Annotated in this window: 104 protein-coding genes, 3 rRNA genes and 2 pseudogenes (2 of these 109 only partly in view); 57 read left to right on the top strand and 52 right to left on the bottom strand. The window is 71.1% G+C overall.

All coding sequences use genetic code 11. The annotated features are described in order from the left end of the window. Positions 1–919: the beginning of an ABC transporter ATP-binding protein gene (locus J1792_RS08255; protein ID WP_372446079.1), read on the bottom strand. It extends 1,109 nt beyond the left edge of the window; 919 of the gene's 2,028 nt are visible here — the first part of the coding sequence; its start codon is at positions 917–919; its stop codon lies beyond the left edge, outside the window. Further along, positions 916–2,649 (bottom strand): ABC transporter ATP-binding protein, encoded by a 1,734-nt coding sequence (locus tag J1792_RS08250; RefSeq protein ID WP_179198868.1) that lies wholly within the window; start codon positions 2,647–2,649, stop codon positions 916–918. Before J1792_RS08250 ends, J1792_RS08255 begins: the two co-directional genes overlap by 4 nt. Positions 2,650–2,814: 165 nt before the next feature. On the opposite strand from J1792_RS08250, the gene J1792_RS08245 reads away from it, so the two are divergent. The 6 genes from J1792_RS08245 (at position 2,815) to J1792_RS08220 (ending at position 7,346) form a co-directional block, all read left to right on the top strand. Next, complete coding sequence (locus J1792_RS08245; protein ID WP_242645802.1) at positions 2,815–3,102, top strand: MoaD/ThiS family protein; 288 nt, start codon at positions 2,815–2,817, stop codon at positions 3,100–3,102. 10 nt (positions 3,103–3,112) lie between these two features. Further along, positions 3,113–4,441, top strand: coding sequence for a hypothetical protein (locus J1792_RS08240; protein ID WP_086569307.1), 1,329 nt, complete (start codon positions 3,113–3,115; stop codon positions 4,439–4,441). 181 nt (positions 4,442–4,622) lie between these two features. After that, positions 4,623–5,333: an LmeA family phospholipid-binding protein gene (locus J1792_RS08235; RefSeq protein WP_086569305.1), complete on the top strand. Its 711-nt coding sequence runs from the start codon at positions 4,623–4,625 to the stop codon at positions 5,331–5,333. A 464-nt stretch (positions 5,334–5,797) separates the two neighbouring features. Further along, positions 5,798–6,640 (top strand): sulfurtransferase, encoded by an 843-nt coding sequence (locus J1792_RS08230; RefSeq protein ID WP_086569303.1) that lies wholly within the window; start codon positions 5,798–5,800, stop codon positions 6,638–6,640. A gap of 32 nt (positions 6,641–6,672) precedes the next feature. Continuing rightward, positions 6,673–6,963, top strand: a complete 291-nt coding sequence (locus J1792_RS08225) for a DUF1416 domain-containing protein (protein ID WP_086569301.1) — start codon at positions 6,673–6,675, stop codon at positions 6,961–6,963. Positions 6,964–7,028: 65 nt separating this feature from the next. Continuing rightward, positions 7,029–7,346, top strand: coding sequence for a DUF3099 domain-containing protein (locus tag J1792_RS08220; RefSeq protein WP_086569299.1), 318 nt, complete (start codon positions 7,029–7,031; stop codon positions 7,344–7,346). Between the two features lie 44 nt (positions 7,347–7,390). Here J1792_RS08220 and J1792_RS08215 read toward each other — a convergent pair whose 3' ends face one another. Continuing rightward, on the bottom strand, positions 7,391–7,756 hold the full coding sequence (locus J1792_RS08215) for a DsrE family protein (RefSeq protein WP_086569297.1): 366 nt from the start codon (positions 7,754–7,756) through the stop codon (positions 7,391–7,393). Between the two features lie 259 nt (positions 7,757–8,015). On the opposite strand from J1792_RS08215, the gene J1792_RS08210 reads away from it, so the two are divergent. The 6 genes from J1792_RS08210 to ygfZ all read left to right on the top strand — a co-directional run bounded on the left by J1792_RS08210 (position 8,016) and on the right by ygfZ (position 13,141). Next, positions 8,016–8,612 (top strand): heme-binding beta-barrel domain-containing protein, encoded by a 597-nt coding sequence (locus J1792_RS08210; RefSeq protein ID WP_086569295.1) that lies wholly within the window; start codon positions 8,016–8,018, stop codon positions 8,610–8,612. A 159-nt stretch (positions 8,613–8,771) separates the two neighbouring features. Further along, positions 8,772–9,872, top strand: a complete 1,101-nt coding sequence (locus tag J1792_RS08205; RefSeq protein WP_086569293.1) for a FecCD family ABC transporter permease — start codon at positions 8,772–8,774, stop codon at positions 9,870–9,872. Next, positions 9,872–10,639: an ABC transporter ATP-binding protein gene (locus tag J1792_RS08200; protein ID WP_179198867.1), complete on the top strand. Its 768-nt coding sequence runs from the start codon at positions 9,872–9,874 to the stop codon at positions 10,637–10,639. Before J1792_RS08205 ends, J1792_RS08200 begins: the two co-directional genes overlap by 1 nt. Positions 10,640–10,646: 7 nt before the next feature. After that, a complete protein-coding gene (locus tag J1792_RS08195) occupies positions 10,647–11,693 on the top strand; it encodes an ABC transporter substrate-binding protein (protein WP_207246905.1) in 1,047 nt (348 codons plus the stop codon). A 19-nt stretch (positions 11,694–11,712) separates the two neighbouring features. Then, positions 11,713–12,150: a Fur family transcriptional regulator gene (locus tag J1792_RS08190; RefSeq protein ID WP_086569287.1), complete on the top strand. Its 438-nt coding sequence runs from the start codon at positions 11,713–11,715 to the stop codon at positions 12,148–12,150. A 10-nt stretch (positions 12,151–12,160) separates the two neighbouring features. Next, positions 12,161–13,141 carry a CAF17-like 4Fe-4S cluster assembly/insertion protein YgfZ gene (gene ygfZ / locus J1792_RS08185; RefSeq protein WP_086569285.1) on the top strand — a complete coding sequence of 327 codons (981 nt, stop codon included), beginning with the start codon at positions 12,161–12,163 and terminating at the stop codon, positions 13,139–13,141. Between the two features lie 36 nt (positions 13,142–13,177). On the opposite strand, the gene dtd is transcribed toward ygfZ, so the two are convergent. Next, a complete protein-coding gene (gene dtd / locus J1792_RS08180) occupies positions 13,178–13,603 on the bottom strand; it encodes a D-aminoacyl-tRNA deacylase (protein WP_086569283.1) in 426 nt (141 codons plus the stop codon). Positions 13,604–13,756: 153 nt separating this feature from the next. Between dtd and J1792_RS08175 the strand changes: the two genes are divergently transcribed. The 4 genes from J1792_RS08175 to J1792_RS08160 all read left to right on the top strand — a co-directional run bounded on the left by J1792_RS08175 (position 13,757) and on the right by J1792_RS08160 (position 17,481). Continuing rightward, positions 13,757–14,383: an RsiG family protein gene (locus tag J1792_RS08175; RefSeq protein ID WP_372446078.1), complete on the top strand. Its 627-nt coding sequence runs from the start codon at positions 13,757–13,759 to the stop codon at positions 14,381–14,383. Between the two features lie 51 nt (positions 14,384–14,434). Beyond that, positions 14,435–15,442: an asparaginase gene (locus J1792_RS08170; protein WP_086569282.1), complete on the top strand. Its 1,008-nt coding sequence runs from the start codon at positions 14,435–14,437 to the stop codon at positions 15,440–15,442. A gap of 140 nt (positions 15,443–15,582) precedes the next feature. Next, a complete protein-coding gene (locus J1792_RS08165) occupies positions 15,583–16,833 on the top strand; it encodes a GNAT family N-acetyltransferase (RefSeq protein ID WP_207246903.1) in 1,251 nt (416 codons plus the stop codon). Between the two features lie 57 nt (positions 16,834–16,890). After that, entirely contained in the window at positions 16,891–17,481 is a 591-nt protein-coding gene (locus J1792_RS08160; protein WP_086569319.1) for an NADPH-dependent FMN reductase, read from the top strand. A gap of 89 nt (positions 17,482–17,570) precedes the next feature. Here J1792_RS08160 and J1792_RS08155 read toward each other — a convergent pair whose 3' ends face one another. Then, positions 17,571–18,332 (bottom strand): SDR family oxidoreductase, encoded by a 762-nt coding sequence (locus J1792_RS08155; protein WP_086569278.1) that lies wholly within the window; start codon positions 18,330–18,332, stop codon positions 17,571–17,573. An 85-nt stretch (positions 18,333–18,417) separates the two neighbouring features. Between J1792_RS08155 and J1792_RS08150 the strand changes: the two genes are divergently transcribed. The 3 genes from J1792_RS08150 to J1792_RS08140 all read left to right on the top strand — a co-directional run bounded on the left by J1792_RS08150 (position 18,418) and on the right by J1792_RS08140 (position 23,659). Next, positions 18,418–21,669, top strand: coding sequence for an AfsR/SARP family transcriptional regulator (locus J1792_RS08150; protein ID WP_207246902.1), 3,252 nt, complete (start codon positions 18,418–18,420; stop codon positions 21,667–21,669). A gap of 12 nt (positions 21,670–21,681) precedes the next feature. After that, positions 21,682–22,623 (top strand): LAETG motif-containing sortase-dependent surface protein, encoded by a 942-nt coding sequence (locus tag J1792_RS08145; RefSeq protein WP_207246901.1) that lies wholly within the window; start codon positions 21,682–21,684, stop codon positions 22,621–22,623. A gap of 235 nt (positions 22,624–22,858) precedes the next feature. Further along, a complete protein-coding gene (locus tag J1792_RS08140; RefSeq protein ID WP_086568558.1) occupies positions 22,859–23,659 on the top strand; it encodes a putative protein N(5)-glutamine methyltransferase in 801 nt (266 codons plus the stop codon). Between the two features lie 55 nt (positions 23,660–23,714). On the opposite strand, the gene J1792_RS08135 is transcribed toward J1792_RS08140, so the two are convergent. After that, positions 23,715–24,209, bottom strand: coding sequence for a cupin domain-containing protein (locus tag J1792_RS08135; protein ID WP_207246900.1), 495 nt, complete (start codon positions 24,207–24,209; stop codon positions 23,715–23,717). A 184-nt stretch (positions 24,210–24,393) separates the two neighbouring features. Between J1792_RS08135 and J1792_RS08130 the strand changes: the two genes are divergently transcribed. The 3 genes from J1792_RS08130 (at position 24,394) to J1792_RS08120 (ending at position 25,857) form a co-directional block, all read left to right on the top strand. Then, a complete protein-coding gene (locus J1792_RS08130; RefSeq protein WP_086568554.1) occupies positions 24,394–24,789 on the top strand; it encodes a helix-turn-helix domain-containing protein in 396 nt (131 codons plus the stop codon). A gap of 16 nt (positions 24,790–24,805) precedes the next feature. Further along, positions 24,806–25,411 carry a prolipoprotein diacylglyceryl transferase gene (locus tag J1792_RS08125; protein ID WP_086568552.1) on the top strand — a complete coding sequence of 202 codons (606 nt, stop codon included), beginning with the start codon at positions 24,806–24,808 and terminating at the stop codon, positions 25,409–25,411. Between the two features lie 101 nt (positions 25,412–25,512). Continuing rightward, complete coding sequence (locus J1792_RS08120; protein ID WP_086568550.1) at positions 25,513–25,857, top strand: DUF2516 family protein; 345 nt, start codon at positions 25,513–25,515, stop codon at positions 25,855–25,857. Between the two features lie 22 nt (positions 25,858–25,879). Here the strand turns inward: J1792_RS08120 and J1792_RS08115 are convergent, their stop codons facing one another. Continuing rightward, positions 25,880–27,142 (bottom strand): PP2C family protein-serine/threonine phosphatase, encoded by a 1,263-nt coding sequence (locus J1792_RS08115; RefSeq protein WP_086568548.1) that lies wholly within the window; start codon positions 27,140–27,142, stop codon positions 25,880–25,882. Positions 27,143–27,422: 280 nt separating this feature from the next. Next, positions 27,423–28,508 carry a C40 family peptidase gene (locus J1792_RS08110; protein WP_207246899.1) on the bottom strand — a complete coding sequence of 362 codons (1,086 nt, stop codon included), beginning with the start codon at positions 28,506–28,508 and terminating at the stop codon, positions 27,423–27,425. A 429-nt stretch (positions 28,509–28,937) separates the two neighbouring features. Between J1792_RS08110 and pstS the strand changes: the two genes are divergently transcribed. The 4 genes from pstS to pstB all read left to right on the top strand — a co-directional run bounded on the left by pstS (position 28,938) and on the right by pstB (position 33,180). Further along, a complete protein-coding gene (pstS, locus tag J1792_RS08105) occupies positions 28,938–30,068 on the top strand; it encodes a phosphate ABC transporter substrate-binding protein PstS (protein ID WP_086568545.1) in 1,131 nt (376 codons plus the stop codon). Between the two features lie 127 nt (positions 30,069–30,195). Beyond that, positions 30,196–31,182, top strand: a complete 987-nt coding sequence (gene pstC, locus J1792_RS08100) for a phosphate ABC transporter permease subunit PstC (protein ID WP_086568544.1) — start codon at positions 30,196–30,198, stop codon at positions 31,180–31,182. Then, on the top strand, positions 31,179–32,264 hold the full coding sequence (gene pstA, locus J1792_RS08095; protein ID WP_242645479.1) for a phosphate ABC transporter permease PstA: 1,086 nt from the start codon (positions 31,179–31,181) through the stop codon (positions 32,262–32,264). Before pstC ends, pstA begins: the two co-directional genes overlap by 4 nt. Positions 32,265–32,400: 136 nt before the next feature. Then, positions 32,401–33,180, top strand: a complete 780-nt coding sequence (pstB, locus tag J1792_RS08090) for a phosphate ABC transporter ATP-binding protein PstB (protein WP_086568564.1) — start codon at positions 32,401–32,403, stop codon at positions 33,178–33,180. Positions 33,181–33,292: 112 nt separating this feature from the next. Here the strand turns inward: pstB and J1792_RS08085 are convergent, their stop codons facing one another. Together J1792_RS08085 and J1792_RS08080 are read right to left on the bottom strand one after the other, a co-directional pair. After that, positions 33,293–34,291: an inorganic phosphate transporter gene (locus J1792_RS08085; protein ID WP_086568542.1), complete on the bottom strand. Its 999-nt coding sequence runs from the start codon at positions 34,289–34,291 to the stop codon at positions 33,293–33,295. A gap of 6 nt (positions 34,292–34,297) precedes the next feature. Continuing rightward, positions 34,298–34,918 (bottom strand): DUF47 domain-containing protein, encoded by a 621-nt coding sequence (locus J1792_RS08080; RefSeq protein WP_086568540.1) that lies wholly within the window; start codon positions 34,916–34,918, stop codon positions 34,298–34,300. A 289-nt stretch (positions 34,919–35,207) separates the two neighbouring features. On the opposite strand from J1792_RS08080, the gene J1792_RS08075 reads away from it, so the two are divergent. Next, entirely contained in the window at positions 35,208–35,582 is a 375-nt protein-coding gene (locus tag J1792_RS08075) for a metal-sensitive transcriptional regulator (protein ID WP_086568539.1), read from the top strand. A 3-nt stretch (positions 35,583–35,585) separates the two neighbouring features. Here the strand turns inward: J1792_RS08075 and J1792_RS08070 are convergent, their stop codons facing one another. Both J1792_RS08070 and J1792_RS08065 read right to left on the bottom strand, forming a co-directional pair. After that, the gene (locus tag J1792_RS08070; RefSeq protein WP_086568537.1) at positions 35,586–35,774 is read right to left on the bottom strand and encodes a hypothetical protein; all 189 of its coding nucleotides are present in this window, start codon (positions 35,772–35,774) and stop codon (positions 35,586–35,588) included. A 111-nt stretch (positions 35,775–35,885) separates the two neighbouring features. Next, positions 35,886–36,926: an SCO4651 family lipoprotein gene (locus J1792_RS08065; protein ID WP_207246898.1), complete on the bottom strand. Its 1,041-nt coding sequence runs from the start codon at positions 36,924–36,926 to the stop codon at positions 35,886–35,888. A gap of 88 nt (positions 36,927–37,014) precedes the next feature. Between J1792_RS08065 and J1792_RS08060 the strand changes: the two genes are divergently transcribed. Together J1792_RS08060 and J1792_RS08055 are read left to right on the top strand one after the other, a co-directional pair. Then, positions 37,015–37,191: a hypothetical protein gene (locus J1792_RS08060; RefSeq protein ID WP_179198844.1), complete on the top strand. Its 177-nt coding sequence runs from the start codon at positions 37,015–37,017 to the stop codon at positions 37,189–37,191. A 129-nt stretch (positions 37,192–37,320) separates the two neighbouring features. Then, positions 37,321–38,868 carry an FAD-binding oxidoreductase gene (locus J1792_RS08055; protein ID WP_086568533.1) on the top strand — a complete coding sequence of 516 codons (1,548 nt, stop codon included), beginning with the start codon at positions 37,321–37,323 and terminating at the stop codon, positions 38,866–38,868. A 30-nt stretch (positions 38,869–38,898) separates the two neighbouring features. On the opposite strand, the gene J1792_RS08050 is transcribed toward J1792_RS08055, so the two are convergent. Together J1792_RS08050 and J1792_RS08045 are read right to left on the bottom strand one after the other, a co-directional pair. Next, positions 38,899–39,648, bottom strand: coding sequence for a phosphatase PAP2 family protein (locus J1792_RS08050; protein WP_242645478.1), 750 nt, complete (start codon positions 39,646–39,648; stop codon positions 38,899–38,901). 192 nt (positions 39,649–39,840) lie between these two features. Next, positions 39,841–40,850 (bottom strand): annotated as a pseudogene (locus J1792_RS08045) (C40 family peptidase). A 206-nt stretch (positions 40,851–41,056) separates the two neighbouring features. On the opposite strand from J1792_RS08045, the gene J1792_RS08040 reads away from it, so the two are divergent. Beyond that, the gene (locus J1792_RS08040; protein ID WP_086568528.1) at positions 41,057–41,278 is read left to right on the top strand and encodes a DUF397 domain-containing protein; all 222 of its coding nucleotides are present in this window, start codon (positions 41,057–41,059) and stop codon (positions 41,276–41,278) included. A 26-nt stretch (positions 41,279–41,304) separates the two neighbouring features. Here J1792_RS08040 and J1792_RS08035 read toward each other — a convergent pair whose 3' ends face one another. After that, complete coding sequence (locus tag J1792_RS08035; protein ID WP_207246897.1) at positions 41,305–42,783, bottom strand: serine/threonine-protein kinase; 1,479 nt, start codon at positions 42,781–42,783, stop codon at positions 41,305–41,307. 336 nt (positions 42,784–43,119) lie between these two features. Between J1792_RS08035 and J1792_RS08030 the strand changes: the two genes are divergently transcribed. From J1792_RS08030 to J1792_RS08000, 7 genes and pseudogenes are all read left to right on the top strand, one after another. After that, the gene (locus tag J1792_RS08030; protein ID WP_086568524.1) at positions 43,120–43,431 is read left to right on the top strand and encodes a DUF8827 family protein; all 312 of its coding nucleotides are present in this window, start codon (positions 43,120–43,122) and stop codon (positions 43,429–43,431) included. Positions 43,432–43,656: 225 nt separating this feature from the next. Continuing rightward, positions 43,657–44,528 (top strand): annotated as a pseudogene (locus J1792_RS08025) (DUF8175 domain-containg protein). Beyond that, entirely contained in the window at positions 44,518–45,897 is a 1,380-nt protein-coding gene (locus J1792_RS08020; RefSeq protein WP_207246896.1) for a hypothetical protein, read from the top strand. Before J1792_RS08025 ends, J1792_RS08020 begins: the two are co-directional and overlap by 11 nt. A 2-nt stretch (positions 45,898–45,899) precedes the next feature. Further along, a complete protein-coding gene (locus tag J1792_RS08015; protein ID WP_086567085.1) occupies positions 45,900–47,456 on the top strand; it encodes an SCO6880 family protein in 1,557 nt (518 codons plus the stop codon). Positions 47,457–47,466: 10 nt separating this feature from the next. After that, positions 47,467–48,921 (top strand): ATP-binding protein, encoded by a 1,455-nt coding sequence (locus J1792_RS08010; protein WP_086567057.1) that lies wholly within the window; start codon positions 47,467–47,469, stop codon positions 48,919–48,921. A 1-nt stretch (position 48,922) separates the two neighbouring features. Further along, positions 48,923–50,419, top strand: coding sequence for a P-loop NTPase family protein (locus J1792_RS08005; RefSeq protein WP_086567058.1), 1,497 nt, complete (start codon positions 48,923–48,925; stop codon positions 50,417–50,419). A gap of 149 nt (positions 50,420–50,568) precedes the next feature. Then, positions 50,569–51,960 (top strand): amidohydrolase family protein, encoded by a 1,392-nt coding sequence (locus tag J1792_RS08000; RefSeq protein ID WP_179198776.1) that lies wholly within the window; start codon positions 50,569–50,571, stop codon positions 51,958–51,960. Here the strand turns inward: J1792_RS08000 and J1792_RS07995 are convergent. The 12 genes from J1792_RS07995 to J1792_RS07940 all read right to left on the bottom strand — a co-directional run bounded on the left by J1792_RS07995 (position 51,957) and on the right by J1792_RS07940 (position 64,767). Then, complete coding sequence (locus tag J1792_RS07995; protein ID WP_207246895.1) at positions 51,957–53,153, bottom strand: zeta toxin family protein; 1,197 nt, start codon at positions 53,151–53,153, stop codon at positions 51,957–51,959. The genes J1792_RS08000 and J1792_RS07995 overlap by 4 nt on opposite strands. 24 nt (positions 53,154–53,177) lie before the next feature. Then, complete coding sequence (locus J1792_RS07990) at positions 53,178–53,645, bottom strand: hypothetical protein (protein WP_143587577.1); 468 nt, start codon at positions 53,643–53,645, stop codon at positions 53,178–53,180. Between the two features lie 32 nt (positions 53,646–53,677). After that, positions 53,678–54,859, bottom strand: a complete 1,182-nt coding sequence (locus J1792_RS07985; protein WP_207246894.1) for a zeta toxin family protein — start codon at positions 54,857–54,859, stop codon at positions 53,678–53,680. Positions 54,860–54,880: 21 nt separating this feature from the next. Next, positions 54,881–55,363: a hypothetical protein gene (locus J1792_RS07980; protein ID WP_207246893.1), complete on the bottom strand. Its 483-nt coding sequence runs from the start codon at positions 55,361–55,363 to the stop codon at positions 54,881–54,883. A 35-nt stretch (positions 55,364–55,398) separates the two neighbouring features. Next, positions 55,399–56,013 carry a hypothetical protein gene (locus J1792_RS07975; protein WP_086567069.1) on the bottom strand — a complete coding sequence of 205 codons (615 nt, stop codon included), beginning with the start codon at positions 56,011–56,013 and terminating at the stop codon, positions 55,399–55,401. Beyond that, positions 56,010–57,839, bottom strand: a complete 1,830-nt coding sequence (locus J1792_RS07970; RefSeq protein WP_086567071.1) for a type IV secretory system conjugative DNA transfer family protein — start codon at positions 57,837–57,839, stop codon at positions 56,010–56,012. Before J1792_RS07970 ends, J1792_RS07975 begins: the two co-directional genes overlap by 4 nt. Then, complete coding sequence (locus tag J1792_RS07965) at positions 57,836–59,425, bottom strand: putative type IV secretion/conjugal transfer ATPase (RefSeq protein WP_242645476.1); 1,590 nt, start codon at positions 59,423–59,425, stop codon at positions 57,836–57,838. The genes J1792_RS07970 and J1792_RS07965 overlap by 4 nt, the downstream gene beginning before the upstream one ends. 91 nt (positions 59,426–59,516) lie before the next feature. Further along, on the bottom strand, positions 59,517–61,052 hold the full coding sequence (locus J1792_RS07960; RefSeq protein ID WP_143587578.1) for an SCO6880 family protein: 1,536 nt from the start codon (positions 61,050–61,052) through the stop codon (positions 59,517–59,519). Next, positions 61,042–62,475, bottom strand: a complete 1,434-nt coding sequence (locus tag J1792_RS07955) for a hypothetical protein (RefSeq protein ID WP_207246892.1) — start codon at positions 62,473–62,475, stop codon at positions 61,042–61,044. The genes J1792_RS07960 and J1792_RS07955 overlap by 11 nt, the downstream gene beginning before the upstream one ends. Continuing rightward, positions 62,475–63,248 (bottom strand): DUF8175 domain-containg protein, encoded by a 774-nt coding sequence (locus J1792_RS07950; protein ID WP_086567075.1) that lies wholly within the window; start codon positions 63,246–63,248, stop codon positions 62,475–62,477. The genes J1792_RS07955 and J1792_RS07950 overlap by 1 nt, the downstream gene beginning before the upstream one ends. Positions 63,249–63,289: 41 nt before the next feature. Then, positions 63,290–63,547, bottom strand: coding sequence for a hypothetical protein (locus J1792_RS07945; protein WP_086567077.1), 258 nt, complete (start codon positions 63,545–63,547; stop codon positions 63,290–63,292). After that, positions 63,544–64,767, bottom strand: a complete 1,224-nt coding sequence (locus tag J1792_RS07940) for a DUF6668 family protein (RefSeq protein WP_086567078.1) — start codon at positions 64,765–64,767, stop codon at positions 63,544–63,546. The genes J1792_RS07945 and J1792_RS07940 overlap by 4 nt, the downstream gene beginning before the upstream one ends. Before the next feature lie 207 nt (positions 64,768–64,974). Between J1792_RS07940 and J1792_RS35720 the strand changes: the two genes are divergently transcribed. Genes J1792_RS35720 through J1792_RS07920 form a run of 4 tightly spaced genes read left to right on the top strand, consistent with a single transcriptional unit; the run spans position 64,975 to position 68,436 of the window. Next, positions 64,975–65,181, top strand: coding sequence for a helix-turn-helix domain-containing protein (locus J1792_RS35720; RefSeq protein WP_372446091.1), 207 nt, complete (start codon positions 64,975–64,977; stop codon positions 65,179–65,181). Between the two features lie 5 nt (positions 65,182–65,186). Next, positions 65,187–66,206, top strand: coding sequence for a C40 family peptidase (locus J1792_RS07930; RefSeq protein ID WP_086567082.1), 1,020 nt, complete (start codon positions 65,187–65,189; stop codon positions 66,204–66,206). Then, positions 66,203–66,829, top strand: a complete 627-nt coding sequence (locus J1792_RS07925) for a hypothetical protein (RefSeq protein WP_143587579.1) — start codon at positions 66,203–66,205, stop codon at positions 66,827–66,829. Before J1792_RS07930 ends, J1792_RS07925 begins: the two co-directional genes overlap by 4 nt. Further along, positions 66,826–68,436, top strand: coding sequence for a PQQ-binding-like beta-propeller repeat protein (locus tag J1792_RS07920; RefSeq protein ID WP_207246890.1), 1,611 nt, complete (start codon positions 66,826–66,828; stop codon positions 68,434–68,436). The genes J1792_RS07925 and J1792_RS07920 overlap by 4 nt, the downstream gene beginning before the upstream one ends. Positions 68,437–68,462: 26 nt before the next feature. Here the strand turns inward: J1792_RS07920 and J1792_RS07915 are convergent, their stop codons facing one another. From J1792_RS07915 to J1792_RS07905, 3 genes are all read right to left on the bottom strand, one after another. Next, a complete protein-coding gene (locus tag J1792_RS07915; RefSeq protein ID WP_086573519.1) occupies positions 68,463–69,791 on the bottom strand; it encodes a serine hydrolase domain-containing protein in 1,329 nt (442 codons plus the stop codon). Between the two features lie 177 nt (positions 69,792–69,968). Then, complete coding sequence (locus J1792_RS07910; RefSeq protein WP_207246889.1) at positions 69,969–70,622, bottom strand: response regulator transcription factor; 654 nt, start codon at positions 70,620–70,622, stop codon at positions 69,969–69,971. Next, positions 70,619–71,806: a sensor histidine kinase gene (locus J1792_RS07905; RefSeq protein ID WP_242705383.1), complete on the bottom strand. Its 1,188-nt coding sequence runs from the start codon at positions 71,804–71,806 to the stop codon at positions 70,619–70,621. The genes J1792_RS07910 and J1792_RS07905 overlap by 4 nt, the downstream gene beginning before the upstream one ends. Before the next feature lie 32 nt (positions 71,807–71,838). On the opposite strand from J1792_RS07905, the gene J1792_RS07900 reads away from it, so the two are divergent. Next, positions 71,839–72,816: a hydroxyacid dehydrogenase gene (locus tag J1792_RS07900; protein ID WP_372446077.1), complete on the top strand. Its 978-nt coding sequence runs from the start codon at positions 71,839–71,841 to the stop codon at positions 72,814–72,816. A gap of 75 nt (positions 72,817–72,891) precedes the next feature. On the opposite strand, the gene rrf is transcribed toward J1792_RS07900, so the two are convergent. The 5 genes from rrf to J1792_RS07875 all read right to left on the bottom strand — a co-directional run bounded on the left by rrf (position 72,892) and on the right by J1792_RS07875 (position 79,490). Beyond that, positions 72,892–73,008, bottom strand: a 5S ribosomal RNA gene (gene rrf / locus J1792_RS07895). A 75-nt stretch (positions 73,009–73,083) separates the two neighbouring features. Further along, positions 73,084–76,206, bottom strand: a 23S ribosomal RNA gene (locus tag J1792_RS07890). Between the two features lie 276 nt (positions 76,207–76,482). Continuing rightward, positions 76,483–78,006, bottom strand: a 16S ribosomal RNA gene (locus J1792_RS07885). Together the 16S, 23S and 5S rRNA genes form the textbook arrangement of a ribosomal RNA operon. A gap of 539 nt (positions 78,007–78,545) precedes the next feature. Next, on the bottom strand, positions 78,546–79,070 hold the full coding sequence (locus J1792_RS07880) for a hypothetical protein (protein ID WP_086569781.1): 525 nt from the start codon (positions 79,068–79,070) through the stop codon (positions 78,546–78,548). Between the two features lie 138 nt (positions 79,071–79,208). Further along, complete coding sequence (locus tag J1792_RS07875) at positions 79,209–79,490, bottom strand: SH3 domain-containing protein (RefSeq protein ID WP_086569783.1); 282 nt, start codon at positions 79,488–79,490, stop codon at positions 79,209–79,211. A gap of 127 nt (positions 79,491–79,617) precedes the next feature. Between J1792_RS07875 and J1792_RS07870 the strand changes: the two genes are divergently transcribed. Further along, positions 79,618–81,777, top strand: a complete 2,160-nt coding sequence (locus J1792_RS07870) for a serine/threonine-protein kinase (RefSeq protein WP_207246888.1) — start codon at positions 79,618–79,620, stop codon at positions 81,775–81,777. A 61-nt stretch (positions 81,778–81,838) separates the two neighbouring features. Here J1792_RS07870 and ilvD read toward each other — a convergent pair whose 3' ends face one another. The 4 genes from ilvD to J1792_RS07850 all read right to left on the bottom strand — a co-directional run bounded on the left by ilvD (position 81,839) and on the right by J1792_RS07850 (position 86,408). Continuing rightward, a complete protein-coding gene (gene ilvD / locus J1792_RS07865; protein ID WP_086569785.1) occupies positions 81,839–83,689 on the bottom strand; it encodes a dihydroxy-acid dehydratase in 1,851 nt (616 codons plus the stop codon). Positions 83,690–83,881: 192 nt separating this feature from the next. Next, on the bottom strand, positions 83,882–84,511 hold the full coding sequence (locus J1792_RS07860; protein ID WP_086569787.1) for a TetR/AcrR family transcriptional regulator: 630 nt from the start codon (positions 84,509–84,511) through the stop codon (positions 83,882–83,884). Further along, positions 84,508–85,320, bottom strand: a complete 813-nt coding sequence (locus tag J1792_RS07855) for a sugar phosphate isomerase/epimerase family protein (protein ID WP_086569789.1) — start codon at positions 85,318–85,320, stop codon at positions 84,508–84,510. The genes J1792_RS07860 and J1792_RS07855 overlap by 4 nt, the downstream gene beginning before the upstream one ends. Positions 85,321–85,475: 155 nt before the next feature. Then, the gene (locus J1792_RS07850; protein WP_086569791.1) at positions 85,476–86,408 is read right to left on the bottom strand and encodes a Ppx/GppA family phosphatase; all 933 of its coding nucleotides are present in this window, start codon (positions 86,406–86,408) and stop codon (positions 85,476–85,478) included. Between the two features lie 45 nt (positions 86,409–86,453). On the opposite strand from J1792_RS07850, the gene J1792_RS07845 reads away from it, so the two are divergent. Continuing rightward, positions 86,454–87,323, top strand: coding sequence for a DUF3109 family protein (locus J1792_RS07845; RefSeq protein ID WP_086569793.1), 870 nt, complete (start codon positions 86,454–86,456; stop codon positions 87,321–87,323). Positions 87,324–87,386: 63 nt separating this feature from the next. Here J1792_RS07845 and J1792_RS07840 read toward each other — a convergent pair whose 3' ends face one another. After that, the gene (locus J1792_RS07840; protein WP_372446090.1) at positions 87,387–88,364 is read right to left on the bottom strand and encodes a BACON domain-containing protein; all 978 of its coding nucleotides are present in this window, start codon (positions 88,362–88,364) and stop codon (positions 87,387–87,389) included. A 771-nt stretch (positions 88,365–89,135) separates the two neighbouring features. Between J1792_RS07840 and radA the strand changes: the two genes are divergently transcribed. Beyond that, on the top strand, positions 89,136–90,626 hold the full coding sequence (radA, locus tag J1792_RS07835) for a DNA repair protein RadA (protein ID WP_207246886.1): 1,491 nt from the start codon (positions 89,136–89,138) through the stop codon (positions 90,624–90,626). A gap of 168 nt (positions 90,627–90,794) precedes the next feature. Beyond that, complete coding sequence (gene disA, locus J1792_RS07830) at positions 90,795–91,928, top strand: DNA integrity scanning diadenylate cyclase DisA (RefSeq protein WP_086566385.1); 1,134 nt, start codon at positions 90,795–90,797, stop codon at positions 91,926–91,928. 98 nt (positions 91,929–92,026) lie between these two features. Here the strand turns inward: disA and J1792_RS07825 are convergent, their stop codons facing one another. Beyond that, on the bottom strand, positions 92,027–92,866 hold the full coding sequence (locus tag J1792_RS07825) for a hypothetical protein (RefSeq protein WP_207246885.1): 840 nt from the start codon (positions 92,864–92,866) through the stop codon (positions 92,027–92,029). Between the two features lie 175 nt (positions 92,867–93,041). Further along, positions 93,042–93,542, bottom strand: a complete 501-nt coding sequence (locus tag J1792_RS07820; RefSeq protein WP_086566380.1) for a pyridoxamine 5'-phosphate oxidase family protein — start codon at positions 93,540–93,542, stop codon at positions 93,042–93,044. Positions 93,543–93,779: 237 nt separating this feature from the next. Here J1792_RS07820 and J1792_RS07815 point away from each other — a divergent pair, with 237 nt between their 5' ends. Then, positions 93,780–94,703, top strand: coding sequence for an iron-sulfur binding domain-containing protein (locus tag J1792_RS07815; protein ID WP_207246884.1), 924 nt, complete (start codon positions 93,780–93,782; stop codon positions 94,701–94,703). A 43-nt stretch (positions 94,704–94,746) separates the two neighbouring features. Here the strand turns inward: J1792_RS07815 and J1792_RS07810 are convergent, their stop codons facing one another. Then, positions 94,747–95,655, bottom strand: a complete 909-nt coding sequence (locus J1792_RS07810) for a GlxA family transcriptional regulator (protein WP_086566388.1) — start codon at positions 95,653–95,655, stop codon at positions 94,747–94,749. A 167-nt stretch (positions 95,656–95,822) separates the two neighbouring features. Here J1792_RS07810 and J1792_RS07805 point away from each other — a divergent pair, with 167 nt between their 5' ends. From J1792_RS07805 to J1792_RS07775, 7 genes are all read left to right on the top strand, one after another. Beyond that, positions 95,823–96,416, top strand: a complete 594-nt coding sequence (locus J1792_RS07805; RefSeq protein ID WP_086566377.1) for an MBL fold metallo-hydrolase — start codon at positions 95,823–95,825, stop codon at positions 96,414–96,416. 258 nt (positions 96,417–96,674) lie between these two features. Next, the gene (locus J1792_RS07800) at positions 96,675–97,223 is read left to right on the top strand and encodes a SigE family RNA polymerase sigma factor (RefSeq protein ID WP_086566376.1); all 549 of its coding nucleotides are present in this window, start codon (positions 96,675–96,677) and stop codon (positions 97,221–97,223) included. Further along, positions 97,211–97,900: a hypothetical protein gene (locus J1792_RS07795; RefSeq protein ID WP_086566374.1), complete on the top strand. Its 690-nt coding sequence runs from the start codon at positions 97,211–97,213 to the stop codon at positions 97,898–97,900. The genes J1792_RS07800 and J1792_RS07795 overlap by 13 nt, the downstream gene beginning before the upstream one ends. Positions 97,901–97,907: 7 nt before the next feature. Then, positions 97,908–98,618, top strand: a complete 711-nt coding sequence (gene cseB, locus J1792_RS07790; RefSeq protein WP_086566373.1) for a two-component system response regulator CseB — start codon at positions 97,908–97,910, stop codon at positions 98,616–98,618. 53 nt (positions 98,619–98,671) lie between these two features. Further along, positions 98,672–99,976 carry a two-component system sensor histidine kinase CseC gene (gene cseC / locus J1792_RS07785; protein ID WP_086566371.1) on the top strand — a complete coding sequence of 435 codons (1,305 nt, stop codon included), beginning with the start codon at positions 98,672–98,674 and terminating at the stop codon, positions 99,974–99,976. Between the two features lie 98 nt (positions 99,977–100,074). Continuing rightward, positions 100,075–101,088, top strand: a complete 1,014-nt coding sequence (locus tag J1792_RS07780) for an ATP-binding cassette domain-containing protein (RefSeq protein WP_207247112.1) — start codon at positions 100,075–100,077, stop codon at positions 101,086–101,088. Beyond that, on the top strand, positions 101,085–101,912 hold the full coding sequence (locus J1792_RS07775; protein WP_207246883.1) for an ABC transporter permease: 828 nt from the start codon (positions 101,085–101,087) through the stop codon (positions 101,910–101,912). Before J1792_RS07780 ends, J1792_RS07775 begins: the two co-directional genes overlap by 4 nt. A gap of 128 nt (positions 101,913–102,040) precedes the next feature. On the opposite strand, the gene J1792_RS07770 is transcribed toward J1792_RS07775, so the two are convergent. Beyond that, complete coding sequence (locus J1792_RS07770; protein ID WP_086572814.1) at positions 102,041–102,775, bottom strand: M23 family metallopeptidase; 735 nt, start codon at positions 102,773–102,775, stop codon at positions 102,041–102,043. A 338-nt stretch (positions 102,776–103,113) separates the two neighbouring features. Between J1792_RS07770 and J1792_RS07765 the strand changes: the two genes are divergently transcribed. Next, complete coding sequence (locus tag J1792_RS07765) at positions 103,114–103,455, top strand: trypco2 family protein (RefSeq protein WP_086572812.1); 342 nt, start codon at positions 103,114–103,116, stop codon at positions 103,453–103,455. Beyond that, entirely contained in the window at positions 103,452–106,301 is a 2,850-nt protein-coding gene (locus tag J1792_RS07760) for a serine protease (RefSeq protein ID WP_207246882.1), read from the top strand. Before J1792_RS07765 ends, J1792_RS07760 begins: the two co-directional genes overlap by 4 nt. A 64-nt stretch (positions 106,302–106,365) precedes the next feature. Here the strand turns inward: J1792_RS07760 and J1792_RS07755 are convergent, their stop codons facing one another. Next, positions 106,366–108,891, bottom strand: a complete 2,526-nt coding sequence (locus J1792_RS07755; protein ID WP_086572809.1) for an ATP-dependent Clp protease ATP-binding subunit — start codon at positions 108,889–108,891, stop codon at positions 106,366–106,368. A 500-nt stretch (positions 108,892–109,391) separates the two neighbouring features. Here J1792_RS07755 and J1792_RS07750 point away from each other — a divergent pair, with 500 nt between their 5' ends. Continuing rightward, positions 109,392–110,162 (top strand): SCO3374 family protein, encoded by a 771-nt coding sequence (locus J1792_RS07750; protein WP_179199008.1) that lies wholly within the window; start codon positions 109,392–109,394, stop codon positions 110,160–110,162. On the opposite strand, the gene J1792_RS07745 is transcribed toward J1792_RS07750, so the two are convergent. From J1792_RS07745 to J1792_RS07715, 7 genes are all read right to left on the bottom strand, one after another. Continuing rightward, the gene (locus J1792_RS07745; RefSeq protein ID WP_086572808.1) at positions 110,093–110,437 is read right to left on the bottom strand and encodes a histone-like nucleoid-structuring protein Lsr2; all 345 of its coding nucleotides are present in this window, start codon (positions 110,435–110,437) and stop codon (positions 110,093–110,095) included. The two genes, J1792_RS07750 and J1792_RS07745, sit on opposite strands and share 70 nt — an antisense overlap. Positions 110,438–110,601: 164 nt before the next feature. Further along, positions 110,602–111,120 carry an amino-acid N-acetyltransferase gene (locus tag J1792_RS07740; protein ID WP_086572806.1) on the bottom strand — a complete coding sequence of 173 codons (519 nt, stop codon included), beginning with the start codon at positions 111,118–111,120 and terminating at the stop codon, positions 110,602–110,604. 9 nt (positions 111,121–111,129) lie between these two features. Then, positions 111,130–111,525, bottom strand: coding sequence for a BlaI/MecI/CopY family transcriptional regulator (locus J1792_RS07735; RefSeq protein WP_086572805.1), 396 nt, complete (start codon positions 111,523–111,525; stop codon positions 111,130–111,132). Positions 111,526–111,658: 133 nt separating this feature from the next. Continuing rightward, complete coding sequence (locus J1792_RS07730; protein WP_086572804.1) at positions 111,659–111,838, bottom strand: hypothetical protein; 180 nt, start codon at positions 111,836–111,838, stop codon at positions 111,659–111,661. Positions 111,839–112,038: 200 nt separating this feature from the next. After that, complete coding sequence (locus tag J1792_RS07725) at positions 112,039–112,773, bottom strand: hypothetical protein (protein ID WP_242645473.1); 735 nt, start codon at positions 112,771–112,773, stop codon at positions 112,039–112,041. Between the two features lie 89 nt (positions 112,774–112,862). Beyond that, positions 112,863–113,462: a DUF11 domain-containing protein gene (locus J1792_RS07720; protein WP_143587766.1), complete on the bottom strand. Its 600-nt coding sequence runs from the start codon at positions 113,460–113,462 to the stop codon at positions 112,863–112,865. 153 nt (positions 113,463–113,615) lie between these two features. Then, positions 113,616–114,274, bottom strand: the 3' portion of a protein-coding gene (locus J1792_RS07715; protein WP_086572801.1) for a type III pantothenate kinase. It continues 139 nt past the right edge of the window; the window shows 659 of its 798 coding nt (coding positions 140–798); its start codon lies off the right edge, out of view; its stop codon occupies positions 113,616–113,618.

The following is a 114,274-nucleotide window of genomic DNA, read 5'->3' as shown; positions in this document are numbered from 1 at the left end:
GGCCGAAGACCTTCACCAGCGAGTGGCCGGTGTACATCTCCTCGATGTGGGCGTTGAGCGTGCCCGTCGACTTCCACTGCGCCACGAACTGCGGCTGCGCCCGCTTGCCGATCTTCGTCGCCACGAGGATCGAGACCGGGACGGTGACCAGCGCGACCAGCGCCAGCAGCCAGGAGATCCAGAACATCATGGACAGCACGCCGACGATCGTCAGCAGCGAGGTCATGATCTGGCTGAGGGTCTGCTGCAGGGTCTGCGCGATGTTGTCGATGTCGTTCGTGGCGCGGGAGAGGACCTCGCCGCGCTGCTGCTTGTCGAAGTAGCTCAGCGGCAGCCGGCCCAGCTTCTCCTCGACGTCCTCGCGCAGCCGGAAGACCGCCCGCTGGACGACGTTGGTGGCGATGCGGGCCTGGATGAACGTGAACAGCGAGGCGCCGACGTAGATCAGCGTCACCCACAGCAGCACCCCGCCGACCGCGTCGAAGTCGATGCCCTGGCCCGGGGTGAAGTCCACGCCGGAGAGCAGGTCGGCGATCTTGCCGTCGCCCCGCTGCCGTATCCCCTCCAGCACCTGGGCCTTGGAGAGACCGGAGTCCCACTGCCGGCCGATGACACCGGCGAAGATCAGGTCGGTGGCGTGGCCGAGGACCTTGGGCCCGACGACGCTCAGCGCGACGCTCGCGACGCCCAGGAAGAGCGCCACGGCGATGACGGTGCGCTCGGGGCGCAGCAGGGACAGCAGGCGGCCGCCGGAGCCGCGGAAGTCCATGGACTTCTCCGTCGGCTGTCCGCCCATGAAACGCGCGATGCCGACCGCGGGGGCCGGTCCTCTGCGCTGCCCGGCGCCCTGGCCGGAGCCCTGGGCGTCGCCGCCGGGCTTGCCGCCGGGCCCGCCGCCCGGCTTGTCGGGGGACGTCACGCCGCCTCCTCCTCGGTGAGCTGGGAGAGCACGATCTCCCGGTAGGTCTCGTTCGTCCCCATCAGTTCCGTGTGGGTGCCGGTGCCGACGACGCGCCCTCCGTCGAGGACCACGATGCGGTCGGCGTCGCGGATCGTCGAGACCCGCTGCGCCACGATGAGCACCGTCGCGTCCTGCGTCTCGTCGGCCAGCGCCGCCCGCAGCCGGGCGTCGGTGGCGTAGTCGAGGGCGGAGAAGGAGTCGTCGAAGAGGTAGATCCCGGGCTTGCGGACCAGGGCCCGCGCGATCGCCAGGCGCTGGCGCTGGCCGCCCGAGACGTTGGAGCCGCCCTGGGCGATGGGCGCGTCGAGCATGCCGTCCATCGCCTCGACGAAGTCACGGGCCTGCGCGGTCTCCAGCGCCTGCCAGAGCTCCTCGTCGGTGGCCTCGGGACGGCCGTAGCGCAGGTTGGAGGCCACGGTCCCGGAGAAGAGGTACGGCTTCTGCGGTACGAGCCCCACGGCGTCGGACAGCAGGACCGGCTCGAGCTCGCGCACGTCCTGGCCGTCGAGGAGGACCGCTCCGGCGGTGGCGTCGAACAGGCGCGGGATCAGGCCCAGCAGCGTGGACTTGCCGCTGCCGGTGGAGCCTATGACGGCGGTGATCTCGCCGGGCCGCGCGACGAGGGAGACGTCCTTGAGGACCGGCTCCTCGGCGCCCGGGTAGCGGAACTCCACCCCGCTGATCTCCAGGTGGCCGCGGCGGCGCAGCTCGGTGACCGGCGCGAGCGGCGGGACCACGCTGGAGTCGGTGGTCAGCACCTCCTGGATGCGCTCGGCGCACACCTCGGCGCGGGGCACCATCATGAACATGAAGGTGGCCATCATGATGGCCATCAGGATCTGCATGAGGTAGCTGAGGAACGCGGTGAGCGCGCCGATCTGCATGCCGCCGTCCTCGATGCGGTGGCCGCCGAACCACACGACGGCGATCGAGGAGAGGTTCACGACCAGCATCACGGACGGGAACATGGTCGACATCAGCCGGCCGGCCCGCAGCGAGACGTCCATCAAGTCGTCGTTGGCGGAACGGAATCGTTTCCGCTCGTGCGTGTCCTTGACGAACGCACGGATGACGCGGATGCCGGTGATCTGCTCGCGCAGCACGCGGTTGACGACGTCGATACGGTCCTGCACACCCCGGAAGACCGGGCGCATGCGCCAGATGATCACGCTCACGATGGTCGCCAGCACCGGCACGATGACCAGCAGCAGCGCCGACAGCGGCACGTCCTGCTGGAGCGCCAGCACGATGCCGCCGACGCACATGATCGGCGCCGAGACCATCAGCGTGAACGTCATCAGCACCAGCATCTGGACCTGCTGGACGTCATTGGTGGTGCGCGTGATCAGCGAGGGGGCGCCGAACTGCCCCATCTCCCGCGAGGAGAAGGACTGCACGCGGTCGAAGACCTCGCCGCGCAGGTCACGGCCGACCGCCATGGCCGTACGGGCGCCGTAGTACACGGCGCCGATGGCGCAGACGATCTGCGCCAGGGTCACGGCGAGCATCAGCCCGCCGGTGCCCAGGATGTAGCCGGTGTCGCCCTTGACGACGCCCTTGTCGATGATGTCCGCGTTGAGGGTGGGCAGATAAAGCGTCGCGAGCGTCTGCACGAGCTGCAGCAGAACAACCGTCGCGATCGCTCCGGAATAGGGCCGCACATAAGCCCGGAGAAGTCGTACCAGCACACAGGCAGCCTATGCGAGCACCCCTCCGCACGGCCCCACCTTTAACGGCTGGGGACCGCGCCCCGCGCGGCACCCGTCATCATGGAGGACGGCAAGATGCCGGAAAGAACGGAAGGGGTCGCCGTGGCGACGACACACACGGCACGACCGGCGCGGCCGGCTCGGCTGCCGGCACAGCCGGGGCCGCCGGTACCACCGGCCGGCACCATCCGGTACTGGGCCGCGGCCAAGGCCGCCGCCGGCACGCCCGAGGAGCCGTACGCCGCGTCGACGCTGGCGGACGCCCTCGCGGCGGCCCGTGGTCGGCACGAGGGGAAGCCGGAGTTCGCGCGGGTGCTCTCGCGCTGCTCGTTCCTCGTGGACGGCGACCCCGTCGGCACGCGCGACCACTCGACGGTCCAACTGGCCGAGGGCGGCACGGTCGAGGTGCTCCCGCCCTTCGCAGGAGGGTGACCCCGGCAGCATGAGCGATCAGCACCACCACAATCCGTACGAGCCGTACGAGCGGCACGACCCGTACGCGCCGTACGAGCCCTACGCGCCCTACGACCCCCAGGCGGCCGACGGGCAGGCCCCGCCGGCGTACGACTACGGCTACGACCCCCAGGGCCAGGACCCGCACCACTCCCAGGGTCAGCACCAGGCACCGCACCAGCACCAGGCCCCCGCGCAGCCCGCCGCCCCCGCGTGGCCGCAGCCGCAGCACGGCTTCACGGCGCACGACGAGCCGGACACGCAGACCTGGCAGACCCAGAGCTGGGACGCCCGGGCCTGGCAGCAGGCGGAGCCGGCGCCGGTCGCCGAGCCGGCGCACGACGCGCCGTGGCCCGGCGGCGGCACGGGCGCCGCGGCCTGGGACCGGCCGCAGCCGCAGACACCGCGGTCGCAGACGCCGCAGCCGTACCACTCCACCGGCACCCCGGCGCCGGTGGCGGAGCCCATGCCCGTGGCGGGGATGCCCCCGTCCGCGGCCGCGCTGTCGTACCCCTCGCACCCCGAGCTGGACGCCGAGCCCGCGCCCGTCGCCGAGCGACCCCTGACGGCCGCCGAGAAGGCGAAGGCCGAGGGCCGGGCGCAGATCGTCTCCCCCGGCTTCCGGCCGGCGCTGATCACGGCCGTGCTGGCGGCGCTGCTGGCGGCCGCGGCTCCGCTGGCGGAGGCCGCGCTGGCCGTGCCGGTGGTGCTGCTGCAGGCGGTCACGGCGGCGGGCTGGTTCCGGCTGAACGGCATGTGGCCCGCCCGCCAGGGCATCGCGCTGGCGTTCCTGGGCGGCGTGGTCGCCGACGCGGCACTGCTGGCCACGGACGCGAGCAAGGCGCCGACCGTCCTGCTCGGCACGCTGGGCGTATGGATTCTGCTGGTCATCGTCCTTCAGCTGCGCAGCCACGCCTCGCCCGACGAGCGGCTGTACGGGCTGACGGCGGCCACCGCCTCGGCGGCCCTCGCGGTGGTGGCGGCCGGTCACCTCGCGGCGGACCCCGACGCCGTGGTCGTGGGCGCGGCCGGCGTGGCCGCGGCCGTGCTGGCGCGGGCCCTGCCGCTGCCGTCGCTCGCCGCTCCCGTCGTCGCCCTGGTGGCGGCCGCCGGCGCGGGGATCGCGGGCGGCCAGCTGACCGGCATGGGCGCCACGGGCGCGCTGCTGGGCCTGGCGGCCGGGGTGTGCGCCCTGGTGGGCCTGCGGGTGGCGAGCTACGACTACCCCTCGCGCTTCGTGCACATGACGGCGGGCGTCGCCCTGCCGCTGGCGCTGGCGGCACCCGCCGTCTATGTGCTGGGCAGGGCTCTGGGCTGACGGACCACTTCCCCTACTGATCAATAATGATCAACACGCGCCGGATCGGTTACAGAGGAGTTACGTAACCGGCCCGGCGTTTGTCCGATCGGCCCGGTTAGGCTCGCGGGGCAGGCCAGGGCGGCCTGACCCGAACCGGGCCGACCGGCCTGCCGATCTACTTGTGGGGGGACCGACAGCCGTGCGCGCTCTACGGATAACTCTGATCGTCGCCATAGTCCTCGGCGGCCTGTTCGTGGCCGCCGACCGGGCGGCCGTCTACATAGCCGAGAACCAGGCGGCCGAGAAGATCCGCAGCAGCCAGGGCCTCTCCGGCACCCCCAGCGTCTCGATCAAGGGCTTCCCCTTCCTGACCCAGGTCGCCGGCTCCGAGCTCGAAGAGGTCGACATCACGCTCGACGGCGGCATCACCGCCAACGCGGGCGACCGCTCGATCAAGGTCAGCGGCTTCGACGCCCAGCTGCACGACGTCCGCGTCGACAGCAGCTTCACCTCCGCGATCGCGGGCCGCGCGACGGGCACCGCGCACATCTCCTACGAGGACCTGACCAAGGCCACGGCCGACCCCGGCGTCAGCGTCGCCTACGGCGGCAAGGACGGCTCCGGCCGCAGCCAGGTGAAGGTGACGGGCACGGTCCCGGTGATGGGCCAGCCGGTCACGCGCAGCGTGGTCTCCACGGTGACCGTGGTGAACGGCACCACGATCCGGGTGCGGGCCGACGAGGTCCCGGCGCAGGGCATTCCGGGGGTGGAGCAGGCGGTCCGCGCGAAGACCGACTTCGACCGGCAGCTCACGGGCCTGCCCAAGGGCCTCAAGCTCGACAAGGTGGTCACCACGCCGACCGGCGTGGACGTCACGCTGACCGGGACGGACGTCAACCTGGCCGGCTGAGCCGGACGGCCCCTGGTCCCACGTTCCGAGACGCTCGCGTCCGTACATCAGTCCATGGGGCCGGATTCCGGGCCTCGCGGGCCCCGGAGGGGTCCGCGGGGCCATTCGGGCGTTCGACCGGTCCCAAAATGCGGAATTAAACGTCTCACTATCTGGCGCCCTCGTGACAGGGCCCGCCGCCCTCCCTACGATCGCCCCTATGAAGCGACAGGCGGATCTGACGAAGCGGCGGGCAGTCGACCTGTGCCGCGTTGCCGCCATGCTGTGTCGCCGTGTCTGACAGGAAGCCGTTCTTCCGGTTTCCTTCCGGCCTCTCCGGCCGCCTCCCCGCACCACCCGCATCACCCGTTGCGCGGCGCCGCGCTCGATCGACCGCCGCGCACCCCGCACACGCTGGCGCGCATCCTCCCCCATGGCCCTGACCGGGCGTGGGGGCGCCCCCATCTGCCCCGGAGGAGAACAGCATGAGCCGCAGTGACGTCCTGGTGGACGCCGACTGGGTCCAGGCCCGCATCGACGCCGAAGACCCCAAGACCGTCATCGTCGAGGTCGACGAGGACACCTCCGCGTACGACAAGAACCACATCAAGAACGCCATCCGCATCGACTGGAAGTCCGACCTCCAGGACCCGGTCCGCCGCGACTTCGTCGACCAGGCCGGCTTCGAGAAGCTGCTGTCCGACAAGGGCATCGCCAACGACGACACCGTCGTCCTCTACGGCGGCAACAACAACTGGTTCGCGTCCTACGCCTACTGGTACTTCAAGCTCTACGGCCACCAGGACGTCAGGCTCCTCGACGGCGGCCGCAAGAAGTGGGAGCTCGACTCCCGCGACCTCGTCGCCGAGGTGCCCAAGCGCCCCCGCACGGAGTACCGGGCCCAGCCCCAGGACACCTCGATCCGCGCCTTCCGCGACGACGTCCTGGCCGCCATCGGCAGCCTCAACCTCGTCGACGTCCGCTCCCCCGACGAGTTCAGCGGCAAGCTGCTCGCCCCGGCGCACCTCCCGCAGGAGCAGTCGCAGCGCCCCGGCCACGTGCCGAGCGCCCGCAACATCCCGTGGTCGAAGTCGGCCAACGACGACGGCACGTTCAAGTCCGACGACGAGCTCAAGGAGCTCTACGAGGGCGCGGGCGTGGACCTCGCCAAGGACACCATCGCCTACTGCCGCATCGGCGAGCGCTCCGCGCACACCTGGTTCGTGCTGCACGAGCTGCTCGGCCGGCCGAACGTCCGCAACTACGACGGCTCCTGGACCGAGTACGGCTCGCTCGTCGGCGTGCCGATCGAGCTCGGCGCCAACTGACCCCTCGCCCGCGACAGTTAAGGATCACGCACATGTGTGGAGCAAAGGCCGGCGGCCCGGACGCCTCGAACGCCAAGCCCGGTGAGACCACCATCCAGGGGTCGGTGACCCGCGACGGCGAGCCCGTCACCGGTTACGTGCGGCTGCTGGACTCGACCGGCGAGTTCACCGCCGAGGTGCCCACCTCTGCCACCGGACAGTTCCGGTTCTACGCCGCCGAGGGCACGTGGACGGTCCGGGCGCTGGTGCCGGGCGCCACGGCCGACCGCAAGGTCGTCCTCACCGAGAAGGGCGCGCTGGCGAACGTCGCCATCGCCGTCTGAGCCGCGCCGCCGCGCGCGCCTGAGGTCCGCGAAGGGCCGCACCCCGGGTTGGACGCCTGAGGGGGGTGCGGCCCTTCGCTTCGCACCGGCCGGCGTCGTACGGTGAAGATGTGTACGCGCGGCGCAGGCACCTCTACTTCGCCATGATGGGCACCTGCATCGGCATGTTCGTCCTGGCCTGGGCCGTGGTGCGCCTGTGGTCGGTGCCGGCGGCCGTCGGCATGTGCCTCTTCGCCATGGTCATCCCACCCGTCGCCGCCATCGTCGCCAACCGCCGGGGCCCGGACGACCGCTGGTGGGACGATCCCTCCGGCGACCCCAAGTCGGACGAGTGGTGGGACGAGCTCGACGGCAAGCGCCGCCCGCGCTCGCACGACCAGTAGCCGCCCGGCCGTGTGCGATCAGCGCTTTCCTGGGGCGAGCCCCGTCAGTAGACGAGCGCCTGCACGCCGTCGGCCATGGCCTCGCTGACGAAGACCTGCGCACCGGCGATCCGCGCGCCCTCGATCAGGTCCTTCTCCTCGATGTCACGACGCGCCGCGCACTGCGTGCACACCGTGATCATCCCGCCTCCGGCGCGGATGCCGTCGATCAGGTCCGGCAGCGGCGCGGCGTGCGGCAGCTCGAACTCCGCCGCCCTCCCCGGCAGCGCGAACCACGACGACTCGCCGGTCAGCCACAGCGACACCTCCACCCCGCTGGCCACCGCCACGGCCGCCACCGTGAACGCCTGCGAGCACCGCTCGGGAGCGTCGGCCCCCGCCGTCACCTTGATTACGAGCTTCTTGGCCATGCGCGCCACTCTAGGTGCCCCGGCCACGGTCAACCTCACAGCGCCTCCCGTGACCCGGCCGACTAGACTCGACCCGGTCCGTAAACACATCACCTCACTCCGACCGAGGAGCGCGCTCGTGCTTGAGGCAGTCTTCACCACCCTGCTGGTCCTGGTCGCCGTCGGCGTCGTCGCCTTCGCGGGTCTGACCTGGAAGAAGCTGTACCAGGGCCAGCGCTGACCCGTTTCGTTCCGCACCCTCTACAGATCGCCTGAGCTCATGATTGAGATTCCGTCCGACCTCCATCCCGACCTCGTGCCCCTGGTCTTCCTCCTCGGCAAGTGGGAGGGCGCCGGCGTCGCGGACTTCCCCGGCGAGGAGAAGTGCAACTTCGGTCAGGAAGTCACCTTCTCCCACGACGGCCGTGACTTCATCGAGTACACCTCCCACACGTGGGTGCTCGACGGCGAGGGCAAGATGGTCCGCCCACTGGAGACCGAGGCCGGCTTCTGGCGCATCGACAAGGACCGCAAGGTCGAGGTCGTCATGACCCGTCACTCCGGTGTCGCCGAGGTCTGGTACGGCGAGCTGGCCGACCAGAAGCCGCAGATCGACCTCGCCACGGACGCCGTCGCCCGCACCGAGGCCTCCGGCCCGTACTCCGGCGGCAAGCGCCTGTACGGCTACGTCAAGGGCGACCTGATGTGGGTCGGCGAGAAGGCCACCCCCGAGGTGCCGCTGCGCCCCTACATGTCGGCCCACCTGAAGAAGGTCGGCACGCAGCAGAGCCTGCAGGAGTGGGCCGAGAGCCTGCCCGAGGACCTGCCGGACGGCGTGTCCTTCTTCCGTCAGGACGGCACGCCCTACAACCCGTAGGCACCGCCCCATCTCGCCCCGCGGGGGAAGCCGGTCGAATTCCGGCGCTGACCCGCAACGGTAGGCGGAGGGCCCTTCCGGGCCCTCCGCGAGCCCGATCGCCCGCGGCGGTGAGCGTCCCTGCCCGCACTCGCCGTGGACTGCGAGAGGACTCTCCCCGTGTCGACCGACACCCCGGCCGTCCCCAGGACGCCGGGACCGGCGCCCGGCGCCGCCGCGACGCCCCGGCGGTTACCCCTGCCGCCGCTCATCGCCGGGCTCACCGCCGCCCTGCTCCTGTCCCTGCTGTGCTGCGTCGCGCTCGGATCCTCCGGCATCGGCTGGGCTGAGACGCTGCACCATCTGCGGGCGGGGCTGACCGGCGGGACCATCGCGCCGGACGAGGTCTCCGCGTACACGATCGTCTGGGAGCTGCGCTTCCCGCGCGCCCTGCTGGCCGCCGTCGTCGGCGCGGGGCTGTCCGCGATCGGGGTGGGCGTGCAGGCGATGGTCCGCAACGCCCTCGCCGACCCCTTCACCCTCGGCATCTCCTCCGGCGCCGCCGTCGGCGCCAACGCCGTGCTGCTCTTCGGGGCCTTCGCCTCGCTCGGCGTCTGGGCCCTGTCGGGCGCCGCCTTCGTCTCCGCGCTCGCCGCCATGGCCCTCGTCTACGCGGCGGCCCGCACCGCCCAGGGACTGACCCCGCTGCGGCTGGTGCTGACCGGCAGCGCCCTCTACTACGGCTTCTCCGCCGTCACCACGCTCATGGTCTTCAGCGCCTCCCGGGGCGAGGCGGCGCGCTCGGCGATGATGTGGCTGCTCGGCAGCCTGGGCGGCGCCACCTGGTCGTCCGTGCCCATCGCCGCCGCCGTCGTGCTGGCCGGGCTGGGCTACCTGCTGTGGTCGGCGCGCGGCCTGAACGCGCTGGCCATGGGCGACGAGACGGCGGCCGCGCTGGGCGTGGACGCCGAGCGGCTGCGCCGGGTGCTGTTCGTCGTGACGGCGGCCGTCACCGGGGCCGTGGTGGCCGTCAGCGGCGCCATCGGCTTCGTGGGGCTGATGGTCCCGCACGTCACCCGCATGCTCGTCGGCGCCGACCACCGCCGGGTGCTGGCCGTGGCGCCCCTGCTGGGCGCCGTGCTGCTGCTGTGGGTGGACGTCGTCTCCCGGCTGCTGCTGGCGCCCGTGGAGCTGCCCGTGGGGGTCATCACCGCGCTCATCGGCGTGCCCTGCTTCGTGGTGCTGATGCGGCGGCGCGGCTACAGCTTCGGAGGTACGTGATGCGGGTCGACGTCGAGGACCTGTCGGTGGAGATCGCCGGTGCCCGGCTCGTCCACGACATCACCCTCCGGGCCGGCGCCGGGCAGGTCGTGGGCCTGGTCGGGCCCAACGGCAGCGGCAAGTCGACGCTGCTGCGCTGCGTCTACCGCGCGCTGCGGCCCGCCGCCGGGCGGGTGCTGCTGGACGGCGACGACCTGCACGCCCTGACCGCCCGGGAGGGGGCGCGCAGGCTGGCGGCGCTGCCGCAAGAGACGGCGGGCGAGTTCGGCTTCACCGTCGACGAGGTGGTGGCCATGGGGCGGCTGCCGCACCAGAGCGCGGCCGGGCGGGTCACGGCGACGGACCGCGAGCGGTGCGCGGCGGCGCTGCGGCGGGTGGACGCGGACCACCTCGCCGGCCGGGTCTTCCTCACGCTCTCGGGCGGCGAGAAGCAGCGCGTGCTGATCGCCCGCGCCCTGGCCCAGGAGCCGAAGGTGCTGGTGCTGGACGAGCCGACGAACCACCTGGACATCGCCCAGCAGCTGGAGGTCCTGTCGCTGGTGCGCGCATCGGGCCTGACGGTGCTGGCCGCGCTGCACGACCTCAACCTCGCCGCCACCCACTGCGACGCCCTGTACGTGATCGCGGGCGGCCGCATCGTCGCCTCCGGGCCGCCGCACGACGTGCTGACGCCTGGGCTGCTCGCCGAGGTCTTCTCCGTACGGGCGCACCGCGTGCCGCACCCGGCCTCCGGCGCGCCGCAGCTGCTCTTCGACCGCCTGCCATAAGGACACCATGCGTACCGCCGCCCGTACCCCCCGTCTCGCGCTCGCCCTGCTCGCCGCCGTCACCCTCACGAGCTGCGGCGCGAAGGTTTCGGACGCTCCCGACGACAAACAGGGCGAGGCTTCGGGCTCCCCGGGCCACTACCCGGTGACGATCTCCAACTGCGGGGTGAAGACGACGTACGACAGGACACCGCGGCGCGTGGTGACCAATGACGTCGGCATCGCCGAGATCATGTTCGCGCTCGGCCTCGAGGACCACATGGCCGGCTATGTGGCGCCGGACTACCGCGGCAGCCGCGACGACCGGGGCGCCGCGCCCTGGAAGAGCGGCTACGACAAGGTGAAGCGGCTGTCCACCAAGGAGATCAACAAGGAGCTGGTCCTGGACGCGAGGGCGGACCTCGTCTTCGCGGGCTGGAACTACGGATTCGGCGAGGGCACCGGCTTCACGCCCGAGGCCCTCAAGAAGCTCGGCGTCGGCTCGTACGTCCTCACCGAGTCCTGCCACAACGGCGGCAGCGGCACGTCGCGCGGCGTGATGCCGCCGCTGGAGGCGCTGTACACGGACCTCAGGACGCTGGGGAAGATCTTCGACGTCGAGGACCGGGCGGAGGAGCTCGTCTCCCGCTTCCAGCGGCGCGTCGCCGAGGTGCGGGCGACGGTGCCGGAGGACGGCCCGCGGCCGCGGGTGTTCCTGTACGACGACGGCCGGGACAAGCCCTTCACCTCGGGCGCGTACGCCGGGCCGCAGGACATCATCACCCGGGCCGGCGGCGACCACGTGATGAAGGACCTCAAGGACTCGTGGGTCCAGGTCGGCTGGGAGACCGTCGTGGACCGCGATCCCGAGGTCATCGTGATCAACAACTACGGGGACGTCACGGCCGAGGAGAAGAAGAAATTCCTGCTCTCCTACCCTCCTCTGGCGAACGTCTCGGCCATCAAGAACAAGCGCGTCTTCGTCCTCGACTACGTCGACCTCGTCGAGAGCCCGCGCAACCCCGAGGCCGTCGCCGCGCTCGCCGGGTACCTGAACGGGGTACGGAAGGGCTGACGCTGCCTAGACTGGGAGCGTGGTGGACACCGACTGGCAGAGCGATCTCCGTAAACGCGGCTACCGGCTGACCCCGCAGCGCCAGCTCGTTCTCGAGGCCGTCGACCGGCTCGAGCACGCGACGCCGGACGACATCCTCACCGAGGTCCGCAAAACCGCGGGCGGGGTGAACATCTCGACGGTCTACCGGACGCTGGAGCTGCTGGAGGAGCTGGGCCTGGTCAGCCATGCCCATCTCGGGCACGGCGCGCCCACGTACCACCTCGCCGACCGCCACCACCACATACATCTGGTCTGCCGGGACTGCACGAACGTCATCGAGGCCGACCTGGCGGTGGCCGAGGCCTTCACCGCGAAGCTGCGCGAGGACTTCGGCTTCGACACGGACATGAAGCACTTCGCGATCTTCGGCCGGTGTTCCGGCTGCCGTTCGAAGGCCTCGCCCGGCGCGCCGTAGGCTGGTCGGCATGCTGCGTCATACGAAGAGCCCTCTGCTGTCGCTGCCCGGCGCCGTCCCCGCCGAGGGCCCGGACGAAGGCGTCGCCGCGCACTACGGCGACCTGTTCCGCGAGCAGCGCACGCTCGCGGACGGCTCCGGGTTCGTCGACCTCTCCCACCGCGGTGTCATCACCGTCACCGGCCCCGGCCGGCTGGCCTGGCTGCACCTGCTGCTCACCCAGCATGTGAGCGAGCTTCCGCCCCACCAGGCCACGCAGGCGCTGATCCTCTCCCCGCACGGCCACATCGAGCACGCGCTGTATCTGGTGGACGACGGGGAGACGACCTGGGCGCACGTGGAGCCCGGCACCCAGGACGACCTGGTCGCGTACCTGGAGAGCATGAAGTTCTTCTACGAGGTCGAGGTCGCCGACCGCACGGACGACATCGCGGTGGCCTACCTGCCCGCCGGCTCCATCGCCGCGACGCCGGAGGGCGTCGTCGCGCGCGAGACGGCGTACGGCCGGGACCTGTTCCTGCCCCGTGAGCGGCTGGCGGAGTTCGCGGCGGAGCACGGCCCGGCAGTGGGTGTCCTGGCGTACGAGGCCCTGCGCGTCGAGGGCCACCGGCCCCGGCTGGGCCTGGAGACCGACCACCGCACGATCCCCCACGAGCTGGGCCTGATCGGCGAGGCCGTCCACCTCCAGAAGGGCTGCTACCGCGGCCAGGAGACGGTCGCCCGCGTCCACAACCTGGGGAAGCCGCCGCGCCGCCTGGTCTTCCTGCACCTCGACGGCAGCGTGGTGACCATTCCGGGCCACGGCGCCCCCGTCCGCCTGGCCTCGGACGGCCCGGAGGGCCGTCAGCTGGGCTTCGTGACGACGGCCGTCCGCCACCACGAGCTGGGGCCGATCGCCCTGGCGCTGGTCAAGCGGAACGTCCCGGTGGACGCGACGCTGCTGGTGGGCGAGGGAACCGCCGCCTCGCAGGAGACGGTGGTCGAGCCGTAGGCGGCCGGGCGGGAGCGGCGCTCCGCTCCCGCCTCTTCAGACCTCGATGAGCACGGTGAAGGGGCCGTCGTTGGTCAGGGACACCTTCATGTCCGCCCCGAACCGGCCCGTCTCGACGTGCGCGCCCAGCTTCCGCAGCTGTGCCACGACCTCGTCGACGAGCGGCTCGGCCACCGGGCCGGGGGCCGCAGCGTTCCAGGTGGGCCGCCGACCCTTGCGGGCGTCACCGTAGAGGGTGAACTGCGAGATCACCAGCAGCGGCGCCCCGATGTCCGAGCAGGACTTCTCGTCCTTGAGCACCCGCAGCGACCACAGCTTGCGGGCCAGCTGGGCGCACCGCTCGGGGGTGTCCTCGTGCGTCACACCGACCAGCACGCACAGGCCCTCGCCGATGATCTCGCCGACCACCTGGCCGTCCACGGCGACGCTCGCCCCGTCCACCCTCTGCACCACAGCACGCATACGGACCATGATGCCCTGCGCCCGTACGGGTTCGTTGCGGTGGAGAGACCCTGCGGCCGGGGCATGCCCAATGGCACGATGCGTGCAGGCGGTGCCTTTTGCGGGCAACGGCGGGACGCTCCGGCCGCACACCGCCCGAGGGGACGGAACCGCATGACCACACCGACCGAGGATGGCCGAACGCTCACGGCCGCGGACCGAACGGCCATGGAGCTCCGCGCAGGCGGAGGTGAATCGTTGCACGCCAGACCACCGACCCAGCGTTCCGGACGGCTGGCGGACGTCCCCGGTCGCCGGATGAACGAGCTGAGCCTCGCGGAGCTGCGCACGACGCGCCGGGAGGCCCAGCAGGAGGAGGCCGGCCTCAGCTACGTCCGCCGGCTCCTGCAGGGCCGTATCGACATCCTGCGGGCCGAGCTGGCCCGCCGGGCGGCGCCGGAGTCCCCGGCGGTGGAACGGCTGCTGGTCGACCGGCTGACGGAGATCCTCTCCGACGGGCCCTCCGCGCAGCGCTCCTCGGCCCGTCACGTGACGCTGCGCACCCCGCACAGCGAGGAGCACCGGCGGGTGGTGGAGGACATGCTGGCGGAGGTCGGGCTGTCGGACCTGGCGGCCCGTACGGACGGCGAGCTGCGGGACGGCATGGCCCGCCTGGCGGGGTACGAGCGTCAGGTGTCCCTGCGCCGGCAGGGGGTGCAGCGCACGGCCGACGATTGCAGTGCCGAGATCGCACGCAGGTACCGTGAAGGAGAAGCACAAGTAGACGACCTGCTCTCGTGATCTCCTGACAGAACCACCGGGGCGGTCGCGCACCACCCCGGAAGGCCGACGATGACCTCCTCGACCCCTGTGTCGCCCGCGTACGCCGCCGTCCCGGCCGAAGGCGCCCGTATACCCGGCCCGTCCCCGGTCCTCGCCGAGGTGGTCCGCTCGGGCTTCGTCGAGGGCGTGCACCGCGGCTCGCTGGTCGTGCTGGCGGCCGACGGCAGCGTCGAGTTCGCGCTGGGCGACCCCGCGGCCCCGGTCTACCCGCGCTCGGCCAACAAGCCGATGCAGGCGGCGGCCGTGCTGCGCGCCGGGCTGGAGCTGTCCGGGGAGCGGCTGGCGCTGGCGGCGGCGAGCCACTCCGGCGAAACGTTCCACCTCGATCTGGTGCGCACGATGCTCACCGAGTTCGGCCTCCCCGAGGACGGCCTGCAGACCCCGCCGGACCTCCCGCTCGACCCCGTCGAGGCGGAGGCCTACCTGGCCTCCGGCCAGGTGCGCGACCGGATCACCATGAACTGCTCCGGCAAGCACGCGGCCATGATCGCCGCCTGTGCGGCCAACGGCTGGCCCACCGACTCCTACCTCGCCCCCGAGCACCCCCTGCAGCTCCTGGTGCTGGACGTCGTGCAGCGGGCGAGCGGCGAGGACGTCGCCCACGTGGGCACCGACGGCTGCGGCGCGCCCCTGATGGCGCTCTCCCTGACCGGCCTGGCCCGCGCCTTCCGCAGCTTCGTGACGGCCGTCCCGGGCACCCCCGAGCGCGCGGTCGCCGACGCCATGCGCGCCCACCCCGAGTACGTCGCCGGCACCCGCCGCCCCGACACCTGGCTGATGCGCGAGGTGCCCGGCGTGCTGTCGAAGATGGGCGCCGAGGCCGTCCAGGCCGTGGCCCTGCCCGACGGCCGTGCCCTGGCCTTCAAGATCGACGACGGTGCCCTGCGGGCGCTGGGCCCGGTGCTGGCCCGTGTGCTGCGGATGATGGGCGTCGAGGCCCCCGTCCTCGACCGCATCGCCGCACAGCCGCTGCTGGGCGGTGCGCGGCAGGTCGGCGAGATACGCGCCGCGTTCTGACGCCGGCGCGCCGGTCGGACCGTGCGCGCCGTGCGGACGGGCGCGCACGGCGCGGACGCCGCCATGCGCCGCGTGCCGCCCTCCTGACGACCGTAAGAAATCGCGTGCGTCCTGCTTTGGGCGGCACCTAACGTGCTGTCATGAGCCTCGACGTGCGGACGATCGACGACACCGACCTGCCCGGCTGGCTGCGCGCCATGCGCATCGGCTTCCTCCAGACCCCCGCGGTGTCCAAGGAGGAGATCGAGATACGCCGGGCGGGCATGGACTTCGCCCGCACGCAGGGCGCGTTCGACACCGCCACCGGGGCGTGTGTCGGCACGTTCCGCAGCTTCACCCAGCACATGTCCGTGCCCGGCGGCGCGTCCGTGCGGACGAACGCCGTCAGCAACGTCACCGTCGTCCCCACCCACCGCCGGCGCGGGCTGCTCAGCCGCATGGTGGAGCGCGACCTGCGAGCCGCCAAGGAGCGCGGCGACGCCGCCGCGACGCTCCTCTCCGCCGAGTACCCGATCTACGGACGGTACGGCTACGGCCCGGCCACCTGGGTCACCGAGTGGGAGGTGGACGTCGCCGCCGCCGGCCTCGACGCGCGCTACGCGGGCCCCGGGAGCGGCGGCCGCGTCGACCTCGTGGACGGCGCGACCGTCCGGGAGCTGGGCCCCGGCCTGCACGAACGGATGCGCGCCGGCCGGCACGGAGTCGTCGACCGCACCGACCGCTGGTGGCGGTTCGCCACCGGCGATCTCTTCATCAACTCCGGGCCCGCCTGGACCGAGCCGTACTACGCCCTGTACCGGTCCGCCGACGGCACCGTGGACGGCCTGCTCACCTACACCGCCGATGGCGTGTGGGAAGCCAAGCGGTCACGGACCACCGCCACCGTGCGCAGCCTGATCGCCGTCTCGGCCGAGGCCGAACGCGCCCTGTGGCACTACCTGTTGTCGGTCGACTGGGTCACCCGCGTCCTGTCCGGACTGCGCGCCCCCGACGACCTCCTGCCGCTGCTGCTGCCCGACCCGCGCGCCGCGAGGATCACCACCCACGCCGACCACCTGTGGCTGCGCCCCCTCGACACCCCCGCCCTGCTCGAGACCCGCACGTACTCCGGCGCCGGCTCGCTCGTCCTTCAGGTCGTCGACCCCGCCGGTCTGGCCGGCGGCCGCTTCCTGCTGGAGGCGGGCCCCGACGGCGCGAGCTGCGTGCCCACCTCCCGGCCGGCCGAACTCACCCTGGACGTCGGCGAGCTGGGCGCCCTGTGTCTCGGCGACGAGTCGGCGGTGCGTCTCGCGACGCTGGGACGCGTCGCCGAGGAGCGGCCCGGGGCGGTGGAGCGGGCGGAGCTGATGCTGCGCACGGCGCGTCGGCCGTGGTGCCCTGATCAATTCTGATCATGCGTCACGGAAAAACTTGACCTCAACCAAGCTTGAGGTAGGAGAGTGTTCCCCATGCAGACCTCTTACCGCCTCGCTGTCATCGTCTCTTCCACCCGTGAGGGCCGCTTCGCCCCCACCGTCGCCAACTGGCTTGCCGAGCAGACCGCCCAGCACCCCGAGATAGAGGTCGACGTCATCGACCTCGCCGAGAGCCCGCTGCCGGTGAACCTCTCGGGCAAGCCCGGCCCGGAGGACGCCGCCGTCCTCGCCGCCGTGTCCCCGCGGCTGGAGGAGGCCGACGCCTTCATCGTCATCACCCCCGAGTACAACCACAGTTACCCGGCGAGCCTGAAGCACCTCATCGACTGGCACTACACCCAGTGGCGGGCCAAGCCGGTCGCCTTCGTCTCCTACGGCGGACTCTCCGGCGGCCTGCGCGCCGTCGAGCACCTGCGCCCGGTCTTCGCCGAGCTGCACGCCGTCACCATCCGCGAGACGGTCAGCTTCCACAGCCCGTGGGGCAAGCTGGACGACTCCGGCCGCCACCTGGACGAGGAGGCCGGCACCTCGGCCGCCGGCGCCGCGAAGGCGATGCTCGACCAGCTCACGTGGTGGGCCCTGTCCCTGCGCGAGGCCCGCGAGAAGCGCCCGTACGGCGCGTGAGCGGCCGATGCGGCGGCAGGGGCGCTCAAGGCGGCGGGGGCTCGAGTGCGCCGGGCCGGTCCCCCGCACCGGCCCCGGCCCCCTCGCCGCTACACCGCCGGCGTGAGGCGCTGCCCGAGCCCGCCGTCGACCGGCAGTTTCAGGCCGGTGGTGAACGTCGCCTCCGCGGCCAGGTACAGCGCCGCACGGGCCACCTCGTCCGGCGAGCCGTGCCGCCGCATCGGGGTGACCGTGTCGCCCACCCCCCTGAAGTACGCCTGCTCCTCGGCTGACATCCCGGCCACGCCCATGGTCGGGGTGTCGATGAAGCCGGGGCTCACCGCGTTCACCCGGATCCCCGCCCCCACCAGCTCGGCCGCGAGCACCTGGGCGAACGACCACAGGGCGGACTTCGTACCGGAGTAGACCGACATCCCCGCGAAGCCCCCGGAGTCCGCGACGGACGTCGTGAAGGTGATCGCACCGCCCTCGCGCAGCAGCGGCAGCATCCGCTGCACGGTGAAGAACGCCCCCTTGGTGTTCACCGCGAACATCCGGTCGTAGGACTCCTCGGTGACCTCCGCCACCGGGGCCAGCTCCGCGATGCCGGCGTTCACGAAGAGGTAGTCGACGTGCCCGAGGGTCTCCTCGACCGTCGTGCCGAGCGCCGCGATGTCCTCGAGGCTGGCGGTGTCGGAGCGGACGATGCGGGCGCCCGGTCCGAGCTCGTCGCGCGCGTCCCGCAGGTTCTTCTCGTTGCGGCCCGTCAGCAGCACCTCCGCGCCGCCCTCGACCAGGCGCTTGGCGATGGCCAGGCCCATACCCATGGTGCCGCCGGTGATCACGGCCTTCTTGTTCGCGTAAGTCGTCATGCCCCGCACTCTGCCGAGACGCTCTGACGATCCACTGTGGACCGGCTGATGATCCACTGTCAGACCCCTGGGATACGGTCTGGGCATGCGGTTCGGGGTGCTCGGTCCACTGACGGTGTGGGACGAGGCGGGGGATCCGGTCACGGTGCGCGAGGCGAAGGTCCGCGCGCTGCTGGCCCTCCTTCTCGCGCACGAAGGCCGGCCGGTCTCCGCCGACCGGCTCCTCGACCACCTGTGGGGCGAGACGCTGCCCGCCGACCCCGCCAACGCCCTCCAGGTCAAGGTCTCCCAGCTGCGCCGGACCGTGGGCCGCGACCGCGTCCCGCGCCAGCCCCCGGGCTACCGCCTGCCGGTCGCCGCCGAGGACACCGACGCCGGCCTCTTCCGGGCCCTCGCCTCCCGGGCCGGGGCGGCCGCCGGCCCGCGCGAGCGGGCCCGGCTGCTCACCGAGGCGCTCGGGCTGTGGCGGGGTCCGGCGTTCGCCGGCTTCGCCGACGAGGAGTACGTACGCCCCGCCGCGCTCCGGCTGGAGGAACTGCGGCTGGCCGCCCTCGAGGACCAGGCACAGGCCCGCCTGGAGCTCGGCGAGCACGACGCCCTCGCCGGGGAGCTGACGGCCCTCGTGGCGCGGCACCCGCTGCGGGAGCGGCTGCGCGCCCTCCAGCTCCGGGCGCTGTACGCCGCGGGCCGCCAGAGCGAGGCGCTGGCCTCCTACGACGCGCTGCGCACGCTCCTGGCGGAGGAGCTGGGCCTGGACCCGGGCCCGGAGCTCGCGGCGCTCCACCGGGCGATCCTCACCCAGGCCCCCGAGCTGTCCCCCGCCCCACAGGCCCCGCCGCGCACGAACCTGCCCGCTCCCCTCGGCGAACTCGTCGGCAGACAGCGGGCGGTGGCCGACACGGTCGAGCTGCTGGCGTCGGGCAGCCGCCTGGTGACGCTGACCGGGCCCGGCGGGGTGGGCAAGACCGTCCTCGCGACCGAGGTCGCCGCACGGCTGCGGGACGGAGCGGGCGAGGGCGGCGCGGACGGCGTGTGGCTGGTGGAGCTGGCGGGCCGGCACGGCGACAGCGACAGCCTCGCGGAGGTCGTCGCCGGCACGCTGGGCCTCCGGGACGACGGGGCCCCGCCCGGCCGGCCCGCCCCCCTGGCCACGGACCGGCTGGCGGCGGCGCTGCGCGACCGTGGCGCCCTGCTGATCCTGGACAACTGCGAGCAGGCCGTCGACGCCGTCGCCGACCTCGCGGACCGGCTGCTGCGGGCCGCCCCCGGCCTGCGGCTGCTGGCCACGAGCCAGGAGCCGCTGGGCCTCGCGGCCGAGGTCGTACGGCCGGTCGAGCCGCTGAGCGGCGACGACGCGGTGCGGCTGTTCGCGGCCCGCGCCGCGGCCGCCGCCCCGGGCTTCGCCCTGGACGCGTCCACCCGGGACGCCGTCGAGGTGATCTGCCGCCGGCTCGACGGACTCCCGCTCGCCCTGGAACTGGCCGCCACGCGCGTACGGGCCCTGGGCGTACGGCAGCTGGCGGACCGCCTCGACGACCGCTTCCGGGTCCTCACGGGCCGCCGCCGGGGCGCTCCCGCCCGCCAGCGGACCCTGCGGGCGGTCATCGACTGGAGCTGGGAGCTGCTGACCGCCCCGGAACGCATCGTGCTGCGGCGCCTCGCCGTGCACACCGACGGCTGCACGCTGCGGGCCGCCGAGGCCGTCTGCGCGGGCCCCGGGGTGCCGCCGGAGGACGTGCTCGGCCTGCTCGCCCGCCTCGTCGACCGGTCCCTCGTCGTCATGACCGACGGCCCGCTCGGCCCCCGCTACCGCCTGCTGGAATCGGTCGCCGCCTACGCCACCGAGCGGCTGCGCGAGATGGCGGACGAGACCGCCGCGCGCGAGCGCCACGTGCGCTGCTACACCGCCCTCGCCGAGTGCGCCCGCCCCGGCCTCCAGGGCCCCGGCCAGCACGACTGGCTGCGGCGCCTCGACGCGGACGGCGGCAATCTCCGTACCGCCCTCGAGACGGCGGTGCGCGGCGGCATGCGGGAGGAGGCGCTGCGGCTGGTGGCGGCCCTGTCCTGGTACTGGCTGCTGCGCGGCCGCCTGGGCGAGGCACGGCGATGGGCCCGGGCCGCGCTGTCGGCGGGGGACACGGACCCGGCGGACGGCGAGCCCGGCCTGGAGGACGTACGGGCCGAAGTGCGCGCCCTGCACCACGCATTCGCGTTGCTGACCGGCCGTCCCGCGCCCCTCGCGGCGCCCGCCGGCCCGGAGCCGGCGGACCCCGGCGTCCGGGCCAGGACGTGGTGGTTCCAGGCCTACGCCCTCTTCAACACCGGCAACACGAGGGCCGGCGAGGAACTCACCGGCCGCGCCCTGGCCGGGTTCCGGGAGATCGGCGACCGCTGGGGCGTCGCGGCGGCCCTGGGCCTGCGGGCCACGCACGCGCTGATCCGCGGCGAGCTGTCCGCGGTGCGGTCCGACGGCGAACGCAGCGCCGCCCTCTTCCGCGAACTGGGCGACAGCTGGGGCGCGTTGCAGAGCGTCGGCCCGCTGGCCACCCTCGCCGAGATCAGCGGCGACTACGCGCGCGCCGAACGGCTCCTCCACGACGCGCTGGAGCTGGCCGAGGGCCTCCATCTGGCCACGGAGACCAGCCGGTTGCTCTCCCGTCTGGGACGGATCGCGCTGCTCACCGGCGACCACGAGCGGTCGCGGGAGCTGCACGAACGGGCCCGGAGCGGCGCCGTGGAGCAGGGCTTCGGCTTCGGGGAGATCCACGCCGAGCTGGGCCTGGCCCTGACGGCCCGCCGCTCCGGGGACCTCGCCACCGCCGAGGCGCTGCTGCTGCGCATCCGGGACTGGTACACCGAGGTCTCCTCCGAGCCGGGCAACTCCCTGGTCCTGGCGGAGCTGGGGTTCGTCGCGGAGCTGCGCGGCGACGCGGAGGCCGCGCGCGCCCGCCACCGGGAGGCGCTGGCCATAGCCGTCCTCGGGGGCGACCCCCGGGAGATGGCCCTGCCACTCGAGGGCCTGGCGGGCGCCGAGTCCCTCGCCGGCCGTCCGGAGCGGGCCGCGCTCCTGCTGGGCGCGGCCGCCGCCGCCCGCGCCGGGGCGGGCGCCCCGCTGCCCGCGGGCGAGCGCGGCGACGTCGACCGCGTGACGGAGTCGGCGCGCGCGGCCCTGGGCGGGCGCGCGTTCGACACGGCCTTCGGCCGGGGCGCCGGGCTCAGTCCACGGGATGCGGCGGAGGCGGTGGGGGCGGACCCGTCCGGCGCGCCGGACGACGGCAGGGGGCTGAACGACGTCACCCACCCGCCGCATACGATTACGGCACATTCTTACGAATAGAGGTCGCCCTCCATGAAGTTGTCCCGGATCACGGCGGTGGCCGCCACTGCCGTCATAGCCCCGGCCGCTTTCCTGGCCGCCCCCGCCACCGCCGCCACGGGCACCACCACCGACGTCCAGAAGCCCGCCGTGACGGCGCCGGACGCCACGACCCCCGACCACGCCACCGGCCCGGCCCCCGCCGACGGCACGAAGAAGACCGACCAGGCCCCGGTCAAGGCCACCGTCAAACTGCTCGAGTACCCCCGGTCGTTCACCGCGGGCGGCGACTGGACCGAGTTCGGCTTCATCGTCGACAACACCGCCGGCAGCCAGACGATCGAGCCCCTCCGCCTGACGTTCATGCTCAGCGGCAACGGCGAGAAGAAGATCAAGAGCGCCCAGCGGATCGAGTACCGCGCCAAGGACGGCTCCTGGATCCGGATCGACGACAAGACCCCCGGCTCGACGTTCGTCGGCAGCGTCACCAGCGGCAAGGTCGAGAAGGGCGGGTCGGCCACCGTCGAGCTGCGCGTCAAGCTCTCCGCCGACTACCCCACGGGCCCCGCCCACGCCCTGGTCGACATCTCGGGCACGTCGGTGCGCACGCTCTCCCCGATCGACGTCGTGGCCAAGGACGGCACGGCCAAGCCCTCGCCGTCCACCGGCGGGGAGACGAAGTCCCCGACCCCGAGCGGCAGCGCCAAGCCGTCCCCCTCCGGGACGCCGAGCGCGAGCGCCTCGGCCAAGCCCTCCGCGTCGGCCTCGGCGCGGGCGTCGGCCGCTCCCTCCGCCTCGGCCTCGTCCCCGGCGGCGGCCGCCGTCGCCGACACCTCCGCCCCGGGCGGCGGCGACTCGCTCGCCACCACCGGCGCCGGGAACTCCACCCCCTGGGTCGTGGGCGCAGCCGCCCTCGCCGTCGCGGCGGGCGCGGGCCTGGTCGTCATGACCCGCCGCCGCCTGTCCGGCCGCTGAGCGACCATCGGACCGAGAAGAGGGGGCCGGGCGGCGACGAGCCGCCCGGCCCCTCTTCCGCCGGAGTGAAGCGGCGTCAGGTCGGGTACAGTGACCGCCGTCAGCAGTACCCGACCGAGGAGGTGAGACCCATTACCGCTGCAGCAGGCTGGGTGCTCTCACCACACGGTCGTACGGTCCCTCAGGCGTAGGCGGCCGCGAGAGCACCCTTCGGTAACCCCGGAAGGCTCTCTCCATGTCGGCATCACCCTCCCTCGCCTCCTCCCTCTCCACCCTCGTCGCCAGGCTTCGCGCCGCCGGCTGCGTCTTCGCCGAGGACGAGGCGGAGCTGCTCCTCACCACGGCCCGCACCCCGGACGAACTCGACGCCATGGTCGGCCGGCGCGTCGCGGGACTCCCGCTCGAACACGTCGTGGGCTGGGCCGCGTTCTGCGGCCTGCGAATAGCCGTGGACCCGGGGGTCTTCGTCCCCCGCCCCCGCACCGAGTTCCTGGTCCGCCAGGCCACGGCCCTGGCCGGCCCGCGCACGGTCGTCCTCGACCTGTGCTGCGGCTCGGGCGCGGTGGGCGCCGCGCTGGCCGCCTCCCTGGACCGGCCGGAGCTGTACGCCGCCGACATCGACCCGGCCGCCGTCCGCTGCGCGCGCCGCAACCTGGCCGGCACCGGCGGCCTGGTCTTCGAGGGCGACCTCTACGATCCGCTGCCCGCGGCCCTGCGGGGCCGCGTCGGCGTACTCGTCGCCAACGCCCCGTACGTTCCCACCGAGGCCATCGGCCTGCTGCCCCCCGAGGCGCGCGTCCACGAGGCGCGGGTCGCGCTCGACGGCGGCGCGGACGGCCTCGACGTACAGCGCCGGGTCACCGCCGAGGCCCCCCGGTGGCTGGCCCCGGGCGGGCACCTCCTGGTCGAGACCAGCGAACGTCAGGCCCCGCTGACGGCCGCCGCGTTCGCCCGCGGCGGCCTGGTACCGCGGGTGATCGCCTGCGAGGACCTGGACGCCACGGTCGTCGTCGGCACCCTGCCCGCCCACGCCTGACGGGTTCGGGGCGACCGGGGCGTCCGGCGTACGGACTCCCCGGCCGCCCGTCGGCTCACTGGGCGGCTTCGAGGGCGGCGCGCCACACCGGGCTGTCCACGTAGTGGTTGTCGAAGCGCTCGGACGACTCCTTGATCTCCTGCGGGCTCGCCTCGCCCCGCATCACGCGGTTGAGCAGCCGGAGGTAGTCGAAGCGCGGCATGCCGGGCGTGAAGACGAACAGCACGTCGGCCTCGGCGCCGGGAGCCGCCGCGAAGGCGTGCGGCGTGTGCGGCGGCACGAGCAGGAAGTCGCCCTCGTTCAGGACCTTGACCTCGTCGTCGACGAGCACCTGCAGGGAGCCGCCGATGACGAAGAAGAGCTCGGAGGCCCGGGTGTGGAAGTGCGCCGGGGCACCCACCGCCCCCTTGGCGAAGGACGAGCGGTAGCTGGTGAGCGAGCTGCCGTCGGTGCCGCAGTCGGCGAGCAGGGTCATGACGCTGCTCGGGTCGCTGACGGTCTCGGCGTCGGCGGCGCGGGTCAGAACCGGCTTGAGTGCGCTGGCGTTCATGGGTGTGCTCCCCCTCGTGCGCGACCGCGGCGGGTTTCTGCCGCGTCCTTGTTGATCACCAATCTATGGCGCCGACAGACCTGTCGAGGGGTGCATTTCCCTGCGGAAATCAAAGGTCAATTGACGTGGCTACTTTTGCAAGCACCTGCTTGCAAAAGTTAGCAACCTGGGGCAGGATCGCCGCATGGCATCACTCAACGTCGGCAATCTCGGCGAGTACCTGCGGGAGCAGCGGCGCACCGCGCAGCTGACGCTGCGACAACTCGCCGATGCCGCCGGAGTGTCCAACCCGTACCTCAGTCAGATCGAGCGCGGCCTGCGCAAGCCGAGCGCCGAGATCCTGCAGCAGCTGGCCAAGGCCCTGCGGATCTCGGCCGAGACGCTCTACGTGCAGGCCGGGATCCTCGACGAACGGGACCGGGACGAGGCGGAGGTCCGCAGCGTGATCCTCGCCGACCCCTCGATCAACGAGCGGCAGAAACAGGTGCTGCTCCAGATCTACGAGTCCTTCCGCAAGGAGAACGGGCTCGCGACGGACGAGACGGACAAGACGAACGACCGCAGCACACCTTCGAGCTGATCCGGGAGACCCTCGCATGGCCATCACTCAGGACATCCGCAAGGCCGCCACCGACACCGCCTACGCCGCGGCCGGCGCCGCCGACCTCACCGCGGAGAAGATCGGGCAGCTCGTCGTCGAGGCCCCCGAGCGCATCGAGAAGCTGCGCAACACCGACCCCAAGGCCCTCGGCGACCGCTTCACCCAGCGGGCCAAGCAGGTGCAGACGCAGGTGACCACCAAGGCCGGCGAGATCGCCGGCACCCTCGACGCCGACGCCAAGAAGCTCGGACAGGCCGCACAGGACCTGACGCTGCAGGCCGTCGGGCAGGCCGTCGCGCTCGCGGCGCAGGCGGGCGAGAAGTTCGAGGAGCTGGCCGAGCGCGGCCGCGAGGCCGTGAAGACGTGGCGCGGCGAGGCCGCCGAGGAGCTCTCCGAGATCGCCGTCGCCGTCGAGCCGGACAGCGACGAGCAGGCGGCGCGGGACAAGCAGGCCAAGGACGAGCAGGCCAAGGACGCGCCCGCCGCCAAGCAGGAGCCCGCCGCCGAGGGCGACGCCGACGCCAAGCCGGCCGGCCGCAAGACCCCGGCCCGCAAGCCGGCCGCCGCCGCCAAGAAGGCGGACGCGAAGACCGGCGAGTGACGACCGGCCATTAGCGAGAGCCCGTTCCGGGCACGCCCGGCGTGCCCGGAACGTTCTCCCGGTACCGTGGGCGACAGGCGATCCGACAGAAGGTGAGCGGCATGCTGGTAGAAGGCTTCGGCGAGGTCCTTTCCTGGGTGTCGGTCGGCTTGCTGCTGTTCACCCTGTTCGCGCTGATCGACGCCGCCGTCCGCCGCGAGGACGCCTATCGGGCGGCCGACAAGCAGTCCAAGCCCTTCTGGCTGATCATCCTCGCCATCGCGGCCGCGGTGAACATCTTCTTCGGCATCCTGAGCTTCCTGCCCGTGCTGGGCCTGATCGCCACGATCGTCTACGTGGTCGACGTGCGCCCCGCCCTGCGCCAGGTCTCCGGCCGCGGCGGCCCCCGCCGGCGCGGCGGCTCCAGCTCGGACGGCCCCTACGGCCCGTACAACGGCGGCCGCTGAAGACCCCCGGAGATCTCCGGAGTCAGCCGCGCTCGAGGAGCAGCACGGCGAGGTCGTCGGTCAGCTCCTCGCCGTTGAGCGCCCGCACCTCCGCCACGGCCGCCTCGAGCAGACCCTCTCCCCGCAGCCCTTCCTTCACCTGGCGCGTGACCATTTCGATCATGCCCTCCTGACCCAGCCGCCGGGTGCCCGCGCCGATCCGGCCCTCGATGAGGCCGTCGGTGTACATCAGCAGGCTCCAGGCGTCGCCGAGCTCCACCTCCTGGCGCGGCCAGCGGGCCTGCGACAGCAGGCCGAGCGCCGGACCGCCGTCCTCCTGCGGCAGCAGGGCCGGGGCGTGTCCGGGGCGTACGAGCAGCGGGGCCGGGTGGCCGGCCAGGCACAGGGCGGCCGAGCGGCCGTCCGGCGCGATGTCGACCGTGCACAGCGTCGCGAAGATCTCCTCGTCCGCCCGCTCGTGCTCGAGCACCTGCTGCAGGGTGTCGAGCAGCTCGTCGCCGCACAGCCCGGACAGGGTCAGGGCGCGCCAGGCGATGCGCAGCGAGACGCCGAGGGCCGCCTCGTCGGGGCCGTGCCCGCACACGTCGCCGATCATGGCGTGAACCGTGCCGTCGGGGGTGCGGACGGTGTCGTAGAAGTCCCCGCCGAGCAGGGCGCGGCTGCGGCCGGGGCGGTAGCGGGTGGCGAAGCGCAGCTCCGAACCGGCCAGCAGCGGGTGGGGCAACAGGCCGCGCTCGAGGCGGGCGTTCTCCTGGGCCCGCAGCCGGGTCTCGGTGAGCTGGCGCTGGGCGAAGTCGGCGCGCTTGCGCTCGACCGCGTAGCGGATGGCCCGGCTGAGGACCCGCCCGTCGAGCTCGTCGCGGAAGAGGTAGTCCTGCGCCCCGACCCGTACCGCCTCCGCGGCCCGCTCGGCGTCCGCCTCGGCGGTCAGGGCGAGCACGGCCTGGTGCGGTGCGAGCCGCAGCACGCGCCGCAGCGTCTCCAGCTCGTCCGACGGGCCCGCCTCGTCGGACGGGTCGGCGCACCGCGCGCCGGGGGCCTGCTCGAGGGGCGGAAGCGCCAGGTCCAGGAGGATGCACTGGACGTCGTCGGTGAGCAGCCGGGCGGCCTCGGTGAGGTTGCGGGCGGTGCGGATGCGTACGGGCTTGCCCGACGCTCCCGTCATCGCCGCCATGTCGGGGCCCGACAGGGCGCCGCCGGGGTCGTCCTCGATCACCAGCAGGGTCAGCCCGCCGTCGGGCAGGGCGGCGGGCGGTTCCGCCGGCCTGGGCGCGGGTACGGGCATCGCTTCGGTTCCTTCCTCCCCCAGCGACCGCTGGGCGGGACCCCACCCCCCAAGGGCACGGCGTCTCACCGGGAGGCGAGTACCGAGGGTGACCCTAGCGCCAGAGCCCGACGAAACGGAATGGTACGGAGCCACCCGCCTCTGTCATATGCCCCGGCCACAAAGGGAATTGACGCGAAAAGCGCCCCGAAGAGATGAACGCGCGATGACGAACATCACGCCTTGTCGTCCTACGTTCCTATGATCACGCGAGCCCCGTCCGGCGACGGCCGCGCGGCGGCTACCCGGGCCGTACGACCCCCAGGATCGGCATCGAACCGGCCCCTGCGAGGGTCACCTGCCGCCCCGGCCGGGGCGCGTGGACGATCATGCCGTCGCCCGCGTACACCCCGACATGGCTGGCGTCGCCGAAGTAGATCACCAGGTCGCCCGGGCGCATGTCCTTGACGTCGACCTTCGGCAGCTGCCGCCACTGCTCCTGCGAGGTGCGCGGGATCGCGCGCCCGGCCGCGGCCCACGCCTTGAGCGTGAGCCCCGAGCAGTCGTAGGTGTCCGGGCCCTCGGCGCCCCAGACGTAGTTCTTGCCGATCTGGGCGGACGCGAAGTCGACCACGCGCCTGCCGTCGCCGGTGGCGGCCGAGCCCTTGAGGTTCATGACGCCCTTGCCGGCGGCGCTGGAGAGCCAGGTCTGCTGCGCCTGGCGGGCCCGGTCCTCCTCCATCTGCCGCAGCCGTTCGCGCTCCTTCTCCGCCAGCTTCGACTCCAGCTTCTTCGCGGCCTCCAGCCGGCTCTCGATCTCCTTCTTCGCCGCTTCCTTCTTCTTGCGGTCGCCCTCGAGCGTCTTGCGGCGGTCCTCGGCGGCCTTGGCGTAGCGCCCGAGGTCGGCGCGCGTGCTCGCCAGCTGCGTCAGCAGGTCCCGGGTGGCCTGCTCGCCCTTGCGGGCGAGGCTGACGCCGTTGAGGAAGGTCTCGGGCGAGTCGCTGAAGAACAGCTGGGTCGGCGGGGTCAGCGCGCCGCTGCGGTACTGGGCGCGGGCGAGGGCCCCGGTCCGGCCGCGGAGCAGGTCCAGCCGCTGCTGGGTGGCGTTCACCCGGCGGGTGAGGTCCGCGACCGCCTTCTCCTGCAGGCGCTGCTGCTCGTTCGCCGCGTTGTAGTCGTCGGTGGCGGACTCGGCCTTGCGGTAGAGGTCCTCCACCTGCTTGTGGACCGCCTCGAGGGAGCCGGCGGCCGGCGCCTGGGGCGACGCCGCCGGTGACGGGGGACCGGGGTCCGCGTGGGCGACGGCCGGGACGGCGAGCGCGCCCGCGCCCAGGGCGCAGACGAGCGCGACCGCGAGGGCGAGACGCCGCCCCGCAGTACCGGCCATATCGGCCCCTACGGAATCACCAGCCACATCAGCCACACTCACCGCGCCGTCTGCGGGGCTTCCCACCCCGCCGGACGTGCCACCGTTCCGCCTCACAGAACCCCTCCGCGACTCCGCCCCCGCGCCTGACGTGCCGTCACACGCCTTGGGATGCTGCCACGGCTGCCCGTAAATCGACAGAGAGCTGCGTCACACTGGGGGGGCGGAATCCGACCGTCCGCCGAGCTACCACCCCGACGGGTGAGGTTCACCCTCCGTTCACTCTGCCCCATCGACCGCTTCACCTGATCTGCCTAATTTCGGCCGTGGAGGGTGAGAGACACACCGTTCAGGTGAACCACCCGCCATTCCGCCCCGTCACTGGCGGAACAGCTCCACAAACCTCTCGCACGCCGCCCGAGCGGCGGCTCCCGGAAGGAACACCCGAAAGTGAAGCTTCAGCGCAAGAACCGGCTTCGCACAGTCGCCCTCGGCGCCATCGCCGTCTCCGGTGCCCTGGTCCTGACGGCGTGCGGTTCCGACGACAACGGCGGCGGCGCGTCGGGCGGCAGCGGTTCGACCAAGGCCGCCGGCAACATCAAGTGCGAGGGCAAGGGCCAGCTGCTGGCCTCCGGCTCGTCCGCGCAGAAGAACGCCATGGACCTGTGGGTGAAGAACTTCTCCCAGGCCTGCAAGGACATCCAGGTCAACTACAAGGCCACGGGCTCCGGCGCCGGCATCCAGGAGTTCCTCCAGGGCAAGACCGCCTTCGCCGGCTCCGACTCCGCGCTCAAGCCGGAGGAGGTCGCCAAGTCCAAGGACGTCGTCAAGGGCGGCCAGGGCATCAACCTGCCCATGCTCGGCGGCCCGATCGCCATCGGCTACCACGTGCCGGGCGTGGACAACCTGGTCCTGGACGCCGACACCCTCGCCAAGATCTTCGACTCGAAGATCGAGAAGTGGAACGACGAGGCGATCAAGAAGCTCAACCCGGACGCCAAGCTGCCGGACCTCAAGATCCAGGCCTTCCACCGCTCCGACGAGTCCGGCACCACGGACAACTTCACCAAGTACCTCAAGGCGGCGGCCGACAAGTCCTGGCCGTACGAGCCCGCCAAGGCCTGGAAGGCCAAGGGCGGCCAGTCCGCCGACGGCTCGGCCGGTGTCTCCTCGCAGGTCAAGCAGACTGCGGGAGCCATCTCCTACTTCGAGCTGTCCTACGCGACCGCCAACTCGATCAAGACGGTGAAGCTCAACACCGGCGCCTCCGCCCCGGTCGAGGCCACCTCCGACAACGCCTCCAAGGCCATCTCCGAGGCGAAGATCGTGGGCACCGGCAAGGACCTCGCCCTCAAGCTCAACTACACCACCAAGGCCGACGGCGCCTACCCGATCACCCTGGTGACGTACGAGATCGCCGGGGACAAGGGCAACAAGGCCGAGACGCTGCCGGCCACGAAGTCCTTCCTCACCTACATCGCGAGCGAGGACGGCCAGTCGGTCCTGAAGGAGCTCGGCTACGCGCCGCTGCCCGCCGAGATCGCCAAGAAGGTCCGCGAGACCGTCGCGACCCTCTCCTGACGCGGATGCGGCCGGCCCCGGCCCACACACCGGGGCCCGGCCGCACCGTCCGGTGCACCGCCGCGCCAGAAGCCCCGCCGCCGCCGTGAGGCGGCCCCCGGCAGGACTTCGCAGACCGGAGAAACCCATGGACATAACCCCAGCCACCGCAGCTCCGCCGCCCCTCGGCGCCGCCCCGGCCCCCGCCGGGCAGAAGGCCACCACCCGGCCCGGCGACCGGATCTTCCTCGCGCTCTCGCGCGGATCCGGCATCCTGCTCCTGGTGATCATGGCCGCCATCGCGGTCTTCCTCACCGTGCGGGCCACCAACGCCCTCTCCCACAACGAGGGCAACTTCTTCACGACCTTCGAGTGGAGCGCCAACTCCACCCCGCCGGTCTTCGGCATCGCCGTGCTGGCCTTCGGCACGGTCGTCAGCTCGCTGATCGCCATGCTCATCGCCGTGCCGGTCGCCATCGGCATCGCGCTGTTCATCTCCCACTACGCGCCGCGCAAGCTGTCGACGCCGCTGTCGTACGTCATCGACCTGCTCGCCGCCGTGCCGTCCATCGTCTACGGCCTGTGGGGCGCCCTCTTCCTGGTGCCGCACCTGGGCGGGCTCTACAGCTGGCTGAACGACTACTTCGGCTGGACCGGCATCTTCGAGTACCACGACGGCGCCGCCCGCTCGCTCTTCACCATCGGCATCCTGCTGGCGATCATGATCCTGCCGATCGTCACCAGCGTCAGCCGCGAGGTCTTCCTGCAGGCCCCGAAGATGCACGAGGAGGCCGCCCTCGCCCTCGGCGCCACCCGCTGGGAAGTCATCCGGATGTCGGTGCTCCCCTTCGGCCGTTCGGGTGTCATCAGCGCCTCGATGCTGGGCCTGGGCCGCGCCCTGGGCGAGACGATGGCCGTCGCCACGGTCCTCTCCCCCAGCTTCGAGATCGGCAAGAGCCTGCTGGACCCCGGAGGCGGAACGTTCGCCCAGAACATCGCGAGCAGCTTCAAGGAGTCCGGCGAGATAGGCAAGGACGCCCTGATCGCCTCCGGTCTCGTGCTGTTCGTCCTGACCCTCCTGGTCAACGGCGCCGCCCGGCTGATCATCGCGCGCCGCAAGGAGTACACGGCATGAGCGGAGTGACCATGAACGAGCAGCTGGTCGCCGACGGCGCCCCGCAGGCCGTCTCCGGCCTGTACCAGCCCCGCCTGCCCCGCTGGGCCCCCGCGGCCCTCGCCCTCGGCGCGGCCGTCGTGGCCATCGCGATCGGCCTCGGCGCCGGGCTCGGCAGCCGGGTCCAGTGGGGCCTGCTCGCCGGCGTCCTCTACGTCGCCGCGACGTTCGTCGTCGCCGCCCGCGTCGAGGGCCGCCGGCAGGCCAAGGACCGCCTCGCCACCAGCCTCGTCTGGGTCTGCTTCCTGATCGCCGTCGTCCCGCTGGTCTCCCTCATGTGGGAGACGATCGCGCGCGGCATCAAGGTGCTCGACGGAAACTTCCTCAGCCACTCCATGGCCGGCGTCCTGACCATCCAGCCCGGCGGCGGCGTCTACCACGCCATCATCGGCACCCTGGAGCAGGTAGGCATCGCCACCGTCATCGCGGCCCCCATCGGCCTGCTGACGGCGATCTACCTGGTGGAGTACGGGCGCGGCCGGCTGGCCAAGGCCGTGACCTTCTTCGTCGACGTCATGACGGGCATCCCGTCGATCGTCGCGGGTCTGTTCGTCCTCAGCTTCTGGATCCTGATGATGGACAACGGCTACTCCGGATTCGCCGGCTCCATGGCCCTGGCGATCCTGATGATGCCGGTCGTCGTCCGCTCCACCGAGGAGATGCTCAAGCTCGTCCCCAACGAGCTGCGCGAGGCCTCCCTGGCGCTGGGCGTGCCCAAGTGGCGCACGATCCTCAAGGTCGTCCTGCCCACCGCCATAGGCGGCATCGCCACCGGCGTGATGCTCGCGGTCGCCCGCATCGCCGGCGAGTCCGCCCCGATCGTCCTGCTGGTCTTCGGGTCGCAGCTGATCAACAACAACCCCTTCGAAGGCGCCCAGTCCTCCCTGCCGTACTACATCTACGAGCAGTGGGCGGCCGGCAACGAGGCCAGCTACGACCGCGCCTGGGCCGCGGCCCTGGTCCTCATCGCCTTCGTCATGATCCTCAACCTGGTGGCCCGCGGTATCGCCCGCTGGAAGGCGCCGCGCGGAGGACGTAGCTGAGCCGCAGCGGAGGCTGGGGGGCATGCCCGAGGAACGAGGGCATGGCACCCGGCCGCAGCGGAGGCGAAGCGAAGTCCGACCATCCACAGCAGACCGGTCGCCGACCGTCGTCCGCACGAAAGAAGTAGTGATCCCCATGGCCAAGCGAATCGACGTCAGCGGCCTGAACGCCTACTACGGCGCCCACAAGGCCATCGACGACATCTCGATGACCGTCGAACCCCGCTCCGTGACCGCCTTCATCGGCCCGTCCGGCTGCGGCAAGTCCACCTTCCTGCGCACCCTGAACCGCATGCACGAGGTCACCCCCGGCGGCCGCGTCGAGGGCAAGGTGATGCTGGACGACGAGAACCTCTACGGCCCCGGCGTCGACCCGGTCTCCGTACGCCGCACGGTCGGCATGGTCTTCCAGCGGCCGAACCCCTTCCCCACCATGTCGATCTTCGACAACGTGGCCGCCGGCGTCCGCCTCAACGGCGGCCGGGTCCGCAAGGACGAGCTGGACGGCATCGTGGAGAAGTCCCTCAAGGGCGCCAACCTCTGGAACGAGGTCAAGGACCGCCTGAACAAGCCGGGCGCCGGCCTCTCCGGCGGCCAGCAGCAGCGTCTGTGCATCGCGCGGGCCATCGCGGTCGAGCCGCAGGTCCTGCTGATGGACGAGCCCTGCTCGGCGCTCGACCCGATCTCCACGCTCGCCATCGAGGACCTGATAGGCGAGCTGAAGGAGCGGTTCACGATCGTCATCGTGACCCACAACATGCAGCAGGCGGCCCGCGTCTCGGACCGCACCGCCTTCTTCAACCTGGCCGGCGTCGGCCAGCCGGGCAAGCTGGTGGAGATCGACGACACGGAGCGCATCTTCTCCAACCCCTCGGTCCAGGCGACGGAGGACTACATCTCGGGCCGCTTCGGCTGAGCCCGCCCCCGGAACCGCCTCGCGGTGCTGCTTGGCGGTGCCACCGCAAGGCGAAGGGCCCGCCCCCTGTTCGTACCAGGGGGCGGGCCCATCCGTTCTGCAGCGCGTACGGCTAGCCGAACGCGAGGTTCACCAGCCAGAAGCTGAACGCGGCCACGATCGCCGCGGCCGGCATGGTGATGAACCAGCCCATCACGATGTTCTTCGCGACGCCCCAGCGCACCGCGCGCGTGCCCTTGGTGGAGCCCACGCCCATGATGGCGGAGGTGATCACGTGCGTGGTGGAGATCGGCGCGTGGAACATGAACGACGCCGTGTACATGACGGAGGCGGCCGTCGTCTCGGCGGCGAAGCCCTGCGGCGGGTCCAGCTCGATGATGCGGCGGCCGAGCGTCCGCATGATCCGCCAGCCGCCCGCGTACGTACCGAGCGAGAGCGTGATCGCACAGGCGAGCTTCACCCACAGCGGGATCGCCTCGTCCATGCCCTGCACATCGCCGATGACCAGGGCCATCACCACGATGCCCATGGTCTTCTGCGCGTCCTGCAGACCGTGACCGAGCGCCATGCCGGCGGCCGAGACGGTCTGCGCGATGCGGAAGCCGCGCTTGGCCTTGTGCGGGTTGGACCGCCGGAACATCCACATGATCGCGACCATCACCAGATAGCCGAGGATCAGGCCGACGAACGGCGAGAGGAACATCGGGATGACGACCTTCTCGACGACGCCCGACCAGATGACGGTCGTACCGCCCGCGAGCGCCGCGCCCACCATGCCACCGAAGAGGGCGTGCGAGGAGGACGAGGGAAGGCCGAAGTACCAGGTGACCATGTTCCAGACGATCGCGCCGACCAGCGCGGCGAAGAGGATGCCCATCCCCTTGTCGCCCACCGGCGTCTCGATCAGGCCCTTGCTGACGGTCTTGGCGACTCCGCTGCCGAGGAACGCACCGGCGAGGTTCATCACCGCCGCCATCGCGAGGGCCGCGCGCGGGGTCAGCGCCCGCGTGGAGACCGAGGTCGCGATGGCGTTCGCGGAGTCGTGAAAGCCGTTGGTATAGGTGAATCCGAGCGCGACCCCGATGGTCACGACAAGTGCGAAGGTGTCCACCGGAGGTCAGGACTCCTTGACGGCGATGGTCTCGACCGTGTTCGCCACGTGCTCGAACGCGTCGGCGGCCTCCTCGAGCACATCGACGATCTGCTTGAGCTTGAGCACCTCGATGGCGTCGTACTTGCCGTTGAAGAGGTGGGCGAGAAGCTTGCGGTGAATCTGGTCGGCCTGGTTCTCGAGGCGGTTGACCTCGATCCAGTACTCCGTGAGGTTGGTCATCGTCCGCAGGTTCGGCATCGCCTCGGCGGTCAGCTCGGCCGCCCGCGCGAGAACCTCGATCTGCTGCTCGACGCCCTTCGGCAACTCCTCGATCTGGTAGAGGACGACCAGGTCGACGGCCTCTTCCATGAAATCCATGATGTCGTCGAGCGAACCGGCGAGGGAGTAGATGTCCTCACGGTCGAACGGCGTGATGAAAGAGGAGTTCAGCTGGTGGAAGATCGCGTGCGTCGCGTCGTCCCCGGCGTGCTCCGCTGCCCGCATGCGCTCGGCGATCTCGGCCCGGGCGGAGCTATCCGCTCCGAGCAGTTCCATCAGGAGCTTGGAGCCCGTGACGATGTTGTCCGCGGAGGCGGCGAACATGTCGTAGAAGCTCGTCTCCCTGGGGGTCAGACGAAAGCGCACGTGGGATCCTCGGGGTGCAGCGGATTCGGTCTCGTTGATGCTAGGCGCATCACCCAGCCACAGCTAACTGGCATTCCCTCAGTGTCGCCCATCGGGCAGAGTGCTCATGAAGGCGGTACGAGCCTCCGGCGAAGATTTTGGGTACGATATACCCACCCGGGGTATGCGAAACGGTTATCGCCGCCCAGCGGACCCCGGCGCACCCGGCACCGCCCGTACGCTCGTCATCCCGCTGACGACCGGCCCCGGGCGGCACGGGCAAGCACCCCGCAGGACAACGGAGGACGCCATGACGGCCACGGATGCCACAGTGACCAGCACCACTGAGCCCCCCGCGGCCTCCTGCCACGGCGAGGCGTCCACGCCCGGTGACCACCCCGGGCCGCACGGTTACAGCAAGCAGAAGGACCAGCACCTCAAGCGACTGCGCCGGATCGAGGGCCAGATCCGCGGCCTCCAGCGCATGGTCGACGAGGACGTCTACTGCATCGACATACTCACCCAGGTCTCGGCGAGCACGAAGGCCCTCCAGTCCTTCGCCCTCCAGCTCCTCCAGGAACACCTGCGCCACTGCGTGGCCGACGCGGCCCTCAAGGGCGGCGCGGAGATCGACGCAAAGGTGGAGGAGGCCAGCGCCGCGATCGCGCGGCTGCTGCGGACGTAGGGTTCAGCCGTCCGCGTCCCCTTCCGGCCCGGACGGCCGGCGCCGGACGACCCGCAACACCTCATCGATCCGGTCGAAGCTGAGGCGTTCCTCCACCGCGCTGGACGCGGCGATCATCAGCTCGCCGTAGAGATCGATCTCGATGAGGGCCACGGGATCCGGCCCGCCGGACGAACCGCGTCGCGAAACCACGTGATTCACCTCCTCGGGGCTCCTCGGGACCGCTTTCCAGCGTAGTGATCGGTACACACGCCGCGCATGGCACAGAAGGACCATTTCCATGGCCAACTACGCCGTGCCGCGCTATTTCTGCGGCGAAGCGACCGTGCCCGCATAGATTTCGGCGGGTGCGGGCAGGGAGATGTCCGGCCGGAATCCGAACGAGGAAAGTTCGACCGTGGAGACCACGGTCATCGGTGACGGCGGGGCCGAAACGGTGGCCGACGCCGTCGCCGGCGCGGCCGCCACGGCGGAGGCGGCAGCCGAGGAAGCCGACGCCGCGGAGGCCACGGCGCGATGGCCGACGCCCGCGTCCGCCCGCCCGGCACGGTCCCGGTCCGCCACCCCGAAGCGGTAGCGCAGCAGCCGCGGTCTGCCCTGACGGTCGAGATAGGCGTCGAACGCGAGGGTCCCACTGGAGAACCCTTTCGCCGCCGCCTCCAGCGCCGCCCGGTCCCGTTCGGGCGCGGCCCGCGCGGCCCGGGACAGGTCGACCGTGCCCCAGTAGTGATCGACCCGCTCCCCGCCGAGCCGCTCCTCGCCCGCGTACGCCGCCTCGCGCGCGCCGCCCAGCAGCTCGGCCGCCGCGAGGGGGTCCGTGGCACCACTGGTGAGGAGGTCGCCGTCGGCGAGGGTGCCCGTGTCGAGGCGCACCCACTTGCCGGCGGGCACGCCCGCGCCGCGGTTCTTCATGTACAGCGCGCCCGGCGCGAACACCTCGGTGATCGGCCGGTGCCCCACGCTGCCCGCGCCGCCCTCGGGCAGCATCACCGTCAGCCGCCCGACGGGCCGCGCGAAGTCGTAGGCGCCCCGGCCGTGAATGGTCAGCCGCGTGCCGCCGCTGACGGTCTCCATGGACGTACGGACCTTCGCGCCGCCCGCCCGGGCCAGCGCCGCGGACGCGTGCCGCACGGCGGCGAGCGCCCGCACGGGATCCGCGGCCGCGGGAACGGCGGCCTCGCGGGCCTGCCGCACCAGACTGCTGCCGCCCGCGCCGGAGGCCGCGCTCTCCCCGGCCGTCTCCTTCTCGGCGCAGCCGGACACCACGAGCAGACCGAAGGCGAGGCCACCCGCCACCGCACCGGCGACGACCGCGCTACCGCGCCTGTGCCTGGGCACAGCCATGTCCGTAAGCCCCCTGCCGCACGCTAGTGGAACCCGTTCCTTCAACGACCGCCCCGGGGTGGCCGTCACGGCCCGGTAGCGTGGACCCGTGTCCGATCCATCCACCGCGCCGCACCGCGCGGACCACACCACCAGCACCAGTGAGCGCGGTTCCTTCTGCACGGCCCGCTGCAGCTGCGGCTGGTACGGCCCCGCCCGCCGGGCACGCTCCCTGGCCCGCGCCGACGCCGACGCCCATCTGACCGACGCGTCGGCCACCGGCTAGACCGTCCCGCCCCACCCGCCGCCCCAGGCCGGAACCACCCGCCCCGCCAAGCCATCTGTTTGATCAACGGGGACTCGGCAAGGCGCACCAGGCGCACACACGCAAGGGCACCAAGGGGCAGGGATCGGCATGGCCATCGGCAGGCGGACACTTCTGGCAACGGGCACCGGACTGGCGGCGGCGGCCGCCGTGGGTGCCACGGTGACGACGGGCACGGCGGCGGCCGCCAGAAAAGCCGCCAAGAGCGACTGGACCGCCCTCGGCAAGGGCCTCGCCGGCGGCCTCGTACGCCCCGGCGACGCCGACTACACCGCGGCCCGCCGGCTCTACAACACCCGCTTCGACGGGCTGCGCCCCGCCGCGATCGCCTACGTCGCCGGCACGGCGGACATCTCCGCGGCCCTGGCCTTCGCCCGCCGCTTCTCCATACCCGTCTCCATACGCAACGGCGGTCACAGCTACGCCGGCTGGTCCAGCGGCAACGACCGGCTCGTCCTCGACGTCTCGCGGCTCAGGAGCGTGAGGACGCCGACCGCGTCGACGGCCGTCATAGGCGCCGGCGCCAAGCTCGTCGACGTCTACACGTCCCTGGCCGCGCACGGCGTCACCATCCCGGCCGGCTCCTGCCCCACCGTCGGCGTCTCCGGGCTCACCCTGGGCGGCGGCCACGGCATCCTCTCCCGCGCCTACGGCCTCACCTGCGACAGCCTCACCGGCGCCACCCTCGTCACCGCCGACGGCAAGACCGTCGACTGCGACGCCACCCACGAGCCCGACCTCTTCTGGGCCCTGCGCGGCGCCGGCAACGGCAACTTCGGCGTCGTCACCGAACTCCGCTTCCGCACCCGCGCCGCGGGCGAGGGCGTCACCGGCTACGTCTCCTTCCCCTGGTCCAAGGCCGCCGCCGTCATCAAGGCCTGGCAGGAGTGGGGGCCGAGCCGGCCGGACGAGATCTGGTCGGCCTGCGACCTGTCGGCCGCGGCGGGCGGCTCCCCCCGCATCTCCGTCGCCGCGTTCACCATCGGCTCCTACGGAGACCTGGAGAACGCCTTCGACGAGCTGACCGGCAAGGTGGCCAAGGCGAGCGGCGGCAGCGCCGGCATCGGCACCGTCCGGCTGCGGCGCCACTCCTACCTCGACACCGTCCGCGCCTACGCCGGCTGCGGCGACAAGACCACCGAGCAGTGCCACCTCCCGGGCGGCACGCCCGGCCGCGAGTCCGCCGGCAAGCTGGAGCGCGAGACGTACGCGGCGCGCTCGGACTTCTTCGACCGCTCGCTGGACGCGGCGGGCGTACGGGCGCTGCTCGAGCAGGTGGAACGCTTCGCGCGCGGGGTCAAGGGCGGCGGCGCCTCGGTGCAGCTGACGGCCCTGGGCGGCGCGGTCAACCGCGTACAGCCGCTGGCCACGGCCTTCGTGCACCGGCGCTCGCGGATGCTGGCGCAGTACCTGACGTCGTGGGCGGCGGGCGGCGCGGGCACGGCGCAGACGGCCTGGCTGGACGGCGCGCACACGGCGATGCGCCGGTACGCCTCGGGCGCCGCGTACCAGAACTACACGGACCCGGGCCTGAAGGACTGGCGCAAGGCCTACTACGGGGACGCGGCGGACCGCCTGACGAAGCTGAAGCGGCGCTACGACCCCCAGCGCGTCTTCGACTTCCCGCAGGCGCTCTGAGGGTCGCGGTAGGGGCTGGACAGGCGGCCGTCAGGCCGCCAGGTCGCGGTCGTGGTGGCGCGGGCGGCCGGGACCGGTGAGGGCGGCGCCGCCGTCGGCGTCTTCCCCGGACCCGGCGGCGGGCACCACGGCCACGGGCGCGCCGGCCGACCGGACGAGCCGGCCCGCCCGCGTACCGGCGATCCTCCGCGTCAGCGGCGTCAGCAGCATCATCGCGAGCGGGGCGAGAAGAAGGGTGACGGCGGTGCCGAGGGCGAAGCCGCCGATGACGTCCGTGGGGTAGTGCACGCCCAGGTAGACCCGGGAGAAGCCCTCGAGCAGGGCCAGGCCGATGCCGATGAGCCCGTACTTCCGGTGGGCCACGAACAGGCCCACGCCCAGGGCCATGGCCAGCGTCGAGTGGTCGCTGACGAAGGAGAAGTCGGTCTTCCCCTTGACCAGGACCTCGAGCCCCTGGTGGTCGAGGAAGGGCCGGGGGCGGCGGACGAAGCCGCGGATGGGGATGTTGACCAGGAGCGCGAGACCGGCCGCGACCGGCGCCCACAGCAGCGCCGCCGTCCCGGCGGGCGCGTCGTCGCTCCGGCGGACGCTCCACCACGCGCAGAGCATCAGGACGGCGAGGCCGACGATGATTCCGTACTCGCCGATGAACTCCATCGCGCGGTCCACCCAGTGCGGTGCGGACTTCGCCAGACCGTTGATCTCGTAGAGCAGGCTGTCGTCGGGGTTCGAACCGCCCCCGGCCACCGGCATGGAGTCTCCCGTCACGAGTCCAGCCATTGCCCCGGCCCCTATCTGTCGCCTGTCGCCACGTCCAGCTACCGACCCCCGTGGTCCGTGCGCCGCAGCCTGCGGCGCTGCTCCCCACTTCATTAGGAACGCCCTACTCCAGTAGAGCGTTCCACCCTCCACCCGATGATCACCAGGACGTTATCGAAGGGTGACCCATCGTCCCAGCCCATGCCCTTCCGGTCAGGCCGACTTGGGCTTGGGGAGCGCTTTTGCGCCATCCTGCGTCACTCGTGTCGCACCGATGTAATCCGGTGAATCAATCTTGTCGAACCTGATCACAGCTCCGGTGTACGGAGCGTTGATCATGTACCCTCCGCCCACATACAGGCCCACATGGTGGATGCTGCGCGGATCCTTCAAGTCATGCGCGAAGAAGACCAGATCGCCCGGGAGCAGCTCGTCCCGCTTGGGATGCGGGCCGGCGTTCCACTGGTCGTTGGCCACGCGCGGCAGTTCGATGCCCACGGTCTCGTACGCCGCCTTCGTCAGGCCCGAGCAGTCGAAGCGCCCGTTGTCCTCCTTGGTGCCGTCACCGCCCCAGAGATAGGGCGTGCCCAGCTTCTCCTGGGCGAAGTAGATCGCCCCGGCCGCCGCCTGCGAGGGCGCGACCCGACCGACCGGCCGCGCGAAGCTCTTCTCCAGGCTGCGGATCGACTTCACATAGCCCTGCGTCTCGTTGTACGGCGGAATGCCGCCCGCCCTGATGACGGCGTACGAACCGGCGTTGTACGAAGCGAGCATGTTGTCCGTGATGTCCCCGGGTACGTTCTTGACGTACTTGGCGAGGTCGCAGTCATAGGTGGCGGCGGACGGGATCGCGTCCTGCGGATCCCAGATGTCCCGCTTCCCGTCGCCGTTGCCGTCGACCGCGTGCCCGGCCCACGTCTCCGGGATGAACTGCGCTATCCCCCGGGCGTCGGCGGGACTGACGGCCTTGGGGTTCCAGTTGCTCTCGGTGTAGAGCTGCGCGGCGAGGATCGCCGGATTGAGCGCGGGGCAGAGGTTGCCCCACTGGGCGACCAGCGCCTGGTACTGATCCGGCACCGCCCCCCTTGGCCAGCCCGACCGTCCCCGGCCCCGCCACCGCTCACGGTGTTCCCCGCGGCCACGTACACACCGACCACGAGCAGCCCGACGAAACTCAGGCACAAGCCGACACCGGCACCCACGCCCACCCAGAGCTTCCGCACCCCGCAATCCTCCCCCAAGGGCCCACCACGTATCCGGACTTCCGTACGGTCCGTCAGCCTCCGCCGACCCCCGACGGTTCAGCGTGCATCACCCTACGAGCGGGAACCAGACGGCCTCGCCCGGCGCCGGGCCCCCACACGGTGCCGCGGCGCTAGGGTGAGCGCCGGCGTTCATCCGAACATCCCATCTCAGGAGGGGGCGGCTCGTGCCCGAGATTCCGGCTGATCTCACATGGATCCCGGCCACCGACGACGAGAAGATGACCGAGTATCTGGAGGTCGCCTTCGGGAACGACGGCAACGTCTACATCCGGGAGAACATCAACCCCGAGAAGGTCGTCGTGACGACCGACGCCAAGTGGGACGCGTTCGTCCTCGGCGTCCAGGCGGGCGAGTTCGACCACTTCGTCGAGGGCATCGACGACTGACCCCCGCGCCCGGCCCAGGCTCTCCGTCAGTCGTCGACCAGGTCCGCCTTGTCCCGATCGCGCGGCTTCCTGAGCTTGCTCGCCGAGGAGGAGGGCCGGGGCGAGGGCGACGAGGACGGGTGCGCGGAGCCCTCCGCCGGCCCTGCCGACTTCTTCGGCTTCGCCGACTTCCCGGACTTCGGTGAGCGCGCGGGGTTCGCGGCCTGCGAGGGCACGGCGTCGACGTCGGCACCCGGCGGCTGCGTGTCCACGCCCTGGCTCGCCTCGGCGGCCGGGACGGCCGGGGGCGTGGAACCGCCCTTGCCGCCCCCGCCGCTTCCGGACTCGAACATGGAGACCCCGATCAGAGCCGCCACCACGAAGGCGACCCCACCGGCGACCACACCGAGCAGCGTCTTCCGCTTCCGCGCGGGCGGCGCCACCGCGGCATAGGTGGTCGTGCTCTCCCGCTGCGGCCCGGACCGGCCGGGCGGCGGGCCCGGCGCGAACGGCGGCGGACCGCCCGGGATCGGCGGAACGGCGGCCGACACGGCCGTCGGGGCCATGCCGGCGGGTCCCATACCGGGGGATCCCGCGCCGGGAGACCTCATGCCGCCCTGCGGGCCCCTGGCGGGCGAGCCCATGGCATGCGGGCCCGTGGCGTGGGGAGCCGTGGCATGCGGGCCCGTGGCGTTCGGCAGCGGCTGCGCGCGGTCCTCCCAGGCACCGTCGGCGAAGAAGTCCGCGACCTCCTGGGCCGAGGGCCGCTCCTCCGGCTGCTTGGCCAGCATGCGCAGCAGGAAGACCTCGAACGCGTACGGGATCTCGCCCCGCTGCAGCCGCGGCGGCTCGGGCGCGCTGTCCACGTGCATGTAGAGCAGCGTCGTCGGGCTCTCGGACCAGAACGGCGGCCGGCCGAGCAGCAGCTGGTACAGCACGCACCCCAGGGCGTACACGTCCGACTCCGGGCCGGCCGTTCGCCCCAGCGCCCGCTCGGGGGCGAGGTAGGTGCTCGTACCGACGATCTGCCCGGCCCGGGTCAGCTGGGCCGAGGTCTCGTCGACGAACCGCGCGATGCCGAAGTCGCCGATCTTCAGGGCGCCGCTGGCGGCGTCCACCATCAGGTTTCCGGGCTTCACGTCGCGGTGGACCACCCCCTGCGCGTGCGCGGCCGCCAGGCCGGACGCCGTCTGGCAGGCGATGTCGGCGACGCGGCGCACGGCGAGCGTCCCCTGGGCCCCGAGCTCGCCCTGCAGGCTCGGCCCCTGGACCAGCTCCATGACGAGGTAGAAGCGGCCGTCCCACTCGCCGAAGTCGTACACGGCGACGACCTGAGGGTGATTCAGGCGGGCGGCCGTCTGGGCCTCCATCCGGAAGCGCATCGCGGAGGACTCGTCGGAGTCGTCCCCCAGAAGCAGCTTGACCGCGACCTGACGCCCCAGCACCTCGTCGTGCCCCTGCCAGACTTCGCCCATTCCCCCACGGCCGAGCGGCTCCCCCAACCGGTAACGACCGGCAACCAGCACGCGTACCACCCTTGATCTCGAACCGTGCGCGGCTCCATGCGCAGATCAGGAAGAGTACCCACCGAACACACTGTCGTTTGAACATCTCCGCGCCCCCCTGCATCGCCGACGATTGCTCGGCGTCCATACGCGTGATACACAGAGTCACCCTAGGACCCCCCACTGACAACGGGGCTTCACCGCAGGTCAGGACGGCACCACCGCGCACTCGTACGGGTTCCGGCAAAAAATGCCGCCAAATCGACATGCGGAGCGGCATCGTCGGCGAAGATAGGTCCTGACCTTTGCCGTGCGGCAAGGGGGATGCAACTACCCATAAGGGGCGGTGAGTTAGAAATGTTTTTGGCTGCCGGCAACAAGGGCGACATCAACACCATCATTGGCGGAATCGCCCCGAAATGGGGTCCGTTCGGCGAACTCGGGCGCGAAGCGCGCGTGATGATCGAGGTCATCATGGCAGCGGCGATCCTGCTCTGCCTGGCCATCGCCATCTGGGGGGCGGCAAAGCAGCGGATCGGCGCCACGGCGCTCCGGGACACGTTCAGCGCCGAGCAGGGCAAGGGCCTGATCGTGGCGGGCCTGACGGGGGTGTTCATCATCGGCTCGCTCGGCACGCTGTTCACGATCGTCTACGGCATGGCGGTCTGAGCCCCCTTACGCGCCCCCTCCTCCGCCCGTTCGCTTCCATCCGCTTCCATCCGGTCCCGCCGCGCATCACTCCCGCGCAGACCCTCTCGTCCCCGAGTCCCCCGCACCGAGGCTGCCACCTGATGCCCCCTCACACCCCTTCGCCCACCCCCGGATTCCCTTCCCACCGCTACCGTCATATACGGGCGGCAAGCCGGCCACGACGTATGAGGGAGCAGGCGGAGCATGAGTCTCGGCGACGACGGCTACGGCAGCGGCCACAACGACTACGGCGACGACCGCCACCACGGCACGCGCACGCGCCTCCCGGAGGGCGAGGTCGACCCCTACGCCCCCACCCGCCGCGGAAGCGGCCGCTCCGGCAGAGCGGGCCGCCCTTCCGGCCGGAACGTGATCACTGTCGTGGGCGTCGTGGTCCTGCTCATCGCCGCCATCGCCTTCGCCAACCGAGGCGACGGCTCCGGCTCCTCGTCCGACGACGACGGCTCCCCCGCACCCCCACCGGCACCCGCGCCACGGCCCCCACCGGCACCAAGCCGGTCGACGGCAAGACCGGCGGGATCGCCACAGGGTTCGCCCATTCGGAGCAGGGGGCGCAGAGCGCCGCGGCGAATTTCGCGGTGGCGTTGGGGGGTGACGGGATGTTCAAGACGGACAGCCGTCACGCGATCGTGGACGCGATCTACACCCCGAACGCTGCCAACAAACTCAAGGGTCCGCAGGACCAGGCGTACTCGGCGGACTTCCTGAAGAGACTCGGTCTCGACGCGGCAGGCAATCCACCCAAGGACAAGACCTTCATCTCACGCACCATCCCGGTGGGGACCAAGGTGGAGGCATTCAACGCTGACAGCGCCAAGGTCGCGGTCTGGTACACCGGCTTGATCGGCATGGCGGGGACTGGTTCGACCGACCCGGTACGTACGGACTGGAAGACCTGGACCTTCGAGCTGAAGTGGGTCGGCTCCGACTGGAAGATCGAAAATGATTCCCAGACGGACGGCCCAGCACCTGTCGCAGGCGACATCCCCGCTTCCGGTTCCGATGACATCACCAAGGCAGTCAAGGAGTACGGAGGCTTCACTTATGCCCGGTAGGCCGCGCCGACGTGCCCTTACCCTCGCCGGTGCCCTGGCGGGCGTACAGACGACCGTCGTTCTCCTCGCCACGCGCGTTGCTGCCGCCCCTACCCCGACACCGGGCGGCACGCCGACGCCAGGCGGTAGCGCTACCCCGACGCCCGGTGCGACCGGATCACCTACGCCATCGGCAAGTCCCAGCAACAACCCCTGCGACTTGCTCATCGGCCCGGCCAAGAAGTACTGCGACGGCAGCAAAGCAGGATCCGGCGCTGGAAGCGGTGGCACCACCCCCGCCGACCCCCCCAACGCCCTCGACCCCCTGGCCTCACTGGCAAAAGGCTGTGCCGAAGCCGGATCCTGGATCGTCAACAAGCTCTCCGACGCCGTCCAGAACACCAGCAATGTCGACTTCACCAACGCGCCCTTCCTCCGCCAGTACGCCGTGGTGTTCGCGGCCTCGACGTTCCTGACGCTCATCCTGTGGCTGCTGGCGGTCGCCAAGCGGGCCGTGCGCGGGGTGCCGTTCTCGGAGGCGGTCACCGAGGCGGTCGGTTTTCTGTGGTTGACGGTGCTGGCGTCGGCGTTCACGCCGTTGATCCTGTACACGGTCGTCTCGGCGACCGATGCCGTCACCGAGGTGATCGCCGCCGGTTCGGGGACGAACAACGACGCGTTCTTCGGCGGGTTCGCGGCCGCCCTCAAGAAGGGCGACGGCATCGGCGGCGGGCCGATCATGCTGATCGTGGTGTCGCTGGTCTCGGTGCTGGCCGCGGGCGTGCTGTGGCTGGAGCTGGTGATCCGTGCGGCGCTGCTGTACGTCGGGGCGATCCTCGGTACGGCGGTCTACGCGGGGCTGGTCGACAAGAACATGTGGGGGCATGTCCGCCGCTGGGCGGGCATCATGATCGCCGTCATCCTCGTCAAGCCGATCATCGTGATCGTGCTGGGCCTGGCGGGGGCGCTGTCCAGCGGGAAGGGCCCGACCGCCTTCTCGGCGGTCGTGTCCGGCCTCGCGATCATCATCCTCGCCATCTTCTCCAGTGCGATGATCTACCGCTTCGTGCCCGGCTTCGGCGACGAGATCGTCAGCAGTCGCAACGCAAGCAACGACGCGGCCTCCCGCCGCGCGGCCGCGGTGATCTCCTCGCCGGCGGCCCTGGTCAAGCAGGGCATCACCACCCACAGCGCCCGCGGCAACGGCGGCGGAGGGGGCCAGGCGGCCCGTCCGGCCAGTGCCATGTCCGGCGGTGTGGCCGCTCACAGCGCCCGCCCCGCGGCCCCGAGCGGCGGCGGCAACGGAAGCGCTCCCTCCTCCGCACCGGTCCCGGCGCCCCGCGCACAGAACAACGGCAAGAGCAATACATCCGGAGGTGAGCGGAGTTGACGATCCCGGCCCAGTCCCAGCCGATCGCGGCCCGCCGTACGTATCTGATCGGACGCGCGCGCCCCAACGCGGTCGTGGGCAAGAACCGGGAGACCGGCGAGATCGCGCTGATCATCGCCGGGGCGTTCCTGGGCATGATGTGCGGCCTCCTGGTGCCCCTGCTGCCGCTGCGGATCGTCACCCTCACCGGCTTTCCCGCGCTCTCGCTCGCCGCCGTCTATGTGCCGTACAAGAACCGCACCTTCTACAAGTGGTTCGAGATCAATCGCTCGTACAAGCGCAGCCTCCGCCGCGGCACCACGTACCGCTCCTCCGCGATCGAGGCCGGCACCCGCCTGGACGGGCGGGAGATCGAGGTCGGCCCGCCGCCGGGCATCGGGCGGATCAACTGGCTCTCCGCGCCCTTCGGGCCGGACGAGATCGCCGTGCTGCTGCACGCGGACCGCCGCACCGTGACCGCCGCGATCGAGATCGAGGGACCGGGCGTCGGGCTGCGCGACTCGGAGGACCAGGAGGCGCTGGTCGAACGGTTCGGCACGCTGCTCAAGCACGTCGCCAACGGCGACGGCTACGTCACCCGCATCCAGATGCTGGCCCGTACGCTGCCCGCCGACCCGGACGCGCACGCCAAGGACGTCGAGCGGCGCGGTGACGACAACGCCCCGGACTGGCTGAAGGAGTCGTACGACCAACTGCAGTCGATGGTCTCGACGTCGTCCGAGCAGCACCGCGCGTACCTCGTGGCGTGCATGCACTACAGCCGCGAGCTGGCCGCCGAAGCGCAGGCCATCGCCCGGGCCTCCCGGCACGAGGGCGGCGGCAGGCAGCGGCTGGACCGCGACGCGGGCCTGGCCGTGGTCATGGCGCGCGAGCTGACGGACATCTGCGCCCGGCTCGCCGAGGCCGACATCCGGGTGCGGCAGCCGCTCGGCCAGGGGCGGCTGGCGTCGCTCGTGCACTCGATGTACGACCCGGACCACCCGATCGACCACATCCAGGCGATGACCAAGCGCAACGCCTGGCCGGCCGAGCTGGACGCCATGGAGCCCACCTACCTCCAGGCGAAGACCCGGGAGTCGTCCACGCGCGCGCCCTGGTGCCATGCGACGGCGTGGGTGAAGGAGTGGCCGATGACGCCCGTGGGCGTCAACTTCCTCGCCCCGCTCCTGGTGCACACCCCGGACGTGATCCGTACGGTCGCGGTCTGCATGGACCTGGAGCCGACCGACGTGGCCATCGAGCGGATGCTGACGGAGAAGACGAACGACGACGCGGACGCCTCGCGCGCCGCCAAGATGAACCGGGTCGTCGACCCCCGCGACGTCGCCCACCACTCCCGCGTCGACCAGCGCGGCGAGGACCTCGCCAGCGGCGCGGCGGGCGTCAACCTGGTCGGGTACATCACCGTCTCGTCGCGCTCGCCGGAGGCGCTGGCGCGCGACAAGCGGACCATAAGAGCTTCGGCGGGCAAGAGCTACCTCAAGCTCGAGTGGTGCGACCGCGAGCACCACCGGGCGTTCGTCAACACGCTGCCGTTCGCGACCGGCATCCGACGATAGGGGCAATGCCGTGCTCGATCCCCTGGCCACCCTCACCGACGCCTTCACCAGTTTCCTCTTCGGGAAGGTGGAGACGACCCGGCTGCCCGTACGGACCTCCACCGGTCAGGCGCAGGCCGTCTACCTCCCCACCGCGGCCCCCGGTCTCGGCGACTCGGGCGTGGTCATCGGGCGCGAGGTGTACTCCGGCAAGGGCTACATCTACGACCCCTTCCAGCTCTACGGCCAGCAGCTGCCCGCCCCGCACTGGCTCGTCCTCGGCGAGTCCGGCAACGGCAAGTCGGCGCTGGAGAAGACGTACGTCCTGCGCCAGCTGCGCTTCCGTGACCGGCAGGTCGTCGTGCTGGACGCCCAGGGCGAGGACGGCGTCGGCGAGTGGAACCTCATCGCGCAGCAGCTGGGCATAACCCCCATCCGGCTGGACCCGACGGCCGCGCTCAACGGCGGCATCCGGCTCAACCCCCTCGACCCGGCGATCACCACGACCGGCCAGCTCGCCCTCCTCCGTACGATCATCGAGGTCGCGACGGGACGAGGACTGGACGAGCGGGCCGGTTTCGCGCTCAAGGTCGCGCACGCGACCGTGCTCAATGAGTTCGGCTCCGCCGAGGGCAACGAGACCATCGTGGGCCGTCAGCCGGTGCTGACGGACATCGTCGAGCAGCTGCGGCATCCGGAGGCGGAGTCGGCGGAGTCGATGAACGTCGACATAGACGATGTACGGGCCTGGGGCCTGGACGTCGCGCTGGTGCTGGACCGGCTGGTGGACGGTGACCTGCGGGGCATGTTCGACGGGCCGACGACGGCCGGCATCGACCTCGACGCACCGCTGATCGTCTTCGACCTCTCGCACATCGACCGCAACTCCATCGCCATGCCCATCCTGATGGCGATCGTGGGCGTCTGGCTGGAACACACCTGGATCCGGCCCGACCGGAAGAAGCGCATCTTCCTGGTCGAGGAGGCCTGGCACATCATCAACTCGCCGTTCGTCGCACAGCTCTTCCAGCGGCTGCTGAAGTTCGGCCGGCGGCTGGGCCTGTCGTTCGTGGCGGTGGTCCACCACCTGTCGGACGTGGTCGACGGGGCGGCGGCCAAAGAAGCCGCGGCGATCCTGAAGATGGCCTCGACGCGGACCATCTACGCCCAGAAGGCCGACGAGGCGCGGGCCACGGGCCAGGTGCTGGGGCTGCCGCGCTGGGCGGTGGAGATCATTCCGACGCTCACCCCCGGCATCGCGGTCTGGGACGTCAACGGCAACGTCCAGGTCGTCAAGCACCTGATCACCGACGCCGAACGGCCGCTGGTCTACACCGACCGGGCCATGACCGAGGACGGCGACGACCTGGCCCGCGAGCTCGCGGCGGAGGCGGCGGCCGCCGAACGGGCAGCGGCGGCGATGGAGGTGTACGGGCCGGGCGATCCGGCGGGCGCGGCCGAGCCCTCCGAGTCGACGGTGGCGTGACATGACGCCCGTACGGGACCGGGACGACCGGAACCGCGGCTCGGAGCGCGGCATTCCGGACGGCCTGCTGGTCAGCGTCATCGCCTTCCTGCTGGGCATGACGCTGCTGGTCTGGACGGCCACCGGCATCGCCGCCTTCTTCGCCAACGGCGCGTGGCCCAAGGGCGTGACCTTCGTCGGTACCGCGCAGGCGCTGCGGCACCTCATGACCCAGCCGCGCGACCTGCCGGCCGCGTGGCCGGAGGCGGACCCGGGGGCGCTGTCGGGGTACGGGCTGTTCTGGGGCGTCCTCATCAGCGAGGTGCTGGTGGCCGTGGTGCTGATGACGTTCGTGATCGGGACGGTGGCCCGGTGGCGCGCGGTGCGGGCGCGGAAGGGGCAGGGGGAAGAGGAGGTTCCCGCGCCCGTGGCGACGGTGGGGTCGGCGACGGTGGGGTCGGCGACCGTGGCGACGGTGGCTTCGGTGCCGGCGCAGGCAGCGCCGGTCGAGGCCCCTGTGGCGGAGCAAGCGGCTGCGGTGTCCGTCCCCGGACCACGCACACCCACTGCCACCGACGTCCCTTCCGCCCCTCGTCGCCTCGTCTACGCCACCGACCGGGCCGTTCTGAGCGCTCTCGCCACCCAGGCCGTCCTCGAGGCCGCCGGGCCCGTGCTCGTCGTCACCAGCGACCCCGCGCTGTGGGCCGCCACCAAGGCCGCCCGCGCCAAGCTCGGGCCTGTGCACGTGTTCGACCCGAGCCATCTCCTCGACACCCCCGACCGTCTCCGCTGGAACCCGGCCGCCGGCTGCGAGGCCCGCGACACGGCCGCCGCCCGGGCGACCGCGCTGCTCGCGCCCGTACGCCCCCTCAGCACCCTCGACTCGGCCACCGCCGACACGGCCGAGACCCTGCTGCGCTGCTGGCTGCACGCGGTGGCCGTCGACGGCCGCCCCTTCCGTCAGGTCCACCGCTGGGCGCAGGGGACGTCGGCCCATGAGCCCGTACGGATTCTCCGTACGAACCCCAAGGCGGTCGGCGGCACGGCGGGCGAGCTGGAGTCGGCGCTCACGGGACACCCCGAACGGCGTGACATGGCCTTGCAATTGGCCGCGAGCGCGCTCACCGCCCTCGCCTCCGTTCACATCCGCGACGCCTGTAACCCGAATCGAGCCAATTCGCCGGCACTGGAATCATTCGTCTCCGAAGGGGGAACGCTGTACGTGGTGGGTGAGGCGATTGAGGATCCCCGCACCCGCCCGGGTGCGATGCCGCTGCTCACCGCACTCGCCTCGAGCGTGGTCGAGCACGGCCGCCGCATGGCCGCACGGTCATCCTCCGGCCGGCTCGACCCACCACTGACCCTCGTCCTCGACGACGTGGCCGCCGTGGCCCCGCTCCCGGCCCTGCCCGACCTGCTGACGGCCGGTGAGGCGCAGGGCCTGCCCACGGTCGCGCTGATGCGCTCCGAGGAGCAGGCACGGGCGCGCTGGCCCCGGCACACGTTGTCAACTGGGTAGAGCTGCCTACAGCCCCCGCGCCCTCCGCTCCGCCACAGTGGGAAGCGAGGACGTCACAGCGAACGGGGGCACGTCGGATGTGCGGACAACACCCAGGGCCGGACGCAACACCTGTGCCGACGGGGGCGGGAGCCCCGGCGGCGGACCGGATGCTCGCTCTCACCCACGCCACACTGATCGCGGCACCCGGTTCCCGGCCGGCCGAGCCCGACCGGACCGTGCTCATCCGCGACGGCCGCGTCCTGGCCGTGGGCCGGACCGCCGACACGGCGGTGCCGGACGGGGCCCGGACGGTGGACCTCACGGGCAAGTACGTCATTCCGGGCCTGATCGATGCGCATACCCACAGCAGCGGCCTGACGGCGTTCGCCTCGCCGCTCTACCCCCTGACGGGGGTGACGACGGTCCGCGAGATGTGGGGCACGTCCGAGATCCGCGCCTGGCGCGACAGGGCCGAGCGGGGCGACGTGCTCGGCCCGCGCTGGGTCGTCGCCAGCACCTTCGTCGACGGCACGCCCAGCCTGTGGGCGGGTGACCTGGCCCCGGCGCCGGTCCTCGAGGTGGACACGGAGGCGGAGGCCCGCGACGCGGTGCGCCGGATCGCGGCGGACGGTTCGGCGGACTTCATCAAGGTCTACTCCCGCCTCACGCGCCGGACCTACCTCGCCCTCGCGGCCGAGGCCCGCCGCCAGGGCATCCCGTACGCCGGCCACTGCCCCGACGACGTCCCGGTCACCGAAGCCTCCAACGCGGGCCAGCACACCGTCGAGCACCTGAACCCGCTGCTGCTGTCCACGTCCGGCCACGAGGAGGAGATCCGGCGCGCCCTCGCCGCCGTCCGCATCGACCCCGCCGACCCGAGCTCGGCGAGCCGCTTCCGGAGCTACTTCCTCCGGCTCCTCCCCGTGGAGTCGGCGGCCGCACGCTCCTACGACCCCGTCCGCACCCGGCGCGTCTTCGACCACCTCGCGCGCAACGGCACGTATGTCACCCCCACCCTCGGGATGCACCACACCTTCGAACGCCAGGACGCGCTGCCGGACCGGAGGGAGGAATGGAAGTACCTCCCGGCCTGGTACACCAGCGCCTGGCGGCAGCAGCTCACGGAACTGACCGGCACCCGGACCCCGGAGGAGACCGCCCGCGTCCGCGAGCTCAGCGACCACCGGCAACGCCTGGTCGACGCCCTGCACACCCAGGGCGTCCCCCTGCTGGCCGGCACCGACACCGGCACGCCGTACATGGTGCCGGGCTTCTCCCTGCACGCCGAGCTCCGCCACCTGGTCGCCGCCGGCCTCAGCCCCGCCCACGCCCTGCGGGCCGCGACGGTGCAGGCCGCGGCCGCCCTCGGCCAGGGCTCGGTCCTGGGCGCCATCGCCCCCGGCCGCGCCGCCGACCTGGTGGTCCTGGGCGCGGACCCCCTGGCCGACATCGCCAACACGCGCCGCGTGGAGGCCGTGGTCACCCGCGGTCGGCTGATCGACAAGGACGAGCGGGAACGGCTGCTCGAGGCCGTGGCGAGGGCGGCGGCCGCCGCCTAACGCTCCTGGCCGCGCGTACGGTCCTCGCGGCGCTTGTCATCACGCTGCGGGGACACCTTGCCCTGCGTCTTCGCCTGCTGCGGGACGGAGTTCGCCTTCGTCCCGGCGACGCCGGCCGTCGGCCCGGCAGCCTCCCGGCCCCCGACCTTGCCGCGCAACGCCTCGATCCTGCTCTGGCCGGCGGTGCTGCGGACGTCCGCGGTCCGCTCCTGTGGGGCCTGCTGCTTCGTCTGCTGCCGGGACTGCTGCTCGCGCGTCTGCCAGCCCTCGTGGGTCCGGTGTGTGACCTTGCCGTCGTCGCCGCGCTGCCAGCTCTCCAGCCGCTCCGCCCCGCCCTTGGCGTGCGGGGTGTAGTAGCGGTCGACTTCCTGGACGGCCGGATGCTTGTCGATCAGCGCCTTGGCGTTGTCGGCGCAGATACTCAGATCGTTGTCCCCGCGGCCGCGGTACATGAAGTCGACGACTTCGCCGTTCACCCAGCGGCCGCCGAGCTCCTTCGAGACGTCCTGGCCCTGAGCGGCCTCCTCCTGGACCTTCTCGTACGGCCCCTGCCAGCGGCCCATGACCCGCTCGCGGGAGACGTCGGCGGTGGTCTCGACATCGACGACGTGGATGGTGTAGCCGGCCGCGGTCAGCCTTTCGGCGAGTGCGTCGGGCTTGGCCCGACCGGCGAGCGTGCCGTCGATGACAACGTTCTCACCGGCCGCTATCGCCCGTTCCCGCGCCTTGTCGGCGAGCATGGTGGACTCTTCGTGCACCAAGGGGGCCAGCTCGCGCGGGTAGAACCGCTCGTCGGGCTGCTCCATGCTCGCGGCCATCCGCTGGAAACTGCCGTCTTCCAGCGCCTCCTTGAGCAGCTCGTCCTTGAAGTCGTCCGGGTCGATGACGTGCCAGCCGTCAGGGCTCAAGCGCTCCTGCACCGCTGTCCGCGCCGACGTCTTGCCCGCACCCGGCGGGCCGGCGGTCATGATCGCGATCTTGTCCCGGCCCGGATTGGTGGTGGCGTTCTGCCAGTCGTCAAGGATGCGATCGTGCAGCGCACTTCGCTCCGGGGTGGGGATGGCGTCGTTTCCCAGCCTGATGAACCAGTCCGGGTTGTTGGTTGTGGCGCTCGCCGCCTTGGCGCTCAGCAGCCCGTCACGTTCGGCCTGCTTCAGCGCCTCGCGATGAGCGGCGACCTTCTCGGAATCCACGGTGTGTCTCTCCCCCCGCCCTCGTTACCGCTGTGCCGCGAGGTGACGCACGATCGTGTAGAACGCCTCGTCGTCGATGTACCGCTGATCCCGCGCGATCTGCACCTCGTCGAAGGTTCCCTCCTCGACCACCGCCAGGTCGTCGTGCATTCCCTCGACGATCGGGCCCCGCTCACGGTAGGGCCACGTGGACAGCGCCTGGATCATCTCGTCACGGCTGATCTCGCCCGCCGCGTAGCGGTCGATGACGTGCCGGGGGCTGCGGCCGAGCCGACCGGGAGGTACGGGCGCCAGCCGACGCGCCTCCTCCACGAGCTCGTCGACCGCCTGCGGGTTGAGGCCGAGAGCGGTGCGGTCCTCGCCGGCCTCCACCGCGGCAAGAACCGCGAGTGCCTTCCGCTCGTGGGCGAGGGCCGCGCGGGCGTTGTTGGCCGCGAGCACTCGTCGCTCGGCCTCGCGGGCCTCCTGAATCCGCTCACGATGAGTGGACATGTTTCCTCCGGTGATGCCTGTGGTCATGGGCCTCAGCGCGCCTGACCGCGGTCGCGATCCTGTCGGCGCTTGTCGTCGCGCTGCTGCGCGCCGCGCTGCGCTTGGGGCAGATTCTTGCTCTGCGCCTGCGTCTGCGTCTGCTGGGTGGAAGCCTTGCCGCCGACGACCGCCTTGGACTCCGTCTCCCGGCCGCCGACCTTGTCGCGCAGCTGCTCGATCTTCGACTGCCCGGCGACGCTCCGCGCTTCCTTCGACTTCTCGGTCGACTGTTCCCTTGTCTGCGAGTTGTCGTAGGTCCTGTGGTTGACCTTGCCGCCCGCGTCGCGCTGCCAGCTCTCCATGCGCTCGGGGGCGGCCTTGGAGTGCGGCGTGTAGTAGCGGTCCACTTCCTTGACCGCGTCGTGGTTCTGGATCAGCTTCTCGGCGTTGTCGGCGGATATCGCCCGGCCGCCGTTGCCGTCCGGGTACATGTACCCGACGACCTCGTTCGGCACCCAGCGGCCGCCGAGCTCCTTCGAGACGTCCTGGCCCTGTGCGGCCTTCTCCTGGACCTCCTCGTACGGGCCCTGCCAACGACCGTTGACGCGCTCCTGGGCGACGTCCTGGGACGTCTCGACGTCCACGACGTGAACCGAGTAACCGTTCTTGTCGAGCATGTCGACGAGCTGGTTGGACCACTGCTCGTTGGCCAGGGTGCCGTCGATGACGACGTTCTCGCCGGACTGGAGCGCCATCTCCATGGCCTTGTCCGAGATCATGCCGGACTCGTGGTGGACCAGCGCGGCCATCTCGCGCGGGAAGAACTGCTCGCCCGGCTGCCCCATGCCCTCCGGGACCATCCGGCTGAAGCTGCCGTCTTCCAGCGCCTGTTCGAGCAGCTTGTCCTTGAACGCGTCGGGGTCGACCTGTCGCCAGCCTTCGGAGCTCAGGCGCTCCTGCACGCCCGGCAGGACCGACGACTTGCCCGCCCCGGGCGGACCCGCCGTGACGATGGCGATCCTGTCCTTGCCGGGGTCGGGTACCTGGTTCTTCCAGTCGTTCAGGATCTTGTCGTGCACGGCCTGACGGCCGGCGGTGATGCGCGCCTCGCCGCCGACGCGGACGAACCACTCCGGGTTGTTGGTGGTGGCCGTCGGCGCGTTGAGGCCGATCCGCCCGTCGCGTGCGGCCTGCTCCAGGGCTTGGCGATGCGCGGCTGTCTTCTCGGGATCCACGATTTCCTGCCTGCCTCTGCCTTACTGGTTCCGCTGCGCGTAGCGCCGCAGGATCGTGTCGTACGCGTCGCCGTCGATGTACTTCTGGTAGAGCGCCGACTCCACCTCGTCGAAACTCCCCGACACCCGCGGCCGGAAGTCGTTGAGCAGGTTCTCGGCGATCGGCCCGGCCGGCGCGTAGGGCCAGGTCGACAGGGTTTCGATCATCTCGTCGCGGCTGATCTCGCCCGCCGCGTAGCGCATGACGACGTGCTGGGGGCTGCGGCCGGGGCGGCCGGGCAGGGCCGGCGCCAGTCGGCGGGCCTCCTCGACCAGCTCGGCGACGTTCGTGGCGTGCAGCCCGATGGCGCCGCCGATCGCGTCCAGGCTCTCGCCGGCGTCGGCGGCGGCCAGGGCCGCGAGGGCCTTGCGCTCGTGGGCGAGGGTCTCCCGGGCCTTGTTGGCCGCGTGGACGCGCCGCTCGGCCTCGTAGGCCTCGCGGGCCTGGTCAAGGTACGCGGACATGGTTCCTCCAATGTGGTGCTGTACGAGTGGTCACGTCACCGCGGCTGCGGCACCGGCTGCGGCAGCATGCCGCGGTCCGTGACCGGCAGCGGGCGCGCCGCCGTGTGGCCGGTGTTGCGGCAGGCGTTGGGGACGGCCCGGCTGACGCGGCCCAGCGTGTCCCACAGGCTGCGGTCGTGCCAGTAACCGGACTGGTCGCCCGTGCCCTCAGCCCGCTCGTCGGCGAGCATCGCGGCCTTCCAGGACGAGTGGAGCCCGGCCAGCTCCTCGATCGCCCCGCCGTGCTGCGGCCAGCAGACGGCTATCTGGTTCTCGCCCTTGAGCTGGTAGTAGTTCTGCAGCCAGTCGACCCAGTCGGCGAGTTCCGTCCACTCGGCCGCCGTGGCGCGGACGGCCCAGGGGCGCGGCTGTGGGGAGCCCTCGGCGCCGTCCCCGGTGCCTGCTCCGGCGCCGCCGCCGGCTTGCGGGGAGAACGCGGCCGCCCCGCCTCCGCCCCCGCTCCTCAGCTCGTCGAACTGCTCCTGCAGCCCGTTGATCATTTCTTCGAGCCGCCGGGCGCGGTCGTAGTCCTGGTCGGCGATCTGGCTGACGAGGTCGACCACCTCGATCAGCTGGGCCTCGAGGCCGCCGATCGTCACTTCCTCGCTCACAGCTGCTTCTCCATGGGGAAGGGCGGTCCGGGGGGTCCGGGCGGTACGGGAGGTGCCGCGGCCGGCACCTGCGGGATCACCGGCGCGGCCTGGGCCCCGTACAGCCGCTTCGACTCGTCGACGATGGCGCCCTGGTCGGTCTCCCAGTACGGCTCGGCCTCGATGATCATCGGGCGGATGCCGTGCATCATGACGACCATCCGGCGCTCGGGCAGGGCCGCCAGGTCGGCGACGGACAGGATGTCCTCGAGGCGGGTGGTCTCGGAGGTCGACTGGCTGCCGACGAACGAGCGGCTGTCCCTGTTGCGGGTGGTCTGCGGGGCCTCCCACTGGCCGACGAGTTCGGAGACCTTCTTCAGCAGGCCGTCGGTGTCGGACGAGCCACCGCCGTACGTCTTGCACGCGGCCGCGTCCCACAGCGTCTTCATGCCGAACTCGCCGAAGGTGTCGACGCCCTGGGCCCAGGACTGCAGCCAGGCCATGACGATGATGCCCTTGGAACGGTAGTGGGTGTAGAGGTCGGGCAGCTGGCTCCAGCGGCAGGTGTTGGCGACCTCGTCCAGGGCGGCCAGCAGCGGCGGGTTGAGCCGTCCGCCCGGGATCTTCTCGGACGTGCGGTCGGCGGTGGTGAGGATCGCGGCGGACAGGGCGGTGGTCAGCGGGGCCGCCGAGCCGACGCCCTTGCGGGAGAGGAGGTAGATGGTGTCGGTGGACAGCACGAACTCGTCCGGGCGGAACTCGCGGCGCGTGGCGAGCTCCTCCGGCCGGCAGGTCACCCATCGGGTGATCTGGTCGTTCGTCAGCCAGCGGACGAAGATCTCGGCGGTCGCGAAGATGGACTCGCGGGTCTTGTCCGGCAGGCGCCGCATCGTCTCCAGGCCGGTCGCGGCGACCGTGGCGCCGTGGGCGCGCAGGATCTCGTCGGGCTCGGAGTTCTGCGAGTCGGCGAGCCAGAGGTAGACGTTGGTCATCTGCTGCCCGTCGAGGGCCGCGGCCAGCAGGCACCAGCTCAGCAGCTGCTGGCCCTTGGGGTCGAAGAAGCCGTCGGAGCGGGCCTTGGCCTCGGCGTCCTTGCCCGCGTCGACCAGGGTGCTCATCAGCTCTTCGGCGTCCGAGAGGGTGCGGATCTGGCGCAGCGGGTTCCACCACCAGGTCGCCGGTTCCTCGGCGATCTGCTGCGGGTCGAAGACCCAGGTGTTGCCCTTGTAGGAACGGGCGAGGCGGGTGAGGGTGACGATGTCGTTCTTGTTGGAGGAGGCCACGCAGGCGCCGGGGGCGCTGAGGATCGCGGGGATCACCTGCGCCACGGACTTGTGGCGGCCGGGACCGGCGATCGTCAGGTGCAGGTACTCCCACGGCGCGTAGACGCGCTGCCCGGTCGTCACGGAGCGGCCCATGCGGATGCCGGGCTCGGCGGTGTCGATCGACAGGCGCTGGGCCGTGCGCTCGGCGGCCGCCTGGAGGGCGACCTGGTCACGGCGGGTGGTCATGCGGTGGGCGGCGTCGTTGCTGGACTTCTTCGACACGCCGGCGCGCCAGCTCTGCCAGACGCCCCGTACGGCCACGAGGGCGATGCCGGCCACCACGGCCAGCTCGAGGAGGACGATCACGGTGGCGGCGGTCGTCCAGTGCCAGTCGCCGGTGGCCAGGCCGAACAGCGGCGTGAAGGGGCCCACGGCCTCCCAGGTGCCGGTGGCCCACCACTGGGCGCCGACCAGGGCGACGTAGCTGCCGCCGATGAGCAGCAGGAGGGCTCCGATGCCGGCGAGTGCGAGAGCCGGGCCGGAGCTGTTCCGGCCGGGGCCGCGCGCCTTCAGTGGGCTCATCGCTTCGCTCCCGCCGCGGGCATGCCCCGGAGGCCGGCGGCCGGCTCGTCGTCGTCGGCGATGCGGTTGGCCCAGCGCTCGTTGGTGTCGTTGAGCTTGATCTCGGCCTGGGTGAGGGCGGTCTGGATCGGGATACCGGCGTTGGCGCCGGCCTTGACCAGGAACTTTCCTCGGCCGGGCGGCGGCATCTCCTTACCGGTCTTGTTGTCGATGCCCGGCGGGATGGACCATTCCACGATGAGCTCGCGCTCGCGGCTGGAGAGCGGGACGATCGCGTTCAGCGAGTCCATCTCCGCGCGCGGCAGGCCGCCCAGGAACACCATGCCGCTTCGCTCGACGAAGCCCTTGGCCTTCTCGCGGTCCTCCGGGTTGGGCAGGGAGAGCAGGTCGGCGGTGGAGTGGGTGGTCATCGACTGACCGATGCCGATCTGGCGGTTGAGTCGGGTGAGCTCGTCGACGCGGTCGACGAGGCCGACGCCGGCGCGCAGGATGCGCCAGAGCTCGTCCAGGACGAGGAAGAAGTTCCGGCGCGGCTCGAGCCCCGCGGCGGTGAGCCGGTCGTGGGCCTCGATGGAGGCGAACGCCTCGGCCCAGCAGGTCAGCAGGACGGCGCCCTCGAGCGTCTTCTCGCTGGCCGGGATGGAGGACAGGTCGATGGAGACCGGCCGGTCCAGCGAGAGGCGCTCGCTGGTCTGGCGGTTGAAGGTGTTGGCGAGCGGGCCCTCGACCAGCGACATCAGCGACTTGAGCAGCGGCTCGATGGCGAGCCGGTACTTGTCGTCGTTGCCGTCGGCCAGCACCATGCGGCGCAGCGCCTCGGGGCCGTCCTTGAGCAGCTGCGCGAGGTCGCCCAGGATCGGCGGGCGGCCGAGGTCGGTGTCGTCGAGCAGCTCGATGGCGCGGCCGAGGAGGGCCTCCTCGTCACCGGTGATCAGCGACTTGCGGACGATCGCGATGAGCGCGGCGACCATGGTGGAACGGCGGCCGGTGGCCTCCTGCAGGAGGCTGTGCCGGGCGCTGCCGACGAGCCGGGAGGCGGCCGAGCCCATCTCGCCCAGGTCCAGCGGGTTGAGCGCGCCCATGCCGCGGCCCAGCTGGATGACCTGGCCGCCCAGGGCACGCATCAGGGCGGTGTACTCGCCCTTGGTGTCGCCGGGTACGAGCGAGACGGTGCCCCGGAAGTCCAGTCCGACGATCATGCGCCGGTTGATCGTGGACTTGCCCAGACCCGGCTTGGCCAGGGTGAACATCGACGGGTTGGAGATCAGGTTGGCCCGCTCGAACCATGCGATGGGGTCGCAGCACAGGGTCGCCCCGGTGATGATGTTGCGGCCCAGGGGCACCCCCACCATGGGGGTGCCCGCGCCGACGACGTACGGCCACAGGCCGCACACCTGGCGGCTGGTGCCGCGGTATTCGGTGGGAATGTCCAGATAGGAGACACGCCCACCGCCCTCCCCGTGCATGCCGCGGCTGCCGATGCGGGGCACCTGGCCCCAGTTGCGGCCGCTCAGCACCGGGCCGCCGGCCATTGCGCCGGAGCCGGTTCCGGCCACCTCGTCGGACTTCTTCGAGCGCCGGAACATCAGCGCACTCCCCCTTTGCGTACCTGCACGTCGTTCCCGTACTTCGCGACTTCGTACTTCGTGCTCTGCTACTTCGACTGCCTCTTCGACGTCACTTGAGCGTCTTCGGCAGCTTCATCGTCATGTGCTCCGGAAGGATCACGCCGATCGGCAGGGCGGCGAGAAATCCGGCGTCCTGGCTGCCCCAGGCGTAGCGCAGGGCGATGCGGGCGGGTGCCGAGAGGTTCTCGACGGCCACCTCGGCGGCCTGCATCCGGCTCTTGCCGCCGCCCTCGCCGTTCCGCTCGTCCGCGTCGTCGTTGTCGAGCACGGTGGCCGTGACGACCATGCCGAAGAGGGTCAGGCCCGCGCCGCGGGCCTCCTCCTGGCGGGTCTGGGCGGCGGCGATGTACTCGGCCTCGGCGTGGGCCTGGCCGTTGCGGGTGGTCTCCGTACGGCTGCGGGCCGCGCGGAAGTCCCGGTCGGCGATGGTGGCGGCCTCGGCCGGCGAGTGCGGGCGGTAGATGAGGCTGACCCGCTTGCGGTCGATGTCGCCGTGGGCGGAGAGCAGGTTGCGCAGCACGTCGGAGAAGACCTCGCCGCGCGGGGCCTCGCCCATCATCCAGGTGACGCTGGTGGCGCCGTCGTGCCAGTACGACTTGGACTTGGCGACGTGCGTCGTCGGACCGGCCTGCGACCAGGTCAGCCCCGAGTCCCGGCCGGCGGCGCGCGCCTGGTCGATGAGCTGGGAGACCCCCGGCTCGTAGGCCGTGCGCACGACCTCGGCGATCTCCGTCGCCGACAGCGGCGCGCACGCCCCGGCGCCCGTGGTGGCCAGGCGCGCGGTCAGCGACGGCAGACGGCGGCCGATCTCGACGGCCATGTCGCTGGCGGCCCGCTTGCTGCGGCCGATCGCCGAGGAGGCGTCGTACACCAGCGACAGGTAGGTGTTGATGGTCGGCGAGCCGGACGGGTAGTCGCGGTCGATGTCGGCCATCACCTGGCGGGCGAGCCGCGAGGCGGTGTCCGAGGCTTGGTGGGTGATCTCGTTGTGCAGCTTCTCGCCGCTGTCCGGGGCCACCTCGACGACGACCTGGAAGCCGACGAGGCTGGGCTCGCCGCTCATGGTGCGCATGAACTGGCCCCAGTTGGCGACCCACGAGTCGATGTCGCCCTGGTCGACGAGGCTGCCACCCTGAGAGCTGCAGGCGATCGTGACCGCGTAGTGCTCCACCTCGTGGTAGTGGATCATCCCGAAGGGACGGCCGAGGCCGTCCGTGGCCTCGTACATGTCACTGGCCATCGCCAGGCCCGGCAGCAGCGACTTGCCGCCGGGGACCTTGGAGAGCACTCCGGAGCGGTACACGTTCTGACCTTTCATCACTCCCACGCCCCACGCGAGGCGCGAATACATCAGCGTGCCCAGGTGCCGCCCGTACCGGTCGCGCACGGCGAGCGGTACGAGCACGACGGCACCGACGAGCGCCACTATCAGGGCGAGCACCATGTCGAGCGGTGCCAGGGTGCCCGCGATGGCGAGGAACACGAACAGCACCGCGGTGGGGATGAGCCCCAGGCCGCCGAGGCCGGCCGAACGGGGCCGCCGGAAGTTGCCGTAAGTGCGAAGTTGCTGCACTTCAGGAGCCACTGGGGCCTCCGTCCAGTTCCTGGTGCATGCCTGCTGCAGAATCGTTCAGGCCGTTGATCATCTGTGCCTTGGCGGTGTCGACCGCCTTCTTGGCGACCACGGCCGCCGCACCGACGGGACCACCCGCGGCACCCGCACCGGCACCGGCCGCGGCACCCGCGCCCGCACCGGCACCCGCACCGGCTCCGGCGGCCGCGCCGCCACCACCCGCGGCAGCGCCCGCACCGGCTCCGGCACCCGCGCCTCCGCCCATGCCACCGGCGGATCCGCCCGCGGCACCGGAGGCGCTGCCACCGAGGCCACCGCCACCCGAGATGCCGGACGACCCTCCGGACAGACCGGCCTGTCCGGCACCGCTCGGCGAACCTCCGCCGGACGACGCCTGGCCACCGGACGGGGACGAGGAGGAGCCCGAGGGGCCCTTGCCGGAGGAGCTCGAGGAGCTGCTGTCGCCGCCCCCGCCACCGCCGCCGAAGCCGCCGCCACCGGCCATGGCGACACCGGCCGGCTGGAAGAGCTTGAGCAGCGCGGGCAGCACGGCCACGGCACCGGCCAGCAGGACGAAGCCCGTGATGCCGGACCCGAGGTCCTTGTCGACGCCCGAGCCCAGGAGCCGGTAGGCAGCCGCGTAGATGGTCGCGGCGGCGGGCTTGAGGCACAGGAACGCCAGCACCCAGGTCAGCCAGCGGCTGAGCCACCGCGAGCCCATGCTGGTGAACGCGGTCGCGGCCGGGATCGCGATGGTTCCGGCGAGCAGCACCAGGATGGCGGCGCGGAAGTACATGAGGATGAGCTGCAGCAGGGAGGCGCAGACGCAGACGATCACCAGCAGCAGCGGCACGACCGGCCCGCCGAGAGCACCGGACAGTCCGCCGATCGCCGCGACAGCGGCACCCAGTTTCGCGTCGGCATCCCCGCCGAGCGACTCCTTGATGATCCACTTGCTGTAGGAGTCACCCGCCTCGATGGCGAGCTGCACACCCAGGGTGAAGGTGCCGTTGAGCAGCACCAGCTTGATCATGCCCTGAGCGATGTTGCGCAGCTGGTCACCGGATCCCCGAAGCTCGATCGCCATTTTGACTCCGGCGAACGTCAGGGACATGACGGTGAGGATGAGGGTGAGCCACAGGGTGTGATCAGCCAGCCACTTGGCCACATCGGCGGCCCCGGTCGGATTGATCGGCTTACCCTCGCTGTCCGTCGAGGCCACACCGGGAGTCGGAGCGTAGACCCAGAACGAGGTCATGGCGGCGACGATCTTGCCGAGGCCCGCGGCGAACATCTTCAGCAGGTCTTCGACGAAGCCGCCGACCACGCCGCCGACGGCGTCGGTGACCGCGTCGGCCGCGCCGCTGACGACTTCCTTGACCTTCTTGCAGCCGGACTCGACGTACTTCCAGTCGCAGGGATTCAAACTCGGCATCACAGCCCCCTGAACTGGGTGTAGCCGGTCATGTCACTGATGGCGTTGCTCGACGACGTCAGATGGCCGTCGTCGGCGGGAACCACCTTCCAGTCCCCGTCCGCCCAGCGCACCGTCACCTGGAAGACCTTCAGCGTGCGGCCTGCCGCCTCCCCGTTGACCAGGGACACGACCGCGGTCTCCGGGGTGTACGTCACCATCTGAAAACCGGCGAGCTGCGCCAGGTCGCCGGTGGGAACAGGCTGCGTGATCTGCTTCGCGCCTTCCAGCAGCTTGTCGCGGCCGGGACCGGGGAGCAGCATCTCCTTCATCGGCTTGCTGTCCGGCAGCGCGACGATGCTGCGGTAGTGACCGTTGATGGACGCCATCAGCGCACCCCGCGGGGTGTGCGCGTAACAGCTGGCTGTCAGGCCGTCGAACTTCATCGGCCCCGCGCTCTTCGAGCGCGGCAGCACCGCAGAGTTGACGATCTCCCAGGTGACGTCCTTGGGAGCCACCGTGGGCACTGTGGTGTCGGTGTCGGTGGGCGTGCAGCTGCCGTCCGCGGGCTTCTGCGGCGCGGACGACGAAACGCTGCCGCCCCCGGTAGCGGGCGCCGCCGGCGTGGCGGGCGTCTTCGAAGCGGCGCTGTCGGCTCCCTTGGTGTCGTCATCGCCACCGGTGACGGCCACGAAAACACCCATGACGACCACCAAAAGGATGAACACGGCGCTTGTGATGAACAGGGTGCCGCCGAGCTTGCCCTTGTCCTGTCCGTCGTTCCTGTCAGCCATCTGAACTCAGAACTCCCCCTGAGGAAAACGCTCGGTGCCGCCTACGCCAGCAGCGCGTTGGCCAGGGCGGACGCGGCCGAGATGACGATGCTGCCGCCGCAGGCGCCGCCCAGCGCCTTCATCGCGCGGGACGAGCCGTGGCCCGAGAAGTAGGCCCAGCACAGGATCGCGCCGGAGATCACGAACGCGACACCGGCGGCCCAGGCCGCGAGGTAGGTGATCCAGGAACCGATGGTCGTGATCTTGCTGCAGGCGCCGGGCGGGCAGGAGCCGAGGGCCAGGGCGATCTTGTCGTTCAACGCTTTCCTTCCGAGGTCGGGTTGTTGGCGGGCCAGGCGCCCAGGCGGGTCGCCGGGTCCGGTGGAGGCAGCACGGCCTCGTCGGCCGCGGGCGGCGCGGTACGCGCCGGGGGTGCCGAGGACAGTGGATGCTGGGGCTGTTGGGGGTGCGCCTGCTGTGCGGGCTGCACCGGCGGCATCGGCTGCGGCACATACACGGCCGGCGCGGGCTGCGCCGGGGGCACGGCCGGGCCGGGCTGTACGGGATGAGCCTGATGCGGCTGCTGGGCCTGGTGCGTCGGCTGAGCCTGGTGCACCTGCTGCACCGGTGGGCCCTGGTAGGCCTGTTGGTGCTGAGGCATGGGCTGCGGCTGGTACACCGGGCGGGCCTGCTGAGCCGGCTGCGACGCAGGCTGCTGCGTGCCCGGCTGCGGCAGGTAGTAATCACCAGGGTTGCTGTGGGGCACGACCGGCTGCGCGGGCGCGGGTGTCGGCGCCGGGCCCGGCATCGGACCGGGCACGTATCCGGCCGACGGGTCGGCGGTGCGCTCGGTCACGGACGGGCGGGCGGTGCGTTCGGTGGCCGACGGGCCGGGCGGCAGGGCCAGGGTGATGTGCGGCGGCGGGAGTTGCAGCAACGTTTGTTCAAGGACTTCGAGCTCCTTGACGCGCTTCCGCGCCTTGCCGCCCTCGCGCCACTCCTCGACCCACGGCACCTGCCAGCTCTGCGGAACGGCGCCGGTCAGCACCCGTATCCGGTCGCGGACCGAACGCGGAGGCTTGGTCGGCGCGTCGGCCATGAGCACCAGGCCCACGACATTCGTGCTCGCCGGGGCCTGCCCCGAGTGCCACTCCTGCAACGCGGCCTGAGCGGCGGCCAGTCCGTGCGCGTCCGCCCGCGCCACCAGCACGACATGGACGCCCGACACCGCGCCATGGATGTCCGGCCAGCGTCGCTGGGCGTCGCCACCACCACCGACGGTGCGCAGCAGCGTCGAGACACCGGCACCCCCGTGCACGCCGAGCGCCCACCAGAGCACACCCTGGGCGGGCCGCATCGGCAGTGTGCCGAGCTGCGTCTGAGGGGCCTGGACCGAACCGAGCTGACGCCGGCTCGGGACCGGCGGCGGCACCGTCGGACCGGCCGCCTGGTGCGCGGCGAACTGCTGGTGCTGCGCCACGGACTCGGGCTCGGCGGTCGCCTGTGGTGTGACCCAAAGGTTCGGTATCTCGTCCGCCATCCCCGTTTTCCCCCTCTCCGCGGTCACCAGGCTGGATCGCGGAGGTTTACAGTACCTGAGCAGTCGTCAATGTGTGCCATAAATTCGAACAGCGGCGAACAGTAGTTGATAGCGTGCGATCTTCCTCGACCGGAGGATCGCCCGGGGGGAGGTTGGGTGGAGCGGCCGAGCGCCTACGGAGATCCGCTGGCAAAGTATCCGGACGTCATGAAGCCCCGAGAGGTTGCAGATGTTCTGCGAGTCGAGGCTTCGACCCTGGTCAGGTGGTTAGGGGACAACCACATCCCAGGGTTCCAAATCGGGCCAAAGCAGGAATGGCGGATCTGGCGGGAAGAGTTGCGCGAATACCTGCATTCACAACGCAACACCCCCACCATTTCGAACGATTCAAGCAAGTCGACTAAATACACCTAGATGACATGGCATTCGAACGGGGGGTCGTGAGGATGCGTCTGCGCCGTAAGGCTCGGGCGGGCTGGGCGATAGTGCTGAGCCTGGTTCTGGCCGGCTGTGGAGTGGGCGGCGGCGGTGGCGGCTGGGGGAGCGTCGGCGGCGGCCTGAAGGACGGTTCCGTGCCGTCCCAGTACGTCTCATGGATATTGAAGGCCGGGGCCATCTGTCCACAGATACCCCCGGCCATCATCGCCGCCCAGATCGAAGCCGAGAGCTCCTGGAAGCCCGACGCCGTCTCGCCCGCCAACGCGAAGGGCCTGAGCCAGTTCATCCCGGACACATGGCGCGCCTACGGCGTGGACGGTGACGGCGACGGCGTCGCCAACCCGTTCAACCCGTTCGACGCGATCATGTCGCAGGGCACCTACGACTGCGCGATCGCCAAGGACCTGGCACCCGAGATAGCAAGCGGGAACGTCAGGGGCGACATCGTCGCGATGACGCTCGCCGGCTACAACGCCGGTCCGTTCCGCGTCACCCAGTTCCACGGCATGCCGCCGTACCACGAGACCCAGAGCTACGTGGCCTCCATCCTCCAGAGCGCCTCGAAATACCAGGGATCCCTGAGCGGCGGCGGAAACGTTCCTTCGAGTGGCGTCGGAGGCAGCATCGTCGCTGCCGCGCGCCGGGCCCTCGGTCTCCCTTACATCTGGGGCGGCGGCGGAAGCCACGGCCCCACCGGCGGCGGCTTCGACTGCTCCGGACTCACCCAGTACGCCGTCTTCGCCGGCACCGGCGGACGCGTCGAGATTCCGCGTACCTCGCAGACCCAGCGCGGCGCCGGCAGATCCGTACCCTCCACCCCTGAGGCGATGCAGCCGGGCGACGTCATCGTCATCAACAACGACGGCAACTGGGGCCATGTCGGCCTCTACATCGGCCGCGGGCAGATGATGCATGCCCCCAGGCCGGGGAAGACGGTCGAGATCGTCGACCTGGCCCCGTACTGGACACAGTTCCCGTGGGATGTCAGGAGAATGGCATGAGCAAACGATCCCGTTGGGCCGTGGTCGTGACGAGCACCACCATGGCTGTCGCATTGACCGCCTGCGGAAGCGACAACACCCCCAAGGACTCCGGCGCCACCGCCAAACCCTCCACTCCCCCGCCCACCGCGCGCCCCAACGCCACCTACTCTCCGCCCAAGCCCCTCCCCAAGGGCAAGGAGGGCACCCCCAAGGCGGGCCTGCCCCAGGGCGTCGACGAGAAGGACGCCACCGCCGTCGCCGAGGCGATCGCGGTGACCGACTGGACCTTCGACACCGACCTCGACACCAGCCCCTCCGACGCCCAGCGCCGCACCACGCAATGGCTGGCCGACTCCCTCGCCAAGGACGTTGCGAACGCACAGCCGCTGGCTCAGCCCGACGCCGCCTGGCGGACCATGGCCGAGCATCACGGCTACACCACCGCCACCGCCAAACGCGCCTACGACGACCAGCAGATGGACCTTGACACCGAGGCCTTCCGCCAGTTCGAGGTCACGGTGAAGACGCTCGGCCGGGACGACTGGAAGGGCCCGACCGACACCTGGGTGACGTGGATCCACCTGACCCGCACCGACAAAGACCAACCGTGGAAAGCCGACACGATGCGAGTGGCCAAGTGACGACCGGCACCGATCCCAGCACCGTCCCCGACTGGCCCGCCCCCGTCGTACGCCTCACCGGCCAGGGCACCGTCGAGGTCGACGGGGCCGTACTGCCCCTGCCTCCGGGCCTTGACGGCGCCGACGCCCGCCAGTGGGCGGTCAAGAACGTCGCCGAGCGCTACGCCCGCCTCGGCCGCGCCATCCGGGTGACGGCCGTGGAGGCCGACGGCACCAGCTTCCCCCTGATCGTGCACCCCGACGGAACCGTCGAGGCGCTGGCCGTCGAGGCCGCGGGCGGCCGGCGCGGCAAGCGCCGCCCCCGCCCGGCGGCGGCCACGGCCAAGAGCGACACCCCCCGGGGCGGGAAGAGCGCACCGGGCGCGAAGGGTGCGAACGGCCGAAGCCAGGAGGGGAAGTCGCAGGCCAAGGGTCTGATCGCGATGGGCGCCTTCCTGGGCGTCATCGTGCTCGGCGGCGTCGTCGTCTTCTCGGGCGGCGGCGGTGATCCCGACACGGCCCCGCACTCCGTCGCCACCACCCCGTCTGCCAAGCCGACGCCTCCCCCGCCGGCCAACCTCCCGCGCCCGGCCCCCGACGGCTGGACGACGCGGGCCGCCTGGGCCCTGAAGATCAGCGGGCAGATCGGCCCGGCGGTCGACGAGGACGGCACGATCGCCGCGGTCACCGACAAGGGCCAGCTCGTCGTGCTCGACGGGGCATCCGGGGTGACCAAGTGGTCCGCGGGCGTCCCCAACGACGCCTCCGGCAGCCTGGTCTTCACCCGGATCGACGGCCGGCGCGTCGTCGCCGTCTCCACCGGTCAGGCCCTGCACTACTGGGGCATCGACGGCGACGAGCACCCCCACCACAGCGTCAACATCCCCAACTCCGGCACCGTGACGTTCCTGGGCCCCTCCCCCCTGATCTCGCTCCGCGACGCCACGGCCGCCGTCATCGCCGACGGCAAGGTCCAGAACGTCGACCTGCCCGTACGCACCACCGCCCTGGCCGCCGACCAGCAGACGGTCCTGGCCGCCGACCCGTCCGGCCACTGGTGGCGCCTGGCCCCCGGCAAGCAGCCGGACAAGGGCCTGGAGATGAAGTCCCCCGCCGACAAGGCCCAGCTCAACACCGTGCTCGGCGTGGACGGCGGACGGCTGGTCGGTGTCTGGAAGAAGGACGACACCACCTGGGCCACCGCCTACGACGCCGCCACGGGCAAGCCCCTGGCGACCGGCAAGGCCGCAAAGGACCCCGGCACCCTGACCGTGCGCGCCGCCGGCCCGCTCGTCGCCGTCGGCCCGCTCCTCCTGGACACCCAGCGCGGCAGCAGCCGCGAGGTCACGGGCGCGACCCCCAGGAGCGCCGCCGCCGGGCGCATCTACGCCGTCGACCCGCAGCAGCGCTGGCACACCCTGACCACGGGCGCCGACGTCGTGATGAACAGCAAGGACGTGGCGATCCCGCTCGGCGTGTCCGCCAAGCGCGCCCTCGTCGTCGCCGACAAGCTCGGCGAGAAGCTGCTGTACGCGCTCACCCCCAGCACCAACGGGGACCAGCAGCCCGCCCCGGACGGCTCGGGACAGGTCGCGGCACCGGAACCGCCCGGCCAGGGCACGTCCTGACCCTGCGGCGGAGGGAACCCCTCGGGTTACTTCCGCCGCTCCGCGACCTCAGCCTTGGCGTCCGCCTTGGTATCCGCCTTCGCCGCGAAGGCGGTGATTATCTTGACGACGGTCGGGTCCATCTTCTTCTCCGGGCCCTTCGCGTGCGTGGAGGCGACCGAGTAGACGATGGTGCGGGAGAGATTCCGGGTGGCGGCGAAGCCGCTCAGGTAGCCGAAGCGGCCACCCGTCTTCCCCCAGACGACCGTGCCGTCCGGGAGCCTGTCGGTGCTCAGGCCGCTGGAGTACTTCGCCTCCGCCGTGTCATCGCCGTACACGGACACCTTGGGCACCGTGAACATCAGCTCCAGCTCGGGTCGCGGGACGATGCGCCCGTTGAAGAGGGCGGTGGTGAAGCGCTCCAGGTCCGGGGCGGTGGTGACGAGGTCGCCGGAGGCCCAGGTCACCGACTGGTTCCAGTCGGTGACGTCGACCAGCGTTCCCTTGTCCTGCTGATAGCCACGCAGGTGCCGGCCGTGGATGCGGGGGTCGTTGCCGGGACTGTAGGTCTCCTTGAGCCCGGCGCGGTTGATGACCCGGTCCCGTACCTCCTTCTCGTACGAGTGACCGGTCACCTTCTCGATCAGCAGACCGAGCACGTTGTAGCCGATGTTGGAGTAGTGCTGGCAGGTGCCCGGCGTGAACTCCATGGGCTTGTGGAAGCCGCGCTGCACCATCGTGCGGTGGTCCCACGTCGTGTACCGGCCCTTGAGCTGCTCCGGGAAGTCGCCCTGGTCGTCATCGGCGCTCGGCAGTCCGCTGGTGTAGTTCAGCAGGTGCCTGACCTTCACGTCCGGGTATGCGGCGGGCAGCAGACCCGGCAGGTAGTGCTGCACCGTCCCGTCCAGGTCGACCTTCCGCTCGTGGACCAGCTGCAGCACGGCCGCCGCCGTGAACGCCTTGGTGACGCTGCCCGCGCGGAACCGCTCATCCCCCTTCGGCGCGCGCTGCGTACGGATGTCGGTCACGCCCGAGGTGGTCTGCCATCTGCCGTCCTCCCCGCCCAGCCGGACATGAGCGGCGGTGGCGGTGTCCGCGTCCGGCAGCCCCGCTATGGCCTCGCGCATGGCCTTCCGTACGGCCTCGGTATCGGCGGACACGGCACCGGTCGGCACGTCACCAGCGGCCGTGGTCGAGAACGACGCCTGCCCGGCGCTCTTCGAGGTGCACTGCGAGGCGTTCTGCGCAGTGCCGGACGGAACGACGGCGACTGCCGGGGCGACCGCCCCGACGCACAGGGCGGCGACGGCGGTCGCGATCACGGCGATGGCGGGACGCCGGCGGAGGTGGAGATGGTGGCGGTGGTGGTGAGGCATGGCGGCTTCCCCCGGAACTCGAGCGGATCACTGCTGACGTGTTCCATCCTGGATTCCGGCGCGCTCCGGCGAATCGCCGACGCGAGTGGTCTTGTCAACCGCCGTACTCCCCCGCACGAGGGATCCCACGAGTGAGTCCGACGAGCACTCCGCTCATCGGGCCGCGCCTCGGACCGCTCAGCGCGCACCCGGAGCGATCAGCCCGCTTTCGTACGCGCAGATGACCGCCTGGATGCGGTCCCGCAGGCCCAGCTTCGACAGCACATTGCTCACGTGCGTCTTCACCGTGTGCTCGCTGACCACCATCTCGGCGGCGATCTCCGCGTTCGACAGGCCCCGCCCGAGCAGGACGAGCGTCTCGCGCTCGCGTGCGGTGAGCGTCGCGAGCTCCGGACCCGCGCCCACCTGCCCACGGCTGGTGAAGTCCGCGACCAACCGCCGCGCGACCGGCGGCGCCAGCAGCGAGTCGCCGACGACCACCACCCGTACCGCGTGCACCAGATCGTCCCGGCGCACGTCCTTGAGCAGGAAGCCGCTCGCGCCGGCGTGCAGCGCCTCGTAGACGTAGTCGTCCTGGTCGAAGGTGGTCAGCATGACGACCTTCGTGTCCGTCTCCGCACACACCACGCGAGCCGCCTCGATGCCGTCCATGCGGGGCATCCGGATGTCGAGCAGGACCACATCGGGCGCATACCGCCGCACGGCCTCCACGGCCTCGACGCCGTCGCCGGCCTCGGCCACCACCTCGATGTCGGGCTGCGCCCCCAGGATCATCGCGAAGCCGCCGCGCACCAGCTCCTGGTCGTCGGCCACCACCACACGGATCGTCAACTCCCCACCTCCGCCGGTGAGGAGATCACGACGGGCAGCTCGACCGCAACGCGGTACCCGCGCCCCTCCGGGCCGGGACCGGCCGTCGCCGTCCCCCCGTGGGCCGCCGCTCGCTCCCGGATACCGATCAGTCCTCGTCCGCTCCCGGCGACGGCCGACGGGAGCGTCGCGCCCTCCCCGTCGTTCTCCACCTCGACGGTCAGACGCCCGGGCGCCCAGGCGAGACGCACGGACACCAAGGTGGCGTCGGCATGCTTGAGCACGTTCGTCAGCGCTTCCTGGACCACTCGATAGACCGTCACCTGGGCATCGGCCGCCAGGGGCTGGGGCGTGCCCTTGGCGGTGAGGGTGACGGCCAGGCCGGTGCGCCGCACGTCGGCGACCAGGTCCTCGAGGCCGGCGAGAGTCGGCTGCGGGGTACGGGCGGCCGGGCCCGGCTCCTCCTTCAACACCCCGAGCATCCGTCGCAGCTGCACCATCGCGTCACGGCCGGCGCCCGCTATGGCGTCGAAGGCGGCCTCCGCGCGGTCGGGGTCCGACCGTACGACGAGAGGCCCGGCCTCCGCCTGGACGATCATCAGGCTGACGGCATGGGAGAGAACGTCGTGCATCTCACGCGCGATCCGCGCCCGTTCCCGCTCGGCCGCCCGCTCCACCTCCGCCTGCCGCGCCTTCTCCAGCTCGGCCGCGCGCAGTTCCACCGCCTCGGTGTACGCCTGGCGGGTACGGGCCAGCACGCCGAGGACGTAGACCATGCCGAAAAGGAAGAAGGCGAAGAGATACTCGCGCGCGGTGTTCGTACGGAAGGCCACGGCCACGGCGACGAGCGGCAGACCGATCACCACCGTGACCCGCCGCTGCCACAGCCCCGCCTGGGCGGCGACGGTGAAGAGCGCGACGAGCGGGCTGTAGGGCATCGGCTGCCCGGGCCCGTCAAAGGGGAGATACGCGATCCCCGCCGCGGTGATCAACAGCAGAACGGTCAGCGGCGCGCGGCTCCGCCACAGCAGAGGCAGAACTGACAGGGACGTCATCGCGTACGACGACCAGGTGGCGGGCGGTACGTCCGCCGCGCGCGGCACGACGAACGGGATCGTCACCGCCGCCTGGACGACGCCGGTGATGATCGCGTCGACGGTCCGGGGGCCGACCGCCCGGAGTCTGTGTATGAGGGACGCGGGCACGGTGTTTTCTCTCTCCAGGGACGGGCATGTGGGTGCGCGTGAGCAATGGCGGACCGATGGTGGTGACGGCGCTGGATCCGGAGACGGCGGCAGCCGTTCTCCCGCGGGATCTGCGCGAGCGGCTCGAGGAACTCACCGAGCCGGGTGGATCCGTGGCACGGGAAGGGCCGGCGAGATTGGCTCGAGCCGACCTTCTCATCACCGGGTGGGGAAGTCCGGTCCTGACCGAGGAATTCCTCGCGGCAGCACCTCGGTTGCGTGCGGTCTTCCATGCCGCGGGGTCCGTCAAGGGGCTGGTCACACCGGCGGTGTGGGAACGGGGCATCGTCGTCTCGTCGGCCGCCGAAGCCAATGCGGGGCCGGTGAGCGATTATGCCTTCGCCTTGATCACTCTCGCGGCGAAAAGGGCCCTCGCCACAGGCGCCGTCTATAAGGCACACGGCCGCGACGGCTGGCCCGGCTTCCGTAAGCGTCGCGGTGGCGACGGTCTGACGATCGGCGTCGTCGGAGCCTCGCGCATCGGCCGGAAAGTAATGGACCGGCTGCGCGCATCGGATGCCGGGTACCGGATTCTGCTGCACGACCCCTACGCGGTGGGCTCAGTGGACCTCGAGACACTGTGCGGAAAGAGCGCGATCATTACGCTGCACGCTCCAGAACTCCCCGAAACGCGACACCTACTGAACGCCGAACGCCTCGCTCTGATCCCGGACGGCGGCACGGTCGTCAATACGGCACGGGGCTCGCTCATCGATACGGGCGCTCTGACCCGGGAATGCGCTTCCGGCCGGCTGGACGCCTTCCTGGACGTCACCGAACCCGAGCCGCTGGAGCAGGGCCATCCACTGCTTGCACTGCCCAACGTGATGGTCACGCCGCATATCGCGGGCGCCCAGGGAAGCGAGGTGCGGCGGCTCGGAGCATGGGTGGTGGAGGAAATCGAGCGCTGGGTACGGGGATTGCCGCTGTCGGGACAGGTGGAAGGCAGTGAGCTTCACCGGCTCGCCTGAGCTTCAGCGAATATAGGCCATAAACGCAAGAAAGCCCTGGCAGGGGAACCCTGCCAGGGCTTTCTTTCAAAAGGAGTTCGGCGGCGTCCTACTCTCCCACAGGGTCCCCCCTGCAGTACCATCGGCGCTGAAAGGCTTAGCTTCCGGGTTCGGAATGTAACCGGGCGTTTCCCTAACGCTATGACCACCGAAACACTATAAAGTTAGAACTCCAGCCAGCAAGGCGAGTTCGTTACTTCAGAACTAACACAGTGGACGCGAGCAACTGAGGACAAGCCCTCGGCCTATTAGTACCAGTCAGCTCCAACCGTTACCGGTCTTCCACACCTGGCCTATCAACCCAGTCGTCTACTGGGAGCCTTACCCCATCAAGTGGGTGGGAGTCCTCATCTCGAAGCAGGCTTCCCGCTTAGATGCTTTCAGCGGTTATCCCTCCCGAACGTAGCCAACCAGCCATGCCCTTGGCAGGACAACTGGCACACCAGAGGTTCGTCCGTCCCGGTCCTCTCGTACTAGGGACAGCCCTTCTCAAGACTCCTGCGCGCGCAGCGGATAGGGACCGAACTGTCTCACGACGTTCTAAACCCAGCTCGCGTACCGCTTTAATGGGCGAACAGCCCAACCCTTGGGACCGACTCCAGCCCCAGGATGCGACGAGCCGACATCGAGGTGCCAAACCATCCCGTCGATATGGACTCTTGGGGAAGATCAGCCTGTTATCCCCGGGGTACCTTTTATCCGTTGAGCGACGGCGCTTCCACAAGCCACCGCCGGATCACTAGTCCCGACTTTCGTCCCTGCTCGACCCGTCGGTCTCACAGTCAAGCTCCCTTGTGCACTTACACTCAACACCTGATTGCCAACCAGGCTGAGGGAACCTTTGGGCGCCTCCGTTACTCTTTAGGAGGCAACCGCCCCAGTTAAACTACCCACCAGACACTGTCCCTGATCCGGATCACGGACCGAGGTTAGACATCCAGCACGACCAGAGTGGTATTTCAACGACGACTCCACCATGGCTGGCGCCATGACTTCACAGTCTCCCACCTATCCTACACAAGCCGAACCGAACACCAATATCAAGCTATAGTAAAGGTCCCGGGGTCTTTCCGTCCTGCTGCGCGAAACGAGCATCTTTACTCGTAGTGCAATTTCACCGGGCCTATGGTTGAGACAGTCGAGAAGTCGTTACGCCATTCGTGCAGGTCGGAACTTACCCGACAAGGAATTTCGCTACCTTAGGATGGTTATAGTTACCACCGCCGTTTACTGGCGCTTAAGTTCTCAGCTTCGCCCTGTCGAAACAGAGCTAACCGGTCCCCTTAACGTTCCAGCACCGGGCAGGCGTCAGTCCGTATACATCGCCTTACGGCTTCGCACGGACCTGTGTTTTTAGTAAACAGTCGCTTCTCGCTGGTCTCTGCGGCCACACCCAGCTCAGAGTGCAAGACTCATCACCGGACATGGCCCCCCTTCTCCCGAAGTTACGGGGGCATTTTGCCGAGTTCCTTAACCATAGTTCACCCGAACGCCTCGGTATTCTCTACCTGACCACCTGAGTCGGTTTAGGGTACGGGCCGCCATGAAACTCGCTAGAGGCTTTTCTCGACAGCATAGGATCATCCACTTCACCACAATCGGCTCGGCATCAGGTCTCAGCCTTAATGTGTGACGGATTTGCCTATCACACGGCCTACACCCTTACCCCGGGACTACCACCGCCCGGGCTGGACTACCTTCCTGCGTCACCCCATCGCTTACCTACTACAAGTCTGGTTCGTCGGCTCCACCACTCCCCTTCACCCGAAGGATCCAGGACGGCTTCACGGACTTAGCATCGCCTGATTCGATATTGGGCGTTTCAAAGCGGGTACCGGAATATCAACCGGTTGTCCATCGACTACGCCTGTCGGCCTCGCCTTAGGTCCCGACTTACCCTGGGCAGATCAGCTTGACCCAGGAACCCTTAGTCAATCGGCGCACACGTTTCTCACGTGTGTATCGCTACTCATGCCTGCATTCTCACTCGTGAACCGTCCACAACTCGCTTCCGCGGCTGCTTCACCCGGCACACGACGCTCCCCTACCCATCCACACACCCGTTGGGGTTATTGTGTGAATGACACGACTTCGGCGGTACGCTTGAGCCCCGCTACATTGTCGGCGCGGAATCACTTGACCAGTGAGCTATTACGCACTCTTTCAAGGGTGGCTGCTTCTAAGCCAACCTCCTGGTTGTCTCTGCGACTCCACATCCTTTCCCACTTAGCGTACGCTTAGGGGCCTTAGTCGATGCTCTGGGCTGTTTCCCTCTCGACCATGGAGCTTATCCCCCACAGTCTCACTGCCGCGCTCTCACTTACCGGCATTCGGAGTTTGGCTAAGGTCAGTAACCCGGTAGGGCCCATCGCCTATCCAGTGCTCTACCTCCGGCAAGAAACACACGACGCTGCACCTAAATGCATTTCGGGGAGAACCAGCTATCACGGAGTTTGATTGGCCTTTCACCCCTAACCACAGGTCATCCCCCAGGTTTTCAACCCTGGTGGGTTCGGTCCTCCACGAAGTCTTACCTCCGCTTCAACCTGCCCATGGCTAGATCACTCCGCTTCGGGTCTTGGGCGCGCTACTCAATCGCCCTATTCGGACTCGCTTTCGCTACGGCTTCCCCACACGGGTTAACCTCGCAACACACCGCAAACTCGCAGGCTCATTCTTCAAAAGGCACGCAGTCACGACGCACCAAGCAAGCTTGATGCGCGACGCTCCCACGGCTTGTAGGCACACGGTTTCAGGTACTATTTCACTCCGCTCCCGCGGTACTTTTCACCATTCCCTCACGGTACTATCCGCTATCGGTCACCAGGGAATATTTAGGCTTAGCGGGTGGTCCCGCCAGATTCACACGGGATTTCTCGGGCCCCGTGCTACTTGGGTGTCTCTTAAACGAGCCGTTGATGTTTCAGCTACGGGGGTCTTACCCTCTACGCCGGACCTTTCGCATGTCCTTCGCCTACACCAACGGTTTCTGACTCGTCTCATGGCCGGCAGACCATGAAAAAGAGATCCCACAACCCCGCATGCGCAACCCCTGCCGGGTATCACACACATACGGTTTGGCCTCATCCAGTTTCGCTCGCCACTACTCCCGGAATCACGGTTGTTTTCTCTTCCTGCGGGTACTGAGATGTTTCACTTCCCCGCGTTCCCTCCACACTGCCTATGTGTTCAGCAGCGGGTGACAGCCCATGACGACTGCCGGGTTTCCCCATTCGGACACCCCCGGATCAAAGCTCGGTTGACAGCTCCCCGGGGCCTATCGCGGCCTCCCACGTCCTTCATCGGTTCCTGGTGCCAAGGCATCCACCGTGCGCCCTTAAAAACTTGGCCACAGATGCTCGCGTCCACTGTGCAGTTCTCAAGCAACGACCAGCCACCCGTCACACTCTGCCGAAGCAAAGCTTTACCGGGGCCGGCATCGCGAAGGTTCAGACCGAAGTCCGTACCCTCAGATACCCAACAGCGTGCCCGGCCCAGTCTTTCAAGATTCACGTTCCACGCCGAAGCAGTACTAGTGATCCCTCAAGAACTGTGCCGAATAGTCAACGTTCCACCCATGAGCAACCGTGCGAGTCATTCGCTCGCAGTCGGCTATGTGCTCCTTAGAAAGGAGGTGATCCAGCCGCACCTTCCGGTACGGCTACCTTGTTACGACTTCGTCCCAATCGCCAGTCCCACCTTCGACGGCTCCCTCCACAAGGGTTGGGCCACCGGCTTCGGGTGTTACCGACTTTCGTGACGTGACGGGCGGTGTGTACAAGGCCCGGGAACGTATTCACCGCAGCAATGCTGATCTGCGATTACTAGCAACTCCAACTTCATGGGGTCGAGTTGCAGACCCCAATCCGAACTGAGACCGGCTTTTTGAGATTCGCTCCACCTCGCGGTATCGCAGCTCATTGTACCGGCCATTGTAGCACGTGTGCAGCCCAAGACATAAGGGGCATGATGACTTGACGTCGTCCCCACCTTCCTCCGAGTTGACCCCGGCAGTCTCCTGTGAGTCCCCATCACCCCGAAGGGCATGCTGGCAACACAGGACAAGGGTTGCGCTCGTTGCGGGACTTAACCCAACATCTCACGACACGAGCTGACGACAGCCATGCACCACCTGTACACCGACCACAAGGGGGCGACCATCTCTGGCCGTTTCCGGTGTATGTCAAGCCTTGGTAAGGTTCTTCGCGTTGCGTCGAATTAAGCCACATGCTCCGCTGCTTGTGCGGGCCCCCGTCAATTCCTTTGAGTTTTAGCCTTGCGGCCGTACTCCCCAGGCGGGGAACTTAATGCGTTAGCTGCGGCACGGACGACGTGGAATGTCGCCCACACCTAGTTCCCAACGTTTACGGCGTGGACTACCAGGGTATCTAATCCTGTTCGCTCCCCACGCTTTCGCTCCTCAGCGTCAGTATCGGCCCAGAGATCCGCCTTCGCCACCGGTGTTCCTCCTGATATCTGCGCATTTCACCGCTACACCAGGAATTCCGATCTCCCCTACCGAACTCTAGCCTGCCCGTATCGAATGCAGACCCGGGGTTAAGCCCCGGGCTTTCACATCCGACGTGACAAGCCGCCTACGAGCTCTTTACGCCCAATAATTCCGGACAACGCTTGCGCCCTACGTATTACCGCGGCTGCTGGCACGTAGTTAGCCGGCGCTTCTTCTGCAGGTACCGTCACTCTCGCTTCTTCCCTGCTGAAAGAGGTTTACAACCCGAAGGCCGTCATCCCTCACGCGGCGTCGCTGCATCAGGCTTTCGCCCATTGTGCAATATTCCCCACTGCTGCCTCCCGTAGGAGTCTGGGCCGTGTCTCAGTCCCAGTGTGGCCGGTCGCCCTCTCAGGCCGGCTACCCGTCGTCGCCTTGGTAGGCCATTACCCCACCAACAAGCTGATAGGCCGCGGGCTCATCCTGCACCGCCGGAGCTTTCCACCTTCAAGCATGCGCTCGAAGGTCGTATCCGGTATTAGACCCCGTTTCCAGGGCTTGTCCCAGAGTGCAGGGCAGATTGCCCACGTGTTACTCACCCGTTCGCCACTAATCCACCCCGAAGGGCTTCATCGTTCGACTTGCATGTGTTAAGCACGCCGCCAGCGTTCGTCCTGAGCCAGGATCAAACTCTCCGTGAATGTTTACCGGTAATCCGGTTCACACTCGCGTTGAGCGGAACAACCAGGCGGAATAGGCCCGGTCGTTCACAGCGTCCTCGCTGTGTGTGCCCACCCGATCCGTAATCGGACCCGGTAGGACTTTTAAAGGAACCTCATCCATCGAGATGGACGGGGTGTCAACATATCTGGCGTTGACTTTTGGCACGCTGTTGAGTTCTCAAGGAACGGACGCTTCCTTTGTACTCACCCTCTCGGGCTTTCCTCCGGGCGCTTCCCTTCGTTGTTTCCAACCTTACCAGATCCGTTTTCCGTTCCGTTTCCGGTCCGAATTCCGTTTCCGGCCCCCTGTTGGAGTGGGCCCGCCGCAGAGCGGCAATTTTCACTGCCGCGCCTTCCGGCGTGATCACTACTTTAGCGGATTTTCCCGGCGGCTCCTAATCGGAGTCCCGAGCCATCCCGTTCGGAATTCCGGGCACACCGGAATTCTTCCCGTTCAGGGGCCGTGCAAGTAGTGGAGGTTGTTGCCGCCTGGCAACTCGGAGAACTCTACACGACGTTCAGGGGTGCTTGCGCCGCCGCTTCGCCGCCCTCGCCGCCGGGTTGCCCGCGCGGGTGGAGCGGCGGCGCTCGTAGCGGGTGCGGGCCTGCTCGTACTCCTCGCGGTGGAGCTTCTCGCCCGGGGCCTCGACGAGGCCCCGGAAGAAGTAGGCGAGGAGGGTGCCGATGAAGCCGATCATCATGAGGCTCTGCATCGACCGCTCGACGGCCTCGTTCTCCGCGGTGTGCGGGCGGCGTCGTACGAAGCCTTCCCACGTCCTACGGAAGGCCAGTGAGCTGCACACGGCGAAGGCGACGACGACCAAGGCCTTGATCAGCCCGCCCACCTCGGCGATGGCGAGGCCCTCGTAACCGAGGCGCAGGACGAAGGCGCCGACCGCGGCCGCGGCGAGGGAGCCGACCACGAGGCCGGCCCGGCGCAGTGCGTAGCCGCCGTCGTGATCGACCCACGTCGTGCCGAAGAAGCGGATCGGTTCGGGGCGGGGGCCTGCCGTGCCGTCTGCCGGCGCGTGCTCATCGCTCATACGCCGATTATCGCCAGGGGCGCCGTCTCCGGCCCCGGGCTCCCCCGCCGTCGCGGACCCGCCGTCGCAGACCCATCGTCGGTCCCCCGGCCGCCGGACTCCCCCGTTGTCCGACCCTGCCGTCGCGGACCCCCGTCGTCAGCCCGCGCAGCGCTCGGCCACGTAGCCGGTGCTGCCCGTCTTCACGTAGGCGTCGGACACGTACTGCCCGGGCGCGATGCAGTCCCAGACGTCGGTGGTGCCGCAGGGGCCGGAGACCGTCTCGCCGCGGGTCTGGCAGCGGATGGGAACGCTGGAGCCCTGCGGGAGCACCTTGACGAGTCCGCTGTCGGTGCTGGGGCCCGAGCGGACGTTGACCTGGTGTCCGGGCGCGAGCGGGTAGTAGGCCATCTGGTTGTCCCCCCGAGGAGTGGATGACATGTGCAGGCCTAGTAACGCCACCGGCACGCCTCCCGGTTCCCACCTGCCTCATCGTTTAGGCTCCGCAAGCCGCCGAATGCGGCCAAATGACACGGGTGACACGCATGGGTGACACGGGGGTGGGGGCATGCCGCCACTGCGCGGTGCCGGGACGGGACCGCAAGCGGACGATCCGGAGTATGCGGGTCAGTACCGCCTGGAGCGCCGCCTCGGCTCCGGTGGCATGGGTGTGGTGCACCTGGCGCGCTCGGCTTCGGGGCTGCGGCTCGCGGTGAAGGTGGTGCATGCCGAGTACGCGGTGGACCCTGAGTTCAGGGCGCGTTTCCGGCAGGAGGTCGCGGCGGCGCGGCGGGTCAGCGGGGCGTTCACGGCGTCGGTGGTCGATGCCGACCCGGACGCCGGGCGGCCCTGGATGGCCACCCTCTACGTACCCGGGCCCACTCTCTCCGACCGGGTGAAGCGGAACGGTCCGTTGGCGCCCGCTGAGGTGCGGCGGCTGGCGGCCGGGCTCGCGGAGGCGTTGCGCGACATTCATCGTGCGGGGCTGGTTCACCGGGACCTCAAGCCCAGCAATGTGCTGCTGGCCGAGGACGGGCCGAAGGTGATCGACTTCGGCATTTCCCGCCCGTACGACAGCGAGCTGCGCACGGAGACGGGAAAGCTGATCGGTACGCCGCCCTTCATGGCGCCGGAGCAGTTCCAGCGGCCGCGTGAGGTGGGGCCGGCGGCGGATGTGTTCGCGTTGGCGTCGTTGCTGGTGCACGCGGCGACGGGGCGGGGGCCGTTCGAGTCGGAGAGTCCGTACATCGTCGCCTATCAGGTGGTGCACGACGAGCCGGATCTGACGGGCGTGCCCGCCGATCTGGTCCCGCTGATCCGTGCGTGTCTGGCGAAAGAGCCGGCCGAGCGGCCGACCCCGGACGCGATCATGGCCATGCTGCCGGTGGTGTCCGAGGGCGCAGATGCCCTCGCGGCCGCCGTGAGGCCGGGCGAGCCGCCCTCGCGGGCCGGCGCCCTGCCCGCGCGTCCGTCGTCCGGCGATGACGGTCCCGGCGACAGCCTCCGCGACAGTCCTCGCCGCCGCCCCCGTGGCCGCTGGATCGCCCTCGCCGCCACGATCGTGGTGGCGCTGGCGGCGGGTGGCGCGTGGGCGCTGAACGAGATCGACGGCCTGGGCAGGCAGCCGTCGCACGCGCGGCCCGCCCCCGCCGGGGCGTCGTGGAAGCCGTGGGAGACGTCCGTGCCCGAGGACCCGGCGGGCAAGGGGGAGGTGCGCGCCGGCTTCTGTACGCACGCGGACGGCGCGCTCTACTGCTCCGCGCGCGGGGTGCACGCGGCCCGGATAGACGCCGCCACCGGCAAGGTGGCCTGGCGGCGGGCGGGCGAGGCCGCGCGGCCCGGCGGAGGGACGCCCCGTGCGCCCGTCGTGTCCGGCGGGCTGGTGCACTCGCTGTCGCCCGACAAGCGCGAGCTGGTCGCGCTCGACCCCGCGACGGGCGATCCGCGCTGGAAGCGGGACGTGTCCGCGTACGGGGGCCGGGTCTATCACGCGGGGGACGCCGTGCTGCTGGTCGCCTTGGACGGCACGGTCACCGCCGTCGACGGCGGCACGAACCGCGAGCTCTGGCGGCACGGGCTCCCCGGCGGCATCAAGCCGGTCTTCGCCTTCTACGGCAGCGGTCCCGCCTACGCCCTCGCGCCGTCCGCCGACGGCCGGCGTACGACCGTCGTCGCCGTGGACGCCGTACGGGGTACGACGTCGTGGCAGTGGACGACGGACGGCGCGCTGACGGCCGTGGGCACCGGGCCGGGGGGCGTCCTCTATCTGACGGAGAGCGATGCCCGTACGCGGGTGGCGGCCGTCGTCCGCTACGCCCCCGGGATCGGGCGGGAGCGGCGGATTCCGCTGTCGACGCCGCTCGAGGCGACGAGCGTGGTCCCGTTCGGCGAATCGGTGTACGTGCTGTCCTCGGACGGCGGTCTGACCGCGCTGCACACGGGCCGGGGGGTGACGGACTGGCGGCTGGACACGTCGGTGGCGAACGCGTCGGCGCTCGTCGCGGCGGAGGACCGGCTGTACTTCTCCGCCGCCGACGGACGGCTGCTGGCCGTGGACACGACGAAGGGCGCGCTGCTCGGAACGACGTCGCCCCGCCTGGCCAGGGCCGGGCGGGGCTACCTCGAGATGATGCCGGCACCGGTGACGGCCGAGGGGAAGGTCTTCGGGGCGGCACCGGACGGGACCGTGTTCGCGGTGGACGGGCGGAATCCGGCCAGGTGGCGCTAGGCCGCCGGCCGGTGCGCGGGATCCGCACCGGCCCATAGGGCCCGCCTTATGGACGCGGGCGTCAGCCCAGCTTGCCGACGTCCCTCACCGCGCCCTTGTCGGCGCTGGTCGCCATGGCCGCGTACGCCTTGAGCGCCGCGGAGACCTTGCGCTCGCGGTTCTTGGGCGCGTACGTACCGCCGAGGGCCTCTCGGCGGGCCGTCAGCTCGGCGTCCGGAACGAGCAGTTCGATCGACCGGTCGGGGATGTCGATGCGGATGCGGTCGCCGTCCTCGACGAGCGCGATGGCGCCTCCGGACGCGGCCTCCGGCGAGGCGTGGCCGATGGACAGGCCCGACGTACCGCCGGAGAAGCGGCCGTCGGTGACCAGGGCGCAGGCCTTGCCCAGGCCGCGGCCCTTGAGGAAGGAGGTGGGGTAGAGCATCTCCTGCATGCCGGGGCCGCCGCGCGGGCCCTCGTAGCGGATGACGACGACGTCGCCCTCCTTGATGCTCTTGGTGAGGATCTTCTCGACGGCCTCCTCCTGCGACTCGCAGACGACGGCCGGGCCCTCGAACGTCCAGATCGACTCGTCGACGCCGGCCGTCTTCACCACGCAGCCGTCGACGGCGAGGTTGCCCCGCAGGACGGCAAGTCCGCCGTCCTTGGAGTAGGCGTGCTCGACCGAGCGGATGCAGCCGCCGGCGGCGTCCACGTCGAGGGAGTCCCAGCGCTCGGACTGCGAGAAGGCGGTGGCGGAGCGCACGCAGCCGGGGGCGGCGTGCCACAGCTCGACGGCCTCGGCGGAGGGGGAGCCGCCGCGCACGTCCCAGGTCTTGAGCCAGTCGGCGAGCGAGGCGGAGTGGACGCTGTGGACGTCCTCGTCGAGCAGCCCGCCGCGGTAGAGCTCGCCCAGGATGGCGGGGATGCCGCCTGCGCGGTGCACGTCCTCCATGTAGTACGTGCCGCCGGGGGCGATGTTCGGAGCGACCTTGGCCAGGCACGGGACGCGGCGGGAGACGGCGTCGATGTCCGTGAGGTCGTAGTCGAGGCCCGCCTCCTGGGCGGCGGCGAGCAGGTGCAGGATCGTGTTGGTGGAGCCGCCCATGGCGATGTCGAGGGCCATGGCGTTCTCGAAGGCGGCCCGGGTGGCGATGTTGCGCGGCAGGACGGACTCGTCGTCCTGCTCGTAGTAGCGCTTGGTGATCTCGACGACCGTGCGGCCGGCGTCCTCGTAGAGCGCCTTGCGGGCGGTGTGGGTGGCGAGGACGGAGCCGTTGCCGGGCAGGGACAGGCCGATCGCCTCGGTGAGGCAGTTCATCGAGTTGGCCGTGAACATGCCGGAACAGGAGCCGCAGGTGGGGCAGGCGTTCTCCTCGATGCGCAGGACGTCCTCGTCGGAGACGTTCTCGTCGACCGAGTCGACGATCGCGTTGATGAGGTCGAGCTTGCGGACCGTGCCGTCGACGAGGGTGGCCTGGCCGGCCTCCATGGGGCCGCCGGAGACGAAGACGACGGGGATGTTCAGGCGCAGCGCGGCCATGAGCATGCCGGGCGTGATCTTGTCGCAGTTGGAGATGCAGATCAGTGCGTCGGCGCAGTGCGCCTCGACCATGTACTCGACGGAGTCGGCGATCAGGTCGCGGGAGGGCAGCGAGTAGAGCATGCCGGCGTGGCCCATGGCGATGCCGTCGTCGACGGCGATGGTGTTGAACTCGCGCGGGATGCCGCCGGCCGCCTTGATCGCGTCGGAGACGATCCGGCCGACCGGCTGGAGGTGGGTGTGGCCGGGCACGAACTCGGTGAAGCTGTTCGCCACCGCGATGATCGGCTTGCCGAAGTCCTCGCGCGCTACGCCCGCGGCCCGCAGAAGGGCTCGGGCGCCCGCCATGTTGCGGCCGTGGGTGACAGTGCGGGACCTCAGCTCGGGCATCCTGCTCCACTCCTCGAATCCTGGAATCGGGGGATTCCGGGTTGGGGATTACGCGTCTTTCGAGCCTACGCCGCCGATCCGGGATCCGGACAACGTTTCCGGGATACGAGACGGCGCGCGGCGTGCCGACCGCCTTACGGGGTCACGGTGGCACCGGGCGACCGTCGCCGGGAGCTCGGTCGCCTGGAGGGCTCAGCCGCCCATGAGGTGGCGCTGCACCGCCGGGGCCGTCATGGCGATGACCTGCTCGATGTCGGCCGAGGCCAGCGGCTCGATCTTGATGACGTGCCGCAGCATGGACACGCCCACAAGATGGGCGGCGGCCAGCTCGGCGCGCAGCCGGGCGTCGGGGCCGCCGAGCTCGGCGGCGACGCGGATCATCACCCTGCTGCTGATCAGGTCGCGGAAGACTCCGGCCGCCGTGTCGTTGGCCAGCGCCGAGCGGAGGATCGCGAGCATCGGCTCGCGGGTGGCCGGGTCCTCCCACACGCCCAGGACGAACCGCGCCAGCCGTTCCCCGGCGCCTTCGGCGGGCCCCTCGGCGACGGCGGCCGGTGCCTTGAGGGCGGGGGCCACGGCCTCCTCCACGGCGGCGGCGAAGATCTGTTCCTTCGGGCCGAAGTAGTGGTGGACCAGTGCGGGGTCGACCCCGGCGATCTTGGCCATGCCGCGGATGGAGGCCTTGTCGTAGCCGTGCTCGGCGAATTCGGCGCGGGCGGCGGCGAGGATGCGCTCGCGCGCGCCGGGGCCGGCGGCGGCGTCCGTACGGGCGGGGCGGCCGCGCCGGCGGGGTGCGGGCGGCGGGTCGGCCGGGGCCGTCATGACCGCGGGACGCCGGTCGGGGAGGCGAGGTGCAGGCGGGTGAAGGCCAGGGCCTCCGCCAGGTCGGCCTCGCGCTCGGCGGCGGACATGGCGCGACGGGTGTTGACCTCGATCACGACGTGCCCGTCGAAGCCGCTGACGGCGAGCCGTTCCAGCAGCTCGGCGCAGGGCTGCTTGCCGCGCCCGGGGACGAGGTGCTCGTCCTTGGCGGAGCCGTTGCCGTCGGCCAGGTGGATGTGGGCGAGCCGGTCGCCCATACGGTCGACCATCTGCAGGGCGTCGACGCGGGAGGTCGACGTGTGCGAGAGGTCGACGGTGTAGTGGCGGTAGTCGTCGTTGGTGACGTCCCAGTCGGGCGCGTAGGCGAGCATCTCGCGGTCGCGGTAGCGCCAGGGGTACATGTTCTCGACGGCGAACCTGACGTCCGTCTCGCCCGACATCCGCCAGATGCCACGGATGAAGTCCCGGGCGTACGAGCGCTGCCACCGGAACGGCGGATGGACGACGACCGTGCTCGCGCCCAGCTTCTCGGCGGCCGTACGGGCCCTCTGGAGCTTGACCCACGGGTCGGTCGACCACACCCGCTGGGTGATCAGGAGGCAGGGGGCGTGGACCGCGAGGATGGGCACCTGGTGGTAGTCCGACAGGCGGCGCAGGGCCGCGATGTCCTGGCTGACGGGGTCGGTCCACACCATGACCTCGACACCGTCGTAGCCCAGGCGCGCGGCGATCTCGAAGGCCGTCGCCGTCGACTCGGGGTACACCGATGCCGTTGACAGCGCGACCTTCGCATCCGGAATGCGCACCACTGGCTCTGTCACGAAGGACAGCGTATGCCCGCCCCTCCGGCGGCGGGCAGGTGGTCCGGGTGCGGCCTGTGTCACCTGTCGGCGACTGCGCCGTCACGCACCGGTGGTCACGTAGGTGGTCACACCGTCGCGCCCGGACCGCCCGCCACCGGCCGCTACGGCGTCGGCAGGTGGTCCAGCCGGCGCAGGATGACGCCCTCGCGCAGCGCCCAGGGGCAGATCTCCACTTCCTCCACGCCGAACAGGTCCATCGCCGCCTCGGCGACGAGCGCCCCGGCGAGCAGCTGCTGGGCGCGCCCCTCCGACACGCCGGGGAGCGCGGCGCGGCGCCCGGAGGGCATGGCGGCGAGCTTGGTCACCCAGTCGGCCAGCGCCTTGCGGCTGAGGGTGCGCTGGACGTACAGGCCGTCGCCGGAGCGGGCGGCTCCGGCGATCCGGGCGAGCTGCTTGAAGGTCTTGGAGGTGGCGACGGCGTGGTCGGGGGTGCCGTGGCGGGCGAAGGTGCCGACGTGGCGGGCGATCTCCGCGCGGACGTGGCGGCGCAGGGCCCGTACGTCCGTGGGGTCGGGCGGGTCGCCGGGGAGCCAGCCGGTGGTGAGGCGGCCGGCGCCGAGCGGGAGGGAGGCCGCGGCGTCGGGGTCCTCGTCGAGGCCGTAGGCGATCTCCAGGGAGCCGCCGCCGATGTCGAGGACGAGGAGTTTCCCCGCCGACCAGCCGAACCAGCGGCGGGCGGCGAGGAAGGTGAGCCGGGCCTCCTCGGCGCCGGTGAGGACGGGCAGGGTGACGCCGGTCTCCTGCTGGACGCGGGCGAGCAGGGCGTCCGCGTTGGTCGCCTCGCGGACGGCGGAGGTGGCGAACGGCAGGACTTCCTCGACGCCCTTGTCCTCGGCGGCCTGGAGGGCCTCCTGGATCACGGCGACGAGGCGGTCTATCCCGGCGTCGCTGATGGCGCCGTCGTCCTCGAGCAGTTGGGCGAGGCGCAGCTCGGCCTTGTGGGAATGGGCGGGCAGCGGGCGGGCACCGGGGTGCGCGTCGACCACCAGGAGGTGGACCGTATTCGAACCCACGTCGAGGACACCGAGTCTCATGGCCTGAACGCTACTGCTGCCACTTCTGGCGCATAGGCTGGAGGGGTGGCGAAGACGAAGAAGGCGAATCCGGACAAAACACGGGACAAGGCCTCCAAGAAGCAGACAAAGGGTGCCGGCAAGGCTCCCAAGACCGTGACGGTCGCCGCCGATGCCGCCGTCGACGCACCGGACGAGGTCGGGCTGGATTTCGCCCGCGCCTGGGTGGAGTTTCCCGATCCGGCCGACGACGAGCAGATCTTCCGCTGCGACATGACCTGGCTCACCTCCCGCTGGAGCTGCGTCTTCGGCAGCGGCTGCCAGGGCATCAAGGCGGGCCGCGCCGACGACGGCTGCTGCACCCTCGGGGCGCACTTCTCGGACGAGGACGACGAGAAGCGCGTGGCGGGGCACGTGGCCCGGCTGACGCCCGACATCTGGCAGTTCCACGACGTCGGCACGGAATCGGGCTGGACGCAGCTCGACGAGGACGACGGCGAGCGGCAGACCCGGCGCTGGAACGGCTCGTGCATCTTCCAGAACCGGCCCGGTTTCGCGGGCGGCGCCGGCTGCTCGCTGCACATCCTGGCCCTGAAGGAGGGCCGCGAGCCGCTGGAGACCAAGCCCGACGTGTGCTGGCAGCTGCCGGTGCGCCGCACGTACGACTGGATCGACCGGCCGGACGACACGCAGGTGCTGCAGATCACCATCGGGGAGTACGACCGGCGCGGCTGGGGCCCCGGCGGGCACGACCTGCACTGGTGGTGCACCTCCGCGCGGTCCGCGCACGGGGCCGGGGATCCGGTGTACGTCACGTACCGGGCCGAGCTGATCGAGCTGATGGGCAAGAAGGCGTACGCGCGGCTGGTGGAGCTGTGCGAGGAGCGGATGGCGTCGCTCCTGCCGATGGCGCCGCACCCGGCGGACGCCCGCTGAGGCGACCGAGGCGACTGAGGCAGGGCCCCGGCCCCGAGCGACGGCGGGTGGCGAGGGGCGGCGTCATGACGGGGCCCCGCCCTTTCCCTCCAGCGTCACCACCGAGCCGCCCGGCGCGACGGCCACCCGCGCCCGCCAGGCCCGCGCGGGCTCCCGGGCCCGGTCCACGGTCACCACGACCGTCACCGTCTGACCCGGCCGCAGGACGCCGCCGGGCTGGCTCAGCCGCAGCCACGGCGCGTCCGCCGACATGGACCAGCCGACCAGCTCGCCGCCGCTGGCGGTGAGCGTGATGTGCGTGGCGGTCCCGCCGGGCTGCGCCTCGACGGTCAGCCGCCCGGGCCCGGTGCCCAGGACGGCGACCGAGACCTCGGACAGCCGCTGGACCGCCGGCCGTCCCGTCGGCGGCGCCGGTTCCGCCGCCGCCTCCTCCTCGTATCCGTACGGATGGTCGTACGCCCCCTCGCCCGGGCTGCCGCCCAGGCTGTCGGGGACGGACACCGAGGCGGCGCCCTGCCCCTCCCCCATCGGGCCGCCGCGGTAGGCGGCCCAGAGCGCGAGGACGGGCGCGGCGACGACCGTCGCGACGACGGTGGTGGTCACCGCCCGGCTGCGCAGGCGGCCGCGGCGGGCGGCGCGGTCCTTGGGCGCGAGTGGGAAGCCGCCGCGGTCGAAGCGCGGGGCGGCGTGCGCGGCGGCCCCGCGCCGGCGCGCGGGGCGCGGGCCCAGGGCGCGCAGCAGCGCGGAGTGCACCGCGGGCCGGGGGGCCTCGAGCACGGGCAGGGGCGCGGAGGACGCCGCGGTACCGGGCCAGGGCTCGCCGGCGGTGGCCCGCTCGGCGGTGCGCCGGCAGTCCGCGCACTCGTCGACGTGGCGCACGAGCTCGCGCCGGAGGGCCGCGCCCAGCAGCACCTCCGTGTCGCCCACGAAGCGCGTGACGGTCGCGCAGCGGCCGGACTCCACGACGGCGAGCGCGGTGCGGGTGCGCTCGACCTCGCAGGCGGCGCTGGACAGCAGGGCCCGCGCGGCCTCATGGTCCATGCGCAGCACGGCGGCGACCTCGTGGGGGGCGAGGCCGTGGCGTACGGCCAGCTCGAGCGCCTCGCGCTGGCCGGCGGTGGTGCCGGCGGCCTCGGGCCAGGCGAGCAGGGCCAGTTCCGCGCGGGCCCGGGGCCGGTGGCCGAGGCGGGGTCGGCGGGGGCGCGCCGGGGGCGGCGAGGCGGCGCAGGCACTCCCAGCGGGCCAGGGCGTACAGCCAGGCGCGGTGGGCCTCCTCGACGGCGGGGGCGCGGTCGGTGCGGCGCACGGCGAGGGCCAGGACCTCGCCGAGGGCGGCGACGGCGGCGTCGTGGTCGCACAGGACGGACAGGCAGTAGGTGAACAGGCCGTCGAGGTGCGGTTCGTAGCGGTGCTCGGGGAGGCCTGGTCCGGGGCTTCGTGGTCCCGGGCGTCGTGGGCGACGGCCGGCGTGGTCGCGGCCTCGTGGGCGGGGCGGGGGCCGGGCGGGAGAAGTACGCGGTCCCGACGGCGGGGTTCTCGACGACCGGGGGCTGGGCCGCGCGCGGCGCACGGCGGGATGCGCGGTGCGCGCCGGTGGCATGCGTGGGGGGCTCGGGCGTCATCATCCCGGCGACGGTAGGCGGGTGGTGCCGCCTCGTTCGTCCTGCCCTCCCAGGTTTAACCCATACGGGTGACTCTCTCCCTCAAAGGGGGACAGGAACCATCCATTCCGCCCCGAAAGCGGCATGTGACGCGTACTGGTGGACGGCCGACCCCCCGGCGCTGTCAGTGCCCACCGCTACGGTGGTCCGCATGGCTGCCCGTACCTCCCGCTCGTCCGCCAAGGACCGGCCCTCCTATCGCTGCACCGAGTGCGGCTGGACCACCGCCAAGTGGCTCGGCCGCTGCCCCGAGTGCCAGGCCTGGGGGACGGTCGAGGAGTTCGGCACGCCCGCCGTCCGTACGACCGCCCCCGGCCGGGTGACCTCGGCGGCCGTGCCCATCGCGCAGGTCGACGGCCGTCAGGCCACCGCGCGCGGCACGGGCGTGCCCGAGCTCGACCGCGTCCTGGGCGGCGGGCTGGTGCCCGGCGCCGTGGTGCTACTCGCGGGCGAGCCCGGCGTCGGCAAGTCGACCCTGCTGCTGGACGTGGCGGCCCGCGCCGCCTCCGACGAGCACCGCACGCTCTATGTGACCGGCGAGGAGTCGGCGAGCCAGGTCCGGCTGCGCGCCGACCGCATCGGCGCGCTCTCCGACCACCTCTACCTCGCCGCCGAGACGGACCTGTCGGCCGTCCTGGGGCACCTGGACTCGGTCAAGCCCTCCCTGCTGATCCTGGACTCCGTCCAGACCGTGGCCTCCCCCGAGATCGACGGCGCGCCCGGCGGCATGGCCCAGGTGCGCGAGGTGGCCGGCGCCCTCATCCGCGCCTCCAAGGAGCGCGGCATGTCCACGCTGCTGGTCGGCCACGTCACCAAGGACGGTGCCATCGCCGGCCCCCGCCTGCTGGAGCACCTGGTCGACGTCGTGCTGTCCTTCGAGGGCGACCGGCACGCCCGGCTGCGCCTGGTGCGGGGCGTGAAGAACCGCTACGGCGCCACGGACGAGGTCGGCTGCTTCGAGCTGCACGACGAGGGCATCACGGGCCTGGCCGACCCCAGCGGCCTGTTCCTGACCCGTCGCGACGAGCCCGTGCCCGGCACATGTCTGACGGTCACTCTCGAGGGCCGCCGGCCGCTGGTGGCCGAGGTGCAGGCGCTGACCGTCGACTCCCAGATCCCCTCCCCCCGCCGCACCACCTCGGGCCTGGAGACGTCCCGGGTGTCGATGATGCTCGCCGTCCTCGAGCAGCGCGGCCGCATCAGCGCCCTGGGCAAGCGCGACATCTACAGCGCCACCGTCGGCGGCGTGAAGCTCTCCGAGCCCGCCGCCGACCTCGCCGTCGCCCTGGCCCTGGCGAGCGCCGCCAGCGACACCCCCCTGCCGAAGAACCTGGTGGCCATCGGCGAGGTGGGCCTGGCCGGAGAGGTCCGGCGGGTCACCGGCGTCCAGCGGCGGCTGGCCGAGGCGGCCCGGCTGGGCTTCACCCACGCCCTCGTGCCGGGCGACCCCGGCAAGGTGCCCAGCGGCATGCGGGTCCTGGAGGTCTCGAACATCGGTGAAGCCCTGCGGGTGCTGCCCTCCAGACCCCAGCGCGAGAGCCGCGGGGAAGGCCGTGGAGAAGGCCGTGGCGAGAGCGGTCGCGAGGGCGGTCGCGGCGGCGGTCGCCGGGCGGTGGCCGGAGCCCGACCTGAGGAGAGCTGAGGACAGCCCCCTAATAGGCTGGGCGCCAGTAGACTTTGCCCTGGTCCCGCCCGTACGTACGCACCGATGCACACGACCCGCGCGACGCGCACGGCGTGTACGACGGCGCGTACGCGACAGCCGGGCGGCGGCCCAAGGCACCGTTGACCTTGCGACCGGAGGAGTGCAGTGGCAGCCAACGACCGGGCATCGGGCCCCGGCAAGGCCGGAGGCGCCTCCGGTGGCTCCGGAGTCGACGGGCTGATGCGCTCCTCGCTGAGCGCCGTCGCGCCCGGCACACCCCTGCGCGACGGCCTGGAGCGCGTCCTTCGCGGCAATACGGGCGGTCTCATCGTCCTCGGCATGGACAAGACCGTCGAGGCGATGTGCACCGGCGGCTTCGTCCTCGACGTGGAGTTCACCGCCACCCGGCTGCGCGAGCTGTGCAAGCTGGACGGCGCGCTGATCCTCGACAAGGACTGCAGCAAGATCGTGCGGGCGGGCGTCCAGCTCTACCCCGACGCCTCGATCCCCACCGAGGAGACGGGCACCCGCCACCGCACCGCGCAGCGCGCCTCCATCCAGTCCGGCTTCCCCGTCATCTCCGTCAGCCAGTCGATGCGGCTGATCGCGCTGTACGTGGGCGGCGAGCGCCGCGTCCTGGAGGAGTCGGGAGCGATCCTCTCTCGCGCCAACCAGGCGCTGGCCACCCTCGAGCGCTACAAGCTCCGCCTCGACGAGGTCGCCGGCACCCTCTCCGCCCTGGAGATCGAGGACCTGGTCACCGTCCGGGACGTCACGGCCGTCTCGCAGCGGCTGGAGCTGGTGCGCCGCATCGCCACGGAGATCGCGGAGTACGTCGTCGAGCTGGGCACCGACGGCCGGCTGCTCTCCCTGCAGCTGGAGGAGCTCATCGCCGGCGTCGAGCCCGAGCGCGAGCTGGTCGTACGGGACTACGTCCCCGAGCCGACCGCCAAGCGCACCCGCACGGTCGCCGAGGCCATGTCCGAGCTGGACTCCCTCACCCATCCCGAGCTCCTCGAACTGCCCATCGTCGCCCGCGCCCTGGGCTACAGCGGCTCCCCCGAGACACTGGACTCGGCGGTCTCCCCGCGCGGCTACCGCCTGCTGGCGAAGGTTCCCCGGCTGCCCGGCGCCATCATCGAGCGCCTCGTGGACCACTTCGGCGGGCTGCAGAAGCTGCTCGCCGCCAGCGTGGACGACCTGCAGACGGTCGACGGCGTCGGCGAGGCCCGCGCCCGCTCGGTCCGTGAGGGGCTGTCGCGGCTCGCGGAGTCCTCGATCCTCGAGCGGTACGTCTGACCCGAGCGGTACGTCTAAAAAGCCGGATATGGGTGAGGGCCCCGCAGCTGCGGGGCCCTCACCCATATCCGTAGCGCTTCAGGCCTGTCCGTAGCGCTTCAGGCCTTCTCGAGGACGAATTCCGTCCGCTCGGTGACGCCCGCGACCTTCACCTCGACCCGGTACCTGCCCGGCGTGACCGCCGCGGCGCCGGACGGCGTCGCGCAGTGCGGGGCGGTGCGCCTGCGGTCCCACTCCAGCGTGCGCTTGGTCTCGCCCGAGCCCGGCACCTCGAAGAGCACGGCGCCGTTTCCGCGCGGGCAGTCGTCGGACGCCCACACGTGCTCCTCGCCCTTGCTGTCGGTGATCTTCAGCAGGGCGGCGGCCGCGCCGAAGTTCACCTTGCAGGCGCTGCTGCCGGAGTTCTGCACGACCAGTTCGAACGTGGGCTTCTCGTCGGGCTTGTAGGAGTCCTTGACCGGACGGATGCTCAGCTTCACGGAGCCCTCCGTGCAGTCGGGCAGGTTGGTGCCCGCCGCGACGGTCCTGCCCTCGCCGGTCACCACCACCCCGGCGCCACCGCCGAAGCCGCCGCCACCGCTCCCGCCGGCCGAGCCGCCGGAACCCGCGCCCGTACCGCCGGAGCCGCCGTTCGCACCGCCGGAACCGGAGCCTCCGCCGTTGCCTCCACTGCCGCCGCTGCCCGAATCGCCACGCCCGCCCGGGCGTTGGCTGATGTGCGGACCGGAGGGGGTGGGGCCGGGCGTGATCGTGGTGTCCGTCTGCCCCTTTCCGTCAGAGCCCTTGCTCTGCCCGTCCTCGGAGCCGCCGTCACCTCCGAAGGCGAGCAGCCACAACACCACCAGTACGAGAAGGCCGAGCAGGCCAAGCGCAACTGCCCTCCGCCGCCAATAGATGGAGGAGGGAAGCGGCCCGATCGGATTGCGCAGAGATCCCACGCGAAGACTCTACGAGAGATCGGCCGGGGCACCAGCCAGTACCCGCCGTAGGAGTGCCTACTTTTCCCATCATCTGTACGGAAGCGGGACTGTTGACGCCCTTCCGGGGCCGATCGCATACGGAGCGTTGTCGTCGCTTTCGGAGCGTCGTCGTCGCTTTCCGGTCGAATGCGCTTCAGGCCGAATCGGCGTGCGGCCACTCGGTTTTGTGCCCGAAGCCGCGCGCATTGTCGATCAGGCGCAGCCAGTCGGGCCGCAGTTGCCACAGCGCGGTGCGCTCCATCGCCGCGCGGAGTCGGTCGTCGCGTTCCACATAGGGGAAGCGGGCGCTGTACGCGCGCCAGGCCGCCGCGCGCTCCGCGCCCTCCAGCGGGCGGCAGTGGCCCCGCCCCTGAACACCGGTCAGCTCGGTCCACCGCTGTCCGTCGTGCTGTGCGGTGAAGGCGACGCGAGCACCGCCTTCACCGGCACCGGCGCCTGCGGTGAGCGCGCGGCCGTGACGGGTGGTGGCGGAGGTGACGAAGAGAAGGGAGGGGACGGGGCCCTCGTCGACCGCGTAGAGCACGGCGCACGCCTGCGGGCCGTCCTCGTCGGCATAGGCCAGGGTGAGGGTCGTATGCGCCTGGAGGGCGGCCGTGATCTCGGCCGGCGGCGGGGCGGCCTGCGTGTCGGTCATGGATCAAGCCTATGAAGCCGGCCGCCTGCGGGAGCCTGCCGCCCATGGCGACCGCCCTCCACGGAAGCCGGCCCGAAGACCCGGGGAGAAGCCCGCCGCCGGTCGCCTGCCCATGGTCGTCCGCCCACGGTTGGCGGATCCGGTCACCCGATCGAGGCGTGGTGGGCACAGGCGTATGGCCGAGCCGGGCCCGGCGCGTTTCGTCGCTTCACGCGGGCGTGCCAGGATCGAAGAGTCATGACTTTGATGCCTGCCGCTCCGGCTCCGCCGGCCACCACGCCCCAGACGTCCACCCTCCTGCACGCCCCCGTCATCGACTGGTTCCGCGCACACGCCCGGGACCTGCCCTGGCGCCGGCCCGAGGCCGGGCCGTGGGGGGTGATGGTCAGCGAGTTCATGCTGCAACAGACCCCGGTCAACCGGGTCCTGCCGATGTACGAGCAGTGGCTGGCCCGCTGGCCGCGCCCCGCCGACCTGGCGGCCGAGGCGCCCGGCGAGGCGGTCCGCGCCTGGGGCCGGCTCGGCTATCCGCGCCGCGCGCTGCGGCTGCACGCCGCCGCCTCTGCCATCACCGAGCGGCACGGCGGCGAGGTGCCGAGGGACCACGCCAAGCTGCTGGCCCTGCCGGGCGTCGGCGAGTACACGGCCGCGGCCGTGGCGTCCTTCGCCTACGGACAGCGGCACGCGGTGCTCGACACCAACGTCCGCCGCGTCTTCGCCCGCGCCGTGACCGGCGCCCAGTACCCGCCGAACGCCACCACGGCCGCCGAGCGCCGGCTGGCCCGGGCGCTGCTGCCGGACGACGAGCCGGTGGCCGCCAGCTGGGCCGCGGCGACCATGGAGCTGGGGGCACTGGTCTGCACGGCCCGTACGCCCTCCTGTGGCCGCTGCCCGATCGCGGACCAGTGCGCGTGGCTGGCCGCCGGCTCCCCGGCCCACGACGGGCCGCCGCGCCGGGGGCAGACGTACGCGGGTACCGACCGGCAGGTGCGCGGCAAGCTGCTGGCCGTGCTGCGCGAGGCGGTGTCGGCCGTTCCGCAGGCGGCGCTGGACGCGGTGTGGCACGAGCCGGTGCAGCGGGCCCGGGCGCTGGACGGGCTCGTGGCGGATGGCCTGGTCGAGCCGCTCCCCGGCGGGATGTACCGGCTGCCGCTCACGTAACGGCGGTCTCGTAACGCCCGCCCCCCGCGCCGCCGCCCGGTTCCTACGGCGTGCTGGTGAAGGCGCGCCGGTAGGAGCGGGGAGGTACCCCTCGGCGCCGCACGAACTGCTCGCGCAGCACGGCCGCGCTTCCGTAGCCGACCCGGCGGGCGATCTCCTCGACCGGCAGGTCCGTGGTCTCCAGGAGTTCCTCTGCCCTGCTCAGGCGCAGGCTGCGCAGCCAGGCGTGTGGGGTGGTGCCGGTCGCCGCGGTGAAGCGGCGGGCGAAGGAGCGTTTGCTCATCATGGCGCGGCGGGCCAGTTCGGCGACGGGCAGCGGCTCGTGGAGGTGCTCGCGGGCCCAGCCGAGGACCTCGGCGAGCCGCTCGTCCCGGCCGTCCTCGGGGACGGGCGCGGCCAGGTACTGGGCCTGCCCGCCGTCGCGGTGGGAGGGCAGCACCATGTCCCGGGCGACGGCATTGGCCAGCGCGGCACCGTGCTCCCGCCTCAGCAGGTGGAGGCACAGGTCGAAGCCCGCGGCCGCTCCCGCGCCCGTGACGACGCTCCCTTCGTCGATGTAGAGCGCGTCGGCTTCCACTGTGACCTCGGGGTGGCGGTCGGCGAGCAGCCCGGCGAACCGCCAGTGGGTGGTCGCCCGCCGGCCGTCGAGCAGTCCGGCGGCGGCGAGCGCGAACGTGCCGACGCAGTGGGCCGCGACCACGGCGCCGCGCTCGTGCGCGGCACGCAGCGCGTCGAGTACGGCGGGGGCCGGTGGCGTCCGGAATCCGGCCCCGGGCAGGGCGACGATCAGATCGGCGGCGGCGAGGCGGTCCAGTCCGTGCGCGATGGAGAGCGGCACGCCGCAGTCCGTGGGCACCGGTCCGGGCCGGTCGGCGCACAGGGCGAAGTCGAAGCCGGGCAGCGCCGCTCCGTGGGGGCCGAACACCTCGGTGACGATGCCGGCGGCGAGCATGCCGACGCCGGGAGGGACGTACGCGGCGACGATCTTGAAAGGCGGCACGGCCGGAGTGTGGCACACGCGTGGCACGAGCCCCGGGCACGAATTCCTGGCACGAATCCTGCGATGAGGGGCAGTTGTGCCACTCGTGCACCGCCCCCGCGCCCGGAAGGATCGAGGCCATGACAGACGCACCGCTCGGCCGCAGCGCCGCATACACGATCCTGACCGCCGGCTACGTGGGCTCCACCGGCCCCGGGGTCGCCGCGACCGTCTCCTACGTGTCCGACGCGGGACGGCACGTGATCTTCGACCCGGGCATGGTCGCGAGCGTCGACCACATCCTCGCCCCGCTCGCGGAGCTGGGCCTCGGCCCCGAGGACATCACCGACGTGGTGCTCAGCCACCACCACCCGGACAACACCATGAACGTGGGCCTCTTCGGTCGCGCCCGGGTGCACGACCACAAGGTGGAGTACCGGGGTGACCAGTGGACGAACCGGGACGCGGAGGGCTACGAACTCACCCCGTCGCTGCGGCTGATCCGCACCCCGGGCCACAGCCCCGAGGACATCACGCTGCTGGCGGGCACGGACGCGGGCGTGGTGGCCTTCGCCGGCGACCTGTGGTGGCACGCGGACGGCCCGGCGGACGATCCGGTGGCGCCGGACCGCGACGTGCTGCGCGCCTCCCGGCTGCGGGTGCTGGCCGCGGCGGACCTGATCGTGCCCGGCCACGGCGGCCCGTTCACGGCCCACGACGGCACCCCGCGCTAGGCGCCCCACCCGTCGTCACCACACGCCGCACCAGCCATCACTGGCGTCACAAACCCCTGGTCACAGCCCTGCCCGAATCGGACAGAGCCGCCCTTTCCCCACCCCCCGCTCACAGCTGTTACACAACCTATGGACAGCTGTGCACCAGCCGAAGGGCTCCCGCACATCGCGTCGCAACAGCCCGTCCGTAGCGTCCTACCCGTGCTGGACGACTGCCAGCGTCGCGGGGAACGCAAAGCGGGAATGGAGGCTGCGAGTATGGCCAGCAGCGGCAAGGTTCTGGACTTCGAAGAGTACGTACGCAACCGTCAGGACGCCCTCCTGCGCAGCGCCCGGCGGCTCGTCCCGGACCCCATCGACGCCCAGGACCTGCTCCAGACCGCCCTCGTCCGCACCTACGGCCGCTGGGAAGGCATAGCGGACAAGTCGCTCGCCGACGCCTACCTGCGCCGCGTCATGATCAACACTCGCACGGAGTGGTGGCGCGCCCGCAAGCTCGACGAGGTGCCCACCGAGCAGCTCCCCGACGCCAGCGTCGAGGACGGCACCGAGCAGCACGCCGACCGTGCCCTGCTGATGGACATCCTCGGCGTCCTGGCACCGAAGCAGCGAAGCGTCGTCGTCCTGCGACATTGGGAGCAGATGAGCACCGAGGAGACCGCGGAGGCGCTCGGCATGTCGACCGGCACGGTCAAGAGCACGCTGCACCGTGCGCTGGCCCGGCTCCGCCAGGAGCTGGAGAGCCGCGACCTGGACTTCCACGCCCTGGAGCGCACCGATCGGGGGCGCGAACGGTGCGCGGCCTGAACGGGTCGGCGGGTTCCCGCCCCGGCAGGAGGCGCAGGGCCACGCCGGCACTGATCACCGGTGGTGCGGTCACCGCGATGGCCGCCACTGCCGGTCTTCTGCTGGCCGGATGCGGTACGAGCAGTGAGGGCGTGCGCAAGGAGGGGCCCGCGCAGACCCAGCCGGCGGCCAAGGCCGCCTCCCCCCGGACGCCCTCGGCGTCCGCGTCGGCCGCCTCGCCCCAGGACAAGGTCGACGCCGTCAAGCTGATCAAGTCCGACCCCAAGGTCGGCGAGCAGGTCAAGAAGAACCTCAAGCCGTGCGTGAAGGACCAGTACCCCGTCGACGTGATCTACGGGCAGCTGACCGGCGGCTCCCGCCCCGACGTCGTGGTGAACGTCCTGACGTGCGGCGATTCCGTCGGCGTCGGTTCCTATGTGTACCGTGCCAAGGGCAACACGTACGAGAATGTGTTCGTGGCCGAGCAGGCGCCCGTCTACGCCGACATCGACCGGCGTGATCTCACGATCACCAAGCAGGTCTACGGCCCGGGCGACGCCGTCTGCTGCGCCTCGGGTGAGGACGTCCTGACCTACCACTGGTCGGACAACACCTTCCGCGAGACCGGTCGCACCCACACCGACTTCGGCAAGGTCGGCAACACCGGCAAGGTGCCGAGCGAAGGAACGGAGGGCTGAGAGCAGCGTGGCCGATACGCATGTCCTCTTCGTCGAGGACGACGACGTCATCCGCGAGGCTACGCAGCTCGCCCTGGAGCGCGACGGCTTCGTCGTCACGGCGGTGCCGGACGGCCTGTCGGGGCTGGAGAGCTTCCGCGCCCGGCGGCCGGACATCGCGCTGCTGGACGTGATGGTTCCGGGACTGGACGGGGTCAGCCTGTGCCGCCGGATCCGTGACGAGTCGACCGTTCCCGTGATCATGCTCTCGGCGCGCGCCGACTCCATCGACGTCGTCCTCGGCCTCGAGGCCGGCGCCGACGACTATGTGACCAAGCCCTTCGACGGCGCCGTGCTCGTCGCCCGGATCCGCGCGGTCCTGCGCCGCTTCGGCCACGCCAGCGGTGCCGCCGGCGGCGGCGCGGCGGACCCCGCCGACGAGACCCTCGAGGGCGGCGTGCTGCGCTTCGGCGACCTGGAGGTCGACACCGATGGCATGGAGGTCCGCAAGGCCGGCACGCCCGTCGCCCTGACCCCCACCGAGATGCGGCTGCTGCTGGAGTTCTCGTCCGCGCCGGGCACCGTCCTCTCCCGCGACCGGCTCCTGGAGCGGGTCTGGGACTACGGCTGGGGCGGCGACACCCGCGTCGTCGACGTCCACGTGCAGCGCCTGCGCGGAAAGATCGGCCAGGACCGGATCGAGACGGTCCGTGGCTTCGGCTACAAGCTCAGGGGCTGAGCCTCCGGTGGATCGTCCGGTGAACCCCTCGTGAACCCCCCGTGGAACCCCTCGTGGTGAAGCTCGCCCTCCGCAGCGGCCTGCGCTGGAAGGTCAGTCTGGCGATCGCCGCCGTCGGCGCGCTCGTCGCCGTCGCGCTCAGCCTCGTCGTCCACAACGCGGCGCGCGTCTCCATGCTCAACAGCAGCCGCGACCAGATGGACGACCGGGTCCAGATCGCCCAGCGGTACTACGAATCCACCGGCGGCAAACTGATGCTGCGCGCCAAGGTGGACGACCCCGCGCTGCCCAAGCCGCTGCGCGACGCCGCCGACGTGGGCCTGCGCGCCACCTACCTGCAGGACAACGGCAGCGGGGCCCCCGAGGTGTGGGCCTCCACGCCCCTGCGCAACGGCCGGATCCTGTCGATCCACACCCGCTTCAAGGACCGCTACGACATCCTCAACGACCTCGACCGGGCGCTGATCATCGGCTCGGTCTCCGTCGTCCTCGGCGGCTGCGCGCTCGGCATCCTCATCGGCGGCCAGCTCTCCCGCCGCCTGCGCAAGGCCGCCACCGCCGCCCGCAAGCTCGCCGACGGCGACGACCCGGACGTCCGCGTGCGCGACGCCATCGGCGGCCGGGTGCGCGACGAGACCGACGACCTCGCCCGGGCCGTCGACGGCATGGCCGAGGCGCTGCGCGACCGGCTGGAGGCCGAACGCCGCGTCACCGCCGACATCGCCCACGAGCTGCGCACCCCCGTGACCGGCCTGCTCACGGCCGCCGAGCTGCTGCCGCCGGGCCGGCCCACCGAGCTCGTACGGGACCGGGCCCAGGCCATGCGCACGCTCGTCGAGGACGTGCTCGAGGTCGCCCGGCTGGACGGCTTCGCCGAACGCGCCGAGATGCAGGACATCGAGCTCGGCGAGTTCGTACAGCGCCGGGTGCGGTCCGCGGCCCCCGACGCCAAGGTCACGGTCGTGCGCAACGCCTACGCCTCCACCGACCCGCGCCGCCTGGAGCGGATCCTGGGCAACCTGCTCGCCAACGCCGCCAAGCACGGCAGGGGCCCGGTCGAGGTCTCCGTCGAGGGCCGGGTGCTGCGCGTGCGCGACCACGGCCCCGGCTTCCCCGAGGAACTCCTGCGGGAGGGGCCGAGCCGCTTCCGTACGGGCAGCAAGGACCGGGCCGGCAAGGGCCACGGCCTGGGCCTGACCATCGCCGCCGGCCAGGCCCGCGTCCTGGGCGCCCGCCTGACCTTCCGCAACGCCGACCCGGAGGCGGAGGGGGGCGGCGGCGCGATCGCGGTGCTCTGGCTCCCCGAGTCGTCCCCCACCAGCACGGGCAGCTTCCCGATCATTCAGGTGCCGGACTAAGGCCTCTCCGTCGGCGGGCGGCCAGCGGGCGCGCGTTGTCAGTGGCATGGGTCACAGTTGAGGGAGTCGCTCCTAGGGGGACTGCCATGACCACCGCCATGACGTACGCGATCCGGGCCGAGGCCCTGGTGAAGCGGTTCAAGGAGACCCAGGCGCTGGCCGGGGTCGACCTGGCCGCGCGCCCCGGCACCGTCCTCGGCCTCCTCGGCCCCAACGGCGCCGGCAAAACCACCGCCGTACGGATCTTCGCCACCCTCCTGCGCCCCGACGCCGGCCGGGCCGAGGTCGCGGGCCACGACGTCGTGCGCGAGCCGGGCCGGGTCCGCGCCGTCGTCGGGCTCACCGGCCAGTACGCGGCCGTCGACGAACAGCTGACCGGCTCCGAGAACCTGCTGCTGATCGGCCGCCTGCTGGGCATGACCCGGTCCGACGCCCGCGCCCGCGCCAGAGAGCTGCTCGAGCGCTTCCACCTCGCCGACGCCGGCGCGCGGGCCGCCAAGACGTACTCCGGCGGCATGCGCCGCCGCCTCGACCTCGCGGCGAGCCTCGTCGGCCGGCCGCGCGTCCTCTTCCTCGACGAGCCGACCACCGGACTCGACCCGCACAGCCGCGGCGAGCTGTGGGACATGCTGCGCGGCCTGGTCGCCGACGGGGTGACCGCGCTGCTCACCACGCAGTATCTGAACGAGGCCGACCGGCTCGCCGACGACATCGTCGTCATCGACCGGGGCAAGGTGATCGCCGAAGGCACCCCGGACCAGCTGAAATCGCAGGCCGGCGGGCAGGTGCTCCAGCTCAGACCGGTGCACCGGGCCGATCTGGCCACCGCCCACGCCCTGATCACGGAGGCGGCGGGCCCGAAGGCCCGGATCGAGGGCGACGAGATCACCGCACCCGTCAACGACCCGGCGCTGATGCCCTCGGTGGTGCGGCGGCTGGACCAGGCGTCGATCGCGGTCGGCGAGCTGAGCCTGCGCCGCTCCTCCCTGGACGAGGTGTTCCTCGCCCTGACCGGCCACCGCACGGGGCCGGACGGGGAGAGGCCGGAGGGCGGGGGCCACCGGGCGGCGGGGGCCTGCCGGTGGGGGCCGGGCAGCGGGAGGCCGTCATGACCGCCGCGAGCCGGGCCCCCGCCCCGGTCGTCGCCCCCAGGTTGCGCGGGAGCGGCCGTGTGCGCCCGCTGGACGCGCTGCGGCAGACCGCCACGCTGGCCTGGCGGAGCCTGGTGTCCATCAAGCACAACCCCCTGGAGCTGGTCGACTACAGCATCACGCCGATCATGTTCGTGTTCCTGTTCACCTACGTGTTCGGCGGACAGATGGCGGGCTCCCCCGAGGAGTACCTGCGGTACGCGCTGGCCGGGGTGATCGTCCAGAACACGCTGTTCATGACCACGTACACCGCGATGTCGCTGAACACCGATCTGACCAAGGGCGTCTTCGACCGGCTGCGCAGCCTGCCCATCGCCCGGTCGGCGCCGCTGTTCGGCCGGATCGCCGCCGACCTCGTCAAGCAGCTGTGGGCGATGCTGCTGATGATCGCGCTGGGCGTGGCCCTCGGCTTCCGGATCACCGGCGGCCTGGGCGGCTTCCTGGGCGCCACGCTGATGCTGCTGATCTTCGCCGCCGCCGTCTCCTGGATCGCGGTGCTGATCGGCATGCTGGCGGGCGACGCCGAGAAGGTGCAGGTCTTCGCCTTCGTCCTGATCTTCCCGATCACGTTCACCAGCAGCGCCTTCGTCCGGGTGGAGACCATGCCGGGCTGGCTGCAGGCCTGGGTGCACCTCAACCCCGTCACCCACCTGTCGGACGCCTTCCGGGGGCTGCTGCTCGGCGACGCGTCGAGCAGCTCGGTGCTGTGGACGCTGGCGTGGGCGGCCGGCATCGTGGCGGTGTTCATGCCGCTGGCGATGCGGGCCTACCGCGCCCGGACGTAGCCGGCCGCGGCGGGCTTCCGGGCTCGCGTACGACCGCGTACGACGAAGCCGGCGCACCGCGGGTGAGGCGGTGCGCCGGCTCGTGACGCTGTCGGGCCGTGGCCCGTGCAGAGGCGGATCCGGTGGGATCAGAGGTTCTCGCCGTGGGCCTTCATGAAGCCGACGGGCTCGATGCCGGAGCCGTAGTTCGGGGTGGTGCGGATCTCGAAGTGCAGGTGGGGACCGGACGAGTTGCCGGTGGAGCCGGAGAGACCGATCACCTGGCCGGTGGTCACGGTCTGGCCGACGGACACCTTCACCTGCGAGAGGTGGGCGTACTGCGAATACGTGTTGTCGTCGTGCTTGATCACGATGGCGTTGCCGTACGCCGGACCGTCGCCGCCGCCGTTGGGGCCGGCCTTGACGACCGTACCGCCGTGAACGGCCATGACGGAGGTGCCGGTGCCCACGACGAGGTCCTGGCCGCTGTGCTTGTGGGCCCACATGGAACCGGCCTTACCGAACGGCTGGCCGATCTGGTAGCCGGCGACGGGGGCGACCCAGCCGTCGGCACGCTTACGCGAGGCCTCGGCCTGCTTACGGACCTCATCGGCACGCTTGGCGGCGTCCCGCTTGGCCTGCTCGGCGGCCTGCTTCTCCTTCTCCGCCACCTTCAGCTGGGTGGCGGCCTGCGTGTTCAGCGAGTCGCCCAGGGAGGCGACGGACGCGAACGCGGGGAACTCGCTCACCGTGGCGGTGGTGTCGGCTGCGAGCGCGACCCCGGAACCCAGCGCGACCGAGGCTCCCAGACCGGCTGCCACGACGGCGGCACGGGTACGGAGAACGGCCTTGCTCGAGTTACGGAAAGCGGTGCGCTTCGACATACGGATAAACCTCCAGGCAATAAACAGGTCCCGACTGCGGGCCGGGATCGCCATACCTTGGTAACCAGCGCTTCCCGGTCGTGTCGAGTGCCCCTCCTACTAGCCGATGCCGTAACCGGATCCGGAATTCAGAGAACGGCCGACCGCCGCCTCCCCCGGAATTCCGGGGTGATTCCCGAGATCGACTTCTCCGCTATGCGGCGTAGTAGCGCCGAAATGGCCTGTGCCCCATGTCACCGCGGAGGCCGGTCCGGACCCCGCATTCCGGGACCGGAGACCCGAGATCGGCGGTACGCTCCGGGCGGCAGATATGTACGCACCGTGCGGGGGGTCTCGCAGTGAGCAACGGTTTCGAGGACATAGAGCTGGCGGAGGCGGTGCGGGCGATCCGCGCGGGCCTGACCGACGCGGCGGCGGCCGGGGCCGGCGAGGACCTCGCCTTCGACGTCGGTGACATCACGCTGGAGTTCACGGTGGAACTGCGCCGCGACGCCAAGGCGGGCGGCAAGGTGAAGGCCTGGATCGTCGAGGCCGGCGCGGACGCCTCGCACGCCAGGGCCCGCACCCACCGGGTCGCCTTCACCCTGACACCGAAGGACCGGCACACGGGCGACGGCTGGAAGGTCGGCAACGACCGGGCGGCGGGGCTGTCGGGGTTCGGCCCAGCCGCTGAGCGATGAGGTCGGTGGAGGACCGGCTGGTGGCGGTGCTGGCCGCGCAGCAGGGCAGTGGGGTGTTGCTGACCCCGAACCTGATCCTCACCAGCAGCCACATGGTCGACTTCAGTCGCGACGCGGTCGCCGAGGCGGCCGCGCCCGGCGGCTCCGGCACGGTGAGCTGCGAAGTCCTGTGGGCCGGCCGCCCCGACCGCTGCGACGCCGCGCTCCTGCGGGCCCGGCGCGATCTGGTTCCCGCCGACCGCCTGCCGCCGCTGCGCTGGGGCACCCTCGCCGCCAAGCAGCCGGTGGCCGGCTGCCAGATACTCGGCTTCCCGCAGGTACAGCGGTACCGGGGCGGCGAGCTGGAGGCCGCCCAGATCGTGGGCACGCTGACGCCCCTGTCCGGGCGGATGCGGGGCAGATACGTGCTGCACAGCGACCACCACCCGCCCGGAGCCTTCACGCGATCCCCCTGGGCGGGCCTGTCCGGCGGCCCGCTCTTCACCGGACCGGTGCTGCTGGGAATCGCCACCGAGGACCCCCAGGGCTGGGAACACTCGGTCATCGATGCCGTGCCGATCGCGCGCGCCCTGGCCGAGGGGCTGTCCGAGGTGCTCAAGCAGTACTGGCCCGACGCCCCGCCCCTCGAGGAACTCAGCGGCCCCGACCCCCAGGACCTCGCCTACGAGGAGCAGTACGCGAAGGCCATCAAGGCCCGCTACAGCCGCATGGAGGTCTTCGGCCTCGACGATCTGGGCACGAACGAGAACAGCTGGGACCTGGACACGGCCTACCTGAGCCTCGAGGCGCGGAAGGCAGGCCCGGAGACCTCACTCCGGCCCGAACGGCAACGCATCGAGGATCTCCTCGGCTCCCGCCCCCGAACCGTCCTGCGGGGCGAGGCCGGCGCCGGCAAGACCACGCTGGTGTGGTGGCTGGCCTCCCATGCCGTCTGCCGCACCCTGCCCGAGAAGCTGAGCGCGCTCGACGGCCTGGACGAGCTGCCCCAGACCGACCGCGACCCCGCCCGGCGATGGCTCGCCCAGCTCCTGCGGATGTACCCGGACACCCGCTGCCTCGTCACCGTGCGGCCGCTGGCCGTCGAGCACGCGTGGCTGGAGTCGGAGGGCTTCGAAGAGCTGCAGCTCCTGCCCATGAACAAAGGCGGCATCCAGTCATTCGTCGCCGCCTGGCACAAGGCGGCACGGCTGGAGTACGGGGCCTACGCGGACAAGGCGCGCGCCGAGCAGGAACGGTCCCGTCTCACCGCGCTCGAACGCGATCTCTCCCAGGAGTTCCGCCGCAACACCGGCCTGCGCGACCTGGCCCGCACCCCTTTGCTGTGCGCGGTCATCTGCGCCCTGCACCGCCGCCGCAGCGGCCTGCTGCCGCGCACCCGATGGCAGCTGTACGACGCCGCGCTGTCCATGCTGCTGGGCAACCGGGACGCGTACCGCCGCATCGGCGCCCCCGAGGGCATGAACCTGACGGTCGACGACGGCCGACAACTGCTGCAGCGCATTGCCGTGTGGCTGGTGCGCAGCGGCCGCGCCGAACTGTCCCGGGACCAAGCCGTGGGCCAGCTGGAGCGGGCCATGAACGGTCTGCGGCATGTCCGGGAACAAGGAACGGCGCTCGAGACGCTCACCCACCTCCTGAATCGCAGCGGTCTTCTGCAGGAGCGCTCGGCGGATTCCATCCAATTCATCCACCGCACTTTCCAGGATTTCCTGGCGGCAAAGGAATTCCGGGAGAACGACAGCCTGGACGAACTCCTGGGGCACGCGACGGAGGAGCAGTGGCAGGACGTCATCCGGCTGGTCATAGGACACTGCGGCCGCGCGGAAGCGCGACGGGTCATCGCAGGTCTCATCGTGGCGGGCGACGAGACGGACAAGCGCGAGACGCTGTGGTCGCAGCGAACCCTGGCGGCCGAATGTGCGATGAGCGCGGTCTATCTGGACGACGCGCAGCATGAGGCGGTGTGGGAGGGAGTGAGGGCCCTGGGGCCGCCGCTCTCGGAGGGCGAGGAGGAACTTCTGTCCACTCTGGGCCCCGAGGTGCTGCCGTACCTGTCGGATGATCCGACGGCGCTGGGCCCGGCAGAAGCGAGCGGAGTGGTGAACGTCCTTGCTTCCCTAGGGAACGCGGGTATTCCGCTGCTTCAGAAGTACGGGCAGCACGAGTCAGCCCGGGTCCGCTCCCGGATCGCCGATTGCTGGCACATTGCGGACGCCCGCGTGTTCACGGACGAAATCCTCTCGACCATGCGCCTTGACGACATCACGCTTCCCATGATGCTTCCTGAGCAGCTTTCCCCCCTGCCGACCCTCGGTCCTGTCGGCGGCTTCATTGTCTTCGGCAACCACTCGTCGGACAGTCTTCGCCGAGCTTTTCGGGACCGGCAGGTGCGAGATCTCGTCCTGGAGAACAACACGTCACTCATGACGTTGGACTTCCTGGCCGATCACCCGGAGATCGAGGACCTGTCACTCGTGGGCTGTTTCCTTGAGGACCTCTCCGGATTGGGTGGCTCAGCTCTGCGGACGCTTGAACTCGAGACAGATCTCCTGCGCATCCTGGACACCGCTCCCCCGCTCCCCCACGTCGGCGCGGTGAGGCTTCTGGTGGAGCCGGGAGATCGGGTCAACGAGCGTCTTCTGACCGCCTTCCCAGGGCTGAGCTCGCTGAGCCTCAATGCGTGGGGGCTGAGGGCCGCCGTGGTACTCGACCTGACCGGCCACACAGGTCCCTTGCCAGCCGACGGATTGAAGGTAAACCTAGACCCGGAAGTGGAACTAACCGTTGTAGGCGCCGACCGCTTCGGCGACCGGTTGCGGATCCACAAAGAACCGTCCGGTCCGTAGCAAAACGAAACCGGCCCCGGAACCGTGTCTCCACGGTTCCGGGGCCGGCCCACTCACTTATTCGTTACGCGTCCTTCGACAGGTTGGGCCCGGCCCCGCCCGTCGTGGACTCCACCGGCGGGGTGTCGGGGAGTGCCGACTTCTCCTCGCCGCGGAAGGTGAACTTCTTCTCCTCGCCTTCGCCCTCCGTGCCGACGACCACGATGTGGCCCGGACGGAGCTCGCCGAAGAGGATCTTCTCGGACAGGATGTCCTCGATCTCGCGCTGGATGGTGCGGCGCAGCGGGCGGGCGCCCAGGATCGGGTCGTAGCCCTTCTTCGCCAGGAGCAGCTTCGCGTCCGCGCTGAGCTCGATGCCCATGTCGCGGTCCTTGAGGCGCTCGTCCACCTTGGCGATCATCAGGTCGACGATCTGGATGATGTCTTCCTCGGACAGCTGGTGGAAGACGACCGTGTCGTCGACGCGGTTGAGGAACTCGGGCCGGAAGTGCTGCTTGAGCTCTTCGTTGACCTTGGCCTTCATCCGCTCGTACCCGGTCTTGACGTCGCCCTGGGCGGCGAAGCCCAGGTTGAAGCCCTTGGAGATGTCCCGGGTGCCGAGGTTCGTCGTCATGATGATGACGGTGTTCTTGAAGTCGACGACGCGGCCCTGGGAGTCGGTCAGGCGACCGTCCTCCAGGATCTGCAGCAGCGAGTTGAAGATGTCCGGGTGGGCCTTCTCGACCTCGTCGAAGAGGACCACGGAGAACGGCTTGCGGCGCACCTTCTCGGTGAGCTGGCCGCCCTCTTCGTAACCGACGTATCCGGGCGGGGAGCCGAAGAGGCGGGAGACGGTGTGCTTCTCGCTGAACTCCGACATGTCGAGGGAGATCAGCGCGTCCTCGTCGCCGAAGAGGAATTCGGCGAGCGTCTTGGACAGCTCCGTCTTACCGACACCGGACGGGCCGGCGAAGATGAACGATCCGCCGGGGCGCTTGGGGTCCTTCAGGCCCGCACGGGTGCGCCGGATGGCCTGGGAGAGCGCCTTGATGGCGTCCTTCTGGCCGATGACGCGCTTGTGCAGCTCGTCCTCCATGCGCAGCAGGCGGGAGGACTCCTCCTCCGTGAGCTTGAAGACCGGGATGCCCGTGGCGGTGGCCAGGACCTCGGCGATCAGCTCGCCGTCGACCTCGGCGACGACGTCCATGTCGCCGGCCTTCCACTCCTTCTCCCGCTTGGCCTTGGCGGCCAGGAGCTGCTTCTCCTTGTCGCGGAGGGAGGCGGCCTTCTCGAAGTCCTGCGAGTCGATCGCGGACTCCTTCTCCCGGCGCACGTCGGCGATCTTCTCGTCGAACTCGCGGAGGTCCGGCGGCGCGGTCATCCGGCGGATGCGCATCCGGGAGCCGGCCTCGTCGATCAGGTCGATCGCCTTGTCCGGCAGGAAGCGGTCGGAGATGTAGCGGTCGGCGAGGGTGGCGGCCTGGACCAGCGCCTCGTCGGTGATGGAGACGCGGTGGTGGGCCTCGTAGCGGTCGCGCAGACCCTTGAGGATCTCGATGGTGTGCGGCAGCGACGGCTCGGCGACCTGGATGGGCTGGAAGCGGCGCTCGAGGGCGGCGTCCTTCTCCAGGTGCTTGCGGTACTCGTCGAGCGTGGTGGCGCCGATCGTCTGCAGCTCGCCTCGCGCCAGCATGGGCTTGAGGATCGAGGCGGCGTCGATGGCGCCCTCGGCGGCACCCGCACCGACCAGCGTGTGGAGCTCGTCGATGAACAGGATGATGTCGCCGCGGGTGCGGATCTCCTTGAGGACCTTCTTCAGGCGCTCCTCGAAGTCACCGCGGTAGCGGGAGCCGGCGACCAGGGCGCCGAGGTCGAGGGTGTAGAGGTGCTTGTCCTTGAGGGTCTCGGGCACCTCGCCCTTGACGATGGCCTGGGCCAGGCCCTCGACGACGGCGGTCTTGCCGACGCCGGGCTCGCCGATGAGAACGGGGTTGTTCTTCGTACGGCGGGAGAGCACCTGCATGACCCGCTCGATCTCCTTCTCGCGCCCGATGACCGGGTCGAGCTTGGATTCGCGGGCGGCCTGCGTCAGGTTGCGGCCGAACTGGTCCAGGACGAGCGAGGTCGAGGGGGTGCCCTCGGCCGGGCCGCCGGCGGTGGCGGCCTCCTTGCCCTGGTAACCGGAGAGCAGCTGGATGACCTGCTGCCGGACCCGGTTCAGGTCGGCGCCCAGCTTCACGAGGACCTGGGCGGCGACGCCCTCGCCCTCACGGATCAGACCGAGCAGGATGTGCTCGGTGCCGATGTAGTTGTGGCCGAGCTGGAGGGCCTCGCGGAGCGACAGCTCCAGGACCTTCTTGGCACGGGGCGTGAAGGGGATGTGCCCGGACGGGGCCTGCTGGCCCTGGCCGATGATCTCCTCCACCTGCTGGCGGACCGCCTCGAGCGAAATCCCGAGGCTCTCCAGGGCCTTAGCGGCGACACCCTCACCCTCGTGGATCAGGCCCAGGAGGATGTGCTCGGTGCCGATGTAGTTGTGGTTGAGCATCCGGGCTTCTTCCTGAGCCAGGACGACAACCCGCCGCGCACGGTCGGTGAACCTCTCGAACATCGTTAATCGCTCCTCAGAGCGGTCAGGCAGTTAGGGGTCGGTCCCCTCCCTGTCCTTCCGCATGCTAGTCCCGCTGGGCGGGACAGCTCATTCCAACTGCCGACACCCGTCCGGATCACCCCCGCGCCGGCGGGGAACCTGCTGCCGAACAGCCGACATCTCCTCCAACCCGATGGTGGGAGACGATGTTCCCGCAGGCCAGGCATATACGCCCACCACCACTACGCCCATGGCGAACGCCCGGCCGGGCCGACACGCCCGTCCATGGTCCCGCCGCCACCCCTGATGACGCGGTCCGGGCCCCGTTGTACAGCCTCTTCCCACGGGGAATGTCTTACCCGTGGGGACTGACACTCCATGCGGCGCGGGGCTTTTCCATCCGCTACGGGCGAACACCCTCGCGCCATCCGGAGCGCCTGTGCGCCCCTGTCCTCTTATACGGAGCGTGCCCAACTATCCACCCAGCGTAACCTCTTGGGTTTTCCACAGTTGCACCGTTCATGACGGTAGCCCTCCCGCGCCCGTGCCGCCCCCCGGACGACCCGCACGCGGCTCCGCCCACGGGCCCACCTGCGGTTTCCGCCGCGGACGCGGGGTCACCCGCGGATCCGCGCGGTCGGCGGCAATGGCGCCAGTGGTACGAGTGCGTCCTGGGCTGGCCCACCTGGCCGGCCGCGGAGGGCCGGCCGCTGGAGCTGATCACCGGGGTCCGCTTCGACGCGCTGGGGATGCCCGCCGAGGCCGGGTTCGCCGCGCTCGGCCGGGTGCCGGCCACAGGGCCGGTGGCGCTGGACGGGCGGGCCCGGAGGATGTGGTTCCTGACCGCCGTCGGCAGCGCCGACGAGCTGCCGGGGCTGCTCGCCTGGCTGGAATGGGGCGGGATCGCCCTGGAGCTGTCCGTGCTGGGTCCGGGAGGCCGGCTGGTCGCTCCGGAGCCCTCGGGGGCCCGGCAGGCGCTCAGGGGGCCGTACGGGCCCGGTGGCGCCGTGGAGGCCGTATGGGTGCGGCCTCCCGAGCCCGGGGGCGCCGTGGAGCCGACGCTGCCGGTGGCCGGCCTCGGGGGCGACGGCGGCGCCCCCGATCTCGTACGGCTCGTGAGCGCGGCGGCCACGGAGTGCCACCGGAACCGGCTGCTGCGCGCCGCTCGGGCGCGCAGGGACCAGCCGCCGGACCGGCCCGCGGGGCCGGGGGATCCGGACGATCAGGCGTTGGCCTTCTCGTACGCCTCGCGGATCTCGGCGGGGACACGGCCACGGTCGTTCACGTTGTAGCCGTTCTCCTTGGCCCAGGCGCGGATCTTCGCGGTGTCCGGGCTGCCGGCGGCCGCGGTGGCACCGGCGCGGGCCTTGCCGCGGGCTCCGGCGGTACGGCCACCGGTACGACGGGCCGCCTTGACGTAGTCCGCGAGCGCCTCACGCAGCTTGTCCGCGTTGTCGGTGGTGAGGTCGATCTCGTAGGACTTGCCGTCCAGGGCGAACGTCACGGTCTCGTCGGCCTCGCCGCCGTTGAGGTCGTCGACAAGAAGGACCTGAACCTTCTGCGCCACGGGGGATTCCTTTCATCAGCGTAAAAGGGATTACGAAGGAATAGCAAACCGCCTTTCCCGGAAAAACACAAACCCCCCGGGAAGGTTCAGTCCGCCTTCGGCGTGGGAACGATGGCTTCCGGGCCCGCACGATAGGGGCGCGATTCGGACATAGGGACCGCGCTTCACAGATGCAGAAGCATCCGGCTGTTGCCAAGGGTGTTCGGCTTCACTCGTTCGAGACCCAGGAACTCGGCAACGCCCTCGTCATAGGAACGCAGCAGCTCGCTGTAGACATCACCGTCCACCGGGGTCTCTCCGATCTCGACGAAGCCGTGCTTCGCGAAGAAGTCGACTTCGAAGGTGAGGCAGAAAATGCGCCGCACACCCAGCCAGCCGGCCGTGCGCAGCAGCTTGTCCAGTAGCAGGTGGCCGACTCCGCCGCCGCGGACATCCGGGTCGACGGCGAGAGTGCGTACCTCCGCGAGGTCTTCCCACATCACATGGAGCGCGCCGCACCCGATGACCGTACCGTCCTCGTCCCGCTCCGCGACCCAGAACTCCTGGATGTCCTCGTAAAGCGTCACCGTGGCTTTGTCGAGCAGGATGCGGTCGCGCACGTAGCTGTTGAGGAGGCGGCGCAGCGCGGGGACATCGCTGGTGCGGGCCCTGCGGACGGTGACGACTTTAGTGAGAGCGGGCATGTCCGGACGCTATCGCCCCGGGGCTTGCGGGGGCTCGTCGGGCCCGTCGAGTTGGGCGACCCGGATCGCGTCGCGGAGGGCTTCGCGTTGTTCGGCCGACATCATGCCGAAGAAGGCGACGAGAGCGGCCGCGGGGTTGTCGCTGAGGGACCAGGCTTCGTTCATCAGTGCGGCCGAGTAGGCGGCACGGTTGGAGACCGCTTCATATCGATAGGCGCGGCCTTCGGCTTCCCGCCGCAGCCAGCCCTTCTGATACAGGTTGTCCATTACGGTCATCACGGTGGTGTAGGCGATGGACCGTTCCTGCTGAAGGTCTTCCAGCACTTCCCGAACAGTGACCGGCCGGTTCCACTCCCACACGCGCGTCATCACGGCGTCTTCCAGATCACCCAGGCGTCGAACCACACGCGAATAATAGTGGGAGATGTCTCGAATGCCGGTTTATCGGGGCGGCAATCCCCCGACTAAAAAAGGGCGCACGGTCCGAGAATTCGGTCCCGGTACGTACGCCCCGGTGCGCCGAGCGTCGCCGCTCGGCTCAGGCCGCGGTGCCCTTGGAAGGCTGCCGGGCGGCCTCGGCGCGGGCCAGCGCGGCATCGACAATGGCGTCTTCCTTGGCCTTGTTCGCACCACCCTGGCTCTTGATGATCGTCACAACCAGAGCGGTGAAAGCCACCGCCATCACCACGGGCGGGACCAGCGCGGCGACATAGTCCATGGCCTTCGGCTCCTTCTGGATCGGGTCTGCGCATGCGCATGCTGAGCGACCCGACCAGATTACGCGCCCGCCCCGCACGCGGACCGGTCGGGTGGGGCCGGGGCGAACGGGGCGAGTCGGACGGCGGCCGGGCGCGGCGGCCCGGCGGCGATGCGTACCGGCCGGTCGGTCAGAGCGGGGTCGGGCGAGGTCGGGCGGGGTCAGGCGGGGCGGGCCTCCGTCAGGGCGAGGACCGTCGGCGGGGTCGGCTTGCGGCGCGGCGGGAACACCTCGCCGGGCGTCGGGATGGGCCGGCCCGGCTGCGGCTTCGGCGTGGCGGGGGCGCGGCCGGCGGCGGGGCCGGTGCGGGCCTGTTCGGCGGCGCGGGGTCTCCCCCGGCCGGGGCCCGGGCCCCGGCCCCGGTTCGGCGGCGTGCGGAGTCCGCCCGCCGCGCAGCGCGAGCAGGCGACCGCCCCGGGTTCCGGCCGGGCGCCCGGCATCGCGGGCGCCGCGCGGGCCGTGAGCCGGTCCCGTACCGCCCGCTCGGCGAGGTGCTCGCAGCACAGCAGCAGGGCCCTGCGGCGGGTCGCCTCGGCCTCGCCGCAGGGGGCCGCGCACAGCGAGCGCAGGGCGGCGAGGTCCTCGGCGCCGGGTCCGTAGCCGTCCGCGAGGGCGTCCTGGAGCCGGCGCACATAGCCGGGGGCGGCGCCCGGCAGGGCGTCGCGGTAGCGGGCGAGGTCGGCGAGGAGGAAGGCGCGCAGCCGGGCGCCCTCGTGGGCGGCCTCGGTCATGGCCTCCGCGAGCCGGAGGCGGTCGCGCATCTCGGCGTCCCGTTCGGGGCCGGGCCGGTCGGGGAGGGAGTGGGGGCGGAGTGCGATGTCGAGGGCACGGCGCAGCACGCGCAGCTCGTCCGCGCTGAACGCCATGCCGCCGCGGGATCCATAGGGCGTGGGCATGGGCTGACTTTAAGTGCTAAGCGGACAAAATTCGCTTAGCACACCATCTCGGGCGTGGCATGACGGCCGCACGGCTCGAACGCGCGGCCTCAGTTCTCCCGGCGGCGGGCGGCGCCCAGGGCGATGGCGCCGGCGGAGAGCGCGGTCCCGGAGGTGGTGGCGATGAGCAGGGTGCCGGAGGCGACCCGGTCGCCGGTGGTGCGGTGCGGCGTGCCGGAGCCCGTCACCTCGACGGGGATCGGCGCGGAGTCGTTGCCGGGGTCGGCGTCCGGGTCGGGGTCCTCGTCGCCGTCGACCACGCGCACCCAGCCCTCGGCGCCGTCGATCCGCTCGTCGATGCGGACCCGGAAGCGCAGCGTCTCCCGGTCGTCCGCGGGGAAGTCGGCGCCGATGGCACAGCGGTACGTACGGGGGTCGGCGTCGCCCGGCGCGCAGGCGGCCGCCGAGACGATCGTGGTGCCCTCCGGCGCCGTGACCTCGTACGCCCGGTCCGCCAGGGCCCGGCCGGGGCCGGCCTTGCGCACGCCCAGTTCGACGACGACGGTCTCGCCCACGCGGCCGGTGACCGGGTGGGCGATGGCCTGGTAGTCGGCGCGGGCGGCCGCCTCGGCGGCGACGGCGGCGGTCGGGACCAGGCCGGCCGCCGCCACGAGGGCGGCCGCCGCCGCCAGTCGCAGTGATCGCTTCACGCTGCCCACGCCCCAGCCCGTCCGGTGTCCTGATCCGCTCTGACAGCAGTCAGGACAGTCCTGGACGCCGGTTGGTTGCCTCAAGGGGGTGACGGGAGGGCACGGCTGAGGCGGTTTCAGGCCTAGGGCGTGTGCCGACCCGTCGGACACGCCTCAGCCCCGCGCGATGTTCCGCTCGTAGACCAGCCGCAGGCCGATCAGCGTCAGCCAGGGCTCGTGCTCGTCGATGACGCTCGCCTCGCCGAGGACCAGCGGCGCCAGGCCGCCCGTGGCGATGACCGTGACGTCGTCGGGGTCGTCCGCCAGCTCGCGCGCCATGCGGCCGACGACGCCGTCGACCTGGCCCGCGAAGCCGTAGAGGATGCCGGACTGCATGGCCTCGACGGTGTTCTTGCCGATGACGCTGCGCGGCCGGGCGATCTCGATCTTGCGGAGCTGGGCGCCCCTGACGCCCAGTGCCTCCGTGGAGATCTCGATGCCGGGGGAGATGACGCCGCCGACGTACTCGCCGCGCGCGCTGACCGCGTCGAAGGTGGTGGCCGTGCCGAAGTCGACGACGACGCACGGGCCGCCGTAGAGCTCGACGGCGGCGACCGCGTTGATGATGCGGTCCGTGCCGACCTCCTTGGGCTGGTCCATGAGGATCGGCACGCCGGTCTTCACGCCCGGCTCGACGAGGATGGCCGGTACGTCGCCGTAGTAGCGGCGGGTCACCTCGCGCATCTCGTGCAGCACGGAGGGGACGGTGGAGCAGATGCAGATGCCCTCGATGCCTTCGCCCAGTTCGTCGCCGAGCAGCGGGTGGCGGCCCA

The organism is Streptomyces triculaminicus (assembly GCF_017349075.1).
Taxonomy (GTDB): Bacteria; Actinomycetota; Actinomycetes; order Streptomycetales; family Streptomycetaceae; genus Streptomyces; species Streptomyces triculaminicus.
Note: the sequence above shows the minus strand (reverse complement) of the source record. Positions and strands in the feature narration are given on the sequence as shown.

What these genes read in the sequence shown, in the direction of transcription:
- J1792_RS08240 (WP_086569307.1), top strand. Translation starts at nt 3,113, where the DNA reads ATGAGCGATCAGCACCACCACAATCCGTACGAGCCGTACGAGCGGCAC.
- J1792_RS08230 (WP_086569303.1), top strand. Translation starts at nt 5,798, where the DNA reads ATGAGCCGCAGTGACGTCCTGGTGGACGCCGACTGGGTCCAGGCCCGC.
- J1792_RS08225 (WP_086569301.1), top strand. Translation starts at nt 6,673, where the DNA reads ATGTGTGGAGCAAAGGCCGGCGGCCCGGACGCCTCGAACGCCAAGCCC.
- J1792_RS08215 (WP_086569297.1), bottom strand. Translation starts at nt 7,756, where the DNA reads ATGGCCAAGAAGCTCGTAATCAAGGTGACGGCGGGGGCCGACGCTCCC.
- J1792_RS08210 (WP_086569295.1), top strand. Translation starts at nt 8,016, where the DNA reads ATGATTGAGATTCCGTCCGACCTCCATCCCGACCTCGTGCCCCTGGTC.
- J1792_RS08200 (WP_179198867.1), top strand. Translation starts at nt 9,872, where the DNA reads ATGCGGGTCGACGTCGAGGACCTGTCGGTGGAGATCGCCGGTGCCCGG.
- J1792_RS08195 (WP_207246905.1), top strand. Translation starts at nt 10,647, where the DNA reads ATGCGTACCGCCGCCCGTACCCCCCGTCTCGCGCTCGCCCTGCTCGCC.
- ygfZ (WP_086569285.1), top strand. Translation starts at nt 12,161, where the DNA reads ATGCTGCGTCATACGAAGAGCCCTCTGCTGTCGCTGCCCGGCGCCGTC.
- dtd (WP_086569283.1), bottom strand. Translation starts at nt 13,603, where the DNA reads ATGCGTGCTGTGGTGCAGAGGGTGGACGGGGCGAGCGTCGCCGTGGAC.
- J1792_RS08175 (WP_372446078.1), top strand. Translation starts at nt 13,757, where the DNA reads ATGACCACACCGACCGAGGATGGCCGAACGCTCACGGCCGCGGACCGA.
- J1792_RS08170 (WP_086569282.1), top strand. Translation starts at nt 14,435, where the DNA reads ATGACCTCCTCGACCCCTGTGTCGCCCGCGTACGCCGCCGTCCCGGCC.
- J1792_RS08165 (WP_207246903.1), top strand. Translation starts at nt 15,583, where the DNA reads ATGAGCCTCGACGTGCGGACGATCGACGACACCGACCTGCCCGGCTGG.
- J1792_RS08160 (WP_086569319.1), top strand. Translation starts at nt 16,891, where the DNA reads ATGCAGACCTCTTACCGCCTCGCTGTCATCGTCTCTTCCACCCGTGAG.
- J1792_RS08155 (WP_086569278.1), bottom strand. Translation starts at nt 18,332, where the DNA reads ATGACGACTTACGCGAACAAGAAGGCCGTGATCACCGGCGGCACCATG.
- J1792_RS08150 (WP_207246902.1), top strand. Translation starts at nt 18,418, where the DNA reads ATGCGGTTCGGGGTGCTCGGTCCACTGACGGTGTGGGACGAGGCGGGG.
- J1792_RS08145 (WP_207246901.1), top strand. Translation starts at nt 21,682, where the DNA reads ATGAAGTTGTCCCGGATCACGGCGGTGGCCGCCACTGCCGTCATAGCC.
- J1792_RS08140 (WP_086568558.1), top strand. Translation starts at nt 22,859, where the DNA reads ATGTCGGCATCACCCTCCCTCGCCTCCTCCCTCTCCACCCTCGTCGCC.
- J1792_RS08135 (WP_207246900.1), bottom strand. Translation starts at nt 24,209, where the DNA reads ATGAACGCCAGCGCACTCAAGCCGGTTCTGACCCGCGCCGCCGACGCC.
- J1792_RS08130 (WP_086568554.1), top strand. Translation starts at nt 24,394, where the DNA reads ATGGCATCACTCAACGTCGGCAATCTCGGCGAGTACCTGCGGGAGCAG.
- J1792_RS08125 (WP_086568552.1), top strand. Translation starts at nt 24,806, where the DNA reads ATGGCCATCACTCAGGACATCCGCAAGGCCGCCACCGACACCGCCTAC.
- J1792_RS08120 (WP_086568550.1), top strand. Translation starts at nt 25,513, where the DNA reads ATGCTGGTAGAAGGCTTCGGCGAGGTCCTTTCCTGGGTGTCGGTCGGC.
- J1792_RS08115 (WP_086568548.1), bottom strand. Translation starts at nt 27,142, where the DNA reads ATGCCCGTACCCGCGCCCAGGCCGGCGGAACCGCCCGCCGCCCTGCCC.
- J1792_RS08110 (WP_207246899.1), bottom strand. Translation starts at nt 28,508, where the DNA reads ATGGCCGGTACTGCGGGGCGGCGTCTCGCCCTCGCGGTCGCGCTCGTC.
- pstC (WP_086568544.1), top strand. Translation starts at nt 30,196, where the DNA reads ATGGACATAACCCCAGCCACCGCAGCTCCGCCGCCCCTCGGCGCCGCC.
- pstA (WP_242645479.1), top strand. Translation starts at nt 31,179, where the DNA reads ATGAGCGGAGTGACCATGAACGAGCAGCTGGTCGCCGACGGCGCCCCG.
- pstB (WP_086568564.1), top strand. Translation starts at nt 32,401, where the DNA reads ATGGCCAAGCGAATCGACGTCAGCGGCCTGAACGCCTACTACGGCGCC.
- J1792_RS08075 (WP_086568539.1), top strand. Translation starts at nt 35,208, where the DNA reads ATGACGGCCACGGATGCCACAGTGACCAGCACCACTGAGCCCCCCGCG.
- J1792_RS08065 (WP_207246898.1), bottom strand. Translation starts at nt 36,926, where the DNA reads ATGGCTGTGCCCAGGCACAGGCGCGGTAGCGCGGTCGTCGCCGGTGCG.
- J1792_RS08055 (WP_086568533.1), top strand. Translation starts at nt 37,321, where the DNA reads ATGGCCATCGGCAGGCGGACACTTCTGGCAACGGGCACCGGACTGGCG.
- J1792_RS08050 (WP_242645478.1), bottom strand. Translation starts at nt 39,648, where the DNA reads ATGGCTGGACTCGTGACGGGAGACTCCATGCCGGTGGCCGGGGGCGGT.
- J1792_RS08030 (WP_086568524.1), top strand. Translation starts at nt 43,120, where the DNA reads ATGTTTTTGGCTGCCGGCAACAAGGGCGACATCAACACCATCATTGGC.
- J1792_RS08020 (WP_207246896.1), top strand. Translation starts at nt 44,518, where the DNA reads ATGCCCGGTAGGCCGCGCCGACGTGCCCTTACCCTCGCCGGTGCCCTG.
- J1792_RS08005 (WP_086567058.1), top strand. Translation starts at nt 48,923, where the DNA reads ATGACGCCCGTACGGGACCGGGACGACCGGAACCGCGGCTCGGAGCGC.
- J1792_RS08000 (WP_179198776.1), top strand. Translation starts at nt 50,569, where the DNA reads ATGCTCGCTCTCACCCACGCCACACTGATCGCGGCACCCGGTTCCCGG.
- J1792_RS07990 (WP_143587577.1), bottom strand. Translation starts at nt 53,645, where the DNA reads ATGTCCACTCATCGTGAGCGGATTCAGGAGGCCCGCGAGGCCGAGCGA.
- J1792_RS07980 (WP_207246893.1), bottom strand. Translation starts at nt 55,363, where the DNA reads ATGTCCGCGTACCTTGACCAGGCCCGCGAGGCCTACGAGGCCGAGCGG.
- J1792_RS07970 (WP_086567071.1), bottom strand. Translation starts at nt 57,839, where the DNA reads ATGAGCCCACTGAAGGCGCGCGGCCCCGGCCGGAACAGCTCCGGCCCG.
- J1792_RS07965 (WP_242645476.1), bottom strand. Translation starts at nt 59,425, where the DNA reads ATGTTCCGGCGCTCGAAGAAGTCCGACGAGGTGGCCGGAACCGGCTCC.
- J1792_RS07955 (WP_207246892.1), bottom strand. Translation starts at nt 62,475, where the DNA reads ATGCCGAGTTTGAATCCCTGCGACTGGAAGTACGTCGAGTCCGGCTGC.
- J1792_RS07950 (WP_086567075.1), bottom strand. Translation starts at nt 63,248, where the DNA reads ATGGCTGACAGGAACGACGGACAGGACAAGGGCAAGCTCGGCGGCACC.
- J1792_RS07940 (WP_086567078.1), bottom strand. Translation starts at nt 64,767, where the DNA reads ATGGCGGACGAGATACCGAACCTTTGGGTCACACCACAGGCGACCGCC.
- J1792_RS35720 (WP_372446091.1), top strand. Translation starts at nt 64,975, where the DNA reads ATGAAGCCCCGAGAGGTTGCAGATGTTCTGCGAGTCGAGGCTTCGACC.
- J1792_RS07930 (WP_086567082.1), top strand. Translation starts at nt 65,187, where the DNA reads ATGGCATTCGAACGGGGGGTCGTGAGGATGCGTCTGCGCCGTAAGGCT.
- J1792_RS07925 (WP_143587579.1), top strand. Translation starts at nt 66,203, where the DNA reads ATGAGCAAACGATCCCGTTGGGCCGTGGTCGTGACGAGCACCACCATG.
- J1792_RS07915 (WP_086573519.1), bottom strand. Translation starts at nt 69,791, where the DNA reads ATGCCTCACCACCACCGCCACCATCTCCACCTCCGCCGGCGTCCCGCC.
- J1792_RS07880 (WP_086569781.1), bottom strand. Translation starts at nt 79,070, where the DNA reads ATGAGCGATGAGCACGCGCCGGCAGACGGCACGGCAGGCCCCCGCCCC.
- J1792_RS07875 (WP_086569783.1), bottom strand. Translation starts at nt 79,490, where the DNA reads ATGTCATCCACTCCTCGGGGGGACAACCAGATGGCCTACTACCCGCTC.
- J1792_RS07870 (WP_207246888.1), top strand. Translation starts at nt 79,618, where the DNA reads ATGCCGCCACTGCGCGGTGCCGGGACGGGACCGCAAGCGGACGATCCG.
- ilvD (WP_086569785.1), bottom strand. Translation starts at nt 83,689, where the DNA reads ATGCCCGAGCTGAGGTCCCGCACTGTCACCCACGGCCGCAACATGGCG.
- J1792_RS07860 (WP_086569787.1), bottom strand. Translation starts at nt 84,511, where the DNA reads ATGACGGCCCCGGCCGACCCGCCGCCCGCACCCCGCCGGCGCGGCCGC.
- J1792_RS07850 (WP_086569791.1), bottom strand. Translation starts at nt 86,408, where the DNA reads ATGAGACTCGGTGTCCTCGACGTGGGTTCGAATACGGTCCACCTCCTG.
- J1792_RS07840 (WP_372446090.1), bottom strand. Translation starts at nt 88,364, where the DNA reads ATGGACCATGAGGCCGCGCGGGCCCTGCTGTCCAGCGCCGCCTGCGAG.
- radA (WP_207246886.1), top strand. Translation starts at nt 89,136, where the DNA reads ATGGCTGCCCGTACCTCCCGCTCGTCCGCCAAGGACCGGCCCTCCTAT.
- J1792_RS07820 (WP_086566380.1), bottom strand. Translation starts at nt 93,542, where the DNA reads ATGACCGACACGCAGGCCGCCCCGCCGCCGGCCGAGATCACGGCCGCC.
- J1792_RS07815 (WP_207246884.1), top strand. Translation starts at nt 93,780, where the DNA reads ATGACTTTGATGCCTGCCGCTCCGGCTCCGCCGGCCACCACGCCCCAG.
- J1792_RS07810 (WP_086566388.1), bottom strand. Translation starts at nt 95,655, where the DNA reads ATGCTCGCCGCCGGCATCGTCACCGAGGTGTTCGGCCCCCACGGAGCG.
- J1792_RS07805 (WP_086566377.1), top strand. Translation starts at nt 95,823, where the DNA reads ATGACAGACGCACCGCTCGGCCGCAGCGCCGCATACACGATCCTGACC.
- J1792_RS07800 (WP_086566376.1), top strand. Translation starts at nt 96,675, where the DNA reads ATGGCCAGCAGCGGCAAGGTTCTGGACTTCGAAGAGTACGTACGCAAC.
- J1792_RS07780 (WP_207247112.1), top strand. Translation starts at nt 100,075, where the DNA reads ATGACGTACGCGATCCGGGCCGAGGCCCTGGTGAAGCGGTTCAAGGAG.
- J1792_RS07775 (WP_207246883.1), top strand. Translation starts at nt 101,085, where the DNA reads ATGACCGCCGCGAGCCGGGCCCCCGCCCCGGTCGTCGCCCCCAGGTTG.
- J1792_RS07770 (WP_086572814.1), bottom strand. Translation starts at nt 102,775, where the DNA reads ATGTCGAAGCGCACCGCTTTCCGTAACTCGAGCAAGGCCGTTCTCCGT.
- J1792_RS07760 (WP_207246882.1), top strand. Translation starts at nt 103,452, where the DNA reads ATGAGGTCGGTGGAGGACCGGCTGGTGGCGGTGCTGGCCGCGCAGCAG.
- J1792_RS07755 (WP_086572809.1), bottom strand. Translation starts at nt 108,891, where the DNA reads ATGTTCGAGAGGTTCACCGACCGTGCGCGGCGGGTTGTCGTCCTGGCT.
- J1792_RS07750 (WP_179199008.1), top strand. Translation starts at nt 109,392, where the DNA reads ATGACGGTAGCCCTCCCGCGCCCGTGCCGCCCCCCGGACGACCCGCAC.
- J1792_RS07740 (WP_086572806.1), bottom strand. Translation starts at nt 111,120, where the DNA reads ATGCCCGCTCTCACTAAAGTCGTCACCGTCCGCAGGGCCCGCACCAGC.
- J1792_RS07730 (WP_086572804.1), bottom strand. Translation starts at nt 111,838, where the DNA reads ATGGACTATGTCGCCGCGCTGGTCCCGCCCGTGGTGATGGCGGTGGCT.
- J1792_RS07725 (WP_242645473.1), bottom strand. Translation starts at nt 112,773, where the DNA reads ATGCCCACGCCCTATGGATCCCGCGGCGGCATGGCGTTCAGCGCGGAC.